This window comes from Paraburkholderia caffeinilytica, assembly GCF_046030355.1.
GTDB classification, from domain to species: domain Bacteria; phylum Pseudomonadota; class Gammaproteobacteria; order Burkholderiales; family Burkholderiaceae; genus Paraburkholderia; species Paraburkholderia caffeinilytica_B.
The window spans coordinates 171820-287162 of sequence record NZ_JAQQCQ010000003.1; the positions used below are offsets into that span (position 1 = coordinate 171820).

Below are 115343 nucleotides of genomic sequence, written 5' to 3' on the forward strand. Positions count from 1 at the left end.
GCAACGCATCGGCAAGATCGTCCTGCCAACGGCGCGTGACATGCACGAGCCGCGCTTCGAGCTCACGCGTATCGACATTAGGCATGCCCCCGGGCTTTGCATGCACGACGAAGTGAATGCGCGCGAGCGTCGACTCCGACAACAGTGGCGTGAATTCGACGCTTTCTCCGTTGAACGCATCGGCCAGCAGGTTGGCGATGCGCTGCCGCAGATCGGTGTTGTACTTGTCGCGCGGTACGAACACGAGACAGGACACGAAGCGGTCGAAACGGTCGCGCCGCACGAACAGACGTGTGCGCTGATGCTCCTGCAAACGCAGCACGCCCAGCGCGATATCGTAGAGCTGATTTTCGTCAGCCTGAAAGAGTTCGTCGCGCGGATAGGTTTCGAGCACCGTCACCAGCGACTTGGCGAGATGCCCCTTCGGCAGAAACCCCGCGCGCCGCACGATGTTCGCGCATTTGCGCCGCACGATCGGAATCTCCGAAGCCGATACAAAATAAGCGGTGGACGTATACAGGCCGATAAAACGCCGCTCGCCGGTCACCTTGCCGTCGGCGCCGGTCAGCTTGATGCCGACGTAATCCAGATAGCCCGGCCGATGCACGGTGGCGCGCGAGTTGGCCTTGGTCAGAAAAATGGGCGACGAGCCGGAGATGATATCGGCGGCCGCCGGTGGCAACGGCGTGATTTCGGCCGAGCCCGCGGGACGCAGCGCATCGCGCAGAATGCCGAGGCCGGAGCCGGGTATCGCACGCAGGCCAAAGCCAATATCGTGCTGCACCAGTTCATAGTCGCGCTGACCGAGAAACGTGAAGTGATCGGCCACCATCCATTCGAGGAACGCGCGAGCCTCGACACCTTCCGGCCCTGCCTCGCCGGCCTTCATGCCCTTGACGGTGACGCGCGCAAGTTCGACGAGCTTCGGCCAGTCTTCCACCGCGGCGCGCACGTCGCGCAACACCCTGGCGATCTCGTCACGCAAGGCGTCGAGCTTTGCTGCGTCGCCACAACGGTCGACTTCGAAGTGAATGAACGAGGCGAGCTGCGAGCGCGTATCGGCGGCATCTTCAGCGCCCTGCCCCACTCGCACGATGCTGCCATCCGCGCCGCGCCAGATGCGAAACACCGGATGCACGACTGAATGCAGCGCAAGCCCGAGGCGGTTGACCGCCATCGACACCGAATCGACCAGAAACGGCATGTCGTCGTTGACGATCTCGATCACCGTGTGATCGGAATGCCAGCCGTGCTGTTCGAGTATCGGGTTGTAGACGCGCAGCCGTTCGCTGCCCGGCACGAAGCGTTGCGCAGTTTGCCAGTGAGCGAGCGCCGCTCCGTAAAGATCCGGGATCGAGCGGCTTTGCAGGTCGTCGGCGTCGACGAAATCGTAGTAGTGCAGCAGGAAAGGCTCGACGACTTTGAAGGTTGGCTCCGGCAAGCGCCCTCGTGCGAATTCAAAGACATCGTTCAGCAGGTGCGTGACAGCTTCTTCATTCTTTGCTTGCATGATCAACTCCCCCGGCGGGCGGCAATAGCGAGTATCGCGTGATTCGCATGCATCGTCTGAACGGGAATTATGCGCCTGCCGCCCGGAAAGCGATGCGTCAGCTGACTTAGGTTATACCCGTTGCCGGTTGACATGCCGCCGCTGTTTAAAGCACGGCCTTCAGGTCTCCAGCCTCCTGCTTCAGCCATGCCTGAACCTGTTCGCCGGTCCACGCCGGGTCGTCGTGCGGCAGATCATGACCCGCCCATTGATGCTCGCGATGCGTTGCGCCCCACGCCGCCGCGAGCTTCGCCGAACACACCGGATTGACCAGCTTATCGGCGCGTGAAGAAAGGATCAGCAACGGGCAATGCGGCTTCACCGCAGCCGCACTAAAGCGCGCCGCGGCCCACAACTGCCGTAACGCATTGCCCCGGCTCACCGGCGCGCTCCGGCGAATGTCGCGCCATGTCTCGAGATCGTCATCCAGCGTTTCGAGGTTGTTGCATGTCAGCCGATGAATGCCGCTTTCCGCGCGCGGCGCGTCGCGCCAGTGCGCCGCGACGTTCAGGAGCCCAGGCCATGCCGATGGACGCAAACGCTCATGCATGCGGCTGAACGGCCGCATACTGGTGTTGATCAGCACGAGCCGCTCGATCTCACCGGGATGCCGTTGCGCCCAGTCGGCCGCCACCATGCCGCCGAGCGACATCGCCAGCACGCGATAGGGACCTGTCGCACCCGTTTGCAATGCAGCAATCCGCACGAAACCCACCATCTCTTCTACCGCAGACGGCGCGCGCAAATGGGCGAACTCGCCGTTGCCAGGCAGATCGATCAGCAGCAGGCGATCCGTGCCGGCCGCCTCGCGCAGCAAGCCGGGCAAACGGCCCCAATGGCGTGTTTCGCGCGTCAGTCCACGCAACAGGATCCACGTGCTCATGACACTTCCGGCTTATACCAGTGATCGATCGCGCTTTGCAGCAATTGCTCGCGACGATGGCCTTGCGGCAGCCAGCGTTGCGACGAGAACGCCGCGCGTGCGAGAAAATCGAGCAGATTCGCATGACGCCGCAGCACGCGTGCGGTGCGATGCGCCTTGACCGGATTGAACATGCCCTGACGCGAAAACAGTTGGCGCGGATTCTTCTTGATCCACAACCATGAACCGAGTTCGAGTGTCATCGGCAGAAAGACGTTCGGCGCCGGCGTGCGGTCGTACGCGAAATCCCACAGATCGCCATGCAATAGATACTGATGGCTCTGCGGTTCGAACGCGTAGCCGTGATGCGGATGCGCACGCTCGAACATGGTTTTCAGCACGTACATTTCCGGCAGATGAGGCATCAGCTTGCGCGTGCGCGCGTAGGGAAACCAGATGCTGTCGCGCCAGCCGTACCCTGAGTGGCAGTCGAGCGCGATGCTCAAAGGCCGCGAGACCATTTCCGTTTCGACCACCCGCAGCAGCGCCGCCGCCTCCGGCTCCATGGGTGCGCCTTGCCGGCCGCGATACCAGGGCAGCCATGCGCCCACCCGCTGGCCGCCGGCGAGCAGCGGCACGCGTTCGTCGGCATTCTGCGGCGCATTGCGCATCAGATCGACGCCGTTGGGATTGGCCCGTGTAGCGGCCCACATGCCGCCCGGATTGACGATCGGCATAAAGATCAGACGAATCGATTGCAGCTGCCGCACCAGCAGTTCGTCCCATTCCAGCCGGGCGAGCAGCGCGCGCATGTAGTCGAGCACGAGTTGCGAGCCGATCCGTTCGAGCCCGTGAATGCCGCCAAAAAACCCGATTGCCGGTGCCAGCGGATCGGTCGACCCGATACTCGCGGTGTGCACGGCGAATTGCCGGCCGCGCACTGTCGTCTCGCAGACGGTGCGAATCTCGAAGCTGGCGCTGCCCTGATCGAGGATCGTCCTGAGATCTTCGTACTCCGCAAAACTGTCCGGAAGAAAGCTCAAAGGCTGCATGACGACGCCGAAAGGAACTGCAAGGTTATTGGGGACGGCACACCGATTGACGCAATATAGCCTGGCTGCGGGCGATCATGCGGAACGGGCCCTATCCAATGCAAATCGTGTCACACGGGCGTCATTTTTTACCCGAACGAATGACTTCTGCCTGCCTTGCTGGCGACACAAAAAAGACACGCGAAGATATAGTCGTCTAGACGTTGCGATGCCTTCACTCAACCGTCACAGACGCTTCCTAGAATGAGCCCACACATGCCGGCAATGGCCGTATGCATCAAGGGGTACTTATGGAAACAATTCGGGAAGCGATCCGTATCGAACGGTTGAGCAAGACGTTCAGCAACGGTCGCAAGGCGTTGGACGAAATCGATCTGCGCGTCGAACCGGGCGAAATGGTGGCATTGATCGGCGCCTCCGGCTCGGGCAAGTCGACACTGCTGCGGCATATCGCCGGCTTCACGGCCTCGGATGCGCAGCCGTCGCAGATCGAGATTCTCGGCCGGCCGATCCAGCAGAACGGCCGCATCGTGCGCGAAGTGCGCAGCATTCGCCGCGATATCGGCTTCGTATTCCAGCAATTCAATCTGGTGAACCGGCTTTCCGTGGAGAGCAACGTGCTGATCGGCGCGCTTGCACGGCTGCCGTTGTGGCGCCGTCTGACCGGGCGCTTTCCGCTCGCGGAGCGTGCATTGTCGATGGCCGCGCTCAATGAAGTCGGCATCGGCGACCATGCGCGCGAACGCGCCGCCAACCTCTCCGGCGGCCAGCAACAACGCGCGGCATTGGCACGCGCATTGGTGCAACGCGCGCGCATCGTACTCGCCGACGAACCGATCGCCTCGCTCGATCCCGAATCGTCGCGCCGTGTGATGGAGATGCTGCGCACCCTCAACGTCGAGCATCAACTGACGGTGCTGGTGTCGCTGCATCAGGTCGACATTGCGATGCAGTTCTGCCCACGCACGGTTGCGCTGCGTCGTGGCAAAGTGGTCTACGACGGCCCTTCCGCCGCGTTGAGCCCCGCCCTGCTCAAGAAACTCTACGGCGACGACGCCCGCGAACTGCTCGACGAAACGACCGCCGATAACGCGGTCGATCATGCGGACAGCAACGTAAATGGTGTCGACATCCACTCACCGGCGCAAGACACCGAATCCAGCGCGACGCGTTACGCGTTCGCCCTCAATCCGGCGCACTCGAGCTGAGCGCGCCTAATCCATTCTGTTTACTCAACCGGACCCCAAAGCGATGAAATTCCTGCGTTCATTGATCACGCTGACCGTCGGCGCGGCCGCCTTCGCGTGTGCCGCCACCGCACAAGCCGAAGACCTCAACCTCGGCATCATCTCCACCGATTCCTCCTCCGTGCTGAAACAGCGCTGGGAACCGCTGATCGCGGACATGAACAAACAAACCGGCTTGAACGTCAAAGCGTTCTTCGCGACCGACTACGCCGGCATTATCGAAGGCATGCGCTTTAACAAGGTACAGGTCGGCTATTTCGGCAATGCGTCGGCGATCGAAGCAGTGGATCGCTCGCAAGGCGAAGTGTTCGCGAAGGTCCAGTATGCGAATGGCGATGCCGGCTACAAATCGGTGCTGATCACCAATGTGAACAGCCGCTTCAAGACGCTCGACGACGTGTTCAAGAACACGAAGGACGTCACGCTCGGCTTCGGCGATCCGAATTCCACTTCGGGCACGTTGATCCCCGGCTACTACCTGTTTGCCCAGCACAACGCGCCGGTCAACACCTCGTTCAAGGCAGTGCTGCCGTCGAGCCATGAAGCGAATCTGCTGGCCGTGGTGAACAACAAGATCGACATTGCGACCAACAACACCGAGATGCTCGACACGCTGAAGAAGCAGCATCCGGACAAGTTCGCGCAAGTCCGCGTACTGTGGACCTCGCCGCTGATTCCGTCGGACCCACTCGTGTGGCGCAAGGATCTGCCGCAGGCCACCAAGGACAAGATTCGCACCTTCTTCCTGAACTACGGCAAGACCGACCCGCATGAAAAAGCGGTGATGGCTGCGATTACGGGCTACGCCGGTTTCGCGGCATCGACGGATGCGCAGTTGCTGCCGATCCGCCAGGTCGCGTTGTTCCAGCAGAAGCAGAAGATCGAGAGCGACACCCATCTTTCCGACGATGATCGCAAGACCCAGGTGGCCGCACTCGACGCCAAGCTGAACGCGCTCAACGCCGCCGTAGCCAAACAATGAACACGGTTGATCTGATCACGTCGCCTGCGCGAGCGAGTGAAGCGCTCGCCGCGCAGGCGGCGCGTCCCGCGCCTGCCGCGGGCAAGCGCAGCTGGCTGTCGCTCATCGGCTGGATCGCCGTGCTTGCCGTGCTGGGTGGCGCCTGGCACAGCGCCGACATGCGGCCGCTCGACCTGCTCTCCGACTCCGGCAACATGGGCCAGTTCGCCAAGGACTTCTTCCCGCCGGACTTCACCGAATGGCGCAGCTATCTGCACGAGATGGTCGTGACGTTGTCAGTGGCCGTCTGGGGCACCGTTCTCTCACTGGTGTGCGCCGTGCCGTGCGGACTGATGTCCGCACACAACATGGCGCCGATGTGGGTCGTGCAGCCAATGCGCCGCATGATGGATGCGTGCCGCGCGATCAATGAAATGGTCTTCGCGATGCTGTTCATCGTGGCGGTGGGACTCGGTCCGTTCGCCGGCGTGCTGGCGTTGTGGGTGCATACCACCGGCGTGCTCGCCAAACTTTTCGCTGAAGCGGTCGAAGCCATCGATCCGCGTCCGGCCGAAGGTGTACGCGCCACCGGCGCGACCAGTCTCGACGAGATCATTTACGGCGTGCTGCCGCAAGTGCTGCCGCTGTGGATCTCGTACGCGCTATATCGCTTCGAATCGAACGTGCGCTCGGCGATGGTGGTCGGCATGGTCGGCGCGGGCGGAATCGGCGTGGTGCTGTACGAGGCGATCCGCTCGTTCAATTACGCGCAGACGGCCGCGGTAATGATCATGGTGATCGTCGTCGTGACGGCGATCGATCTGGCGTCCGCGTGGCTGCGCGAACGCGTGACCTGACCGCTTCACGACGCGTGAACGCCAGAGGGTTGGGGAGCCGCGCTTCACCAACCCTCATTGAAGTCGCCTCGATACTGCGTGTCAGTGTGTCAGGGCTCCGGCGCGCAAACGCTGCGCCGAGGCTGAGCAGCGGCCTCTCGCGTCACAAATTACCTGATTTCGCCACATAAAGCCCCTTCACTTTAGTCGCCCACCCCTCCATTCCGGCGTTCTGCTGGAATAATCACGTGCTTGTGGCCGATTCCTGGCCCCCTTTCTCCTCTCCCCGATCTTTGATGGACACCTTCGTCGTCTTGCTGGTGCTGCTCTCCGCGCTGCTTCACGCTACCTGGAACGCGTTTCTGCATCTATCCGAAGACCGGGTCTGGCTGCTCGGCATGATGGCGATTCCATATATCGCCGTCAGCGCGGTCGGCGTGATCGTGCTGCCTTTGCCTGAACCGGCGGCCTGGCCTTACATCTTCGCGTCGGTCGTCCTCGAATTCGGCTACCTGCTGGCGCTGATCCGCGCGTACAAGAGCGGCGACTTCGGGCAAATCTATCCGATTGTGCGCGGTCTTTCGCCGATGCTGGTATTCGCCGGTGCGCTGGTATTCGCGCACGAATCGCTCAAGCCGTTGGCGGCGACCGGCGTGGCCTTGGTGTCGCTCGGCATCGTCTCGCTGGCGTTCCGCCGCGGCATGCGGTTCTCCGGCGAAAGCGTGCCGTTCGCGTTGCTGACCGGTTTCTTCATCGCGACGTATTCGGTCGTCGACGGAATCGGCGCGCGCGTGGCAGGCAATGGCTTGAGCTACATCATGTGGGTCTATCTGATCTGGAATATCCCGCAGTTTCTGCTCGCCTGGCATTGGCGCGGCGGCGCCAAGGGGCTGTTCATCGGCCGCACGGTCGTGCTCAAGGGCATCGCGTCCGGCGCGCTCGCACTGACCGCTTATTGCCTGATCATCGAGGCCTACCGCTATCTGCCGATCGCGATGGTCTCCGCGCTGCGTGAACTGAGTTCGATTTTCGCGGTACTGATCGGCTGGCTGTTCATGCAGGAAAAGCTGACCGCGCGGCGGATCGTGGCGTGCGCACTGGTTACGCTGGGGGCGGTGTTGATTCGGATTTGAAGCGCTGGAACACGCGCCCAGATTCATTTCGTTTATTGCGATTTCGAATATTTCGATTTACAATGCCGAATTCGAAAGGAATCACGCCATGAACACCTCGATCCACCCTACGCCGCTCCCGTCAGCGCAAGAGGCTGAGCTCGCCCGCGTGTCCGGCCGGAATCTCTCCGTCGTGCTTTCAAGCCGTGCCGAAACGCAGCAGTTCGACTTCAAGGACAGCAAGGGTGAAACGCGCAGCGTGGAGTTGCCGACATCGGTCGTCCGGCTGATCGTCGACGTCCTCGCGGAAATCGGCCAGGGTAATGCCGTGTCGATCATCCCTATCCATGCCGAGTTGACCACTCAGGAAGCGGCGGATCTGCTTAATGTGTCGCGGCCGTACTTCGTGCAGCTATTGGAGAAGAAGGAGATCCCCTTCAGGAAGGTGAACACGCATCGGCGTGTGCGTTACGAAGACGTGATGGCTTATAAGAATCGAATCGACTCGGAACGCCGCAAGGCGCTGGACGAACTCGCAGCGTTGTCGCAGGAAATGGGACTGGAATAATCGATGTCGTCACATTTCACAGCAATCTACGACGCTTGCGTTCTGTACTCCCAACCATTACGAAACCTGTTGATGCGTCTGGCGCTGACTGACCTCTATCGGGCACGCTGGACACCCGCTATTCATGACGAGTGGACCCGCAATCTGATTGCAAACCGTCCTGACCTCGACCCCGGCAAGATCTACCGGGTCCGCGACCTGATGGATGCGCACGTTCGGGACGCCTTGGTCGACAACTATGAGCATCTGATGCCGGCCATCGATTTGCCGGATCCTGATGATGCACATGTGGTCGCCGCTGCCGTGCATTGTGGCGCGGAACTCATCGTCACATTTAACCTGAAGGATTTTCCCGTTGACGCGTTGAGCACATTCAATGTGGCCGCTCAGCATCCGGATGACTTCATCGCCGATCTCTTCGACCTGAATCAGGCCAAAGTTCTCGAAGCGATGGCTGAGCACAGGAAATCGTTGAAAAATCCGCCTAAATCCGTCGAGGAATACCTCGACACGCTTGCCGGTCTGGGCCTGACGCAAACCGTTTCAATGGTCCGTCCCTATAGCATCGCCATTTGACAAGCGCCTTTCCCCCCTCACGCGAACTGCACGAGCGTCGCATCGATCGCATCCGCCAGCGTATTGAAAGAAGGCGCGATTTCCTCGTCCGGCACGCACGCATAGCCGATCAGCAGACCCGACGGCGCCAGCGACGGTTGCGCGTAATACCCCGACAACGGCCGCACGACGATATTGCGCTTCAGCGCCTCCGCTGCCACCGCCCGGTCATCGCTGCCTTCCGGCAACTGCATCACCAGATGTAAACCGGCATCGCCGCCCACAGCCGGCAGCGCATCGCCATAACGGTGCGCGGCGGCATCCAGCAGGGTCTGGCGACGCTGCCCGTAGAGCGTGCGCATCTTGCGGATATGCGACGTGAAATGCCCTTCCGCGATGAACTCCGCAAGCATCGCCTGCTGCAACAACTGGCCTTCCCGGTACAACTCCGCGCTGGCAGTCGCAAAACTCTCCGCCAGCGCTTCCGGCACGACCAGGTAGCCAATCCGCAAGCCCGGAAACAACGTCTTGCCGAAGCTGCCCACGTAAATCACCTGCCCGGACGTGTCCAGACCCTGCAGCGATGCCAGCGGCCGGCTGCCATAGCGGTATTCGCTGTCGTAGTCGTCCTCGATGATCCAGCACTGGTTCTGCCGCGCGTACTCGAGCAACATGCGGCGCCGCGCGAGGCTCATCACCATGCCGAGCGGATATTGATGCGACGGCGTGACGAGCATCAGCTTCGGCGGCTGTGCGAGATCGTCGGCGGAGGGATTGATGCCTTCTTCGTCGACGGCGATCGGCCGCGATTGCAGGCCCGACACGTGCAACACGCTGCGCACGCCCCAATAGCAAGGATCTTCCGTCCAGATCAGATCGCCCGGATCGGACAGCAGGCGCACCGCGAGGTCGACGGACTGATGGATCCCGGTCGTGACGATGATCTGCTCGGGCGTGCAACGCACCGAGCGCGACGTGCGCAGATAGTCCGCCAACGCGTGCCGCAACGAGGCCAGCCCGCCGCCCGGCGCGTAGGTCAGCAAGTCCGGGCGCGGCCGGCGCCAATATTTGTTGTGCAGGCGGCTCCACACGCGCGCCGGAAACTTGGTGACATCCGGCACCCCGGGCATGAACGCGCCCCATTGCCGCTTCGACACGCCCGCGCCCGAAATAAGCCGTGCGCCACGCGTCGACAACGCGCGACTGCCCTGCAAAGGCAACGGCGGCGGCAATAACTCAAGCGGCGCGGCCAGCGCCTCGGCGTCGGGCACGCCGACGATCTCGTCCGGCGCGCTTTCGGCGACGAACGTGCCGCGGCCGGTTGCCGAGTTCACATAGCCTTCCAGCACCAACTGCTCGTACACCTGCGTGACGGTATTGCGCCCGATGCCCAATTCCTGCGCCAGCAGACGCGACGACGGCACCTTGCTGCCCGCCGGCAACTCGCGCGACAGGATCGCCTGCTGCAACAGCCGATGCAGCTGGCGATAGATCGGCTGGCCGTTACCACGGTCGAGGCGCTGCGCCAGCCAGTCGGACAAAACGCTCGCGCGCATGATTGGCTCCTACATTTTTATTGAAATGGCTCTGAAGTTAAGAGCCAAATCTCATTATAGTCGCTGCATGTGCTGCGCTGAACGCGCGGCGTCTGCAAAAACCGAGGAGCGAAGGAGATAACCATGAAGAATGCTGACCTGAAGAGCCGCAAAGACGCCGCCACGCCGCGCGGCGTCGGAGTGATGTGCGATTTCTACGCCGAGCGCGCGGAAAACGCTGAATTGTGGGACGTCGAAGGCCGCCGTTTCATCGATTTCGCGGCAGGCATTGCGGTGTGCAACACCGGCCACCGTCATCCGAAGATTCTGGCCGCGATCCGCGACCAGCTCGACCATTTCACGCACACCGCGTATCAGATCGTGCCGTACGCGTCGTACGTCGAGCTGGCTGAGAAGATCAACGCGCGTGCGCCGGGCGACTACCCGAAGAAGACCGCTTTCTTCACGACGGGCGCCGAAGCCGTTGAAAACGCGATCAAGATTGCGCGTGCCGCGACCGGCCGTCCGGGCGTGATCGCGTTCACCGGCGGTTTCCATGGCCGCACGATGATGGGCATGGCGCTGACCGGCAAGGTTGCGCCGTACAAGATCGGCTTTGGTCCGTTCCCGGCGGACGTATTCCACGCTCCGTTCCCGAATCCGTTGCACGGCGTGACGACGGCCGATTCGCTGAAGGCGATCGAGTTTCTGTTCAAGGCCGACATCGATCCGAAGCGCGTCGCGGCGATTATTTTCGAACCGGTTCAAGGCGAAGGCGGTTTCTACCCGGCACCGGCCGAATTCGTGCGCGCGCTGCGCAAGCTGTGTAATGAGCATGGCATTTTGCTGATTGCCGACGAAGTGCAGACGGGTTTTGCCCGTACCGGCAAGCTGTTTGCGATGCATCACTATGACGTGGTGCCCGATCTGATGACGATGGCCAAGAGCCTGGCGGGCGGCATGCCGCTGTCGGGTGTGGTGGGGCGCGCTGATTTGATGGACGCCGCCGCGCCTGGCGGTCTGGGTGGCACCTATGCGGGCAACCCGCTGGCGGTTGCGTCGGCCCATGCCGTGCTCGATATCATCGATGAAGAGAAGCTCTGCGAGCGGGCTACGGTTTTGGGTGATCGTGTCAAGGCGAAGCTGATCGCGCTGCAGAGCGAGGTTCCGCAGATCGCCGACGTGCGTGGGCCGGGCGGAATGGTGGCTGTTGAGTTCTGCAAGGCAGGCGGAACGGAGCCGGATGCTGACTTTACCAAGCGGGTGCAGGCTCGGGCGCTTGAGCGCGGGTTGCTGCTGCTCGTTTGTGGTGTTTATTCGAATGTGGTTCGGTTCCTGTTCCCGCTTACTATTCAAGACTCCGTCTTTGATGAGGCAATGGGGATTTTGGAAGCTGTGCTTAAGGAAAGTGTTGCTGTAGCTGTTTGATGGTTTTTTGGCCTGCGCGGCGGTTGGGTTGTTTTGCCTCGCGGTGTGGGTCATTCCTTGAATTGTTTTGTCGTCGTGGTGCTTTCTGGCTGGTTGCCTACGGCGTTGGCCTTTCCTTGTTTTCTTAGTGGTCTATTAGCGTCGCCCCTGTGCGGGGCGGGCACCTACTTTTCTTTGCCTGCCGCAAAGAAAAGTAGGCAAAAGAAAGCGGCTCACACCGCTAACTCTTAAGCGGGATCCGTGGTCTACCACGGGTAGTGGTGCATCTGGAATCTGTGTTCTCGCACATTCACCGTGAGTGACAAAGTGCTCGTCAGCTCCCACTCCGCACTTCGTGCGTCGCGGACGGGGCTGCCAGGGAAACCGGAGGCTTCGTTTGAGCGCGGTGGGGGCCATCGGCTTCGCCTCGGCGTGGCGCTGCAATGTGGCATGGCGGATGTGGCGATGGTTTGGTGAAATACGTTTCGGTGCGCGCAGCGCCGCCGGAAGTATGACGGCCTTGTCACTCACGGTGAATGCGCGAGAACACAGATTCCAGATGCACCACTACCGTGGCTGTGCGAGGGACCCGCTTATGAGCTGACGGTGTAAGCCGCTTTCTTTGCTTATCTTTCTTTGCGGCGGCAAAGAAAGTAAGTGCCGCCCCGCACAGGGGCAACGCTAATAGACCACTAAGAAAACAAGAAAAGGCCAACGCCATAAAAACCCAGAACCAGGCGCCGCGCGGGCAAAATCCCTAAATCCAGAACCCCAGGAGCAAACCCCAAAATGCCGACGCCAGTCCTAAAAGACCCCTCCCTTCTAAAAACAAAAGCCTACATCGCAGGCGAATGGCAATCCGCCGACGACAACACAACCTTCGAAGTCAAAAACCCCGCCACAGGCGAAACCATCGCCACCGTGCCCCGCATGGGCACAACCGAAACCCGCCGGGCAATCGACACAGCCAACGCCGCATGGCCGGCATGGCGCGCCACCACCGCCAAACAACGCGCCACCATCCTGCGCAAATGGCATGACCTCATGCTGGAAAACGCCGACGATCTGGCAACGATCCTCACCACCGAACAAGGCAAACCCCTCGCGGAAGCCAAAGGCGAAATCCTCTACGCCGCCTCGTTCCTGGAATGGTTCGCGGAAGAAGGCAAACGCGTCAGCGGCGACACCATCCCCACGCCGGCAAACGACAAACGCATCGTCGTGACGAAAGAACCGATCGGCGTCTGCGCAGCCATCACGCCGTGGAATTTCCCGGCCGCCATGATCACGCGTAAGGTCGGCCCGGCGCTCGCGGCAGGCTGCCCGATCATCGTCAAACCGGCTGAAGCCACGCCGCTCTCGGCGCTCGCCCTTGCCGTGCTGGCCGAACGCGCCGGCGTGCCGCGCGGCGTGTTCAACGTCGTCACCGGCGAGCCGAAAGCCATCGGCGCCGAAATGACCGGCAATCCGATCGTGCGCAAACTGTCGTTCACGGGCTCGACGCCGGTGGGCCGTTTGTTGATGGCGCAATGCGCGCCGACGGTCAAGAAAGTGTCGCTCGAACTCGGCGGCAACGCGCCCTTCATCGTCTTCGAAGATGCGGATCTGGATGCGGCCGTTGCAGGCGCCATTGCATCGAAATATCGCAATAGCGGCCAAACCTGCGTTTGCACGAATCGCTTCTACGTGCACGATAAAGTCTACGACGCATTCGCCGAAAAACTGCGCGTCGCCGTCGAACAACTCAAGGTCGGCCGCGGCACCGAAGACGGCGTCACGCAAGGCCCGCTGATCAACGAAGCCGCCGTGCTCAAGGTCGAATCGCATATCGAAGACGCCCTCGCCAAAGGGGCGCGCATCGTCACCGGCGGCAAGCGCCACGCGCTCGGTCACGGCTTCTTCGAGCCGACCGTGCTCGCGGATGTCACGCCCGCCATGAAGGTCGCGCGCGACGAAACCTTCGGCCCGCTCGCGCCGCTGTTCCGCTTCTCGTCGGACGAAGAAGTGATCCGCCTCGCCAACGATACGGAATTCGGCCTCGCGTCGTACTTCTATAGCCGCGATATCGGCCGCGTCTGGCGTGTCGCCGAAGCGCTCGAATATGGCATGGTAGGTATCAACACCGGCCTGATTTCGAACGAAGTCGCGCCGTTCGGCGGCGTCAAGCAATCCGGTCTTGGCCGCGAGGGCTCGCACTACGGTATCGACGACTACGTCGTGATCAAGTACATGTGCGTCGGCGGTATTTAAAGCAGCAACGGCCACGCCGGATTATCCGGCGTGGCCTTTTTTAATCGCTCAGAACGAATGGCGAATGCCGGCCATTACGCCGAGTTGCCCGATGCCAGGCGCCGGCGTCGTCCCTCCGCCGCCCTGGCTCACCGTATACGCGGCATGCGGACTATTGAACAGATACGCGCCCTGCAGGTAAACCGCTGAACGCTTCGACAACAGATACGTGGTGCGTAACGCCGCGATTGTGCCGCGGGTATCGTCGGCGCGATTGACGATCCGGTACACACCACCGTCGAGGATGAATGCAGGCGTCACGTTATACGCTGCCGTGACGTAGTACAGATTCGAGCGCACATCCGGCAATGCCGGGGATACCGTTTCGACATGACGTCCAAGCCAACCCGCCCCGAGTTTCACCGGCCCAATGTGTCCGTAGCCGTTCAATTGCATCCGCACGTCTTTATCGCCGGATTGTGTCAGCGCAAAAGGGGCCGTGCCGTCGTACAGATTCGCGGCCGCGCCCGGGCCGCCGCGTTGCTCGTCGTAGGCGCCCGCCACGCCGTAGCCGTTCATGTCATAGCGCAACATCGCCGACCACTCGCGGCAACTCTGTGAGCTGCCCGGAATCGACCCCACACAGGTGCCCTGCCCCGGCGAATTGCCCGTCCCCGCGGAGTCGCGGCCGAACGAATAGGTCGCACCGAACGTAAAGCCCGAGAACGTGCCTTTGTACGCAATCGTGTTGTCGCTGCGCGCGCTCGGCATGTACTGATCGAACGACCCCGTGCCGCCATAAATATCAGGACCGAGCAGATCGGAATCGAGTATCGCCCAATAGGTCATCGTGTACTGGCGGCCGAAAGTCAACGTACCGTAGGGACTCTCGAGGCCCACATAGGCTTGGCGCCCAAACAGCCGGCCACCCTGATTGAGCGTGCCGGCTTTGGTATTGAAGCCGCTTTCCAGTACGAAGACCGCGGACAACCCGCCGCCCAATCCTTCCTTGCCGCGAATTCCCCAGCGCGACGGAAATTCGCCCGTGATGCCCGGCATGCGCACGACGTTATCGCCTGCCGCGTTCGCATGCGTGACCAGTTCAATGCCGGTATCGATGATGCCGTACAACGTCACGCTGCTCTGTGCGAACGACGATGCACTGATACCGAGCAGCATACTGCCCAAAGCGAGTTTGTATTTCATGGTCTCCGTGTCTCCTGGACAAGTGCTTTGTTTGAGCGCACATCAATCTGCATGCGGCCCCTACGCAGCATTTTTATGTAGCGATACTAATGACAGACGTGACAATCCCGACAGCGATTCAAGCCGTCCGATACGCCAAAGATTGACTGCTTCAGATAGCGGCGATCGGCGTGTCACGCCTGATCACCGCGATTCAGGACATTGCGTCCCTCAAACGCCCGGCTTCGGGATATGACGCCTGACCAGCATCAGCGCAATCATCACGATCACCATTGCGATCCCGAGCATCCACAGGTACGACGAGGCGCCGCCCGCCGTAATCACCGCCGCACCCGCGAATGCGCTGGCAATCGCGCCGATCCGGCCAAACGCGAGCGCCGATGCAGTACCGGTTGCACGCACGCGGGTTGGATAGACATAAGCACACAGCGCAAACATCGTCGACTGAACCGCGTTGACGAACAGACCGTGCACGCCAAGACCAAAGATCAGCAAACCGGTGTGATCGGAAATGTTCACGCCGAGCAGCAGCAACGCGCTCGCCGCACCCGCCGCGCTGCAGAGAATCAACGGCCACCGCGAGCCGGTGCGAGCGATTACCAGCGCGCACAGCAACGCGCCCACCACGCCGCCCAGGTTGTACGCGGTAAGCCCGGCCCCTGCTACCGACATCGACAGCCCCTGCGTGCTCAGCATGGTCGGCAGCCAGCTGAAGGCGCTATAGACGGCCAGCAGGCACATGCAGAACGCGCACCAGATCGCCACCGTATCGAGCGCGAGGCCCTCGCGGAACAACGCGGTAAAGCCTGCGTGTTTTTCGACGGCCTGCTCGCGAATGTCGGTAAATACACAGCCGCGCGCCACCGGACGCGACATCCGGCCAAGCAGGCGCTTGAGTTCCGGCCAGCGCTGCGGCAACCGGGCGAGAAAGCGCGGCGACTCGGGCAATGTGAAGAACAGCAACACGCCGAGCGCGAGAGGCAGCACGCCGCCGATCATGAACAAGGCACGCCATCCGTATGTCGGCAGAATTTCATGCGCGAACAAACCGGCCATCATGCCGCCGAGCGGCACACAGACGATCGTCGCGGTGACCGCCAGTGTGCGGCGGCGAGCCGGTGTGAACTCCGCGGTCATGGTGGTCGAGCTCGGCAATGCGCCGCCGATGCCGAGCCCGGCAACAAAGCGCAGCACGGCGATCGTCACGATGTCGGGGGCGAAGCTGATGCCGCAGGTGGCTGCGCCGAACACCAGCACACTGCCGATCACCGCCCAGCGGCGGCCGAAGCGATCGGCCAACAGTCCGGCACACGCACTGCCTATGCCCATGCCGATCAAGCCGGCCGCGACCACCGGCGCAAAAGCCGCACGCGTGACGCCCCATTCCTTGATCAGCACGGGAATTGCAAAACCGATCAACTGGCTGTCGAAGCCGTCCAGAACGATCGATAGCGCCGCGAGAAACACCACGATTTTCTGCATCGTGGTGTAAGGGCCTTCGTCGAGCGTGCGGCCGATATCGACGGCATAGCGCCCTTCCTCGACTCCTGCCTGATGGCCGGCAAGTGGCGCACCGGCCTCGCCGGTTGCCGCACTGGCCGAGCCGGCCGGCGGTACATAGCTGGTCATGAAACTGTCTCCTGGTTTGTGTGCACGATCTGGGCACCGCGCCTTTGAGGTCGCGTTTTTATTCAGTATGTGAGTGAGCGAACGGCTTTTGACATTGCCGTTTCGCGCAAAAGCCATAACACGCATGCATGGCTTTCACGACACTGCGTATCGCTGCGGAGAAATCGCGCGCAGCGACACACAACGACTACAACGGCACGTCGCTCTTCAGAACGGGTAATGACGCGGTGTGGTCTGCACCGTAATCCAGCGCAAATCCGTAAACTCAGCGATCCCCGCCTGGCCGCCGAAACGTCCGAAGCCGCTGCCCTTTATGCCGCCGAACGGCATTTGCGCTTCGTCGTGAACGGTCGGTCCGTTGACATGACAGATGCCCGATTCGATACGCCGCGCGACATTCATCGCGCGCGCCACATCGCGGCTGAACACTGCCGACGAAAGCCCGTACTCGTTGTCGTTCGCACAGGCCACGGCCTCGTCTTCGCCGTTGACGCGCACGATGCCCTTCACAGGCCCGAACGATTCGTCGCCATAGATGCGCATGGCGGGCGTGACGTGATCGAGCAGCGTGGCGGGCATCAAGGTGCTGTCCGCCTTGCCGCCGCAGACGAGCGTGGCGCCTTTGGCCAGCGCGTCGTCGATCAGCGCATTGCAGCGTTTCACCGTGCTCATGTCGACGACCGACCCCAACACCACCGGCCCTTTGCGTGGGTCGCCGAGCGGCAGGTCGCGCGCTTTCTGCGCGAGCTTTGCAACGAACGGGTCAGCAATCTTTTCGTCGACGATGATCCGTTCCGTCGACATGCAGATCTGCCCCGAGTTGGCGAACGCGCCGAATGCGGCGGCGTTGACGGCAGCATCGAGATCCGCGTCGTCGAGCACGATCAACGGTGCTTTTCCGCCGAGTTCCAGCACCGACGGTTTCAGATAGCGCGCACACGTGGCCGCGATGATCTTGCCGACATGCGTGGAGCCGGTGAAATTGACACGCCGGACTTTCGGATGCGCGATCAGCGCCTCGACCACGGTGCCCGCATCGGCCGGCGCGTTGGTGACGAAGTTCACCACGCCCTTCGGCAAGCCCGCTTCCTGCAGCACTTCGATAATCAGCCCATGTGTGCCGGGGCAAACTTCCGACCCCTTCAGCACGACCGTATTGCCACATGCGAGCGGCAACGCAATCGCACGCACGGCGAGAATCACCGGCGCATTCCACGGCGCGATGCCCAGCACGACGCCGGCCGGCTGACGCACGCCCATCGCAAGGCTGCCGGGCACGTCGGACGGGATCAACTCACCACCGATCTGCGTAGTAAGCGCCGCCGCTTCCATCAATCCGCCGGCGGCAAGATGCACATTGAACCCCGCCCACATTGCCGACGCGCCCGTCTCCGCCGCCATCACCGCGGCGAATGCCTCGCTGCGCGCTTCCAGCGCATGCGCGGCCTTCATCAGCAGCGCGCGGCGCTCGCCCGGCCCCAGCGCGGACCATGCCGGAAACGCCGCAGCGGCGGCATCGGCGGCGGCTACCGCGTCGGCGACTGTCGCCGCCGGGGCACGCGTCGCGACTTCGCCGTCGAGCGGATTGCGGCGTTCGAAGGTGGCGCCGTTGCTCGCTTGCACGGCTGCGCCGTTGATCAGCATCGAAATACTCTGCATCGTCCTGTCTCCTGCGGAAAGTTTTATGAATGCGGGGCGCAACGCTCGCCAGGTTTCAAGCCACGACGACTTCGACCAGCATCGGTCCAGACGACGCCAACGCGTCGCGCAGCACGTCGTGCAGGCGTTCGGCATCGGTCACGCGCATGCCCTGGCACCCCATGCCTGCAGCAAGCGCCACGAAATCGAGCCCGGGCAGATCAGTGCCTTGGACAGGATCGGCCGGACCAAACCCGAATTCCGGGGCGAAGTCCTGCAGCGCGGCATAGCGGGAATTGTTCAGGATCACGAATGTGATCGGCAGTTTCATCTGCATGGCGCTATAGATGGCCTGGATCGAATACATGCTGGAGCCGTCGCCGACCAGGCCGATCACGCGCGTCCCTGGCTTCGCCAACGCCACGCCGACAGCAGCCGGCATGCCGAAGCCCAGACCGCCGCTGTCCATCGTGTAGAAGGTGCCGCTGCGCGTGAACGGCAGATAGTTCTGCATGACCGGCCGCGAACTCGGCGCCTCTTCCACCACGATGTCGTCCGCATGGCGCACCTCGGCAAGGGTCTGCAACGCGAACGCCACCGACATCACCGCAGACGGCTCTGCACGCGGCGATGCGGCGCGTGGCGCGGGCAAGGGGCGCGTCTTCGGCGCGGGCCGCGTCAGCAGATCGGCCACGCCGAGGCGAATATTGCCGACCACTGCGGTGCCGGTGGGCGCCCACGCCGCAATGGTCGGATCGTCGATCAACTGACATAGCGTTGCGCCGGCCGGCAGATGTGGGCCGTGTCCTTCGACGTGATACGTGAAGGCCGGTGCGCCGATCACGAAGATCAAGTCATGCCCGCCGAGCAACTCGACGATCTTCTCGCGCATGGCCGGCAAGAAACCGGCGAACAGGCGGTGGTCTTCGGGGAATGCACAGCGGCCCGTCATCGGCGCGACGAACACGCGGGCATTGTGGCGTTCGGCAAGATGCACGACTTCGTCCCAGCCGCCGGCGCGGTCGACAGCGCCGCCCACCACGAAAGCCGGCCGTTCGCAGGCATCGAGCGCCGCGCCGATCTGCTCCAGCACGAACGGCTCCGGCCGCGTCCCGGTACTGACGACGCGGGCCGGCACCGGCTCCGCGGCGCGGTCCCAATCGTCGACGGGAATCGACACCAGCACCGGTCCGCGCGGCTCCTGCATCGCCACGTGATAGGCGCGCGCGATCGCCAGCGGCACGTCTTCGGCGCGTGCCGGTTCGATGCTCCATTTAACGTAGGGCTTCGGCAATTCGGTGGCTTGCGTCGATGCGAGGAACGGGTCGAACGGCAGAATCGAGCGCGCCTGCTGCCCGGCGGTAATCACGATCGGCGTGCGATTGCGGAACGCGGTGAAGATATTGCCCATCGCATTGCCCACGCCCGCCGCCGAGTGCAGATTGACGAACGACGCGTTGCGGGTGGCCTGTGCATAACCATCGGCCATGCCGACCACGACGGCTTCCTGCAAACCCAGCACATAACGGAAGTCTTGCGGGAAATCGCGGAACAGCGGCAATTCCGTCGACCCCGGATTGGCGAACACCGAAGTCATGCCGAGCCGCCGCATCAGATCGATGACGGCGTGGCGCACGGTGAACGAGGCGTGTTGAGAAGATCCCGATGTGTCTGAACGGGGCGCGTTGCTGGTCATCCGTGTCTCCTATTGATGAGCGCCGTTTCTTGATGGCCCATTATCGGAAGCTCGAGGTTGATTGAAAATTGCCTTTTTCGGGAAAAGGCATTACTTTTGCGCATGACTTTCAATCTTCAACAATTGCACGCGTTCGCGACCATCGTCGCGAGCGGCAGCCTGGGCCGCGCCGCGGAAGTGCTGCACGTCACGCAGCCCGCACTGAGCCGCACCATCAAGCGGCTCGAGGATCAGGTCGGCGCACCGCTATTCGAACGGCACTCGAAGGGTATGCAGCTTACTGCGATCGGCAGCGCGCTGCTGCCGCACGCCACGCTGCTGCAACGCGAAGCCGACCACGCGCGCGAGGAGATCGACGCGATGCGCGGCCTCGCGAAAGGGACGATTCGCGTCGGCGCGGTCGCGAGCGTCGCGACGCTCGTGCTGCCGCTCGCGGTGAGCGGCGTGCTCGCGCGCTGGCCGAATCTGCGTGTCGAGATCATCGAGGGCGTATGGGACCGGCTTGCCGACAGTCTGATGAAACACGAAATCGATCTCGCGCTCAGCATGGTGGTGCCCGACACGGACGAGATTGCCGCGATTGCCGATTGTAGATGGGAAGATACGAGCTATGTGGTCGCCGCGCTCGACCATCCGTTGCGAGGCAAAGCGGATCTAACGCTTGCCGATACGCTCGATCAGCAGTGGTGTGTCCCGCCGCGGGGGACGAGTCCGTTCGAGCATATGCAGCGCGTGTTTGCCGAGCATGGGCTCGGCATGCCGCAGATTGCCGTCGAAACGCGCTCGATCACGGTGCTGAAAAGCCTGGTGACGCGTGCGGGATTTCTGAGCTGGATGGCGACGCCGATGTACGACACCGAAAGCGCGGCGGGCGTATTCGATACGCTGCCGATTCCTGGGCTCGTTGCACGCCGTATGTTGACGGCGTTCCGACGCCGTCAGGGGATTTTGCCGAGTCCGGCGGTAAAGTTGCTGGAGCAACTCAGGCAGTTGACTGCAGCCGGGCAGTGAAGGAGACACAAATCCGCAGAAGCAGTCTCATACGAGATCCCTCGAAGTCACCATACGCACCTCCGCTTTCCCCGCGACGACCGAATCGACCAATACGTCGGCGATATTGGCTGCGGGATTGACGCGAAGCCCCCGTGGCAAGAGCGGGCCAAGGAGCTTCGCAACGGGCAGCACCATGCGCTCTGCGAGCCGGAACTCTTTGCGCTCGCCACCAATCATGCCTGGCCGCACGATTGTGACGGATTCAAAGCCGATCTTCTGAATGTCTCTTTCAAGCTCACCCTTGGTACGGCAATAAAACAACGGGATGGATAGCGAAGCACCAGGAGAGGAAACCAGCGCAAGCGCCTGCGCACCCTTCTGATAAACCTTCTTCGAGAAGGCAATCGGCAACTCATAGTCGACATGGCGAAACGCCGCCTTCGATCCCGCCTTCCCGATCGTCGTTCCCATTGCACATATCACTGCATCCACCTCCCAGGCGTCCGCTTCCGGCAACAAGAGACCGAGTTCTGGTGCGACCGGGTTGACCAGCTTGGGATGAGGGGAAAGGCTGCGACGCGTTGGGGCGATGACTTGCGCAATACGGCTATCTCCTAACGCTCGTTCGAGTGAGGCTTTTCCCACAACCCCCGTCGCACCCAGAATCAGAACTTTCATGGATTTCTCGTTACCGCAAGCCACATGCTCGTGGTGCAGCTTATCTCCTCAGTAGCAGGCCGAAAACCCCAATCGTGGTGCATTCAGTTTTCACCAGGAATGAGAAATAGCGACCGGTTGGATATTGCTGAGGGTTTCCAGAAGCGCGCATCAGGCAGAATCAAGCGGCCGCGGCCTCGTCGTGATATCGAAGCAGGCGCTCCACTTCAAGCCTTGACCCGAGAATAACGGGCACGCGCTGATGGACATGGTCCGGCTGAACTTCCATGATCGGGGCTTCGCCCGTCGTGCTCATGCCGCCGGCCTGTTCGACAATGAACGACATCGGATTGGCCTCATAGGTCAAGCGCAGCCGTCCAGCAAGCTGGGGATTCTTGCTGTCCCGTGGATATAGGAAAACACCCCCGCGCAGCAGGATTCGATGCACCTCCGCGACCATGGATGCGATCCATCGCATGTTGAAATTCGTCTGCCGCGGCCCCGCCGTGCCCGCGACACACTCACGGACATAGCGGCGCACAGGCTCTTCCCAGTAGCGCTCGTTGGACATGTTGATTGCGAATTCGCGGGTATTTTCGGGGATCTGAAGCTGTGGATGGGTCAGCACGAATGATGCCGATTCCCCATCGAACGTGAATCCGTCGACACCGTGCCCCGTAGTCAGCACGAACATCGTCGTCGCACCGTAGATCGCATACCCCGCGCAGACCTGTTTCACGCCCGGCTGCAGAAAATGACGCTCGTCGATTGCGACGCCAGACGCAGGCGTAGCCAGCACAGAAAAGATACTTCCGACAATGCCGTTGATCTCAAGATTGGAAGACCCGTCGAGCGGATCGAACAGCATAAGATACGCTGGGGTATCCGGGGAATGCTCATGCCCGGTCACCTGAATCGACTCAAGCTCTTCCGACGCCAGTCCGCGAAGACAGCCAACCGACTCGACCGCGCCGATCATGATGTCGTTCGACACAACGTCGAGCTTCTTTTGCGCCTCTCCATGAACGTTCTCCGAATGGGCATTTCCGGATGCGCCGTCGAAGATGCCTCGCTCGACAGCCGTTGCAATGGATGAACATGCATCGGCAACGGCTTCGATCAGCGTGATCAGTCCTGTTGGGATTCGCTCCTCACGTGCTGGGTTCGCGAGAAACGAGGACAGCGTAATGTGCTCAGTGGTTACTATGTGGGTCATATTCGGTCCGCTTGGCGGGAACTGTCTGGCGATCGATTGGAATCGACGGACCTGGGAACGCTCCGTCGACGTGCATACAGCGGGGATGGACTCTCACGCGTCGCATGGCGCGACGCTACCTTGCCCGACGAGCGCGAGGGCTGCATCGGGGCCTGCACCGCCCGCGGCATACGGTTCGGGAGGATCCTGCGAACGCCAGGCGTCGATCACCGGGTCAACCCATTGCCATGCGGCATCGAGTTCGTCGCCTCGCATGAACAGCGTGAGCCTGCCCCGGATCACATCGAGCAGAAGTCGCTCGTAGGCATCTCTTCGTCTCGTCGAGAATGCCGAAGAAAATTCGAGGTTCAGACTCACCGGCCTGACCGTCATCTCATCTCCCGGCGCCTTGGTCATCAGGTAGAGTTTCAGGCTTTCGTCCGGCTGAAGCCGGATCACGAGACGGTTACCTCGCCCCTCCGTTGCGGACGAGCCGAACACCGAATGCGGCACATCCTTGAAATTGACGACGATCTCCGCAACTCGACTCTGCAGGCGCTTGCCGGTGTACAGGTAAAATGGCACACGCGCCCAGCGCCAGTTATTCAGCTCCACTTTCAACGCAACGAATGTCTCTGTCCGGCTATCGGCACGAATGTCCGGTTCGTCCAGATAGCCGGCCACCGGCTCGCCGTGTATCTCGCCGGCCGTGTACTGGCCACGCACGGTCTGCCGTGCCACATCGGCCGCGCTGAGCGGCTTGAGCGAGCGAAGGACCTTGAGCTTCTCGTCGCGTACGGCATCCGCTTCGAGACTCAGCGGCGGCTCCATGGCGAGTATGCAAAGTAGCTGCAGCAAATGATTCTGGACCATGTCCCGCATTGCACCGGTGCGCTCGTAAAACGCCCCACGTCCCTCGACGCCGACCTGCTCGGCTATCGTGATCTGAACATCGCGAATCCCGTCGCGGTTCCAGAGACGTTCGAACATGCCATTGCCGAACCGCAGCGCAAACAGGTTCTGAACGGTCTCCTTGCCGAGGTAGTGGTCGATCCGGTAGATCTGATTTTCACGGAATATCGCGCCCACTTCCCGATTGATCCGTTGTGCTGAGAGCAGATCATGGCCTAAGGGTTTTTCGAGAACGACCTTCGACGTGGCAGAAACCAGCTCCGCCCGGTTCAGTTCGGTGCATATCGGAATAAACAGTTCCGAAGGCGTGGCAAGGTAGAAAATATGTCCCCGGCTGTCCTGCCATCGCAACATTGCAGCGAGTCGTGCGTAATCCGCAGACACCAGCGCGTCCATCTGAACGAACTCGAGGCGCGGCGAGAAGGTGTTCCAATACGCCTCGTCGAAATCGATGGCGGGCAGGAATTGACGCAAGGCATCACGTACCTTATCGAGGTAGCCGTTCCGCTCCAGCCCCTCCCTGCCGACGCCAACGATGCGCATGCCGTCCGGCAGCGTTCCCTCCCGGTGGTTCTGATACAGCGCGGGAAGGAGCTTGCGCATGGCAAGGTCGCCCGTCCCTCCAAAAATCACAAATAGCTGTGCTTTCATTGATCCGATCCCGACAAGATTCCTGAGCCCGCTGAGCGCATTGCATGTTCGCGCCAGCGCAATCCATTACACGCGATGCACGTGGTCATAGCGCCCGGCGATCGCTGACAGCGCAACCGGCTTGATCCTGCGCGCCTGTCCGGCGCTGCCGAATGCCTCGAAGCGGGAGCGGCACAGGTCCCGCGCCGCGCCAAGTGCGTCCGAGAAGAATCGTCGAACGTCGAACTCGGAAGGACGCTGTGCGAGTGAGCGACGTATTGCGCCGGTCATCACGAGGCGGATATCCGTATCGATGTTGACCTTGCGTACGCCGTGACGAATGCCCTCGCAGATCTCTTCGACCGGAACACCGTATGTTTCCCGGATTTCACCGCCAAACTCGCGGATGATCTCAAGCCATTCCTGAGGCACCGAACTCGATCCGTGCATGACCAGGTGGGTATTGGGCAGGCGGCGATGAATTTCCCTGATCCGGTCGATCGCGAGAATATTGCCCGACGGTTCGCGGGAAAATTTGTAGGCGCCATGCGATGTACCAATAGCGATTGCCAACGCGTCGACTCCGGTCCGCTGCACGAAATCGGCAGCCTGATCGGGGTCGGTCAGCAGCATGTCGTGGGTCAGCACGCCTTCAGCACCGGAGCCGTCCTCCTCCCCGGCCATTCCCGATTCGAGCGAACCCAGGCATCCGAGCTCACCCTCGACTGACACCCCGACGGCATGCGCCATCTCCACCACGTTCCGCGTCACCTCGACGTTGTAGTCGTAGGTTGCAACGGTTTTCATATCCGGCATGAGTGAACCGTCCATCATCACGCTGCTGAACCCGCTGCGGATCGCGGCCTGGCAAACGGCCGGCGATGCCCCATGGTCCTGATGCATCACAACCGGGATGTCGGGATAAGTCTCGATCGCCGCAACAACCAGATGGCACAAAAACGCTTCGCCGGCGTATTTCCGCGCCCCGGCGGAGGCCTGCATGATGACCGGACTATCGCATTCAGCGGCCGCCTGCATGATCGCCTGAACCTGCTCGAGGTTATTGACGTTGAATGCCGGCACGCCATACGCGTATTCCGCCGCGTGGTCGAGTAACTGCCGCAATGAAATCAGCGCCATGTCATGTCCATGAAGTAATGTCGCCATGCGGCGAATGTCGTTAAATTGATATCGCGAACGATCACGACATCGTGCTGGCGTCGGCCGTTCTTGCGCGATCGCGCGCGACGCTGTGGCGCTCTGTGGCGCTGTGGCGCAACAAAAACGGAACTGGAGGACGCGTTGCCACGTCCTCGCCGTGTCTGGAACGGCACGATCGGGCTGGGTGAATCAGCAAGCTCAGCGCTTCGAAGCAGCTAATCGACGATCCCAGGCTCCATCTCGAGCGTGCGGCTCACCGCGTCCACGATCGCGTCCACCGTAATACCGAACTCTTCATACAACGTCTCGGCTGGCGCCGACTCGCCAAAGTGTGACAACCCGATCACAGCGCCGCTCAAGCCGACGTATTTCCGCCAGAAATCGCCTGCGGCCGCTTCAATTGCGACGCGCCGGATCGTGGGCGGCAGAACGGAAAGCTGGTATGCAAGCGGTTGGCTATCAAAGGTTGTGGTCGATGGCATCGATACGACCCGCGCGGCAATGCCCTGCCCGGCAAACGCTGTTTGCGCCTTCAATGCGAGCTCCACTTCGGAACCCGTCGCAATCAGAACGATGTCCGGTTTTCCGCCCGCTGCCTCCGACAACACATAGCCGCCTTGCCGGATTTGTGCCTTCGCCTGTGCGTTGCGGGAAAGCGGTGGCAGATTCTGGCGAGAAAGTAACAGCGCAGTCGGCGCATCGACTGTCTCCAATGCTGCTGCCCATGCAAATGCTGTTTCGACTGCGTCTGCCGGACGCCATACGCTCATCCCCGGAATCTGACGCAGCATCGCCGCGTGCTCGACCGGCTGATGGGTAGGTCCATCCTCGCCGAGACCAATCGAATCGTGGGTGAAGACATAGATGCATTGCAGGTGCATCAACGCCGCCATACGAAGCGCATTCTTCGCATAGTCGGAAAACACCAGGAAGGTCCCGCCATACGGAAGAAAACCGCCATGGAGCGCAACGCCGTTCATGATCGCGGTCATGCCGAACTCGCGAACGCCGTAGTGGATATAGTTTCCAGATCCGTTCGCGCGGTCGGGTGTGAGCGCGCGGGAAGCCGGCACCATGGTGAGATTCGAGGGCGCGAGGTCCGCCGAGCCGCCCAGAAGTTCCGGCAGTCTGGCAACCAGCAGGTCAAGGCATTTCTGCGAAGCCTTGCGCGTGGCCATCGTCTGCTCGAACCAGTCACTGCCTTCCAGCAGGGTTTCGATCACGTCGGCGGACCGCTCGCGGCGACTGCCATACATGCGGGACTCGAAGTAACCGGCCTTTTCCGGAAAGTGAGTTCGATAGGCTTCGAACAGCGTGCGCCAGGCCATGTTGCGCTCACGGCCCGCTCCGCGCGCGTCCCACGCGTCTCGAATCGATTCGGGAATGTGGAATGGCGCGTGATGCCAGCCAAGATGCGCCCGCGTGGCCGCGATCTCAGCGGCACCGAGCGGAGCGCCATGCACGTCGTGCGTGCCGGCCCGATTCGGTGAACCGTGTCCGATCACCGTCTTGCAGCAGATCAAGGTCGGCCGGTCACGTTCCGCACGCCCTGCCTTGATCGCCTGCTCGATCGAGAGCGGATCATGTCCGTCGACACCCTCGATGACATGCCAGCCATACGCACGGAAGCGCATCGGGGTCTGGTCGGTGAACCAGCCTTCCACATGGCCATCGATCGAAATGCCGTTGTCGTCATAAAACGCGATCAGTTTGCCGAGATGCCATGTGCCGGCGAGCGAGCAGGCCTCATGCGAGACGCCCTCCATGAGGCAGCCGTCACCGAGAAACACATAGGTGTGGTGATCGACAATATCGAAACCCGGTTCGTTGAATTCAGCGGCCAACAGCCGTTCAGCTAACGCCATGCCGACGGCATTGGCAAGGCCCTGCCCCAGCGGGCCGGTGGTCGTCTCGACGCCCGGCGTCAGACCGCGTTCCGGGTGCCCTGGCGTGATCGACTGCCACTTCCGGAATCTCTTCAGATCATCGATCGACAGGCCGTAGCCGCTCAAATGCAGCACGGCGTAGAGCAGCATCGAACCGTGACCGTTTGACAGCACAAAGCGATCCCGGTTAACCCAATCCGGAACCGCGGGATCATGCTTCAGGTACTTGCGCCACAGTACTTCGGCAATATCCGCCATTCCCATCGGCATGCCGGGATGTCCAGAATTGGCCGCCTGGACGGCGTCGATGGCCAGAAACCGCACTGCGTTGGCAAGTTCTGCCCGGGTCGGATTAGCATAAGACATGAATCACCGCTATTTCGTATACCTAAGTTAATATATTGAAGCCTCGCGCGTTTTTCGACGAGGCTCCGGCATCCAGTCTTCGGGTACGGTTACGACGTCAGGCAGCGCGGACCGCGGTGCCGTCGAGCAGATGCGTAAGAGATTCGCCCATGCTGCGCAGGATCAGGAAGCAGGAACATGCGCCGGCGTCCAGGACACCAATCGAACGGTCGCCTAGCCGGGCAGCGCGTCCGATACGGGCACGCAGGTCGCGCGTCGAATTCATTCCGGCTTCCGCGGCAACCACCATCGCATCAATGCACGCCCGGAAGCTCTTACCCTCTTCCAACGCCGCCCCATACGCCGTCCGCGCGGGAACCAGCGTGTCGATCAGCGTCTTATCGCCGACCTTCGCATCACCGATCTCCTGCACAGAATCGATCCCGACAACGAGCGCCTGATAGAAAAGGGATTTGTCGAGCTCGACATGGTCCGCAAACGTATCGCTCATACTGAGAAAGAAGGTCCCGTAGAGCGGCCCCATCGAACCACCGATCCCGTCCATGAGCGCCGAAGACAGATCGCCCAGGGCCACCGGGAGTGACGGCAGTGCTCCGCGTGCCGCAAGATGCTCGCCACACTGGCTAAAGCCCTTGCTCATGTTGATGCCATGGTCGCCGTCACCAATCGCGCCGTCGACTTCGCTCAGATACTGGCGATTCGCATTGATGGTTCGAACCAGATCGACAACGACTCCACCGGCGTCGGCCAATTTAACGATTTCAGTCATCGTGTGTCTCCCACATTGAGTCCGATGCTTTGACATGGATGCGCGAGGCACGCGCTCAGTTCGTCGTCGAGTTTCGTCAACGTCAGCGTGACCCCCATCATTTCCAGGGACGTAAAAAGATTGCCGACGAACGAGAACTGGATGTCGATTCCCGCTTCGCGCAGATACTCGGCAACCTCTCCGTACAGGATGTATTGCTCCATCACCGGCGTTGCGCCGAGACCCGACAACAGCACCGACACCCTGTCGCCTCTGGCAAAAGGCAAATCCGGCAACAGCTTGTCGAGCATCAGCCTCGCCATGTCTCTCGCGGGAACGGTGGGCTGGACCAGGATTCCGGGTTCGCCATGGTGGCCAATGCCGACTTCCATTTCGCCATCCTTAATGACGAAGTTCGCCTTGCCGACTGCCGGGATCGTACAGGCGGACAGGCCGACGCCGATCGAGCGCGTCGAGTCCACCGCTTTGCGCGCACTGGCGATCACTTCATCGAGCGTGGCGCCCTGGGCCGCCCGCGCCCCGCCAACCTTCCACATCACGATTTCACCAGCAACGCCGCGCCGTTTTTCGATCTCGTCTTTCGGCGCCGACGCGGCATCGTCGTTTGCGACGACCGTGCGCACGCGAATACCTTCGCGCTCGGCCAGCTTGATTGCCATCTTTACGTTCATATTGTCGCCCGCGTAGTTGCCGTAAAGGCACGCTACGCCCGCGCCACTGTCGGCCGCCTTGAAAGCTTCAAAGAATGATTTCGCAGTTGGCGACGAAAAGATTTCGCCGATGGCCACGGCGTCCACCAGGTTGCGCCCGACGTAGCCGATAAAAGCCGGTTCGTGTCCTGATCCCCCTCCCGTCACAATGCCCACACGGTCCTTCTGGCGAGCATGCGCATGCGAGACAACGCGAGGATTCTCCGGCGCGGCGCGCAGCTCCGGGTGTGCCGCGAGGATGCCGCGGAGCATGTCCTCGACAACGAGATCAGGATTGTTAATGACGCGATTCATACCGTTCCTTTACATCTTGAGTATTGTTACTGGGCGGTGTAGCCGCCATCAATCACGATATTCTCGCCGTTGACCATGGCGGCCGCGTCGCTGACCAGATACAGAATCAACGCGGCGATTTCGTCGGGGCGTGCAAATCTCCCTGCGGGAATTTTAGCCTTCATCGCTTCGCCCACCGCGCCCGCCCAGGCTTTCCTGCCCAGCTCGGTGTCGACGACCGTGGGCGAAACGGCATTGACCGTAATACCGTGCTTTGCCCATTCGAGCGCGAGCACCTTTGTCATGCCGACGATTGCCGCCTTGCTCGCGCAATACGCCACGTGGCGCTCCAAGGCAACGACGCTCGCCTGAGAAGCCAGATTCACGATCCGGCCGGCACCACCACGGCTCAGCATCTGCTTGCCGACGGCCTGCGCAAGGAGAAACGGGGCTTTGAGGTTGATCGTCATCGTCTTGTCCCAGGCTTCCTCGGACAGTGCTTCCGCGTTCTCAAGCAGAGCGACGCCGGCATTGTTGACCAGGATGTCGACGGGACCTAACGTTTCGGTCACGCGCCGCACCAGCGCATCCGGGATCCCGGCAACAGTGATATCCGCCGCGATACCCACGTGCCGCTCCAGGCCGCCAGGAAGCGTCCGGGCCACAGCCTCGACGGCCGGGTTGATATCGAGCAGCGCAACGCGCGCACCCGCGGCAGCAAGGCACTCGGCAACGGCAAACCCGATACCGCTAGCCGCACCGGTCACGACCGCAACGCGATCCGTGATATCAAAAGGGGTCGTTGAATTGACCGACATCGCTCCACTCCTTGATTAGTTGCTCTTGGGAATCTTGTTGAGAATCTCCTGGGCATTGGCCGGCGTGACCTGCGTCCAAGGCACCGCGTAGGACTTGGCCGTCCCGTCGTCCCAAGGCATCTTCGCGCCGTATCCTGCCCAGACGTCCGAGCGCGGTTTGTAAGACGAACCGACGACCGTACGCAGTGCAACGTCCAGTGCACCTTGCGCCTGCGCCTGCGAGTCCTGGAAGAAGGTGGTCATTTCGCCGCGCTTGACTGCCGCGATACCGTCGACAATTCCGTCAATGCCGGCGACCGGGACCTTCTTCGGATCGAGGCCCTTTGATTTCAGCGCCTGGATGGCGCCGAGCGCCATGTCATCATTCTCCGCAATGATGCCGCTAATCTGCCCCGGATGCGCGGTCAGCCAATTCTCGACCAGTGCCAGTGACTCCGCACGCGACCAGTTCGCCGTCTTATGCTCGAGCACCTTCACGTCCTGATTTTTTGACAGCACGTCCTGAATACCCTTCGAACGATCGATCTGCGCGGACTGGCCAATCGGACCCTCGAGGATCACGACGTTGCCCTTGCCGCCGATTGCCTTGACGATCGCCTCCGCTTCCATCTGGCCCGCGATCACGTCGTTGCTACCAACATAGGACGTAAGCTTGTCGCCGGACACCAGGGTATTCGATCCGATGACCGGAATATGCGCCGCGGCGGCTTTCGCCACGGCAGCAGCGCCCGCGGCCTTGTCGATCGGCACGAAAATGATCGCGTCGTATTTCTGCGTGATCATCGTGTCGAACTGGTTGCTCTGGGTGAGTGCGTCATAGTTGCCGTCGAATACCGTGAGCTGCACCGTACCGTCCTTGACGGCGGGCTGCGCCTTAAGCGCGTTGGTCCACATCTGCATGAACTCGCCCTTGAGACCATACACCGCCGCACCAATACGGATGGGCTTAGCCTGCGCCACGGTACAGGTGAGGCCCATCACCACGCAGGCCAGCACGGTTCTTTTCCACGAAATCATTGAAGTCTCCTGAATTTTTCCGGATTGTTGCTTTTGGGTTGACGTTATTGCTTCTTGCGCGAAGCATCGAGCAGGACGGCGCCGACGATAATGACGCCCTTTACAACTTGCTGGTAATACGACGACACGCCCAGCAGATTCAGTCCGTTATTGATGACGCCGATCAGCAGAGCGCCAACGACAGTTCCTCCGAGCGACCCGGTGCCGCCCGACAGGCTCGTGCCGCCAATCACTACGGCCGCAATCGCATCGAGTTCATAGGACATGCCGGCCTGCGGCAACGCCGATGTCGTGCGCGCGGCGAGGATGATCCCGGCAAGGCCCGCCAGCAGTCCGCCGATCACGTAGACGGAAAAGATGATCTTCCCGGTCGAGATACCGCTCGTTTTAGCGCTCCTTGCATTGCCGCCCACGGCATAAACGTAGCGGCCGTAAGTCGTATAACGCAGCACAAACCAGAACAGGACGACGACAAGAGCGAACACGATGATCGGCACCGGTATCCCGGCAATCGTACCCGTGCCGATGCTCAGGTACCCATCCGGCAGATCGGTCACCGGCATGCCGTCGTTATAGATATAGGTCAGCCCCCGCGCCGCGCTCAGCATGCCGAGCGTGGCAACAAAAGGAGGAATGGAGAGCCGGGCAACGAGCACGCCGTTAATCGCGCCAACCGCAGCGCCAACAGCAAGCCCTGCTGTCAGTCCGAATGCCGCGCCGTGCGGATGCGGACCGGTCACGAGACTGGCGCTGACGATGCCGGCGAGAGCAAGCGTGGACCCGACCGACAGATCAATGCCCGCTGTGAGAACGATATAAGTCATCCCGACGGCCAGAATGCCGTTGATCGACGTTTGTCGCAGGATGTCCGCGATGTTGCCCAGCGTCAGAAAGTACTGATTTGCAAAGGACAACACGATGCACAGGACGATGAGCACGGCGACGATGCCGTAGCGCCGGTAGATATCGCGCATATGGGCGGAACGGCTTTGGCTCGCCGGGGCTTTCAGGGAAGGGGTATGAGTATTCATGATGCGAGATGCAGAAGATCTTCCTGAGTGGTGGTATGGCCGTCGATCACGGTGACCAACTGCCCCGACTTGAAAATGGCGATGCGGTCGCTAACATCCAGAATTTCCTGTGCCTCGGAAGACACCACCATGGCGGCACCGCCTTTCGATACGAAGTCGTCGAGCAGCTTGTAGACCTCGCGCTTGGCGCCCTCATCGATGCCTCGGGTCGGTTCGTCGCACAGCAGGCACGTAGGCTCGGTTGAAAGACAACGCGCGAGCACGACCTTCTGCTGGTTCCCCCCGCTCATCGACGAGACCGGCAGCGACACCGAGCTGGTCTTGATCCGCATGCGATCGACCATCGTGTCGACGAGGGCCTTCACTTTCCGGCGGTTGATCAGCGACAGGCGCGACAGGCGGTTGTAGGCGGAGAACGAGATGTTGTCGCGCACGGAGGCCGACAGCACGAGCCCCGTCTCCTTGCGATCCTCCGTCACAAGCGACAGGCCGGCCTGAATAGCCTTGCGGGGACGGCCAACCGGCAATGCGCGGCCCTTGAGCATGACTTGACCGCTATCGGGACGGGTCAGCCCATACATGCAGTTGAGGTATTCACTGCGGCCGGCGCCCATGAGCCCGTAGATGCCCAGGATTTCGCCCTGGTGAACCGTGAGCGAGATATCGTTGAATTCCGACTCCCGCGAAAGACCTGTCGACTCCAGTACGGGCTTGCCCACGGCCCTGCGAACCTTCTCGGCGGAATGAAGCTTGCGGCCGACGATCGTGCTCACCAGATAGGAGCGATCGATGTCGGCGATACGCCCGCTGTCGACATACCGTCCGTCGCGAAAGACCGTGTAGTCGTCCGCGATCTGGAATATTTCCGAGAGCCGGTGGCTGACATAGATGATCCCGGTCCCCTGCGCCGTCAGGTTACGGATCGCGTTGAACAGCACTTCGGTTTCGCGCTCGCCGATCGCTGAAGTCGGCTCGTCCATGATCATCACGTCGCAGTCGCGGCTGAATGCCTTGGCGATCTCAACCAGCTGGATCTGCGCGAGGCTCAGCGATGACATGCGCGCACGCGCGTCGACCGGAAAAGCAAGTCGATCCAGAAGCGCCTGTGCTTGCCGCGCGAGCGCCGCGAATTTGACCAGCACACCCGCCCTGCGCGGCTCGCGACCGAGATACAGGTTTTCGGCAACGGTCATGCCGGGAATTGGCGAGAGCTCCTGGGTAATGATCGCGATGCGATTGTCCAGCGCTTCAGCCGGCGTCTGAAAATTGACGCTTCGCCCTTTGAACAGGATTTCGCCGGCATCGCGTTGAGTAATGCCCATGACGATGCCAAGGAAGGTCGATTTTCCAGCACCGTTCCCGCCGCATAGCGCGTGGACGCTTCCGCGCCGCAGCTTCAACCGGCCGTCCTCCAGCGCCCTGACACCATTGAATGCCTTTTGTACTCCGCTGGCATCCACAAGAAGGTTGTTCACTTTGTCTCCTTACATTTGCTCGTCTCTGAACATTTGAGCATCTGGATCACATCGTAGTTTCGCGCCCACCACCTGTCAATTACCGGACTCACGTGGTTTACCCCTAATGCCGCCCTATTTGCCAATCTGCTGCAGCGCGGCGGTATAAGTTGATTGCGTGAGGCTACGGCGATACAAGCCAACATAAAAAACTCACGTCGGTGGCCTTGACTTTCACATGCACACGAATGAGAATTTGATCAATCATGAACATTTGATCACTCGTAAATTGGGCAACCGCGAACAACTGGAGCGAAATATGAAGCTGGCAATCGGATGCGATGAGGCCGCATTTGACCTGAAGGAACTGATCAAGCAACATTTGACTGGCAAGGGACTGGACGTCACCGACTTCGGCACCTATGAGGCGGAACCTGTCCACTACCCGAACATCGCGTTCGCCGTGGCCGAGAAGGTTGCGCAAGGCGAGTTTGATCGGGCCGTGCTGCTGTGCGGAACTGGAATCGGTATGGCGATCGCCGCCAACAAGGTGCGCGGCATTCGCGCCGCGCAATGCCACGACACCTATTCAGCAGAGCGGGCAAGCAAGAGCAACGACGCGCAAATCATTACAATTGGCGCTCGCGTGGTCGGTCCCGAACTCGCGAAAGCGATTGTTGACACATGGCTTGGTGCGAGCTTCGACGGCGGACGCTCCGTCCCGAAGGTGAACCGCATCAAGGAATACGAGGATGACCACCAGTTACCCCGCAACAAGAAGCCTGTGTGAACTGGCTGACCAGGTCATCAGTCAATCGCCCACCGGCTCCGCGGCAGGCCACGTTATATCCAGCCGAATGGGAAAGAGACAAATCATATGACCACCGACGAACTGACTCGTCTGGCAACGCTTTACTATGTCGACGGACTCACGCAGGAGGATCTGTCAAAGCAGTTCTCGCTGTCTCGAGCCAAGATTGGCCGTCTTCTGAAGCGTGCGCAGGAAGAAGGCATCGTTGAAATTCGCGTCAGGCACCATCCACGTGATACACGGGACCTCGAGCGTGAGTTGATCGACCGGTTCGGGATCGAAAAGGCGATCGTGTCCGTCAATCACAAGGATCAGGACAAGCAGCGCGAACTGCTCGCGGGTCTGGTCGCCAGTCATCTGGATCGCATTCTCACTAACGACATGATCGTTGCCGTGGGTATCGGCCGCAATATCAACGCGATTTCCGAGCACGCGATCTCGTCCACGCAGCGCTCTCCGACCTTCGTCTGCGCCATCGGCGGGTTCTACCGGGGCGGCGAGGTCATGAATGCCGACCACATCAGCCGCCGGCTTGCCGCCCGCTTCGGAGGTGGCAGCGAAACGCTTTACGCGCCGGCCCTCGTGGGCGACCCCGCCGTCCGCGAGGGCCTGCTCCACAACGATGCGGTCAAACCCACGCTCGACAAGGCGCGTAGAGCACACATCGCACTGGTTGGCGTCGGCGACATCAATGAAGACAGCATCATGGTTCGTAACGGCTGGTTTTCACCGGACGAGATCGCTGAGCTTCGCAAGTGCGGCGCAGTCGGCGACCTGATGGGCTACCACTTCATCGATATTGCCGGCCGTCCCGTTGTCACTCCGGTTCGCGACCGGGTCATTGGTCTTGGCATGGAAGACCTGAAACGCATTCCGAACGTTATTGCGGTCGCCAGCGAAAATACCAAGACAACCGCCGTCCTGGGCGCGTTGCGCGCAGGCGTAATCACCACGCTCGCAACGACGGAAGCCATTGCTCAATCGATTGTCAGCCTGGAAGACGCCACTCGCAACCCGCTTTCTCCGCAACAGTCGGAAATGGCCACCCGGTAAAAGTTAAGCTCCGGCATCACGCATGGATATGGCGCGCAAACCTGCGCGGCATATCCACGTGGTCCACGCGCCTACTTCCCGACCCGCTCGAGAACCGCGAAGTTGCCACCCCGCATTCCGACGATCTGCATCATGACGTGGGAATGATTGTGCTCATCCATCGCAAAGGTGCCGCCAAGCATGGACGGCATCTGTGTCGATCGCAGCGCCTGCTGTACCGCAACAGGATCGTCCGACTTCGCGCGACGAATCGCGTCGACGACCAGCTCCGTCGCCTCAAATGCAAAGACCGACCGCTGGGTCGGAGCGAGTCCGTATTTCTCTCGATAAGCGGCCGCGAACTCTCGCACACCGGATTCGGGCGCCGAGGGTGTAAATACTGAAATCCCCGCAGCCTGATCAAGCCCGCCAGCCGCTACGAACCGGGGCGACAAGTTCGCAATCGCCGCCGTGAAATCAACGCGGCCCGCTACAGGAATGCCACCGCCGAGTTGCTCATAGGCACGGAAAAATGCCCCGCTAGACCCGCTCAGGAGAGTAACGATGCGATCCGGCTGCAGCGCCTTCAATCGCTTGAGCGTCGGAGCAAGGTCCGCGGCGCCCTTTGCAACGGTCTCGCTGGCCAAGGTCTGGATGTGTACGACCGCCGCAGCCTTTTCCATCGCCACTGCATTGGCGCGGTTGAAGTCGTTGTCATCCGCCAGGATCACGATACGTTCGACATTGCGGGCCTTCAGCCACCGCATCATCGCAGTCGCGACATCACCGTCGGATGGACTGGTTTTGAAAACGTAGTCATAACCACCGGAACCGGCGGCGTCGACGAATTCCTGGCCCGCCGAAATGTCGATCACCAACGGCACCTTCGCGGCATTCGCTACCGGCATCACAGCACGCGTGACAGGTGTCGCCAGCGCGCCCAACAACACAGAAACATGCTGCTGCTCGATCAGGCGCCGCGCCGCCGCAATGCCGGTTGCCGGATCGGCGGCGTTATCGGCGTAAAACGCCTCGACCGGTCTCCCGAGCACGCCGCCGGATGCGTTGATGCGCTGTAATGCCAACTCGACGCCGTATTGCTCGCTCTGTCCGCGATCAGCATTCGGGCCGCTCAGGATGGTTGTGACGCCGATGCGAACGGGGTCCGCGGCGAATGCCGGGCTAACCACAATCGCCAACCCCGTCGCCAACAACACTGACATCAATCTCATACACGACTCCTTTGCTGATGGCTTCACGAGCGATCACAGCCGGACTACCCGCGGAAAAACCTCTTACCGGAACAGAAGGCGAGCGTCGCTTTACGCGTGTACGTCGACCACCACTTTGCCGAAATGCCGCCCTCCCGCGAGATATTCATAAGCGGATGGAGCCTCATCGAACGGGAAAACTTTGTCGACTGCAGGATTGATCTTGTTGACGTCGACGAAACGGACGAGCTGTTCGAGCATCACACGGCTACCGGCCGTAATCCCGACGAGGCGCTTTGCTCCGCCGATGAGCGCGCCGGGCTCGATCGAGACACCCCCGCCGCCGCTGACCCGGCCGATCACGACAATCGTTCCGCCGGCCCCCGCTGCCTTCAGGGAGCGCGCCAATGTACCTTCGCCCCCCACCTCGACAACGACATCGACGCCGGCCCCCTCCGTGAGTTGCAAGACTTCGTCCTGCCATTCCGGGCTGGTCCGGTAGTTGACGGTCGCATTCGCGCCCAGCGAGCGTGCACGTTCAAGTTTTTTGTCCTGGGACGATGTCACGATCGTGAAGACCCCCGCGGCTCTGGCGAGCTGCAGCGCCCAAAGCGAGACACCACCGGTTCCCAGCAGGAGCACGCTGCCTCCGGGCTTGACCGCGCCTGCAACGAACAATGCATTCCATGCCGTCACGCCCGCGCAAGGCAACGTTGCAGCTGAAATGGGATCAAGACTGCGTGGCGCCTGCACGAAAGCCTCCTCACTTGCCACGACTTCTTCGGCGAGCGTGCCGTCGAACTGGGCGCCGAAAGACACGGCTGTCTTGTTGAGGGACAACGCACCGTCAATCCATCGCGGGTAATAACTTGTGATGACGCGATCGCCCACTCCGAAACGGGTGACCGCCGCCCCAATGGCGATGACGTCCCCGCACCCATCGACGAGCGGAACGATCGGATAGCTCGGCGGGTTATAAAACTGGCCTCGCGCGAAACTGAGGTCACGATGGTTGAGCGCAGCAGCGTCCACGCGCACCCTGATTTCGTGGGCACCAAGGTCCTGGCCTGGGCGTTCGACACGTTCAAGCCCGGCAATCCCGGCCCCAGCCTGCATTTGATAAGCCTTCACGACACCTCCTGGTAGACAGCGCGGCGCAACGCCATTGGAAAATTCCCGGTCATGCCTGCGACCGCTGTGTTCGTCAACGCAACGACAGAAATGCCGGCAGCGGGGTCCACCCAGAAATTCGTGCCGTACACGCCGGACCAGCTCCAGGCGCCGGCGCTCACTGGCGACTTCGCCGCGGCCGGATCCCTGAGTACGGCCACGCCGAGTCCCCAGCCGAAGCCTGGACCGGCTGCGCCGACCGGCAGATCCCCGATCGCATTGGACGTCATCGCTGCGACGGTTTCCGGGCGGATGATGCCCGCGCCACCGGAGCGGATCGCTTCGGCAAAGCGGAGGTAGTCTTCCGCCGTGCCTACCATGCCGACTCCGCCTGATGGAAAGGCGGTCGGGTCGAACGCGCGAGCGGGCGAATATACGATTGCGCTTTGCCCGAACGCGAGCGAGAACGGATCGGTCATCCGGGCGGGCTGAGGCGACGCATCGCCATACGGCGTCGCTAGCACGGTATTGTCTGAAGCGACGAAGCGGATGCTGGAGATGCCCAGAGGGTCCATCACGATGCGTTGGACCGCGTCGGGCAATGTCATGCCGGCCACGCGCTCGATGACTGCACCGAGCACGTCGATGGCGACGGAATAATGCCAGGCCGTACCCGGCTCGAAAAGCAGCGGCGCCGATGCGATTCGCCGGAGGTTCTCTTCGAGCGACAGGCCGGAATGATCGAGGCCATCGGACACACCGAGCCGGTGATAAGGACCGTCCTCGGCCTCCAGAAAACCGTACGTCAACCCGGCCGTATGCGTAAGCAGATGGCGCACTGTGATGACTGGCTCGCGGCCATCGGGCAGCTTCGGCCGGAAGTCGGGAAGCCACCGTGTCACGGGGTCTTCCAGGCGAAGCCGGTCACGATCGATGAGTGCCAGCGCCGTCACGCAGACAATCGGTTTTGTCATCGACGCCAATCGGCAGACTTCGTTTTCCGTCATCGGCCGACGGGCTTCACGGTCGGTAAAACCCGCCGCGCGCCGATAGACAATCTCTCCGTCTTTCGCGGCAATCACTGTCGCGCCCACGATGCGCCCACTGTTCACCGCGTCGAAAATGACGGTGTCCAGCGCCTTCACCTGAATCAACTGGGGCTGAATGGCCGGCACAGATGGCGCCGCACCGGAAACCGGCTTCGTCAACGCCGCGGTCATGCCACCGATCGCGGCGGCGACACAGAATTCACGGCGAGACACCTTTCGAACCGCAGCAGTTCGATGGGACGGGGATGCTTTCATTGCTGTTCTTGCCGCTTACGCGGCCTCTGTCACGGTACACAGCAATGTACAGTTTCACCTGTGAGGCGATAATATGCTCACTTGTCGATTCAGTTTTTAACCTGAGTGAGAAATCACAATGCTTGATCGCATTACGGGAATGCAGGTGTTCTCCCGAGCAGCGACTGCCGGAAGCCTCTCCGCGGCCGCCCGGCAGCTCGGCCTGTCGCCCGCGATGGCGACAAAACACCTGGATGCGGTAGAGCAACGGCTAGGCGTGCGCCTGTTTCATCGCAGCACGCGCAAGCTCACGCTCACCGAAGCGGGTCAGCAATATCTGGAAACGTGTGCCCGCCTCCTTCCCGATCTGGAAGAGGCGGAGGCAATGATCGCGTCTCAGCGCGTGGAGGCGAGCGGACTGCTGCGGCTGAATTCGCCCCTTTCGTTTGGCGTGCGCTACATCGCGCCGCTGATTCCTGCCTTCAGCAAAAAGCATCCCGGGGTGACCATCGATCTCGGATTGAACGATCGCGTCGTCGATCTCATGGAAGAGGGTTGGGATCTGACGATCCGGGTTGGGCGCCTGAAGGACAGCCGTCTCGTGTCCCGCAGGCTTGCAGAAAGCGCAATGATTGTTTGCGCGGCTCCCGGCTACTGGGAACGGCATGGGCGCCCGAAGCTGTCGTCCGATCTGTGCGCCCACAATTGCTTGAGCGTCACTTTTTCCAACATCTCGCGACCCGATGAATGGCGGTTCGGCAAGGATGGGGACAAACGCGTGCCTATCAACGGAACCATGCGGGCCAATAATGGCGATGCACTCGTCGCAGCAGCCGTGGCCGGTCTCGGCGTTCTCTACGAACCCGCGTTCATCGTGGCCGATGCAATCCGGCAACGTGCACTGGAGCAGATTGCGCTCGAAGTCCGCACTGCGGACCTTGGAGGCATACATCTGGTTCGCGCGCCGGATCGGGCTCCTCCGGCGAAGGTGCGGGTCATGACTGATTTCCTTCTCGCTGCATTCAATCCGCGTCCACCGTGGGCCATTCAATAGTGGCGCAGGTGTACAGGGCCAAGTGCCCGCACGAAGCTAAGCGCGCCAACTTACCCGTTCAACGCTCAATTGCACAGCGGCCCTGCTTTCACTCCGTAGTGAAAGCAGGGCCGCTATGCAACAACATGATTCAAGCCAGCGCGAGACTATCGCCCGCACTGCCGCCTATTAATGACCGAAGTTGGCGACCGGTGCCGAGTACGAACTCGGCGTCGTTTCCGTACGGCTGCCTGCTTGCGACGATCCGTTCGTGGCCGATCCATAACCGCTGGTTTGAGCAACGCTGTTTTGTGCGGCGACGCGCGCTTCCGCAGCCTGAATGTTGGCCGGATAATCGTCGACATTCGCGGTTGCCGGGTTGTAACCCGCCTTTTCCAGCTGGACCAGTTCAGCGCGCACCTGGGCGCGGGTCACCGGCTGATTGGATTGGGCAAAAGCAGCGAGCGGCGCAGTGATGAGAGCAGCGATAGCAACAGCTTCGATCAGGGATTTCATGACGACTACCTCCAGAGATTGTTTTTTGCCGTGCCGCAAACCTGTTTGTTTGCGGCCAGTGATGACAGTCTAGAAGTCAGCCGATATAGGGTAAACCCCTAATAAGTGAATTCACTGTTGCTGGAATCAGCACAATCAATCAGCTTTCCGACAATGCCGGAGCCTGAGTTGCCTCTCCCGATGACAACACCGCGCTGCCGTTTCTGCCGCCCGTCACCTGCCGGTCGCTTCTCGGGCTCACGCCGAACCGCGCGCGATACGTCCGCGAAAAATGCGACGGCGACTCGAATCCGCATGCGACGCAAATCGATGTAATCGACATGTCGGTCTGTTGCAGCAACTCGCGCGCACGGGTAAGGCGCAGTTGCAGATAGAAATGCGTCGGCGTGTCCTTCAGCGACGCGCAGAACAACCGCTCCAGTTGCCGCCGCGTCACGCTGATCTCCTCTGCGAGCTGGTCAGGCGTCAGCGGCTCTTCCATATGCTGTTCCATTGCCCCGATCACCTGAATCAGCTTGCGGTTGTGCACGCCATAACGCGCGGCGATTTCCATCCGCTGATGATCCGAACGCTGCCGGATCCGGCTCACGACGAACTGTTCCGACACCGCCGAGGCCAGCGCCGCGCCGTGCTTACGGCCGATCAGGTCCAGCATCATGTCGATCGACGCCGTGCCGCCCGCACAGGTGATGCGCCGCGCGCCGATTTCGAACAGCTCCTGGCTTGCGTTCAGCGACGGATAGCGCTCGCTGAACGCCGACAACGCTTCCCAATGCACAGTCACGCTGTCCGAGCCGCTGAGGAGCCCGGCTTCCGCAAGAATGAAGCTGCCCGTGTCGATGCCACCGAGTGTCGCGCCGGCGCGCTCGAGCCGCTTCAGGCAATCGCCAAGCAGGCGCGTATAGCAGGCGAGCGGTTCGAAGCCCGCAACGACAAATACCGTCCGCGCCTCATGGACATCGGCGATTGCCGCATCTGCATTGATCGAAATACCGTTGCTGGCCGCCACCGGCGCGCCATCGAGACTCAGAATGCGCCAGCGGTAGAGATCGCCGCGAAAGCGGTTCGCCACGCGCAAAGGCTCGACCGCCGACATGAAGCCGATCGCCGAAAATCCGGGCAGCAGCAGGAACGACATATCTTCGGACATCGTGCGGATGACTCGATCAGGGACACGGAGGGACACAAGCCGCAAGCGAACGCGGGGTTCCGGGCGAGCGTAGCAAGCAGCGCGCGAACCGGCAAGGCGCTTCAAAATTCACCGCACCAATCGATGCTGCACCGCAAGAACGAACGATGCTGGTTTTCCCTCGTTGTCGCATGGAAGCAAGAACGGGTCGCTGAGGGTCGCTTTGGCAGGAATATGGGGCATTAACGTTACATCACTCGTGCAGCTCGAGCCTGACTCAGGGACAACTCAGGCGCAACTCGAGCACGATTCGAGCCGTATCGCGCAGGTCCGGGGGCCGCCCTGTTTTTCTCGCTGCGGCCGTTTCATAACACGCTGTTCAACGTGTCTGAAGGGGGAACGTCATGAAGTTACGCGTCAAAGCCTTGCTTGCCCATCTTGCCTGTCTGGCGACTGTCGTCGCTGCGTCGCCGGTACTCGCACAGGATCCCTCCACCTGCCGCGCGGTGCATTTTGCCGACATCGGCTGGACAGACATCACGTCGACCACGGCGCTCGCTTCGACCGTATTCGAGGGACTCGGTTATCAGCCGGTTACGACCGTCGCGTCGGTGCCGATTTCGTTCGCGGGCCTGAAGAGCAAACAGCTCGACGTGTCGCTCGGCTACTGGTGGCCCGTGCAGGAGAAAGCGATTGCACCGTTCATCGATTCGAAGTCGATCCAGGTGCTGCAACCGCCTAACCTGACCAGCGCTAAGGCGACCTTCGCTGTGCCGAGCTACGAATACGACGCCGGCCTGAAGACGTTCGCCGACATCGCCAAACACCGCGATCAGCTCGACGGCAAGATCTATGGCATCGAACCCGGCAGCAGCGCGAACGCGGCGATTCAGAAAATGATCGCCAACAATCAGTTCGGCCTCGGCGGTTTCAAGCTGATCGAATCGAGTGAAGCGGGCATGCTGGTTTCGGTGGACCGCGCCGTTCGCGAGAAGAAATGGGTGGTGTTCCTCGGCTGGGAACCGCATCCGATGAATATCCAGATCGACATGAAATATCTCACCGGCAGCGACGGCGTATTCGGTCCGAATGACGGCGAAGCACGCGTTTATACGCTGACGTCCCCCGACTTTCTGACGCGCTGCCCGAACGCGGGCAAGCTCGTGAGCAATCTGCGCTTTTCGACGCAACTGGAGAACGTGGTGATGCAATCGGTGATGAACAAAGAGAAGCCCGCCGATGCCGCCAAAGCGTATCTGAAGAAGAACCCGCAAGTACTGGATGCGTGGCTCGCAGGCGTAAAGACGTATGACGGTAAAGACGGCTTGCCCGCGGTGAAAGCCTATCTCGGGCTCTGACGCGGTCGGCTTGCATCCCTCCAGTCGTGTATTTCAATCCACAGGAATTAGCACGCATGAATCATGAAGTCATCGTGACCTGCGCGGTCACCGGCGCGGGCGATACGGTCGGCAAGCATCCGGCCATTCCCGTTACGCCGAAGCAGATCGCCGAAGCCGCGATCGAAGCCGCAAAGGCCGGCGCCACCGTCGCCCATTGCCATGTGCGCGATCCGAAGACGGGCCGCGGCAGCCGCGATCCGCAGTTGTATCGCGAGGTGGTCGACCGGATCCGCTCGTCAGGCACCGACGTGATCATCAATCTGACGGCGGGCATGGGCGGCGATCTCGAGATCGGTCCCGGCGAAGATCCGATGCGGTTCGGCGCGGGAACCGACCTTGTCGGCGGCTTGACGCGCCTCGCGCACGTAGAAGAATTGCTGCCGGAGATCTGCACGCTCGATTGCGGCACGCTCAACTTCGGCGACGGCGACTACATCTACGTATCGACACCCGCGCAATTGCGGGCCGGCGCGCAGCGTATTCAGGAACTCGGCGTGAAGCCCGAACTGGAGATCTTCGATACCGGGCACCTGTGGTTCGCGAAACAATTGCTCAAGGAAGGCTTGCTCGACGCGCCGCCGCTGTTCCAGATCTGCCTTGGCATTCCATGGGGCGCGCCCGCCGATACGACGACGATGAAAGCCATGGCGGACAGCCTTCCGCCAGGCGCGCAATGGGCCGGTTTCGGTATCGGCCGCATGCAGATGCCGATGGTCGCACAGGCCATGCTTCTCGGCGGCCACGTGCGTGTCGGCCTCGAAGACAACATCTGGCTGGACAAAGGGGTGCATGCCACGAACGGCACGCTGGTGCAACGCGCAGTCGAAATCATCGAACGGCTCGGCGGGCGCGCGCTGACACCTGCCGAAGGCCGCCGAAAACTCGGCCTGCCCGCGCGTGGCGAGCGGCAGTTGGAGCGGCGTGCCGCTGGACAGTACGCGTGACCCTGTCGTGTCTCCGTTGCGCGCGATACCGCGTGCCCGGAACCTGAGAACTCATAGGCAAAGGAAACATCAGCAATGGCAGTGATCGTCGATATCAAAACATTTGCGGCCATCGGTGCGGGCGTGATCGGCAGCGGCTGGGTTGCGCGCGCGCTCGCGCATGGCCTCGACGTCGTCGCGTGGGACCCCGCTCCCGGCGCGGAGAAGCAGTTGCGCGAGAACGTCGCGAACGCGTGGCCGGCATTGGAACGCGTCGGCCTCGCGGAGGGCGCGACGCCCGACAGGTTGCGCTTCGTCGATACGATTGAAGCCTGCGTCGAACAGGCGGATTTCATTCAGGAAAGCGCGCCCGAACGCGAAGAATTGAAGCTCGCCTTGCACGAACAGATCAGCCGTGCGGCGAAGCCGGATGCGATCATCGCCTCGTCCACTTCCGGTCTGCTCCCGAGCGATTTCTATGCACGGGCGGTGAATCCGCAGCGTTGCATCGTCGGGCACCCGTTCAACCCGGTGTATCTGCTGCCGCTCGTCGAAGTGCTCGGCGGCGAACGCACCGCACCCGCAACCCTCGACGCCGCGATGCAGATTTATCGTTCGCTGTCGATGCGACCGCTTCTCGTGCGCAAGGAAGTCCCCGGTTTTATCGCCGACCGTTTGCTCGAAGCGCTGTGGCGCGAAGCGCTGCATCTGGTCAATGAAGGCGTGGCGACCACGGGCGAAATCGACGACGCCATCCGCTTCGGCGCGGGCATCCGCTGGTCGTTCATGGGCACGTTCCTGACGTACACGCTGGCGGGCGGCGATGCGGGTATGCGCCACTTCATGCAACAGTTCGGACCGGCATTGGAACTGCCGTGGACTAAACTGGTAGCACCGCAGCTAACCGACGAGTTGATCGACCGGGTGGTGGACGGGACATCCGAACAGGTCGGGCCGCGCTCGATCAAGCAGCTTGAACGCTATCGGGACGATTGCATTACGAGTGTACTGGCAGCGATTGGGGAAGCCAAGGCGCGGCACGGCCTGCTTCCCACCGAGTGATGCCGCGTTGCGTGCCGCAGATACCTGGCTCCGCCTGGATGCGCCGGCGGCACGTCATCGCTGCGGCCCGCGCCGTTCGTTCTTAGGGACAAAGGAAACGATTGCCTATGTCAACGCCGCACCTTGCTTCACTGCCCTGCTATCGCGACGTCGTGCGCGCCGAGTGGGTCGACTATAACGGCCATTTGCGCGACGCGTTCTACATGCTGATTTTTAGCTTCGCGACCGATGCCTTGATTGATGTGATCGGGTTGTCTGATTCGGTGCGCAAGGAACGTGGCCGCTCGATCTATACGCTCGAAGCGCATATCAACTATCTGCATGAAATCAAGGAAGGCGTGCAGGTTCGCGTCGATATGCGCCTGCTTGGGCATGATGCGAAACGGCTGCACCTGTACCTCGAAATGTTCGCTGACGATGGCGTTGAACCGGTGGCCGCAGGCGAACAGATGCTGCTGCATGTGGATACGACGGGCCCGCGCGCGGTTGCCTTCGACCCGGATGTCGAGACCCGCGTGCGGGCATTGGCAGAAGCGCATTCCGTATTGCCGGCGGCCAGGTTTGCAGGCCGCGTAATCGGATTGCCTGTCAAAACGGCGTCATGGTAACGAGGGGAAATGAGCATGCTGGAGCCGGAGATCGCTGCATTCATCGAACGGACCGCTGCCATCTATGCGGGGCATTCGACTTCATTGCCGCCGGGCGAACAGCGTGCGATTTACGATCGCTATGCGGCGGCACTCACACCGCCCTTACCAGCCGATGTGATCGCCGAAGACGCCGTGTTTCGCGCGAGCGCCGGGCATCGGATCAGACTGCGGCTTTATCGGAACCGTAGAAAGGCAAACGGGACACCTCGTGGCACCGTGCTGTACTTTCACGGCGGCGGCTTCGTGCTTGGATCGCTGGATAGTCACGAGATCGTGACAGCACGTCTTGCCGCGGATACCGGACTCGATGTGATTGCAGTCGACTACCGGCTCGCTCCGGAACACCCTGCCCCTGCGGCGCATGATGATTGCCTCGAGATTACGGTTGCGGCATTGGCCGGCCAGTTGCCGTTCAATTTGCTATCAGACGGCGCACTGCAGTTGGCGGGGGATAGTGCCGGTGGCACGCTCGCTGCCGGCGTCGCGATGCGGTTGCGCGATGACGGTATTCAAGGCGTGCACGGACTTGCACTGGTCTATCCGATGCTCGGCACCGAACCACAAATGCCCGCGCGCGAAAGCGAAGCGCACGCGCCGATGCTCACGCTTGCAGATGTGCGTGCGTTTCGCGATCTGTATTGGGGCGAACAACCGCCTTACCCGGCGTGGACGATACCGCTCGATGCGGCACGTTACGACCGGCTCCCGCCGACGCTTGCCATAGGGGTTGAACACGATCCGTTACGGGACGACGCGAGGGTGTTTGTCGAGCGCGTCAATGCGGCCGGCGGACAGGCCCAGTTGTGGATTGGAAGCGGGCTCGTACATGGGTGCTGGCGTGCGCTCGAATCGAGCCCCGGTGTAAAGGCGTTGCATCGCACGGTTTGCCAGTTTCTCGGCGAGCATTCCGCGCTCTCGTGATGCGTCATGATGCGCCGACATCAGATCAATACTTCATCCCCAAGGACGATCCTTCAATCCACCATCGGCGAATCAATCCCTTCACGCTTCACGTCTGTGCCGCGCCGCCACTCCGCTTGAACGAGCTGGCAAAGAACAGCACCTGGTACTGCACCGCATTCGCCCAGTACGTCCACGTATGCCCGCCTGGCCGCTCCGCATAATCGTGCGGCACGCCCAACTCGACCAGCCGCGCATGCAGCATCCGGTTCGACTGAACGAGCGAATCGTTCACCCCGCAATCGATTGTCAGCGCAATATGCGCATTTCCAAAACTACGCGCGTTCTCGACAATGGCCTCGTTATTCCAGAAGTCGGCGTGACGAGTCGGGTCCCCAAACACCTGATCGATACCAGGCTCGTCCTCGCACCCGCGCGGATCGACCGCTCCGCTGATGCTTCCCGCGGCGCCGAACTCGTCCGGCCGGTCTAGCGCAATATGCAACGCCCCGAAGCCGCCCATGCTCAACCCGGTAATCGCGCGCGCCTCGCGTGACGCAATCGTACGGAAATGCGTGTCGATATATCCGACTACTTCTGTACCGACATAGGTTTCGTAACGGCTGCGCGGATCGACAGGGCTGTCGATATACCAGCTCTCGTGACCACCGTCCGGCATGACGAGGATCACGTGATAGCGGTCGGCCAGTTTGCCGATGTGCGAATTCGCGGTCCAGTCGGTGTAGTCGCCGCCTGAGCCGTGCAGCAAATAGACGACGGGGAAGCGGTCGGCCGCCTTGCCGTGCGCGTATTGGTCGGGCAGCACCACCGTCGCCTCGAACGACTTATGCATGGCCGCGCTGGGAATGGTGACGACCCTGGTCTGGAATGCCCAGACCGGATTCGTGAAAAGCAGCGTCAGAATGAACCAGAACGCAGAATGCATTTTCATGGTTTGTCGCTCTCCCCCTTTCTATGTGTTCGAAGAACACTGTCTGGCATCTGGCGGCAAAATTCTGTCAACGACTCTAGCAACGGCGACTTACAACCAAATTTCAGCGAAGCATACGGTCCCGTCAGCTTGGCGCCATGCCAGGGGGAGCTGGACCGGCCCAAACCGAACACCTATTCAACGATTACGTCCCGCACGTGAATGCGGGGACGGCAACGCTTTATTCAATGTGCGCTGAAAAACCGACCTGATCCGGCGCGACATCCGATCGCAATGTGAGCGCCGGGATGTCATACGCTCCGGCGTTCTGCGGGCGAAACGGTATCGGCGCGGTAGTCCAAAGGTCATCGAGACGTTGCCCGAGCGCATCCCGCACTTCTGAAAATCGTGCTTCGTCGATCCGGCTTGTCCGATGGATCACGAACGGCGGCAACACGTCGAAACCGGGGTAATACAGAACGCCGTGCTGGATGGGGAACAACACATCGTCGATCGGCCCGTTGATCCCCCGCGGGCTGTAATGCGACGCCCATCCACCGGTGGTGACGACCAGCATCGCCCGCTTGCCCGCCATGGCGCCTTCCCCGTAACGGTCACCCCAGCGCGCGTCGGAGTGCTCCCCGACGCCGTAAGCGAAACCATAAGCGTAGACGCGTTCCACCCAGCCTTTCAGGATTGCAGGCATCGAGAACCACCACAGCGGAAACTGCAGGATCACCGCATCCGCCCACTTCAGCTTTTCCTGTTCGAGCGCGATATCCGGGCTTTGCCGTCCGTCCCTGAAAGCACGCTTCGAATCGAGCGAGGGATCGAAACGAGCGCCGGGTTGCCTATCCAGGCTGTCGTTTGCATCGAGCGGTGCTTTCCAGTTCATCGCATACAGATCGGACACCTGCACGACGTGCCCGGCATCCTCAAGATGCTTGACTGAAAAATCTTTGAGGGATCCGTTCAATGACCGCGGTTCCGGGTGTGCATAGACGAGAAGAACATTCATGACCTGACCTCCATTGCGAGAAAGCATCAAGGTAGGCCACCGTCCGGTATATTGGAAATGAATTACCAACATGTCAGGTATTAGCATGAATAATCTCAGAAGACTGGATCTCAATCTACTGGTGACACTCGATGTCCTGCTGTCGGAGCACAACGTGACCCGCGCAGCCGAACGCCTGAGCTTTTCCCAACCATCGGTGAGCGTGCATCTTGCCAAGCTGCGGGATGTCTTTGGCGATCCGCTATTGCTGCCCGGGCCCCGAGGCATGCGCCCTACCGCGAGGGCCGAAGCATTGCGCGAACCTTTGCGCCAGGCGCTCGATGCACTTGACCACGCGGTGTCGCCGGCCAGCCCGTTCAATCCGGCCGAAGCGAGTCATACGTGGCGTGTCGCCGCGACCGACTATGCCGAATCCACGATCCTGCTGCCTCTCCTGCCCGGTTTGCGCGCGGCGGCGCCCGGCACGCGGCTCGCGATCGTGGAAGCGGCTCCGCCACGCATTGCGAAGCAGGCGGAACAGGGGGACATCGATCTGGCGTTCCACACCAGCGAAGGCGCGCCGCCCGGATTACGCCGACGGCTGCTTTTCAAGGAACGGTATGTACTGGCAGGCCGCGTGGATCATCCGCGCCTCAAGCGCCGGCCAACGATTGCGCAGTTCTGCAAACTGGAGCACGTGATCGTGTCGCCGGACGGTGGCGGGTTTAGCGGCGTCACGGATGATGCGCTGGCTAAGGTGGGTCTCACGCGCAGGGTTGTGCTTTCGGTGCCGCACTTCCTGTTCGTGATGTCGGTCCTCGCAAACACGGATCTCGTGGCGATGGTGCCGGCACGGTTGGTGCGCGGCAATGGCGCGCTCAGGGTCGTCGAGGCGCCGGTTGACGTGCCGGGTTATGAAATGGCGATGCTCTGGCATGAGCGCTCGCATCGCGACCCGGCGCACCAGTGGTTGCGGGAGTGCATTGTGGACGCGGTAGCGACGTGAATACCATAGATGCGCAGGCGCCCAGATGGGCGCCCACGCAATGTCAGGCTCTACGCAATCCAATCTCCGCCATCACGCTTCCCGATTCGCGCCCCCGATCGCATCCAGTTCCGCGCGCACCGCGTCGGTCAGGCTCAAGCGTGCTGCCTGCAGGTTTTCCCGCAGATGCCCGAGTGACGAAGTGCCCGGGATCAGCAGAATGTTAGGCGCACGATGCAAAAGCCACGAAAGCGCCACCTGCATCGGCGTTGCGCCGATGGTTTGCGCAATCGTGGATAGCGCCGACGACTGAATGGGCGTGAATCCGCCAAGCGGGAAGAACGGCACGTATGCGATGCCCTTCGCTGCCAGTTCATCGACCAGTGCGTCGTCTTCCCGGTGAACCAGGTTGTAGTGATTCTGTACGCAGACGATCTCCGCGATGCCCTGTGCCTCGACGATCTGGGCCGCGGTCACGTTGCTCAAACCGATATGCCGGACCAGCCCTCGCTGCTGAAGCTCGGCAAGCGCCGTCACCTGCTTTTCAATCGACCCTTCGGCAGGCGCATGCACGTTGCCCATGATTCGCATATTGACGACGTCGAGCGCATCGACACCGAGATTGCGAAGGTTGTCGTGAACGCCACGCTCGATATCTGCCGGCTCGAGCGCCGGCAGCCAGGCGCCGTCGTTGCCGCGAACCGCACCCACCTTGGTGACGATCACGAGGTTGTCCGGATAAGGATGCAGCGCTTCACGAATCAACTGGTTAGTGATGTGAGGTCCGTAGAAGTCGCTCGTATCGATGTGATTGACGCCCGACGCCACCGCTTCGCGCAATACGGCAATCGCTGCGTCACGGTCTTTCGGCGGCCCAAAAACACCGGGTCCGGCCAGTTGCATGGCGCCATAGCCCATGCGTTGCACGGGCTGGCCAGCCAGCGGAAATGTGTCCACGAGGGTGAAGTTCGACATGACGCGCTCCTTGATGTGAGGGGATGAGCACAGTGTGACGGGGATTGCGTTGTTCGATAATCCGTTCTAGATTGCACGGGTTGTTAAATATTTTGAACAATACCCATGGAATTTAACGATCTCGCCGCCTTCGTTTCGGTCGCCCGCGCCGGGGGCTTTCGCGATGCCGCGCGTATCAGCGGCGTCTCGGCCTCCAGTCTCAGCATTGCAGTGCGCCGTCTCGAGTCGAAACTGGGTATGCGCTTGCTCAACCGGACCACACGCAGTGTAGCCCCGACCGAAGCCGGACTGCGTCTGATCGAAAAGCTGACGCCCTTGTTCAGCGAGATGGAAGCCGCTCTGGACGTCCTGAACAGATTCAGGGACAAGCCGAGCGGCACACTCAAACTCAACGTACCGTCGAGCGCCGCACGCATCGTGTTGCCAACCGTCATTCCCCGGTTTCTGCAGGCCTATCCTGACATACGCGTGGAGGTCGTGGTGGAGGATGGCTTCGTCGACGTGCTGTCGATCGGTTGCGATGCAGGCATTCGCTATGACGAGCGGCTTGAGCAGGACATGATCGCGATTCCAATCGGTCCGCGCGTGCAGCGTTTCGCCACGGCCGCCGCGCCGGGGTATCTCGACGCGCATGGCAGACCCGAGCATCCGCGCGACCTGCTCTCTCATGCGTGCCTGCGTGGCCAGTTTGCCGGCGGCGCTACGCCGATCTGGTATTTCGAGCGCAACGGCGAAGTAGTGCAATTGAACCCCTCGGGCCCGCTTCTCGTGCGCCCCGGCGCGGCAATCGACCTTGCCGTCAGCACAGCGGTCGCAGGCGTGGGGGTGATTCATCTTTTCGAAGACATGCTGCGCCAGCACCTTGATAGCGGCGCGTTAGAGCCGATCCTGGAGCCGTGGTGGCAGCGCTTTTCGGGGCCGTTTCTTTACTATCCGGGACGTCGCCACCTGCCGGCGCCGCTGCGCGTATTTGTCGATTTCCTGAAGGCAGCGGAGTAGTGCGAGCAAGCGGTATTCCCGAGCAGCGATTGCGGCGATAATGGGGTGAAACTTCAGCAAGAACCTTTATCCCGATGCACCCAATATGACCGAATCACGCGTTAGCCCGCTGCGCAAATTTGCCGATTTTGTTCGCGAGCAACGGACGCACCTGACCGAGCAATGGATGAAAGCCGTTTTCGGCGATGACGACCTCGTCGAAGCGGACAAGCTCACTTATCAACAGCTCGCCGATCATCTGCCGGAAATTCTCGAAGGACTATGCCGGGCGCTCGACGTCGAAGATCTCGAACGCGTGGAGCCGGCGATCGAACGCGATGCGAAAAAACACGGCCTGGTTCGCTGGCGTCAGGGCTACCGGATCGAGGAACTCGTGCGCGAGCTCGATCTGTTTCACCAGGTGCTTGCCGACGCGCTGGAAGCATTCGCCGGCCAGGACAGCACGTTCACGCGCCGCCATGAAGGACGGGCGCGGCGCATGATCGCGGAAACCCTGAGCATGGTGACGCTCACGTCGATCAAGGAGGTGGTCAGCGAACGGGACCGCAAGATCGATGAATACACCGGCAGGCTCGAACGCGCCAATCACGAACTGACACTCAAGCAGCGGCTGGTTGGCGATCTTTACGAGTCGCGCATGCAGATCACTCGCAGCGTGGTCCACGATCTGCGCAATTTTCTGAACACGTTTTCCATTGCGCTGCAGTTGATCGAACGCGCGCCTTCAAAAGCCGACATGGCGCTGACGCTGGCCAACCGGCAAGCCTCGGACATGAAACAACTCGTCGACCAGATGGTCGAGTACTCCGTCGTACTCGGCGACGACACGTCGCTCACACTTGAATCCGTCGATCTGCATGAGCTATACGATGAACTCGTTGCCTCCTCGCGTCCGGCCATCGAGGCCAAAGGGCTGACGTTACGCGCAGCATTCGATCCGGCGCTATCCACGGTCACGTCCAATCGTCTGAAGCTTAAGCAGATCGCAATCAATCTGCTCTCCAACGCGACGAAATATACGAAATCCGGCGAGATCGGACTTGCCTTCGCAATGGCCGGTACCGATCATTGGTCGATTCACGTGTCGGATACCGGCGTGGGCATCGCAGCTTCGGATGCGAACCGCGTATTCGGCGAATTCGAACGCGCTGCGGGCGAAGATATTCCCGGCACGGGACTCGGTCTCGCGATTGTCAAAGAGCTCTGTCGCGTGCTGAATGGTCAGATCGACTTTGCATCGCGCGAAGGCGTCGGCACGACGTTCGAAATCCGCTTCCCGCTGGCGCTGTCTGAAACCGCTGTCTGAAACCGAATAACCGGCTGCGGGCTACCTCACTCATGACCAGTGCGCCGGCACCCAGACATTCCCCACCCAGTGCCCCGGCACCCACACGACAGGACGCGGCGCGGGCGCCACATAGACAACGCGCGGCGCGACATACACGGCAGGCGGTGGCGGCGGCGGAACGTAGACAACCGGAGGCGGCGGAACAACGACCGGAGTCGCTGCGACAACAACCGGCTTCGGTGCAACCACAACTGTCGTGCTGCCCGTCGTCACGACGCCGGCAGTCGTAACCGTTCCACTCGTCGTCACCGTGTTGCCGTGCGTCCCGGTCGTGCTCGTCGACGTCGTGACGACGCCCGGCGCTACACGCGTTGCCGTGCCCGAATGATTGACGGTCCCGCCATCAGACCCGCTGACCGTGCCGGAACGTGAGCACGACGCGCCCGCGCAACTGGTCGATGCCGAATGGTTGACCGTGTTGCCGTTCGAGCCCGTGACCGACCCGGACGACGAATACTGGCCAGGCGCGGTCCTGGTCACATCGCCAGAGGTCGTAGCCGTTTTACCGTCCGGTCCGGTAAGGGTGCCGGTATGGGAACACGTGCCGCCCGCACAATTGGTGTCGCCGGCGTGCTGAACCTGGTTGCCGTAGCGTCCGGTCGCGGTACCCGAATTCGAGAACTGGCCCGGCGCGTTGCGGGTGACCGTGCCGGTGTTGGTCGCCACACCGCCGTAGGGGCCGGCCACACCGCCAGCATGCGAACAACTGCCGCCGCCACACGAGCCATAACGCGCGCCGTTGTAGGTGCCGCGCGACGTGTAAGCGGTGCCGTGCTGCGACCAGGCGAAGGCGGAAGTGCGGCCGAGCGCGAGCACGGTGACGGTGGCGGTGAGTACGAGCTTGCGCAGCGTGCCGCGTAGGGATGCGACAGTGGTTACGGAAGCAGGCAAAGCGGCGGGGATTGCGACGACGGGCGAACGGTTTTTCACGGTATGTCCTTCTTGATTTCGGGCCACTTCTGCGCACTGCGGCGTGGCGACAGGCGGACTATAGAAGGACGTCCGGATTTAATCAGCAGCAAAGATATGTCACCCTGTTTCACCATGACGAAGGCCCGCCGGACAAGACTTTCCGGGCGATTCAACGGCGTCGTGAAATAGGCCGACATAAATTGATTCGGGTCAGGCGCCGTCGTCACGCAGGCGGCACCCATTCGGAGCGCGCGCTCACACGCCGTAAAACACATACCGTCGCGACACGAGATAAAAAACATCAGGACTACGCTTTTCCGCAAACGCGCGTTTACCCAAAATGGCCTGCTTTTACAGGGGCAAACCATGTAATCTCTCGGTTTTCTTCCTGCATCAAGACCGATGAGTCGAGCGTTGGCGAGCGAATACCTTCAACAAACCGCGGCATACACGCGGTATCGGCCCATCGTTCTCCGCTTGCGCTGCACCGTGGCGCTACTGGCGTGCGGGATTACCGCCTTCGCACGCCCCGCTCTCGCAGCCGAATCCGCATGCAGCGCAGAAGCCGGCCCGGCCGGCCGTCCCTCTGTCGGGCTTGTGCTATCAGGCGGCGGCGCACGCGGCTATGCACACCTCGGCGTATTGAAGGTGCTCGAGGAAAACCGCATTCCGGTCGATTGCATCGCCGGCACCAGCATGGGCTCGGTGGTCGGCGGCCTGTACGCGAGCGGTATGACGGCGCAGGACATGCAAAACCGCCTCGCGGGCATCAATCTCGCGGACATCGCCTTCGACGTCACCGACCGTGCCGATCTGCCGCAATCGCGTCGTGAGGACGAGCGGCTGTATGTGAACAGCCTTTCGCTCGGCTATGGCGCCAATGGCTTCCGCTTGCCGGTCGGGCTCGTCCAGGGCAATCGTTTGCAGGCGCTGCTGCAGGACTGGACGTCCGCGGTGCCAGGCAACGTGTCGTTCGACCGGCTGCCGATCCCCTATCGCGCGATCGCAACCGATCTGCGCACCGGCCAGAAGGTGGTGCTCGATCACGGTTCGCTGCCGCAGGCGATTCGCGCCAGCATGGCGTTGCCGGGCCTGTTCGCGCCGGCCGATATCGACGGGCGCACGCTGGTGGACGGTGGCATTGTCAGCAATCTGCCCATTGAAACGGCGCGCGACATGGGCGCCAAGGTCGTGATCGCGGTCGACATCGGCTCGCCGCTGCGCTCGCTGGATGCGTTGGCCTCCCCTGCCGACGTCATGCAGCAGATGATCGGCATTCTGATTCATCAAAACGTTGCACGCCAACGTGAACAGTTGCAGGCCGGTGATGTGTTGATCGAACCCGCGCTCGGCTCGCTGAGTTTCACCGATTTCGCCAATGCAAGCCAGGCCATCGCGGCCGGCGCCGCGGCCACGCGCGCGGCCATGCCGCAGCTTCAGCACCTGGCGCTCTCGCCCGCCGACTACGCCGCGTGGCGCGCCCGGCACGGTGCGCCTGCCATGCATCCGGTGCGGATCACGCAGATCGAAATCGCATCGCAAGGCGTGGTGCCCGAAGCACGCATTCGCGCTGCATTACACGTCAAACCCGGCGACGTCTACGACCCGGTCACGCTCAACAAGGACTTGCTGGCGCTCACCACCGCGGGTGACTTCGACAGCGTGAGCCAGCAACTCGTGGACGACGGGGACGCGCACACGCTCATCGTCTCCGCACAGCAGAAAATGTGGGGGCCGAATTTCCTGCTGTTCGGACTGGGCCTGTCGAGCAGTTCGACGGATGAAGGCGGCTTCCGGCTGCATCTCGGTTATCGCCGGCCGTGGCTCACTTCGTCAGGGCTCGAAGGGCGAGTGGATGGAACCGTCGGCAGCGATCTGATCGACCTGCATGCGGAACTGCGGCAACCGCTGTCGACTTCTTTCGGCTATTACGTCGCGCCCTATCTCGAGTTTCAGCGCCGCTACGCCAATCTCTACGACGACTCCGGCAACGTCAAGGTCACGCAATACCGCTTGCAGACCGAACGCGTCGGGTTCGACTTCGGCTTGCCGCTTGCGCGTCTCGGCGACTTCCGTATCGGTGTGGCCTATGCGCATGGTTTTGCGTCGCCGCAATACAACTTGCCGCTCGAAGATGGGCCTAACTCGCCGCTGCTGTTCCCCGATATTTATGGGCGGCAGCTTAGTGCACGTGCACGTCTCGTGATCGACCAGCTCGACGATCCGCTATTTGCGCGCAAAGGTTACTTCGGTGAACTACGCGTGGAACGTTCGTTATTCGCGGGTAGCGACAGCTTCACCGAGGTATACGGCAAAGGCATCGTCGCAGCGAGCTACGGGCGGCACAGTATCAACGCGAGCATCGAAGCAGGTAACGACTTCGGCGGCACCAATCTGACGAATCCGTTCGGCTTTACGCTGGGCGGTTTCCAGCATTTGTCGGCCTATGCCGCCGACCAGCTGTCCGGCAACTCCATGGTGTACGGCCAGGTCACCTACATGAATCAGCTTGCCACCTTCAACGCGTCGCCGATTCGCGGCTTGTTTGCGGGGCTGAGCATTGAAGCCGGCAACGTCTGGAACCGGGATTCGGAGTTCGGCAGCGGATCGCTGAAGCGCAGCGTGACGGTTTTCACCGCGTTGACCAGCTCATTCGGACCGATATATTTTGGCGTAGCGTTTGCACCGGGCGGCCGCAATAACTTTTACTTCCAGCTGGGCCATACCTATTGAGGCTGTGCATAACGGTGTGCTTCATGCCGCCGTGCCCACAGGCCAGCTCATTTCGAAGCGCGCGCCGCTCAAGGTCAATGGATCGGTAACGGCGATGCGGCCGTGATGGGCGCGCAGCACCTGCTGCGTAATCGCGAGACCCAACCCGTAGCCGCCGGTCTGACGATCGAGCCGCACGAAGGCATTGAAAATGCGCTCGCGTTGTTCGGGTGGCACGCCGGCGCCGTCGTCTTCCACGTAGATTTCCACATTGCCGTGCTTGACACTCAATCCCACCATGATCCGCGAGTGTGCGTATTTGCTGGCGTTGCGCAGCAGGTTTCGAATCGCGTAGGACATGAGGCGCTTGTCCATCACCACGCGTAGTGACGTGTCGACGTCTACTTGCGAGACCAGTCGCTTGTCCGCATAAAGCAGCGTGGCGTCGGTGATCTGGCTGTCGAACCATGCCGCCAGCGAGGTGAATTCGAGGTTCGATTGCAGGGAGCTGTATTCGAGGCGCGCGTAGGTCAGGCTCATGTCGATGAGCTCGTCGAGTTCGGTGACGTCCTGGTCGATGCTTGCCAGTGCGCTATTGTATTCGGCCGCAGAAGCGGGTTCGCGCAGGTTTTCCAGCGCGAAGCGCACGCGGGCCAGGGGCGTGCGGAGTTCGTGAGAGATGCCGTTGGTGAGTTCGCGCTGCGCGGCGATCAAACGTTCCATGCGCTCGGCCAAGGCGTTCAGTGTGCGGGCCAGTGGGCCGATTATGACGCTATGCGATTCGCGGGCACGGGTGTTGAAGCGGCCGCCTGTGAAGTCGATTGCGCGCTCGCGGACCATGACGAGGTCCAGCCAGACCGGGCGCATCCAGCGGTATGCGGTTACTGCCGGGAGCAACACAGTGACCAATACGATGGGTATCGACGCTTCCGCTGTGGTGAGTGTTTGCCAGATCGATGGCGACGTTTTCAGCGTCAGGCTTAATGTCACTATCGATGCCGCCAGTACCAGCACTGTTAGCGTCAGCAGGCGCGTGTAGACACGCACGTATAGCCGCGACCAGCTGGGGATTCTGTCTGCCCTTGTGTCCGTCCAGGAGCGGCGGAAACGGTGCCAGCGCCATTTTCCATAGCGGTAGGGCGTAAGTCTTTTCGGCTCCGCTGGGGATGGCATTTTTTGTCTTCGCTTCTTTTAATGCGTGTGTGGTCTATTGGCGTTGCCCCTGTGCGGGGCTGGCCCTTTGTACGAATGCCAGGGTTTGCTCCGCTACCGTGTTTCGCTCGTTGTCTAGTGTGATCATGTGATAGCTGTCGGTCAAGCGCACGAAGGTCACCGCACGGCTTCCCAGGTGTTCGCACACAAACTCGGCGGAGCGGATACTCGTCACCTCGTCCTCCTCCGAATGCATGACCAGCGTCTCGCATGTCACGCGCCCCAGGGCGCGCTTCACCGCGAAGCGCATCCAGTCGACCTGCTCGATCGCCGCCAACGGCACGTACGGATAGTGGATGCCACTCCCCTTCTGCAAATGACGACGGATCAGGTTGCGAATGCGCGCGTTCTTGATGCCAAACGGCTCGCCCTCCGGTACGCGAATCAAGCGGCGCAGGCCCGGCACGCAATACATCAGATAGCGCAACGGGCGCAGGCGCGAACCGCCCCAGCCGTCGAGGAATAACGGCGGCGACAGCAGAATCAGGCGCCCCGTCGTCATGCGCTCGCGGGCACTCAACATCAATGCAAGGAGCGCGCCCATCGAAATACCCGCGACATCGACCCGCTCATAACGCTCAAGCAATTCGCGGTACGTGCGGCTCAGCAATTGCATGTAGTCGCTCAACGTCACGCGGCTCAACGCGTCAGGGTTCGAGCCGTGGCCCGGCAGCGACGGCAGATGCACGTCGCAGCCGATCTGCTCGAACTTGCGGTCGAGCGCGCCGAAATCATGACGTGTGCCGCCCAGGCCATGAATCATCAACACGGCATGGCGGGAAAGTGGAGAAACGCGAGCGGACATCGATCAGCCTGTCATGACACAAGCTTGCGATGCTATGCATCTCCGTCTTGCATGACTGTCGAATTGCGACCGTGTTTGTGGAGTTTTGTCGGTCGATATTTCGACCTATTACTCAATTGGAACGCGAGGCCGACTCAGCCGAACGGCAACTGCAACCGCAACCGCAGCTCAACTGCAACCGCTGCAAGCGTCTTCAATCCCACGCCAGCTTGCTGAACTGGTAGCCCTTGCCGCGTACCGTCTTGATGCGCTGCGGGGTGCCGGCGTCGTCATGCAGCTTGCGGCGCAGCTTGGAAATGCCGCCGTCGATCGTGCGATCGAGGCCGTCGAACTCGATACCGCGCAGTTGCCGCATCAGCTCGTCGCGGCTCACCACCTCACCCGCGCAACTTACCAACGCCCATAGCAAATCGAATTCGGCCGACGTCAGATCGGGCTGGCTGCCGTCCGGCAACTTGACCGTGCGGCTGGCCCGGCTGATCTCGAACTTGCCGAAGGTATAGCTCTCGGGTTGGCCGGCCTCCGGCGTGCGCGCGGTCATGCGGCGCAGTTGCGCCTTGATGCGCGCCAGCAGCACGCGTGGCTCGACAGGCTTATGCACGTAGTCGTCCGCGCCAAATTCGAGGCCCAGCACTTCGTCGAACTGCTCGTCGCGCGCGGTCACCATGATGATCACGCCGTTGAATTGCTCGCGCGCCTCGCGGCAAATCTGGAATCCGTCCTTGCCGGGAAGGTTCACGTCGAGGATCACCAGGTCCGGGCGGCGCTTGAGAATCGCCGGCACGGCGTCGTTGCCGTGCAGTACGGTCTCGACTTCGTAGTCGTGTTTGCGCAGATAACCGGCGACCAGCGCGGACAGGCGGTCATCGTCTTCGACAAGCAGGATCCGGAATGGCATGGGACGAATCGTTCAAGGCTAACTATTTCAATAGCGGCGGGAAACGGTGCAACGCGCTGCGCGGCCAGCAAGCGAGGGGGCCGCTCTGCCTACGCAATCGCACGGCGCGGCCGTGGCCGCGGCCGGCAATGAGCCGCAGGAGCCGGCTCGACGCACAGCATAGCGGATGCGCCGCACATCATGCGACATGCTCGACAAAACTCGACAAACGCGCAAGCAATTCGACACGGAAGCGCGCGCCCCGCCACTAGCATCGCCTCGTTGAAATAGCCCAAGGATCTGCCATGACGACTGTTTCCAGCCAGGGGACTCGCGCCCGCTCGCCGTGGTTCGCGAAAGCCATGGCGTCCTTTGCGGTCATTCAGCAAGCCGCTCATGCACTCTATCCCGGCACCGGCATGTTTCATCGCTGGCGCCGCCTGCGATTATGGCTGCGCTCGCTGATGTCGTGGCGTTCGACGCAAGTATGGCTCAAAGGCTGCGCCATTTCGCCCTTGCGCGATCTGGTGCAACGTCATCCGACCGCGCTCGAACGCATGCACCGGCCGTTCCTTCATACCCGCTTCAGTTCGCGCGAACGCCTCACCGCGAGCCTCGATCATCACACGCTGACACAACAGCGCGTCCCACAACTCGCCGCACGCATCGCCGCGGTCGGCTCGGCGCAGATCGCGGCGTTCGGAGTGGGCGCCGAGCGCTGGTATGTGTCGATCGAGTCGATCGAACAGTTTCAGAAGGAAGGCGACTGGACCTTATGCATTCGCGATGCGCGGGACCAGCGCATCGTCTCCTGCACCTTCAGTTTCGCCTATCTGGGCGGCAAGGTACGGCGCCCGCGTCTTTGCATCGGCTCCGTGCAAGGTCCGGACAGTTCGATCAACGGCCGCGAGCTGTTTCGCGCGCTCACCAAACGGTGGCACGGGCTGCGGCCGAAGGTACTGGTGATTTACCTTGCACAATGTGTCGCCGCCGCTCTCGATGCGGGCGGCACTTTCATCATCTCGAAGCAGGCGCACATCTATGCGAACTGGCGCTATTGCCTGAGGAAGCGTCGCGTGGCGGCGGACTATGACCGGCTATCGATCGAGTGCGGGGCGCTCGCGCGCTGGAATGGCTGGTTCGTTCTCGCGCCGCCAGCACGCTATCTGGCCGAACGCCAGGGCGACGATACCGGCAGCGCAACCCGCCGCAAGCGTTACGCATTGCGAAGCGCGCTCGCCGCGCAGATTCGTCTCAGCCTCACGGCAAGCAAGACGCACCGCCCCTGCGTGCCTCGCGTTGTCGTTTGAATCCATTGCGATTTTTTATTGACAACACCTGCGACAAAACGGCACACTGATTCGTATGTTGACGCACACCTCCATCGCAATCGCGATTAAAAACCCAACAATGCATGCCATCATCGGCAGGCATTTGGGAGCATGTGCGCGTTAGCAGTCTGAATCTGCAAACAAGACCCAAAGGCCCCGCCGGTAACGGAAGGGGCCTTTTGTTTTGTGGGCGCCTCCGTCCGCCGGCTCGATGACGGAGAGCAAGATGGATCAGGCAAGCCCGCAATGCATGGATGACGACTCAAGTCTGCCCGCCTATCACCAGGACGAGCGTCTGCCGAAGGTAGTGCTACATTTTTCCGTAGTGCCTGGCGCAACGCTGACATGGCGTGTCGATGCCGACAGCACGCTCAGTGTTCAGGGCGCGCGTCTATGGCTCACGCGCGTCAACTCGCCTTACGATCATTGGCTCGAACCGGGTAACGAGTTCCGGCTGCAACGCGGCGAACGCGTGTGGCTCAGCACGGATAGCGAACGCACGGCGCGTGCGTCGTTGAGTTGCGCGCTGCCTGCCCGACGTGGTCTCGTCAGGCGCTGGCTGGGGCGGCTCGCATGGCTGGGCCTCAGCGCACCGCTGTCCCGATAGCAGGCTCCGTAGCGACTCGATGCTCGTACGTTCGTACCGTTGAAAGGTAAACACCCCTGCAATGAGGGGTGTTTGTTGATCAGCCATGCGGGTTCCGATGAACCCGTCATGCCGTATTGCGCGGCTGCGTGATACGACTGAGCCTGATATGACTAAAACGCAGGTTGCCTGGACACGCGCCGCTTACTGGCGCGACATGGGTTGCGCCATCTATTCCGGCGTTACCTGCACGGCCGCTGCCGAAACGAATACCGCGTGAATCGTATCGCCAACCTTGACGCCCTTCAGGTCGACGTCCGGTCCGACTTCGAGCGTTTGCGTCTGATACGCGCCGCGCAGCGTGACGAGGCGCTTCTTGTGATCGATCTTCTGCACAGTGGCGAGCACTTCGATCTGACGCGCCGATTCAAAGCCGCCCGAAGCCGGGGCATAGACCTGCGTATCGACGCGTGCACGAATGCCCTTGTCCGCACCGGTGACTTTGTCCGCCTTCACCAGCAACGCGTTCTTGTACAGCACATCCACCCGATCGCCGATCTTCAGTTGATCGAAGCCCGCGACCTGCTGACTCACCAGCACGACCACCGCATTGCCGCCCGGCCCCTGGAGCGTGAGCGTGCGGCTGCCCGGATCGATACCGACGATCCGCGCCTTCACATGTACCGGTTGCACTGCGCTGACAATGCCCTGTGCCGCACTGGCCATCGCATCCTGCGCCCACGCCGGTTGTGCCGCGGCGAAAGCCGCTACCATCAACGCTGCTCCAATCGTCGCTGCCTTCATTTACGCTCTCCTCGAGAAATTGTTCAATCCGGCATTACGCGATCTGAAACCGCAGGATGCCGATTAACGCCACGAATGCATACGGCTTCAGACTGACAATGACTAAATGGGTACGGCGCAATGATTGTACATGGCTGACAAGAAGCTACGATTATTTATATTGCGCTTCTCAAATCAGCGGACGGCATATTGCAAGCTGCCGCAGCGCGGCGTCGCAAAGGGAGTGGCCGATTGGCCGTTCGGCCTTACCCCGCCGGGCCATCCATATAGAGCGACGATACATGCCATGCATAAAGCATTAAATACATACTGCATGACAGTCCGATATTTTTATTTTTATCAAGGGCATTTGCCGCAACGCAATGAGAAGCTAAATTAACATCGATTAAACACCCATTCAATGGCCAGTGAATTCATGCGCCGCGCAAAATAAAACAGCCCCGTCGCCGGAGCGAAGGGGCTGTTCATCATGCGGCCAGTGCAGCGCCATCAGCGAAACGTCGACACTCAAGACGCTGTAACGCATCCCTGCACAAGCGCTAAACCATTACACACGTTCGATCGCGATCGCGATGCCTTGACCGACGCCGATACACATCGTGCACAGGGCAAAACGGCCTTGCGTGCGGTGCAGCTGGTACATCGCGGTGGTCACCAGACGCGCGCCGCTCATGCCAAGCGGGTGGCCCAGCGCGATCGCCCCGCCGTTCGGATTCACGCGCGCGTCGTCGTCCGCGACGCCGAGCGCGCGCAGCACAGCAATGCCTTGCGAGGCAAATGCTTCGTTCAGTTCGATCACGTCGAACTGGTTGATGGTCATATTCAGGCGCGCCAGCAATTTCTGCGTAGCCGGCGCCGGGCCGATGCCCATCACGCGCGGCGCGACGCCGGCCGTCGCGATACCCAGCACGCGCGCACGCGGCGTGAGGCCGAAGCGCTTTGCGGTTTCTTCGTTGGCAAGCAGCAACGCCGCCGCGCCGTCGTTCACGCCCGACGCGTTACCCGCCGTGACCGTGCCGTCCGGACGCACCACGCCCTTCAGTTTGGCAAGCGCTTCCAGACTCGTTTCGCGCGGGTGTTCGTCCTGCGAGACGGTGATCGGATCGCCCTTCTTCTGCGCGATCGTCACGCCGACGATTTCCTGCGCGAGCGTGCCATCGCGTTGCGCGCGCGCCGCTTTCTGCTGACTGCGCAGCGCAAACGCGTCCTGATCGGCACGGCTGATCTTGTAGTCGGTGGCGACATTTTCGCCAGTCTCGGGCATCGAATCGACACCGTACATCTGCTTCATCAACGGGTTCACGAAACGCCAGCCGATCGTCGTGTCGAAGATATCGGCCTGGCGCGAAAACGCGCTGGTGGCCTTGCCCATCACAAACGGCGCACGGCTCATGCTTTCGACGCCGCCGGCCAGCATCAACGCGGCCTCGCCCGACTTGATCGCGCGCGCGGCGATGCCGACGGCGTCCATGCCCGAGCCGCACAGGCGGTTTACCGTCGAGCCCGGCACAGCTTGCGGCAAACCGGCCAGCAACAACGACATGCGCGCAACGTTGCGGTTGTCTTCACCGGCCTGGTTCGCGCAACCGTAGATCACGTCGTCGATCGCGTTCCAGTCGACGTCCTTGTTGCGCTCCATCAGCGCTTTGAGCGGCACCGCGCCCAGATCGTCGGCGCGTACCGACGACAGCGAACCCGCATAGCGGCCGATAGGGGTGCGAATCGCGTCGCACAGGAATGCTTCGGTCATGTGATGTCTCCAGTTGGTGAACTGCATGCGCCGCGCCGCTGGCGGATAGCCGTGAGCGGCGCTGGCCGCTTGTGTCTGGCGCGCGCTGGATACCGTGCGACATCGACCCGGCTGATGCAACGGGAACGGTCACATGGCAGCCGTCGCGACCGATCAGCTTAGCGCAGGATAATGAACGATGGGCTCAGGATCGCAGCCATTTGTTCTTTATACGAACACAAGGTCATATATCGAACAACCTGGACTCGATAATAGGCGTGTGCGCGAAACCATGTCAAGCAAAGCCAGCCTCGAACCAGGGAATATCTGCAGGCCGATGGCGTTCGGCCATGACCCGCCAAAAGGTCTGAAGTTTGATGCGCTCATGCCGGCAAGTGTGCGCTTACGCCTGCCGGCACGAGGCTTTTGGGTCGTGCCGCTGTCCGGGATGCGGCTGAAATACCGGCCCCAACACGCGCGTTGTCAACGAACCTGAATACCTTCGTCCGCGATATAACTGCGAATCACGTCGGCGAAGCTGCGGTCGCCGGTCAATCCGAGCCGTTCGGCACGCGAGGTGTCCCACTGCCCCGGCCAACTGCCGACGATCTTCTCCACCCGCGCATCCGGCTCCCACACGATCCGCTTCGCGGTCTCGTCCCCTGCCACTTCGCGCAGCGCGGCCACCATCTCGTCGACGCTCACCGAAATCCCCGGCAGATTCAGCACGCGCTGGCTGCCGAGCGCAGCGGAATCGAGTTCGAGTCCGCCGATCAGGCTTTCGATGGCCTTGCGCGGTGACAGCAGCCACAAACGCGTCGTGCCCGCTACCGGGCACACCGCCGTTTCGCCGTTCAACGGCTCACGAATGATGCCGCTCGCGAACGACGACGCCGCCGCATTCGGCTTACCCGGACGCACGCTAATGGTGGGCAGCCGCAACACCCGGCCGTCGACAAAACCCCGCCGCGTGTAATCGTTGAGCAACAACTCCGCGATCGCCTTCTGCGCGCCGTACGACGATTGCGGATTCAGTGCGGTGTCGTTTTGCACGACCTCGGGCAGGTTGCCGCCGTACACAGCCACTGAACTCGTGAACACCACGCGCGGAGTGTGCCCACGTTGCCGGCAAATTTCCAGCAGCAGGCGCGATGCGTCCAGATTGATACGCATGCCGAGATCGAAATCCGCCTCGGCCTGTCCGCTCACTATCGCGGCAAGATGAAAGATGGCGGATGTCCTGCCGTCGATCACGCGCTCGAACACGTTGCGCTCGGCGATATCGCCCACTTCTGTACGCACGCGGTTGTCGCCGAAATCGCTTCCCTGCACCACGTCGAGCAGTGCCAGTTCGGTAATCGCTTGCGGCTTGCCATGCTCATCCTTCACCGAACCGCGCGCCAATAGTTCGCGCGCGAGACGCTGGCCGAGAAAACCCGCGCCGCCGGTAATCAGTACTTTCATGATGGGCTTTGTCCTTGTTTTGTTCTGGTTAGCGGGCGGCGTTCAGATACGGCCTGAGCCAGCCGAGTCCGGCCGACGTGCCGGCGCGCGGCCGGTATTCGCAACCGATGTAGCCGTCGTAGCCCAGCGTGTCGATCAGATCGAACAGATACGGATAATTCAGCTCGCCGATATCGGGCTCGTGACGCTCCGGCACGCCCGCGACCTGAATATGGCCGATGCCTGCCATATCGCGCTTGAGTTTCATCGCAAGGTCGCCTTCAACGATCTGGCAGTGATAGCAATCGAACTGCACCTTGAGATTCGGCGCGCCCACTTCCGCGCAAATCGCCTGCGCGTCGTCCTGGCGGTTCAGAAAGAAGCCCGGCATATCGCGCGTATTGATCGGCTCGATCACGACGGTAATGCCGTCCTCCTGCGCGGTCTTGGCGGCATAGGCGAGGTTCTTCAGATATACCTCACGATGCTTCGCCCGCGGCTGATCCGCACCGATCAAACCGGCCATCACATGCAGTTTGCGATTGCCGAGCACACGCGTGTAATCGAGGGCGGTTTCAATGCCGCGGCGAAATTCGTCTTCGCGACCCGGCAGCGAAGCAATGCCGCGTTCGCCCGCGGCCCAGTCGCCGGGCGGCGCATTGAAGAGCGCCTGAGTCAGACCATTCGCGTCGAGCCGCGCCTTGATTTCTCCGGCACGGAAATCGTAGGGGAATAGAAATTCGACTGCGTTGAAGCCGTCTTTTGCCGCAGCGGCGAAACGGTCCAGGAACGCGTGCTCGTTGTACATCATGGTCAGGTTAGCGGCGAAGCGAGGCATGGCGGCAACTCCTTAAACAGTTCAATTCAGTTCGGTTGGGCTCGGTTGGGTTCTGCGCGCGCAAGCTGCCACAAATGCAGGGCTTCGCGCGCAAGATTTCGATTTCGCAATTGACTGGTTTCATCTCCTTGAGCCAGGCTGCAATCACACCGATCATCCGAAACAGGTTCAAGCTGCCAGCGTGGCAGCGCCACCTGGCGTTGCTTTTGCCGACGTCTACCAACGCGCGCCGAACACCGTCCGAAGTTCTTCGAGCGCCGCGTCGTCGAGCGGCGCGGGCCGCGGATTTGTCATCAGCCACAGGCGGGCGGTCTCTTCGAGTTCCTCAAGCGCATACGACGCCTGCGCCACTGAACGATCCCACACCACCGGGCCGAGGCGCTCGAGCAAAACCGCACGAACGGTATCCGCGAGCGCGGCGATCTGCCCGGCTACTTGCGGGTCACCGGGGCGCTTATAACGAATCAGGGGGACGTGGCCCACTTTCATCACGTAGTACGGCGTGATCGGCGGCAGAACATCGTCGTCGCGCCATACGCCGGCGAGCGTCAACGCAACCAGATGAGTCGAATGCGTGTGGACGATGCCACGCGCCTCGCCGTTGCGTGCATAGATGCCCTGATGCAGCGCCAGCGTTTTCGATGGCTTGCCGCCCGACACCCTATGACCGTCGAAATCGACCTTGGCGATATCGGCTGGATCGAGCCGGCCAAGGCAGGCATCGGTAGGCGTGATTAACCAGCCGTCGTCGAGGCGCGCGCTGATATTGCCCGCGCTGCCCACCGTATAGCCGCGCTGATAGAGACTTGCACCGGTCACGCAAATTTCTTCGCGCACGCGTGCTTCGTTCGTCGTGTGAAGTGCGGGCGTGCCGGTCATTGTGCGGCTCCTTCGAGGTGACGCAGCGCCTTTTCGAAAAAGTCGAGCGCGCCGAAGTTGCCGGATTTCAATGCGAGTGCGAGCGGCTCGGCATCCGGCGTCGCGGTAGCGGGCACACCGGGGTCGATCTGCGCACCGATCCGCAGCGTATGCACGCCGAGCGCCTGAACCACCGCGCCCGAGGTTTCGCCGCCCGCCACTACGAACTTGCGCACGCCGCGTTCGCGCAAACCTCGTGCGATCGACGCCAGTGTGGATTCGACCAGATGTCCCGCTTCGTTGACGCCGAGTTCGCGTTGCACCGCTTTGACTTCGTCGGGCGTGGCGGTGGCGTAGATCAACATGGGCTCGGCTTTATCCAGGTACTGTTGCGCAAAAGCCAGCGCCTGCTCGACTACCGGTTCGCCACGTGCCGCCGCCAACGGATCGATGCGAAACGCGGGCCGTGTTTCGCGCCAGAGCGCCACTTGCGCGTTGGTCGCTTTCGAGGCGCTGCCAGCCAGCACCGCCGACAATCCTTCGACGCGCGGCAATTGCGCGGCATCGTTGCCTGCCGCGAGCAAACCGGCGCGGCGGAAATTGGCGGGCAAACCTAGCGCGATGCCGGAGCCGCCAGTGATTAGCGTGAGGTCGGCACACGCCTCGCCGAGCACGTATAGATCCGCGTCCGACACCGCGTCGGCAATCGCCATTCGCACGCCGTCGCCGCCTAGTGCAGTGAACGATTCGCGTACCGCCGACACGCCTTTTGCCACGGTGTCGTAACGCACGAGGCCGACTTTCGATCCGGTCTGCCGCTGCAGCACGCGCACGAGGTTCGCGTCGCGCATCGGCGTCAGCGGATGGTTTTCCATACCCGATTCGTTCAGCAACGCATCGCCGACGAACAGATAACCGCGATAGATCGTGCGGCCGTTCTCGGGAAACGCCGGACAGGCAATCGTGAACGCCGTCGCGCCAGCGTCAATGGACAATGCGTCGAGCAAGGCATCCGTAACCGGACCGATGTTACCGGCGTCGGTCGAATCGAAGGTCGAGCAGTATTTGAAAAAGAACTGGCGGCATCCTTGGGCGAGCAACCAGTCGAGTGCGGCGAGCGATTGCGCGACCGCGTCGGCAGCGGGAATCGTGCGTGACTTCAGCGCGACGACCAGCGCATCGGCTTCAATAACATCGTTCGACGCGGGCACGCCGATGGTTTGCACCGTGCGCATGCCGCCGCGCACCAGCATGTTGGCGAGATCGGTGGCGCCGGTGAAATCGTCGGCGATGCAGCCGAGCAGCGCGCGTCTGGACGGAGTGGTCATGGCACGCTCCGCGCTTACTTCGCCGGCGGCAAGTCAATGCCGGGGAAGATCCTGATCACCGCGGCATCGTCCTCGCCGCCATGTCCCGCGCTCGACGCCATCATGAACATCTGATGCGCCGCCGCCGACAACGGCAACGGGAATTTCGAGCGGCGCGCGGTATCGAGCACCAGGCCGAGATCTTTCACGAAGATATCGACTGCCGAGAGCGGCGTGTAATCGCCACTGAGAATATGCGGCACGCGGTTCTCGAACATCCACGAATTGCCCGCACTATGCGTGATGACTTCGTACAGCGCATCGGGATCGACGCCTTCGCGCAAACCGAGCGCCATCGCCTCGGCGGCCACGGCGATATGCACGCCGGCCAGCAGCTGATTGATGATCTTCACCTTCGAACCCGCGCCGTGCGCCGGCCCCAGCCGATAGACCTTGCCCGCCATCGCGGCCAGCACGTCCTCGCATGCGGCATAGGCAGCGTCCGGGCCGGACGTCATCATCGTCATTTCGCCGGACGCGGCGCGCGCCGCGCCGCCGGACACCGGCGCGTCGAGCATCTGCAAACCGGCCGCTTCGACACGTTTGCCGAGTTCGATCGCGAAGTCAGGCGCCACGGTCGCGCTCGCAATCACCACGCTGCCGGGTTTCATCGCGGCGACCGCGCCTTGCGCGCCGAACAGCACTGTTTCGGTTTGGGCCGCATTCACGACCAGCGTGACGACTACCTCGCATTGCGCACCCAGCTCGGCCGGCGACGCACAGCCGATACCACCGGCCGCCACGAACGCTTGCAGGATTTCGTTGCGCAGATCGCACGCATGGACCTGAAAACCCGCGCCCAGCAGCGAGCGCGCGACGCCCATGCCCATCGCTCCGAGACCGATAACACCAACATTTCTGGACATGCCTGACCTCTACATTGATTAGCCGTGAGCGCCCCGATCCCGTTCAGCTCGGCTCAACAAATGCCCGCTTCCGCGAGTCGCCGTGCCGCGTTGTTCATATGGGCGCTCGCCGCGTCACGCGCCGCCGTCGGATCACCAGCCCGGATCGCCGCAACAATGGCCACATGTTCTTCACGCACCTGACGCGAGAAATCGTCGCGTAGCGCTTCGTTGCGACGGGTGACCTGGGTGCCGGCTTCGAGGTACTGATTCAGGAAGGTGAGCGTCTTGAGGAAATACGGATTGCCGGTAGCCGCGGCGATTGCGCGGTGGAAAGCGACATCTTCGGCGACGCCGTTCTCGCCTTCGGCCACCGCTTCGTCGATCCTCGCAAGGGCGGTGTCGATCGAGATCATGTCAGCGTCGCTGCGGCGCATGGCGGCTTCCGAGGCGACTTCCGCCTCGATTGCCCGCCGTAGCGCGAGGATTTGCAGCACCGAGCCCGCTTCCACCGCTTCTGCATAGTCGATGCGCAGCGGCCTGATCGTGCCGTGGGCGGCGATGAACACCCCGCTGCCCTGGCGCGGTTCGACCACCCCCTCGTTCTTCAGCCGCGAAATCGCCTCGCGAATGACCGTGCGGCTCACGCCAAACTGCTGCGCCAGCACGGCCTCGGTCGGCAGCTTGCCGACGTGCGCGAAGGCGCCTTTGTCGATCTGCTTGAGCAACTGCTGCGCGACGGTATCGCTCAGTGCACGGACAGGAATCTTGTCGAACACGGACGCCCCAATGGATCATGTTGTAGGGTCATCATACAAATTTGGAGCATTGACTGCATCCATGCAAACCCTAAGCTTTTCGGGCGTGGTCGCGGCGGCTAAAGGAGGAGTCGAAGGCGAGAATCGAAGCGACCTCTTTGATTCGGATGTCCCGGCGACATCCACACCGGGTTCAATGCTTTCATCGAAAAAGCGACGGCTTCGCGAGCCGGGTGCAGGCGCACCGACTACGTGATCTCGTGCGCAAGCGCAGCGATCGGCCATGCTAGGCTAAGCGTAGATATGTCCCGCGTGATATAAATTCCGGCGTCAGGAAACGAAACATTAAAAGTTCACGTTGCCTGACTATCCGCGTCCGCTCCTTCGTTCAAGTTAAACGCAGGCGGCATAAGGTGGATCGATGATCGACGTTATCCAGCGTATTGTCCGGCAGCGGCGCCTATGCGTCGCGTTATGCGGCTGCGCCGCAGTCGCCGGCTGCATGGTCGGCCCGAACTACCGCACGCCCCCCGCACCCGCTACCGACACCTACACCGCCGCGCCGCTGCCCGACCAAACAGCCTCTTCTCCAGGGGCCGCCGGCTTGCCGCAGCGCTTTGTGCCGGGACAGGACATTCCCGCCGCCTGGTGGGCGCTCTTTCATTGCGAACCGCTCGACGCGCTGATCCGCCAGGCGCTCGTCAACAGTCCAAACATCGCCGCGGCGCAAGCCGCATTGCGGCAGGCGCGCGAAAACTTCTCGGCGCAAGCCGGCGGCACCCTTCTGCCCAGCGTCGACGCTCAACTAGGCGCCACGCGCGAAAAACTGAACGGCATTGCGTTCGGCGAGCCCGGCGTGATCGATGAGTTCAATCTCTACAACGCGTCAGTGAACGTGTCGTACAAACTCGACGTGTTCGGCGGCGCACGGCGCGAACTCGAAGCGTTGCACGCGCAAATCGATTACCAGCGTTTCCAGTTGCAGGCCGCCTATCTCGCGATGTCCGCCAACATCGTGACCGCCGCCGTCAGGGAAGCGTCGCTGCGCGCGCAGATCGAAGCAACCGGGCGAATCGCCGCGGAAGAAGACGAGCAACTGGGCGTACTCGGCAAGCAGTTCGAACTGGGGGGCGTGGGCCGCACGGCGGTGCTCGCGCAGCAAACTCTCCTGGCGCAAACTCGCGCCACGCTGCCGCCACTGCAACAACAACTCGACCAGGTGCGCCATCAGCTCGCCGTGCTGGCCGGCAAACTGCCCAGCGACGCCACGTTGCCTGAATTCAGGCTCGAAATGTTTTCGTTGCCCGAGACGCTGCCTGTGAGCCTGCCGTCGGCACTGGTGCAGCAGCGGCCCGACATCCTCGCTGCCGACGCCGTACTGCACCAGGCCAGCGCGCAAATCGGCGTAGCGACCGCGGCGATGTATCCGCAGATCACGCTGTCCGCCAGCTACGGCGCCGAAGCCCTGACACCGGCGCAGGTGTTCAAGGCCGGCAGCACGATCTGGAGCCTGGGCGCCGGCCTGCTGCAACCGGTCTTTCACGGCGGACAACTGAGCGCGCAGAAGCGCGCCGCCGAAGCGGCGTACGAGCAGGCCGATGCGCAATATCGTGAAACGGTGCTGCTGGCATTCCAGAACGTCGCGGACTCGCTGCGCGCGCTCGATCACGACGCGACCGGCCTGAAAGCGCAGACGGATGCCTGGCGCTCCGCCAGCGATTCACTGGAACTCACGCGCGGGCAGTATCGCGTCGGCGGCGTGAGTTATCTGGCGCTTCTCGATGCCCAACGCCAGTATCTGCAAACGGTGGTGAGTCTCGCGCAGGCGCAGGCGTCCCGCTACGCCGACACGGCGGCCCTCTTCCAGGCGCTGGGTGGCGGCTGGTGGAATGCCGCCGCGCCGGCCGCTGCCACAACGACGCATTGACGCATTGACGCAACGACACGTTGACGCAACCCGGCAAAACACTCGCTGCACCGCTCTTTGCAACATACGCAATCAGAAACGAAGGCATGCAAGGTCCGGCGCTTCGCCCAATGCCGTGCAAGGACAACACGATGACCGAAAGAAAACCGATGACGAAGCGGATGGTAATCATGCTGATCTGTGTCGGCCTGCTGCTGGCCGCGCTCGTCGGCTTCAACCAGTTCCGCTCGTATATGTTCGCCAAGTTCATGGCCGGCAACGCGGCGCCGCCCGCCACCGTTTCGGCGGTCGTCGCCGGCTATCAGTCGTGGCAGCCGCAGCTTGCGGCGGTCGGCAGCCTGCGCGCCGTGCGCGGCGTCGACGTCACCACCGAAGTCGCGGGCCTCGTGCGCGAGGTGGCGTTCAGCTCGGGGCAGGAAGCGAAAGCCGGGCAAGTGCTCGTCAGACTCAATGCCGACAGCGACGTGGCGCTGCTGCAGTCGCTCCAGGCCGCGGCAGAACTCGCGCAGACGGTCTACACGCGCGACAAGGCGCAGTACGACATCAAGGCGATCGCCAAGGCGCAACTCGACGCGGACGCCGCCGACCTGAAGGGCAAGAAGGCGCAAGTCGCGCAACAGGCCGCGCTCGTCGACAAGAAAACCATCCGCGCGCCGTTTGCGGGCCGCCTCGGCATCACCACCATCAATCCCGGCCAATACATCAATCCGGGCGATGCGATCGTCACGCTGCAAGCAATCGATCCGATCTACGCCGATTTCTACCTGCCGCAACAGCAACTCGGCCAGCTCGCGATCGGCCAGACTATCGTGGTCGACACCAACGCATTTAGCGGGCAGACGTTCGTGGGCAAGATCCAGTCGCTGAGTCCGAAAGTCGACAGCGCCACGCGCAACGTGCAGATCGAAGCCAGCGTGGACAATCATGAGCGCAAGCTGCTGCCGGGCATGTACGCGAATGTGAAAATCGACGCGGGCGCCGAACAGCGCTATCTGACGCTGCCGCAAACGGCCATCACCTACAACCCCTATGGCGCAACGGTGTTCGTCGTCAAACCGGGCACGCAGGCCAACGCGCAGGGCAAGACACTGCCCGTCGCACAGCAGGTGTTCGTCACGCCAGGGCCCACGCGCGGCGATCAGGTTGCAATCCTTAAAGGTGTCGACGCCGGTACGCAGGTCGTGACGAGCGGGCAACTCAAGCTCAAGAACGGCACGCCGCTCATCATCAACAACAGCGTGCAGCCGTCGGACAATGCGAATCCGACGCCGCAGGAACAATAGAGAGACCGCGCGATGACATTCACCGATCTCTTTATCCGAAGGCCCGTGCTTGCATCGGTGGTCAGCCTGTTGATTCTCGTGCTCGGACTGCGCGCGCTGGCCACCCTGAAAGTCAGCCAGTATCCGCAAACCGAAAACGCCGTCGTGACGATCAGCACCGCCTACTATGGCGCGAACGCCGACACCATTGCCGGTTTCATTACGCAGCCGCTCGAAGCGGCGATCGCCCAGGCGCAAGGCATCGACTATATGTCGTCGACGAGCAGCACCGGCGTCTCGACCATTACCGCGACACTGCGCCTGAACTATGACGCGAACCGCGCGCTGACCGAAATCAACACGCAGATCGGCTCGGTGCGCAACCAGTTGCCGCCGCAAGCACAGCAGCCGGTGCTGACGGTAGAGACCGGGCAGACCACCGACGCGATGTACATGGGTTTCTACAGCGACGTGCTGCCCAGCAACAACGTTACGGATTATCTGCTGCGCGTCATCAAGCCCAAGCTCGATTCGATCGAAGGTGTGCAGACCGCCGAAATACTCGGCGGCCGGCAGTTCGCGTTGCGCGCGTGGCTTGATTCGGCGCGGCTCGCCGCGCACGGCGTGACGGCAACCGATGTCTTCACGGCGCTCGGCAACAACAACTACCTCGCGACACTCGGCACGACGAAAGGCCAAATGGTCAGTGTCGACCTGAATGCGGGCACGGACCTGCATACCGTCGACGACTTCAAGCAACTCGTCATCAAGCAGAAAAACGGCGCGATCGTGCGCCTCGAAGACGTCGCGAACGTCGTGCTCGGCGCCGACAGCTACGACTTCAACGTCGCGTTCAGCGGCAAGCGCTCGGTGTTCATCGGCATCAAGGTCGCGCCGGACGCCAATATCCTCGACGTCGCCAAACGCGTGAAGGCCGTGTTTCCCGGGCTGCAGAAGCAGTTTCCGACCGGCATGACGGGGGAGATCGTTTATGACGCGACCGATTTCGTCAACACGGCGATCGACGAGGTGATCAAGACGCTGGTCGAAGCGCTGCTGATCGTCACGGCGGTGATCTTCCTGTTCCTCGGCAGTTTCCGCGCGGTCATCGTGCCGCTGATCGCGATGCCGTTGTCGCTCGTCGGCACGTTCTTCGTGATGCAGCTGCTCGGCTATTCGATCAATCTGCTGACACTGCTCGCGCTCGTACTCGCGATCGGGCTCGTCGTGGACGATGCGATCATCGTCGTCGAAAACGTCGATCGTCACATGAAGGAGGAAGGCAAGGCGCCCTTCGATGCCGCGCTGATCGCCGCGCGCGAACTCGGCGGACCGATCCTCGCCATGACCGTCGTGCTGATCGCCGTGTATGTGCCGATCGGTTTTCAGGGCGGCCTGACGGGCGCGCTCTTCACCGAGTTCGCCTTCTCGCTCGCCGGCGCGGTGACGGTGTCCGGTGTGATCGCGCTGACCTTGTCGCCGATGATGTGCTCGCGCTTCTTCCGCGCGGAACAGGAGTCGGGGCGCTTCGCGCGTTTCGTCGACCGCCAGTTCGAACGCATCCATCGTGGCTACGGCCGTCTGCTGCACGCGACGCTCGACACCTGGCCCGTGTTCACCGTGATGGGCGCGCTGCTGCTCTGCGGCACGGTCTATCTGTTCATGACGTCGAAAGCGGAACTCGCGCCGGAGGAGGATCAGGGGATCGTCCTGTCGCAAATCCAGGGGCCGCCGAACGCGACCATCCAGCAGATGCAGACGTATGCGGACCAGGTGTTCGATATCTCCAAAGCGCTGCCTGAATACGCGCAGATGTTCCAGCTCACGGGTGCGCCGACGCTCAACCAGGGGATCGGCGGTGTGCTGTTCAAGACGTGGGACCAGCGCAGCAAGAGCGCTGCCGTCTTGCAGCAGGAATTGCAGCAGAAATGGAATCAGATTTCAGGGGCGCGCGTCGCGGCGTTCCAGTTTCCGCCGCTGCCGGGCTCGCAGGGTTTGCCGGTGCAGTTCGTCATCAGCACCACCGAGCCTTTCGAAAACCTCAATGAAGTTTCGCAGGCGGTCCTGCAAAAAGCCCGCGAGAGCGGGATGTTTTTCTTCGTCGACAGCGATCTCAAACTCGATAAACCGGAAGCCACGCTCGTGGTCGACCGCGACAAGGTCGCCTCGCTCGGGCTCTCGCAGAGCGATGTCGGGCAAGCGCTCGGGTCGGCGCTCGGCGGCGGCTATGTCAACTACTTCTCGATCGCCGGGCGCTCGTACAAGGTGATTCCGCAGGTCTTGCAGACCGACCGCCTGAATCCTTCACAGGTGCTCGATTACTACCTGCGCACGCCGGACGGCAGTGTCATTCCAGCTTCGACGATTGCGCATCTCGAACACAATGTCGTGCCGGAATCGATCAACCATTTCCAGCAACTCAACTCGGCGACGATCTCAGGCGTGATCGTGCCGGGCGTGTCGCAAGGCGAGGTGCTCGATTTTCTGCGCAAGGCGACCAGCCAGGTCGCACCGGCAGGCTATGCAGCGGACTACTCGGGCCAGTCGCGGCAGTTCGTGCAGGAATCGGGCGGCTTCGTCATCACGCTGATGCTCGCGACGATCATCGTGTTCCTCGCGCTTGCCGCACAATTCGAAAGCTTCCGTGACCCGATCGTGATCCTGGTTTCGGTACCCATGGCGCTGTTCGGCGCGCTCATCTTCATCAACATCGGCTTGACGACGCTGAACATCTACACGCAGGTCGGGCTCGTCACGCTGATGGGGCTCGTCAGCAAACACGGCATCCTGATCGTCCAGTTCGCCAACGAACTGCAGCACGCCGGTAAGTCGAAGCGCGAAGCCCAGGAAGAAGCAGCGGCCGTACGGCTGCGCCCGATTCTGATGACCACCGCGGCGATGGTGCTGGGCGTCGTGCCGCTCGTGGTCGCCTCGGGAGCGGGCGCCGCGGGCCGCAATGCAATGGGACTCGTGATCTTTACGGGGCTGTCGATCGGCACGCTCTTTACGTTGTTCGTGGTACCTGCAATGTATATGTTCCTCGCAGCCGATCATCACCGGGACGACGGCGCGCAAAAGGCGGGTTAGCGTTTAACTCGCCGCTGGTGGACTTCGGCGGCCGGCATGCGAGCACTCGGGCAACGTGGCTCGCTCAGGCCACCTTTACTTGCAGCGAGGGCCACGTCATCCTACCCGACGAATTATTTATATAATCAATGGCTTAGGCATCTCTAACAGCGCTGATTTCAAGCGCGGCGGCCGGAGGGCAGAAGCGGGCAAAGTTGGCGAATCAGAAGGCTTGAGCTATCGTCACGCCTTTGCACCGCATCGCGCCGGCCGGATCGCGCGAACGCTATACGCCCTTCTTCGAACGCATTCTTCAAGGCCCATGAGCAAAGCCCTGCCGCCGTCTTCTGCCGTTCCCGTCAGCGCCGAACCGGCTTCGGACAAGCCGGGCGACTCGTATGTGCAGTCGTTCGCGCGAGGCCTCTCGGTGATTCGCGCGTTCAATGCCGCCCGCCCCGAACAGACGCTCACCGACGTGGCCGCCGCCACCGGCCTGACACGCGCCGGCGCGCGCCGCATTCTGCTGACCCTGCAGACACTCGGCTACGTCGAGGCCGAAGGACGCCTGTTCCGCCTCACGCCGAAGATTCTCGACCTCGGTTTCGCGTATCTGACCTCCATGCCGTTCTGGAATCTCGCTGAACCAGTGATGGAAAATCTGTCGGCGCAGGTTCACGAGAGTTGCTCGGCGGCCGTGCTCGACCGCACCGAGATCGTCTACGTGCTGCGCGTGCCGACGCACAAGATCATGACCATCAACCTGTCGATCGGCAGCCGCCTGCCGGCGTATTGCACGTCGATGGGCCGCGTGCTGCTGGCCGCGCTCGACGACGAAACGCTCGAGGCGACCCTGAATTCAGCGCCGCTCTATGCGCACACGCCGCGCACGGTGACCGACAAGGAAGAGCTGAAAAAGCTGATTGCGCAGGTGCGCCGTCAAGGGTGGGCGATTGTTGACCAGGAGTTGGAAGGCGGTTTGATTTCGCTGTCCGCGCCGATTCGCAACCGGCAAGGGCGTGTGATCGCGGCGATGAACATCAGCGGCAACGCTCAGCGCAATTCGGCCAAACAGATGGTGAAGGCGTTTCTGGAGCCGCTGCAGCAGGCCGCGCAGACGGTGTCGGAGATGGTGGCCCGGCGCGGTTGAGTGCACGCGGGCGCCTTCGATCGAGGCGCGCGTTTCTCGTACGCGCGTCCGTCATCCTTCAAATGCGAGGCGCCGCCATGGCGACGTTACAGGTCAATCAATCGGCTTATCCCCCGTCTCTTTCAGCAGCGACACCGCGATCAACGACACCACCACGCACGCGGCCACATATCCAGCCGGCGCCAGTTTGCTGCCCGTCAGTTTGATCAGCCACGTCGCAACCAGTTGCGCGGTGCCACCGAATACGCACACACTCAGCGCGTAGGCGATCGAAATGCCGGTGGCCCGCACGCGCCGCGGGAACGACTCGCACATTAAGGCGAATTCCGACGCCGATCCCATCGAGTAGAACAGTAGCATCAGCGCGGTCAGGGACATGATGACGGGCAACTGCGGAAAGCGGTCGATCAGCATGAAGGCCGGAAACAGTAGCAACACCAGGACGCCACGCCCGAACAGAATCGGCCGCTTACGGCTGCCGATACGATCGGACAGCATGCCGAACAACGGACACGTGACGAGCATGACGAAACCCGACGCAACGCCGACCAGCATCGACAGCGACATCGGCAGACCGAGCGTGTGGATCGCATAGGTCGGCATGTAGAAGGTCAGGATGTAGGTCGAGACGGTGCCGCCCATCACCGTGAGCGTAATCAGCAACAGCGGACGCAGATGCTCGGTGAAGAGTTCGTGCAGCACGCCGCGTTCAATAGCGTGGCTGTGCGCGCCTGCGGGATCGTCCGCGAGACGTCGGCGCAGATACATGCCGACCGGCGCGATCAGCACGCCGATCAGAAACGGAATACGCCAGCCCCAGCTTTCCAGCGACTCCTTAGGCATTGCGGCCGAGAGCGCCGCCGCAATGCCTGAACCCATGAGCGCCGCGCCACCTTGCGTCGCCAGTTGCCAACTGGCGCGAAAACCACGCCGCGTGCCGCCGCCCTGTTCCAGCAAGGTGGACGTCGCCGCGCCGAACTCGCCGCCCTGAGAGAAGCCTTGCACGAGACGCGCCAGCACGATCAGCAGCGGCGCGGCGAGACCGATCTGCGCATACGTCGGGGCAATCGCGATCATGCCGGTGCTCACCGCCATCAGCATGATGGTCAGGTTGAGCGCCGCCTTGCGGCCTTTGCGGTCTGCATACACGCCGAGCAGCACGCTGCCGAGCGGCCGCGTGATGAAACCTGCCGCGAAAGTCGCCACGGACAACAGCAGCGAGGTCGTTGGATCCGCAGAGGGGAAAAACAGCTTACCGATGATCACGGCAAAAAAACCGTACACGGTGAAGTCGAAAAACTCGAGCCAGTTACCGATCACCGCTGCCGCAATTGCTCCGCGGCTGGTGGTTCGGGTGGTGTCGATGGCGCGGCTCGCATCCGTTGTGGCGTTCATCGCAGGTCTTCCTCATCGTTATCGTTATAGGGCTGGCGGTGCGAACTCAATGCATGCTCATCGGCAGCTCATTGGCGCCTCAGGCCCTTCATTGCCCCAGATACCGCTCCACCAGCCGCGTCCAGAACGCCGCACCGACCGGCAAATTACGGTCGTTGAAGTCGTAATGCGGGTTGTGCACCATGCAGCCGTCTTCGCCCGCCCCGTTGCCGATCCGCAAGAATGTGCCGGGCCGTTTTTGCAGCATGAAGGCGAAATCTTCGCTACCCATCAGGATGTCGGTCTGCTCGACCACCTTGTCGTCACCGACCAGCTCGCGCGCTACCTTCACCGCGAATTCCGTTTCGGCATCCGAATTGACTACTACCGGATAGCCTTCGATGTACTCCACTACCGCCTTGCCGCCATAGCTCGCGGCCTGGCTTTCGGCGAGTTCGGTAATGCGTTTTTTCAGCAGCGTGCGCACTTCGGGGCTGAACGAACGCACGCTCAATTCCAGCCTCGCGCTGCTCGAGATCACGTTGTTCGCGGTGCCCGCATGCATCGAGCCGACCGTCACCACCGCCGGCTGCGATGGGTCCACGTTACGCGCGACGATCGTCTGCAACGCCATCACGATGCTCGCCGCCACCACCACCGGATCGACCGTCAGATGCGGACGCGCCGCATGGCCGCCGACGCCTTCGATCGTGATGATCGCCTTGTCGCCCGCCGACATGAACGGCCCCTTGCGGAACAGCATCACCCCCGGCTCCTCACCCGGATGGTTGTGCAAACCGAACACGGCGTCGCATGGGAAGCGCTCGAACAGGCCGTCGTTGATCATCTTCATCGCGCCGCTGTCGATGCCGCTCTCTTCGGCCGGCTGGAAGTACAGATGCACGGTGCCCGAGAAATTGCGCGTGGAGGCAAGGTGCTGTGCGGCGCCGAGCAGCATCGTCGTGTGGCCGTCGTGGCCGCATGCGTGCATCTTGCCGTGCGTGCCGCTCGCATACGGCAAACCGGTTTGCTCGATGATCGGCAGCGCGTCCATATCGGCGCGAATGCCGATGCTGCGCGTGCCGCTGCCTACCTTCAGCGTGCCCACCACGCCGGTTTGACCGACCCCGCGCGTGACCTGCCAGCCCCATTGTTCGAGCTTCTCAGCGACCAGTGCGCCGGTTTGCACTTCCTCGTAGGCAAGCTCCGGATGGTGATGGATGTGATGGCGGATCTCGCGCAGGCTCTCGGTTGCAGGCGCCAGGTCGGACACTTCGGTAAAACGCGCAGCTTCGCTCATCTATCGCTCCATGGGAATTCACACCGCGTCACGCGGCCAACAGGCAAGCACTATAGCCACGCCGTTTTGTTCGAATAAGATGCTGTTTTTTTCACCCCGATTAACAAGCTTTATATACGTGATTACCCTATGAAGCTCCAACAACTGCAAGCGTTCGTCGCTGCCGCCCATCATCGCAGTCTGCGTGCCGCCGCGCGCGAGCTTGGCGTGACGCAACCGGCCGTCACGCATTCGATTCGCGAGTTGGAAAGCGCGTTGAATGCCGAGTTGATGGTGCGCAGCGTGCGGGGCATCGAGTTGACGGCATGCGGGCTTGCGCTGTTGCCGCGCGCCGAACAGTTGCTTGGCGATATGCGTCGCACCGTCGAAGCGGTCGAACAGGTGAAGGGGGAATTGGCCGGCAAGGTGAGCGTGGGCACGATGCCCTCGATCGCGTTGACCGCGCTGCCCCATGCGGTTTCGAAGTTTCGCCGCGCGATGCCGCTGGTGAATCTGCATCTGGAAGAAGTCACGATTCCGGACGCCGTCGCGCGTTTGCGTAACGGCGCGCTCGATATCGCGGCGATCCATCACGTGCAGGCGCTCGACAGCGATCTGGTGCAGGCGCCGCTCTACTCGACGCAGTTCGTCGTGGCGATGCGCGCAGGGCATCCGCTGGCGAACGTCACGCGTCTCCACGAATTGCTCGACGCGGAATGGATCGTAACCGTGGGCGCGGATCACTTTCCGCACAGCGTGATGATGGCGATGTTCAACGCGCATGGGTTGCCGGTGCCGAAGCGGCTGGTGCGGGCGCCGTCGTCGTTCGCGGTGACGCTCGGACTGGTGTCGCAAACCGATGTGATCGGCTGCTTTACGCGGCCGCTTGCGCAGATGGTCGCGCCGCTGGGGATACGCATCGCGCAGATTGAAGAGGCCCTGCCAAGTTACGATCTGAGCATCATTTCGCGGCGCGATTTGCTGCCCACGCCAGCGGTGCTGCAGTTTGTGTCGTGTTTGCAGGAAGCGACCCGGGAGCGGATGGCGGCGGCCGGGTAGTCGAATTTATCGAATGCGGCGGATAGGGTGAACGTCGGGAATATCCGCTTCCGCCTGCAAAAAAGCAATCAACGCGTGGCCCGCCTCTTCCAGCGCCCCGGAGTTATCGATCTTCGTGCACCGAAGTCCGTCCGGCAATGAAAACGGCGCCCGTCGTGCAAGTCTGGCCGCAACCTGTTCCGCCGACTCACGCGCCCGCGCGCCCAGGCGTGCTTCGAGAATATGCGGCGCGGCGTCCACATGCACGACTTCCGTGTGCGGATAACGCGCCAGCGTATGCTGCAAATGCTGACGCGATCCGTTGACGACAACCGTGCAACCGCGTGCAAGCCATGCATCGAGTTCGATACCGATGCCGTAACGCAGCGAATGGCTCGACCATTCGAGCGCGAACAGACCGAGTACCGAACGCGCGGCGAATTCTTCCACGCTCAATGCAACATGCGCTTCGCCGTTGCCGCTCGGCCGCGTGATGTAGCGATGCGCAAACAGAATCGGCTCGCCCATCAGGCGGCTGCGCGCGAAACTCAGTAATGAATCCTTGCCCGCGCCGGACGGCCCCATCACATAGATCAGACGACCTGCCATTGTCACTTCACCTCACGGGTTTGAAACGGCATGCGCTGCCACAGAACAAACGGCTCACCGGGCGCGGGTTCGACAAAGAGCGCCGCGTGATCGACAGCGAGCGGCCCGAGTGCGGGCGTTTGCGCCTGCCACCAGGCCACCAGCGTTGCGCGCTCATCGGCATCGGCGAGCGAACTGGATAGCGTCATGTGAAAACGGAATTCGTCGAAGACGTACGGATAGCCCCATTCGATCAGCAGCGCACGTTGCCGTTCACTCAACGGCGCGGCGAGACGGCGCGCGAGATCGGCCGTGGACGGTCTGGCGCGCAGTGCGTCGAGCGAGCGCAACGCACTCGCAGCGACAGCGCCAATGTTCGCCTCACCACTCTGATCCGCCGGACGCAGTGCGACGAAATCGCCAAGCGTCGCGGCTTCGACCGCCAACGCGAATGGGCTTTGCGTCTTTGCCCATTGACGCGTCGCATTCAGCACGTCCTGCTGGGATACGCCTTCAGCGAGCCGAAACGGCGCGACCAGCGTACCGTGCCAACCATAACGGCGCGGCGCTTCGGTTAGCTCCGCCAGTGGACGCGCCAGGCCTTCCGGTTGCGGCGCGGCGCATCGCTCGCCGCTTTCCGCGTCACGCCCCAGCCATGCCGAACCGGCGCGCCACCATGCCGACTCGCGCGACGGCGCGTAATAGACCGCGAAACGCGCGCCGGTGCTCCATTCGATCTGATCGCCGGTGTTGCCCACCGCGGCGCTCATACTTCGTGCTCCACCAGCAGTTGCACACGGTCCGCCGCAAAATGCGTGAAGCCGTATTTGATCGGTGTGCCTTCCAGATCGACGTCGACGTTTTCGACCCACAACACCGGCTGCTGCCGGTTGATATTCAAACGCCGCGCCACTTCCGGCTCCGGCAACACGCTGCCGATACGGCTCCATTTGCGCAGATAATCGGTTACGCCCAATTCGGCCATGGCCTTGGTCACGCCGCCGGTACGTTCCAGCACGTCCGGAAAGTCCGGAAAACGCGCGGCCGGATACCAGTTGCGCGCGAACGTGAGCGGTACGCCATCTGATTCATGCAGCGTTTCGATCCGGTAAACCGCCGTGCCCGCCCGCAGGCTGAGCGCCTTCGCGACATTCGGTTCGGCCTTCACCCGCGCCGCCGACAGCATCGTGCCCGCCGCCGCGTGATGCTGCTGCCGCAAGTTTTCTGTAAACCGCGTGCGCCGGCCGATCGTATAGTCGATCGCACCGGGCTGCACGAACGTGCCACGCCCCTGCTCGACGCTCACGAGCCCCAATGCGGCCAAACCGAGCATGGCCCGGCGCACGGTATGGCGGTTCACGTCGAAGCGTTTGGCCAGTTCGCCCTCACTCGGCAAACGGCCGTCTTCGCCGAAGCCGCTCGCGGCAATTTCCGCCGCCAGAATCTGTTCGATCTGCCGCCAGACGGCAACGCCCGCGCCGCGTTCGAGCAGTGTGCCCGACGTCGCGTTGTCGTTCGATGTCATGGTGCTGTCATTCCCTTGGGTTCCAATATTCTCTATGCCATGCATTGTAGTGCGCAAGCCATGATGGAAATGTGAAATGGTGGCCACGCACGACAACGCCCGGCAAGCATACCCTTAAACGTCTAGACGTTTAGATGAATAGATGCTTAAATGTCCACTCGCTGGATCAACAGGAATTTCGATGAGCGCCACCTCCGCCTCACCTTCCTCCGCCACGCGGCGCGCATGGATGGCCGTGCTGGCCCGCACCCCGCGCGCCGATCTCGAAGCCGCGCTGCAACGCGCGCTGCAAGGCGTCCCCCCCCCTGCTTACGACTGGCTGCGGCCACCCGAAATCGGTCTCGCGATGGTGCGCGGCCGCGTCGGCGGCAGCGGCGACCCGTTCAATCTCGGCGAAGCCACGGTCACGCGCGCCACGCTGCGCTTGCGCGTCACGGGGGACGCAACCGCAGCCGTCGGCGTGGCGTGCCATCTGGGCCGCGACCGCCGCCGCGCCGAACTGGCTGCGCTGGCCGATGCGCTGCTGCAAATGCCCGAGCATCACACCGTCTTGCACCAGCAATTGATCGAGCCGTTTGCCGAACAGCAAGCCGGGCAACGCGCCGTGCGCAGACAGGACGCCGCCGCTACACGCGTCGAATTCTTCACAATGGTCAGAGGCGACTGATGGAAAACTCGCAGATTGCATTGTCCGCTTCATTGCCCACCTCGCCGTCCACGTCATTGTCTACCTCGTTGTCTACCTCATTATCAACACTAACACCCGGTTTCGCGGACCCCGTCCGCGACACCCAGGCGGTATTCCGCACGCTGCTCGATGCGCTGTCGCGTCCGGGTACGGTCGGCGTGGTCGAAAACGGTTTGCCGGAGGTTCGGGCAACCCCGGCCGCGCTCGCTGCATTCGCCGCGCTGCTGACCCTGTGCGACTACGCCACACCCGTGTGGCTCGCGCAACCCGATACGGCGCTGGGCTCGGCATTGCGCTTTCACACCGGCGCGCCGCTCGTCGACGAACCGGGACTTGCCGCCTTCGCCTATATCCACGACGCCAACGCGATGCCGGCGCTGGAGAGCTTTGCACTCGGCGAAGCGGAATCGCCCGAGAACTCGGTAACGTTGCTGATCCGCGTTGAAGCGTTGACAGGTGGCGCACCGGTCGTGCTGAGCGGCCCCGGCATTCAGCACACCACGACGATCGCGCCGGTCGGTCTGCCCGAGCACTTCTGGCGCGAACGCGCCGCCCTCGCGCCGCTCTTTCCGTGCGGCATCGATTGTTATCTCGTCTGCGGCAGCACGTTGATTGGCTTGCCGCGCACAACTCAAGCGAAGGTGAACTGATGTACGTTGCCGTCAAGGGTGGAGAACGCGCGATCGAAGCGTCGTGGCGTCTGCTCGACAAGGCACGCCGCGGCGATACGCGGCTGGCCGAACTCAGCGTCGCGCAGATTCGCGAGCAATTGCGCCTTGCCGTTGCGCGAGTGATGACCGAAGGCTCGGTCTACGACGAAGAACTCGCCGCACTCGCGATCAAGCAGGCCGCAGGCGATCTGGTCGAAGCAATCTTTCTGCTGCGCGCATACCGCACTACGCTGCCGCGTTTCGGTTATACGCAGGCAATCGACACGGAAGCCATGCAAGTCGAACGCCGTATTTCGGCAACGTTCAAGGACGTGCCGGGCGGTCAATTGCTCGGCGCGACTTACGACTACACGCAGCGTCTGCTGGATTTCGCGCTGCTCGCCGAAGGCGATGCCGGAACCGATGCCGCCGCAACCCCATCGTCCATTCAGACCGCTCAGCCCGCAACTGAAGCCATGCCGCGCGTGGTCACGCTGCTCGACAAGGAAGGCCTGATCGAACAGGAACGCCCCACGCCGGACGCGCAGGAACCCGGTGACCTCTCGCGCGAGCCGCTGGCATTTCCCGCGAACCGCGCCACGCGCTTGCAGAATCTCGCGCGCGGCGACGAAGGCTTCCTGCTCGCCATGGGCTACGCCACCCAACGGGGCTACGCGCACACGCATCCGTTTGCTGGCGAGATCCGCTTCGGCACGATCACCGTCGAAATGGAACTCGACGAACTGGGTGAAGCCGTTGAAATCGGCGACATCGATGTCACCGAATGCCAGATGATCAACCAGTTTGCCGGTAGCGGCGACGTGCCGCCTACTTTCACGCAAGGCTATGGTCTCGCGTTCGGACACTCGGAACGCAAAGCGATGGCGATGGCGCTGGTGGACCGCGCGCTGCGTGCCGAAGAACTCGGCGAAACGCTCGCCTCGCCGACGCAGGACATCGAATTCATGCTCTCGCATAGCGATAGCGTCGAAGCATCCGGCTTCGTTCAGCATCTGAAGCTGCCTCACTACGTCGACTTCCAGTCCGAACTCGAACTCGTGCGGCGTCTGCGGGCGCAACACAGCGCAGAAGGCCAGGATCAGGGAAAGCGTCAGGATCACGATCAGCAGGAGCAAGCCGCATGAACGCGCCGGCCACCTCTCTCACCACCGCGTCATACGACAGCGCCGCGGACGGCTACAACTTCGCCTACCTCGACGAACAGACCAAGCGCATGCTGCGCCGCGCGTTGCTCAAGGCCGTCGCCGTGCCGGGCTATCAGGTGCCGTTCGGCTCGCGGGAAATGCCGTTGCCGTATGGCTGGGGCACGGGCGGCATTCAGGTGACCGCGGCGATCATCGGCAGGAACGACACGCTGAAGGTCATCGATCAGGGCTCCGACGAAACCACCAACGCAGTCAACATCCGCCGCTTCTTCGCACGCACCACGGGCGTGGCGACCACGCGCCGCACGACCGAAGCGACGATCATCCAGACACGTCACCGGATTCCCGAAGCGCCGCTCACCGACAAGCAGATTCTGGTTTATCAGGTGCCGATGCCCGAGCCGCTATTTCGTCTGGAGCCGCGTGTCGCCGAATGCAAGAAGCTGCACGCCCTGGCCGATTACGGCCTGATCAGCGTGAAGCTGTACGAGGACATCGTCCATCACGGCAGCATCGCGACCACGTACGACTACCCGGTGATCGTCAACAACCGCTATCTGGCTTCGCCGTCGCCGATCCCGAAGTTCGACAACCCGAAGATGCACATGAACCCCGCGCTGCAATTGTTCGGCGCCGGCCGCGAACGGCGCATTCACGCGATCCCGCCGTACACCCCCGTGCGCAGTCTCGACTTCGACGATCATCCGTTCGAAGTGCAGAAGTGGCAGCACGCGTGTGCGCTGTGCGGATCGACGGAAAGCTTCCTCGACGAAATGATCGTCGACGATGCCGGCAAGCGCATGTTCGTCTGCTCGGATAGCGATTACTGCCACGAACGCCGCGGCGATCAGGATCTCGAACTGCCGTCATACGAAGCACGCAAAGGAGAAACCGCATGACGCCGCTGTTGAGCGCCCGTTCGCTCACCAAACAATTTGGTGGCCGCAACGGCTGCAGGAACATCAGCTTCGATCTGTATCCGGGCGAAGTGCTGTGCATCGTCGGCGAATCCGGTTCGGGCAAGAGCACGCTGCTCAATGCCCTCGCCCTGAAAACCGAAGCCGATAGCGGCTCGCTTCATTACACGGCCACGCACGGCGAAAAGCTCGATCTGCTCGCCCTGTCCGAACCGCGCCGGCGCCTGTTGATGCGCACCGAGTGGGGCTTCGTGCAGCAGAATCCGCGCGACGGCCTGCGCAGCGGCGTCTCCGCCGGCGCGAATATCGGCGAACCGTTGATGGCCGTCGGCGCCCGCCACTATGGCGATATCCGTCACACTGCAACGCAATGGATGGAGCGCGTCGAACTCGACGCCACCCGCATCGACGAATTTCCGGCGGCGTTTTCCGGCGGCATGCAGCAGCGTTTGCAGATCGCACGCAATCTCGTCACCGGGCCGCGGCTTGTTTTCATGGACGAGCCCACCGCCGGCCTCGACGTCTCGGTGCAGGCACGTCTTCTCGATTTGCTGCGCACGCTGACGTCCACGCTGCATCTGTCGGTGCTGATCGTGACGCACGATATCGGCGTGGCGCGTTTGCTGGCGCATCGTTTGATGGTCATGCAAGGCGGTGAAGTGGTCGAGTCCGGCCTGACGGACCAGGTGCTCGACGATCCGCAACACCCGTACACACAAACGCTGGTTTCCTCGGTTCTGCCGGTTTGAGGCTCACAATGCGATCCATTGAAACAAGCAGGGAATCCCACGCCGCCGAACGCGCGTTCATCGAGAACAACGCATTGATGCTGCGCGCGGTGGGCATCGGCAAGACCTTCACGCTGCACGGCCAGGGCGGCGTGCAGATCGAAGCGCTCGCCAATGTCTCGCTCGATGTCGAGCGCGGCGAGTGTGTCGTGCTGGTTGGGCCTTCAGGCGCGGGCAAGAGTACGCTGCTGCGCTGTTTGTACGGCAACTACCTGGCCAGCTCGGGTTCGATTGTCATTCGCGACGCGGCAGCGAATGACGGGCTGCCGGTATCGATCACCGGCGCCGAACCGCACGACGTGTTGCGACTGCGCCGCGGCGTGGTCGGCTACGTCAGCCAGTTTCTGCGCGTGATCCCGCGCGTGCCGACGCTCACGCTCGTCGCCGAACCGCTGCTGTCGCGCGGCGTAGCGGAAGACGAAGCCCGTGCGCGCGCGGCCGAGCTGCTGGCGAGGCTGAACGTGCCCAAGCGACTGTGGTCGCTCGCGCCCGCCACCTTCTCCGGCGGCGAACAACAACGCGTGAACATCGCCCGCGGTTTGATCGCCGGGCATCCGCTGCTGCTGCTCGACGAACCCACGGCCTCGCTCGACGCGGAGAACCGCGACGTGGTCGCCGATCTGATCGTCGAAGCGCGCGAGCGTGGCGCGGCGATCGTCGGCATCTTTCATGACGAAGATACCCGCAACAAGGTGGCCACGCGCCGTCTCGAACTCCAGCCGCCGCTACGTCACTAATTGACACGAAACGGCACTAAACTGAACCACTGAGCTGAAACACTGGGTCAAGCACTGAATCGAACAGCGCAGTGCAGCACTCAGGCCAGACTACGGAGCAAGTCGATGTTGATCAGGAACGCTCGCATCGTGACGCGAGACGAGGTATTTACCGGTGTGATACGCATCGAAGACGGCGTGATTCGCGACGTCGAACGTGGCACGACCTCGGCACGCGAGGCGGAAGATTGGGACGGCGACTATCTGTTGCCGGGTCTGATCGAACTGCACACGGACAACCTCGAGAAGCATCTGGCGCCGCGTCCGGGCGTGCAATGGAATACCGATGCCGCCTTCGTGATCCACGACGCGCAAGTGGCGGCAGCCGGCATCACCACGGTGTTCGACGCCCTCGCGATCGGTTCGCGCACGAACGTAGGGTTACGCGGCCGCGACCTGCAAACGCAATGCGCCGAATCCCTCACGCGCTTTTCCGAACGCAAGCTGCTGCGTGCCGAACACTTTCTGCATCTGCGCTGCGAAATCGCCACCGCCGACGTGGTCGAGGTGTTCGATTCGTTGTGCGCGCATCCGTTGCTGCGGCTTGCCTCGGTGATGGATCACACGCCCGGTCAACGTCAATGGCACGACCGCGAACAATGGCGCCGCTTCCAGGAGCGCAACGGCAAGCTGACCGACGAACACGTGGCGACCGCGCTGGCCGAACTGAACGTCGAACAGGAGCGTTACGCCGACGCACACCGCCGCGAGATCGTCACGCGCTGCAACCGGCTCGGCATTCCGGTGGCAAGCCACGACGACACGCTGATCGAACACGTCGAACAGGCCAAGGCCGAAGGCATCGTGCTGGCCGAATTTCCGACCACGCGCATCGCCGCCGAGGCGGCACGCGAGCATGGCATTTCGACCATCATGGGGGCGCCGAATATCGTGCGCGGCGGTTCGCATTCGGGCAACGTGTCGGCGCTTGAACTGGCCAAGGCAGACTTGCTGGATATCCTGTCTTCGGATTACGTGCCGTCCAGTTTGATGACGGCCGTATTCGAACTGGTCGGCAAGGCCGGCTGGACCCTGCCGCGCGCCATGGCGACGGTTTCCGCCGAGCCTGCCCGCACGGCGGGCCTGCATGACCGCGGGGCGATCGAAACGGGATTGCGCGCGGATTTCGTGCGGGTCACGATGCTCGACACGCTGCCAGTGCCGCGCGCGACGTATCGCGCCGGTGCGCGGATCGTCTGACGATGTTGTCAGGCCTCGCTGGTGACCTCGCTGGTGACGGGCAGCAGGGGTTCGACCGCGGCCCAGCGCGTCCAGCGGGGTGTCTGGTCAGGCGCTTCGACACGCAGGGTGCGTGAGCCGTCACCGAAAACCAGCGATTCGATATTGAATGCGCTCCCCTCTTCGATGCCGGCGTCGCGCACGTGACCGGACTGGTAGGTGAAACTGAGATTACCTTCGCGCAACAAATCGAAATAGGCGTTGAAGTCGGTCGTTGATGAACGTGTGCCCCAGCGATTCAGGAGGGTGGCGGCGATTTCGGCGTCGTACATTGTGGACCTCTCTGGGCGAAACCCGTGTCCTGACTATAGCTGAAAAACGCGTATCGTGCTGCAGCGCACCATTATTGATCTCTCCGGCCCTTTCCATGACCGCTCGCGCCCCGCTCAGACCGCCTCCACGCATCTCCTGCATCATTTGCGCCTACAACGAGGCGCCCCGCATCGGTGCGGTGCTGGCGGTGGCCTGCGCGCATCCTTTGCTTGCTGAAGTCATCGTGGTGGACGATGGTTCAACCGACGGCACCGCCGATGTGGCTGCGCGTTTCGCGTCGGCGCAGCTGATCCGGTGCGCCGAAAACCGCGGTAAAAGCGCCGCCATGGCAGTCGGCATCGCTGCCGCGCGCGGCGAACTGCTGATGCTGCTCGATGCCGATCTGAAGGGTCTGACCGCCGAAAGCATCAGCGCACTCGCGCTGCCCGTTTTGCAAGGCAGCGCGCAAGTGAGCCTGAGCCTGCGCCAGAACAGTCTGCTGGCATTCCGCGCCATCGGCCTCGACTTCGTCTCCGGCGAACGCGTGGTCAACAAAGCGCTGCTGAGCGAAGTCCTGCAGGAGGTTCACGGCTTGCCACGCTTCGGGGTCGAAGTGCTCATGAACCGCCGCATCATCGCGCGCCGTCTGCCGATTGCGGTGACGCACTGGCCACACGTCACGCAGGCTCGCAAAACCGAGAAACTCGGGTACTGGAAGGGCATGCGTGCGGAATGGCGCATGATCGCGGACCTCCTGAAAGCGGTCTATCCGCTCGCGCTGATTTCACAGACCTTTCAAATGCTTCGCTTACGCATCGACCACGGTGCACGCGCGAGTTTTGCGGCACGCATCCGGAAAGTGCCCGATCCCGATAGTCCACGCTAGTTCGCGCTGAAGCACGTATCGAACCTGCCGAGCCCAGCGAGCGGCGCTGTTCCGTTCGCTCCCAGCCCGCGAGGGATCAATCGGCGGTCGACAGTGAGTTGCGTCCCCTCGTTGCAAGCGCAACGAAACCGGCCGCACCGAGCATCAAGGGGCTGTAAAGCGTCGCGAAACGCCACAGCACCAGTGCCGTCGCGATGCCCGCGCGGGGAACCCAGCTCGCGAATGCCGCGGCCAGAGCGATATCGCCAGTGCCGCCGCCCGCCGGCACACCGGTCCACAACGCGGCATGCAGCACGACTGCCTGTACGGCCAGAACGAAACCCAATGGCAGGCGGTAACCGAGCTCGCGCAAGATAAACCAGAGGGCGCCATAACGCAGCAGCCACTGCAGCGTCGTGAGCAGACACAACGCTGCGAGCCGCCACTTGGGTCCGGCCACCAGTTCCAGCCATTGCCGGCGAACGCTGTGGAAAAACCGGCGCAATCTCGCGCGGCGCTCATCGAGCCAACGAACACGCCGGCCGGCGGCGCCCAATGCCGCCGCCATACGCCGCCGGTTCATCCAGCAGATTCCACTCAGACATGCTGCGGCGGCCAGCCCTCCCAACACGAGCGGCGCACTCGCGCGCGGAATCACTTGCGTCAGCGGCCCGAAGGCAAACAGCAGGGAAACCGGTACGGCAGTCGCGAAGAACGCGAGATCGAGCGCCTGATCCGCGCCGACGACCGTGGTCGCAAGCGACCAGGATGCGCCGGCACGCTGCAACAGGCCGATGTTGACGCCATAACCCGCCGCGCCCAGCGGAGAAGCCAGGAACGCGAAATCGGTAGCCAGCGTGATGGCAAACGTGCGCAGGAAACTGACCCGGAACCCGAGCGCGGTCTGCATCAGATGCAGCTTGCCGGCTTTTGCCATCGCGCTGATTGCCGCACTCGCGGCAAGCGCGGCGAACACGTATAGGGAGACGTTGCGCAACCCGGCGAACGCCGCGTGCGAATTGAGAACGAAAGGCGCGCCGATGGCGAGGCCGATACCGGCAAGCGCCACCAGCACTGCCGCTTTACGCGTATGTGATCTGATCAACGAGGGCCTCAGCAAGTACAGCGTGGCCCTCCTTTCTTCACACGACGCAGCCTGCATGGAGTTACGTCGTGGGTGAAATCGAGGCCGTCCGGGCCTCATGGTAACCGCGCGACGCTGCGTTTTCGTGACTAGCGATCGGCGATTAGCGTTTGGCGGCCGGACGGCAATTGCCCCCATGCGACCAGCACCTGCTGGATGCTTCGCGCGTAGGCGTCGCGCTGCTTCGGTGATTCCGAATGGTACGCGCCGATCGCCCGCCAGGTATTGCCGTATTTGACCATTTTCTGCTTCAGCAGCCACGCGGCCACGTAGACATTCACGCACGGATCGGTCAACGCGCGGTGCGGCACCCCCTCGCGCGCGAGGTCGCCGAAATGAATCGAGTTGATCTGCAACTGGCCGACGTCGATCGAACCGTTTGCGTTCTGATGTATCGCGCCCGCGTCACCCTTCGATTCATACCAGGCAACGGCGCGCAGTATCCAGGGATTGACGCCCTGGTAGGCGGCGGCCTCATTGAAACAATCGTCGGCTGCGTGTGCCGCACCGGATATCGATAGCCACGCCAGCGCAATACAGAAGATTTTCAAGGACACGATTCATCCTTTCGCGTGATCGCGATAAGAATTGGGAGGCGCAGACCCGAGGGCTGCAGACCCGGGAGTTGCAAGCCAATGGCCGGATTACTTGACCATGGCCTGATCGATCTGCCGTTGTACGGCGTCGAGGTAAGTGTGCGAGGCATCGGACACCACGATCCGGATAACCGGCGTCGTCGGACCCTTGCGTTCCTGAACCTGGACCGGCGCACGCGACTTCTTTCGATGCGTCGCCGGCTTCAGCGGCAAATCATCATCAGCGCCGCTCGGCGGCGGCAGCATCGCGAGCGACGGCAACGGCGGATAAACCTTGTCCGCCGCAGCGGGGAGCGCGGCGGCGATCGCGCCGGCCGACTGCAGATCCGTTCCCGGCTGGCCGGCAAAAGCAGGCACGGCAAGCAGCGTGGCCACTGTCAGTAAGGTAATTCGAAGCATCGCGCTGGCCTCCTTCATTGCACCGTCCTGATCGACACGCTATACGCTTGACCCAGGCCAGCGGTTCGATTTTCGAAACTCACCTTCGACATGCGCTGCGCAGGCACGCCCTTCCATACCGCCTGGTTCAGGTACGCGAAATCCTGACCCAGCGCGGTGACCAGCACGACCGTGGACTGCTGTTGCGCGGCGGCCAATGCGCCTGCCTTGGTCAGCACGGCGGTGAGTTGCGGGTCATGCGCACCGAGCGCATCCGGCGGAATCTCGAAGCTGATGACTTCGTTGGGCGCCTTATCCGCGTGCGCGGCATTCTGCGCGGGCATCTGTGCGCACCCGGCCAGCGCGAGAACGGCTGCCAAAAACCACACCTGTCGCTTCACACCTCTCTCCAGTCAATCCCGTTGCCATAGCAATGTTTTCGGCAGGCCCGTGGGAAAAGTTGATAGGTCGAAAACGCGCCCGCGAAAATCAAAAAGAGTTACCTCAAGATCGGCGCAAACGATTGCTTCGACGCTCGACGAAGGGGCGAACGAGGCGAAGTTCCCTCGCGTTTTGAGGAGAATATTCGTATGAGGATTGTGGGGTTGGAGACGCGGCGGAAGGAGGTTCCGCGGGGCAGGCGGGTATGAAACAGGCTGGCTGGCGCTGCGGGGATAACACACCCATAGCCGTAAGTATGCGGGCGAGCCGCCGGACTATTGGGCTTGGGCTTGGAACTCGGAACTCGGACCCGGATTCAGGCTATCGAGCTATCGGCACACCGGTCTAAGCCGACAGCGGCACGCGCTCCGGTTCATCCGCATCGAACCACGCTGGATTGCGCGCGGCAATCGGACCGAGCGACATCAGAATCTCGCGCAGATGGCTGCGCATCGCCTCTTCAGCGGCGCTCGGGTCGTGCGCGCGAAGGCCCGCCAGAATTTTTGCGTGCTGCTTGATCAGCAGATCGAGCGGCGAGACGTCGGGCAAACTCAGATAACGCACCCGATCCATCTGCGCCTTGATGTCCTGAATCGTTTCCCATGCCGCCGTGCAATCGATCGCCTGGGCGATCGCAAAATGAAACGCCTCATCAAGCGCGAGGAAGGCGGCGGTGTCGTTCGATTTCGCCGCGAGCTTCTGGTCGCGAAGGTTGTCGGCCAGCGCTTGCAACTGCGTGTCGGTAATCGACACGGCTGCCTTCTTCACCACCGCCGTCTCGATCGCTTCGCGAATGAAGCGCCCTTCCCGCACCTGGCGCGGCGAAATGCGCTTCACGAAGGTGCCACGCTGCGGCAATACCTGAAGCACGCCCGCTTCGACCAGCTTGATGAACGCCTCCCGCACCGGTTGCCGCGACACCTGAAACAGGTCGGACACTTCCTTCTCCGAGAGCGGCGTGCCCGGCACCAGCTGACCGACGAAAATCGCCTGGCGCAGCGCACGAAAAATCTGCTTGCCGATCGGCTCGTGCGAGTCGAATGAGACGCTGGCGGTCAGGTCCGGCAGTTCGACGCGCGCGCCGGCCTGCACGCTCGCGCGGCGGCGTGTGCGGGGCGCGACGAGCGTGGCGTCGGAGGAGAAAGAAGACGCGTTGGCGTGGAGGTTCTTGGTCGGCATCGGACAAAGCAGCGAATGAATAGCGAGGAAGGCGGCACACGCCATGAATATCCCCCGGATATCCACTAGCGCGTGTCGCACCATACTACCATGCACGTTTCATGTTCAACGCGCTCGCTCGCGGCTCGCGAATCCACACCAGTGAACATACCGCGCCCAGCACGGCAATCGCACCCGCTAACACGAACGCACTGGCGTAATTACCGTGCGTCGCTTCGACGATGAAGCCGGTCACCGCGGGGCCGATCACGCCGGCCAGATTCGCCAGCAAGTGTACAAAGCCCCCTACGCCGCCGACATGTTCGCGCGGCACGGTGTCCTGAATCACGGCCCAATACACCGCGCCCGTTACATACAGGAAGAAGATCGACACCGACATCAGCGCGACCGCCCCCTGAGTACTGGCGACACGCCCGGCCAACGCAACGCACACCGCCGCCGCGCCGAGACAACTGCCCAGCACGAGCTTGCGCGACAGCAGCGGCTTGCCGGTCAGGCGCAAGATGAAGTCGGAGATGAAACCGCCCGCTGCGAGTCCGATACTGCCCAGCAGCCACGGAATCACCGTGGCGAAGCTCATGTCGCGCAGGCTCAGGTGATGCGCTTCGGTCAAATAGGTGGGGAACCACGACAGAAAGAAAAACAGTACGTAGTTGTATGAGAAGAACGCGAAGGCCGTCGCGAGAATAATCGGTTTGCGCAGGAAATGCCGCAGGCCGAGGCGCGCGCCGCTGGCCGAATGCGCGATCGCATGTTCGTCCGCCTGGCCGGCGCGGATGAGTTCGATCTCGTCAGGCGTGACGCGCGAATTTTCGTGCGGATGTTCGGTCGTCGTCGCCGCCCACAAGACGAGCCACAGAAGTCCCAGCAGCATGATCGCGACAAAGGCCCAGCGCCAGCCGAACTGCACCGCCATGAAGCCGACCACCGGCCCCGCCAGCGCGCCGCCGAGCGGTGTGCCTGAACTGATTACGCCAATCGCGCTCGCGACTTCCTTGCGCGGGAACCAGTTATTGACCATCTTGCTGTTCGACGAGCTGAACGGACCTTCGCCCATGCCGAACAGCACGCGCAGCACGATCAGCGAACCAATGCCGCTGGCCAACGCGGTCGCGCCGCAAAACACCGACCACACGCCCATCGCGGTGCCGAATACGCGTTTCGCACCGACCTTGTCCGACAGCACGCCACCGACAAAATTGAACAGCGCATAGCCGATGAAAAAACTGCTGAACACGATGCCCATCTGCGCATGCGAGAAGTGCAGGTCTTTCTGGATCAGCGGTGCGGCGATCGACAGCGCCGAGCGGTCGAGATAGTTGATGACGCCGGCCAGAAACAGCAGCGCAACGACAAACCAGCGTTGACTCTTGAACATGAGGTGTCTCCTTCTGATCGCCTCTTGGTGGGCGTTTGAATGGCTCAAATAGCTTGATTGGTGTGGCGAGGCGCTGCGCTGCTGCGGTGAGGTGCAACGCCTCATGCCACGGTCGATATTTAGTCGAAGTTCAGATGCACCTTCATGGACTGGGAGCGGTCGAGTGCCACTTCGAATGCGCGGTTCGCGTCACGCATCGCGAACGCATGCGTCATGAGCGGGCGCAAGTCGAGCTTGCCGGAGGCGATTTCATCGGCGGCGATAGCGTATTCGCCGGTGAAGCGGAACGAACCTTGATAGCGGAGTTCTTTCGACATCACCAGGTTCGCCGCCACCGGCGATTGGCCGGCAGGCAGATTGCCCACCTGAATCACCGTGCCGCCCGCGCGCGCCGCACGCAGCGCCGTATCGAGTCCGGCGGGACTGCCCGATGCCTCGATGACCACATCGAACGTGCCGCGTTGCGCGGACCATTGATCGATCGTGGTGCAGTCTGTCGCGTTCACGATCTGATCCGCACCGAGTTGCTGCGCAATCTGCAACGCCCGATCCGAAAGATCCAGCGCGACCACGCGATGAGCACCCGCACGGCGCGCCACACTCAGCAGAATGCAACCAATCGGCCCACACCCCACCAGCAAGACACTGGCGCCGACGAGCGAACCCGCCTGCTTTACCGCATGCAACGCGACGGCGAGCGGTTCGGCCATCGACGCCTGCGCAAAATCGACGCCGTCCGGAACAGGTACACATTGCCGCGCCGCGACGACGATGTACTGCCGGAACATGCCCTGCGTGTGCGGAAACGTCGATGCGCTGCCCATGAAACGCATGTTCAGACAATGATTCGGCATGCCACCGACGCAAAAACGGCACGTCCCGCAGGCAAGTCCCGGATTGACGGCGACACGCTGCCCGGGTGTCAGGCGATGCTCCGCACTCACGCCCTCGCCGAGCGAATCGATTTCGCCGGCCACTTCATGTCCGAGCACGAACGGCTCGCGCACCGCGAAATCACCACTCTTGCCTTTGAAGTAATACGACAGATCGGACCCGCAAATGCCACCGGCACGCACGCGTACTCGCACCTGGCCGGGACCGGGAACAGGCGGCTCGACTTCGTCGATGCGGATCAGTTTGGGTTCGTGAAGCACGGCTGCGAGCATGAAGGACTCCGGTATGGCAAAGGTTTCGCGCTCAGCTCAGCGCCGCGCGAAAGAAGACGAAGATGAGGACGCAAGCGCTTGCGCGGCCGTAGGCGCTTCCACCGGCTCGGCGCCGCCCCAATCGTGGAGATCGCCACCACGGCGCAGAGGCGCGGTTTCCGGCAATGCAAAGAGCGATACAGCCGACACGATGCCGAGCACGGCCACGTAGATGATCAACGCGAGCGAATTGCCATGCGTGGCCTGAATCAGTTTGACGGCCAGCAGTCCGAGCAAACCACTGCCGAGCAACGAACCAATCTGCCAGATCAGCGCGATACCGCTGCACCGCACGCGCGCGGGGAAGAGTTCGGGGAACAGCGCCGCTTGCGGTGCGTAGCAAAGGCTATGGCCTACGCTGATGGCGAGAATCATCACGAGCTGGATCGCCGCGCGATTGCCGCTATCGACCGCCATGAAGAACGGCACCACCAGCGCCACGTGCAATAAAGCGCCCGCAATAAAGGTCGGCCGCCGCCCAATACGATCGGACAACGCGCCGGCGAGAGGAATCGTCACGAGTTCGAGCCCGACTGCGACGATTACCGTTTCGAGCAACATGCTTTGCGCGATGCCGTGGGCTTTGCCGTAGGCGAGCACGATCATCGTGTACATCGCAAAGGCGCAAGCCTCGATCAATTTGGCGCCGACACCTTTGACGATCGTCGGGCCGAACTGCCGCACCACTTCCACCACCGGACGCGAAGCCACGGCCTTGGTGCGCTGGATCGTCGCGAAGATCGGCGACTCCTCCGTGCGCAAGCGGATATACAGACCCACGGCAACCAGCAGCGCGCTGGCGAGAAACGGAATGCGCCAGCCCCAATCGAACAGCTGCGTCGGCGTCAACGTCGCACTGAGCAGCGCGAACAGACCCGACGGAATCAGGAAACCAGCCGGCGCGCCGAGTTGCACAAGACTTGCGAAAAAACCGCGCCGCGCAGGCGGCGCGTATTCCGCCGTGAGCAACACGGCGCCCGCCTGCTCGCCGCCCACACCGAAGCCTTGCAATATGCGAATCACGATCAGCGCAATCGGCGCCCAGATGCCGATCGACTGATAGTCCGGCAACAGGCCGATAGCAAACGTCCCCAAACCGACGATCAGGATCGTCACGATCAAGGCCTTCTTGCGGCCGACGCGATCGCCGAAATGACCGAACACGATGCCGCCCAGCGGCCGCGCCAGAAAGCCGACCGCGTAGGTAGCAAAAGCGGCGAGCGTGCCGATCAACGGATCAGCAGAAGGAAAGAATTTCTGGCCGAACACCAGCACGGCGGCCGTGCCGTAGACAAAGAAGTCGTAGTACTCGGCCGCCGTACCGATGGTCGAGGCGAAGGCCACGCGACGCAGCATGGCAGTGCTGGCCGGCGCGGTGGTTTGCGGACGTGCTGGGTTCACGCGTGTCTCCATGATTTGTAGTTGGGATGGGTCGAGCGAAATCAGCTCACCAGTTCCACAGCGTTCCGTCTTCGAGACGCGCGACCGGCAGATAGGCCGGGTCGTAGGGATAGCGCGCGGCCGCTGCTTCGTCGATATCGACGCCGTGACCCGGGGCTTCGCCGGGATGCATCATGCCGCGCTCGAAACGCCATGCATGCGGGAATACGTCGAGCGCTTCCGCCGGAAAGCCCATGTATTCCTGCACGCCGAAATTAGGCACCCACAGATCGAAGTGCAGCGCCGCGCCCATGCACACCGGCGACAGATCCGACGGCCCGTGGCAACCGGTTCGCACCTGGTAGAGCGAAGCAAAATCCGCAATACGCCGCAGATGCGTAATGCCGCCCGCGTGCGTCAGGGTCGCGCGGATATAGTCGATCAGTTGCTCTTCGATCAACTGCTTGCAATCCCAGATGCTATTGAAGACTTCGCCTACCGCGATCGGCGTGACCGTGTGCTCGCGAATCAGCCGGAAGCCGGCCTGGTTTTCCGCGGGCGTTGGGTCCTCCATCCAGAACAGGCGATATGGCTCGACCGATTTGCCGAGGCGCGCGGCTTCGATCGGCGTCAAACGATGGTGGACGTCATGCAGCAAATGCGTATCGAAGCCGAACTTGTCGCGCACCGCTTCAAAGAGCTTCGGTACAAAGTCGAGGTACTTTTCCGACGACCAGCTTTGTTCCTCGACCGCGCCCTTGGTGGCGGGCTCATACATGCCGCTGCCTTTCGACACGCCGTACACCGAGCGCATATTCGGCACGCCGCATTGAATGCGAATCGCCTGATAGCCGGCTTCGATGTGTTCCGCGTAACGGTCGAGCGCTTCGGGAATATCGCGGCCGGTGGCGTGGCCGTACACCATCACGCCTTCTCGCGAGGCGCCGCCGAGCAGCTTGTACAGCGGCATGCCCGTTACTTTGCCGAGAATGTCCCACAGCGCCATATCCACCGCGGCGATCGCCGTCATCGTGACCGGGCCGCGGCGCCAGTACGCGCCTTTGTAGAGGTATTGCCAGGTGTCTTCGATCCGGCCGGGATCGCGGCCGATCAGCAAGGGACACACGTGGTCTTTCAGATACGAAGCAACCGCGAGTTCGCGGCCGTTCAGCGTTGCGTCGCCAATGCCGTGTACGCCCTCGTCCGTGACGATTTTCAAGGTGACGAAATTGCGGCCCGGGCACGTGACGATCACATCGGCGCGAACGATCTTCATGACATCTTCCTTGCAGAGGCGAGTCGCGAACCACGCGGAACGGCGGCAGGCGACACGCTGTTTTTTCACGTCGGTTTCGAGCGCCGGTCGAGGCGAAAATCGCACGCGTCAACCTGTCTCAAACCGTTTGAACGATGCTACCATACAAGTATAGCGAGACGTCAAATCAGGGTTTTCCCGCTGAACGGCGTCGTCCCGAAGCCTTTTCGTCGTCTGGATTTCATGACATGAGCTCTGCCGCCACCTTGCCTCGCCTTGTCCGCCAAGCGCTGCCCGCGCTGCAAACGCATCTGCTGTCACCGCAATGGCAGGAGCCGCGCATCGGCATCGTTCATCTGGGGATTGGCAACTTTCATCGCGCACATCAAGCCCTCTATACGGAGGAGGCCATGCTTGCCGCAGGCGGCGACTGGGGCATTTGCGGCGTCACGCTGCAAGGCGATGTCGGCAAACGCGACGCGCTGATGGCGCAGGAAGGCCTGTATAGCGTGGTGGAACGCGGGCCGCACGGCGCGAAGGTGACGGTCGTGCGCGCACTGCGCGAAGTGCTGGCCATGCCGCACGATCGCGCCGCCCTGTTCGCGCGCCTCGCGGATCCGCTGGTACGGATCGTCTCGTTGACCGTCACGGAAAAAGGCTACTGCCGCGACCTGAAAACCGGCGAGGTCGCGCTGGACGATCCCGCCGTTTCACACGATCTGGCTTACCCGCTCGAACCGCGCACGGTCCCGGGCATCCTCGTCGCGGCATTGCGCCAGCGGCGCAACGGCGCGAATGGCAAACCGTTCACGGTGCTCTCGTGCGACAACCTTTCCCATAACGGCGCCGCGTTACGCCAGGTGGTCTGTTCATTCGCGCGGCAACACGATCCTGAGTTGGCCGACTGGATCGCCACCCACGTTGCGTTCCCATCGACGATGGTCGACCGTATCGTGCCGGCCACCACGGACGCCGAACGCATCACCGTGGCCCACGCAATCGCTCATGAGGACGCCGCGCCGGTGCCATGCGAGCCGTTCCGGCAGTGGGTCATTGAAGATCGCTTTCCCGAGGGACGTCCCGCATGGGATTTAGTCGGCGCACAACTCGTCGAGGACGTGACGCCGTTCGAACTGGCGAAGCTGCGCATGCTGAACGGCACGCACTCGACGCTGGCCTATCTGTCGATGCTCGGCGGCTTCGAGACGATCGACGCAGCGATCTCTCACCCGCCCATGCGCCATCTCATCCACGCGATGATGACGGAAGAAATCGCGCCGACGCTGACCATGCCTGCCTCATTCGACCTGTCCGCCTACCGGGACGCATTGCTCGAGCGCTATGCAAATCCGGCGCTGAAACATCGCTGCGCGCAGATCGCAATGGACGGCAGCCAGAAAATTCCACCGCGTCTGCTCGCCACGATTGCGGCGCGGATCGACGCAGGTCAATCGTTCACGCGTCTCGCGCTGGCAATAGCAGCCTGGATGATGTTTTTGCGCGGCCATGCGGACGACGGCACGCGTTATGAAATCAGCGATCCGCTGGCCGGCAGATTGAAGACGCTCGCGGCATCCGCGCAGGGCGAGCCGCAGGCGCTGATGGACGCCCTATTGTCTGTGCGTGAAGTGTTTCCAGCGGATCTGGCCGCCCTTCCCGGGTTTAGAAAGGCCCTTCAGCATGCATTGCAGTTGCTGCATGAAAACGGCGCACGGGGAGCGATTGCGGCATTGCAATGAGTTCGCGTCCCGTCGGCGCCTCAGGCCGTCGGCTCCGCCTCATGGCCTTCCGGTGCCCCTTCGCCCGCTTGTTCCCGCTCCCGCGTCCGCGCCGCCAGCACATCCTGGTAGCGCAAATACCCACACCGTCCACCGGCTTTGGCTGCATACATCGCCGCGTCGGCGTGGAGCAGCAGCTCCTCCACCGTCGCGCTATCGTCCGGAAACTGGCTGATGCCGATGCTCGCGCCCACCGTCATGCTTTGTCCTTCGATCAGCAGTTCTTCGTTCAACGCGCCCATGATCCGCGAGGCAATCCCTGGCGCGGCCTCGGCGGAGCGCGGCCCCTCGATCAACACGATGAACTCATCCCCGCCGAGCCGTGCCGCAACATCGGCCGTGCAGAGCACCTTCTTCAGCCGCAGCGCCACGGCAGCGAGCACCTTGTCTCCGATCGAATGGCCGAACTGGTCGTTGATCTGCTTGAAGCGGTCGAGGTCGACGAACAGCACGGCGAGCCCTTCCTGACGCCGTGTCGCTTCCCCGATCGCCGCCTCGAGCTTCTGCATGAATAACATGCGGTTCGGCAAGCCGGTCAACCCGTCATGCGTGGCGAGATGCACGAGTTCACGCTGCTTGTTATGCAGCACATCCATTTGCGACCTGATTTCCCGGCGCAGACGATCGAAGCAGCGCGCCAGAATGCCAATCTCGTCGGTACGTTTGAGCGGCAGCGTTTCCATGGCGTGCTCGGCGAACAGATGGGTCGCCGCGTACGCGAGACTATGCAAAGGCTTGGTCAGCGCGCGCGCAAACAGAATCGCCAGGAGCAGTGCCAAGATGCTGAAGATCAGCACCATGCGGATGATTCTGTTACCCAGTTGAGTGGCGCCGGACAATACATCCTCGAGCGGCTTGCCGAGACCGATCACGATAAACCGGTTGCCCTCGGATGCGCCGAACGGTCTGCGCACGAAAGCAAGCACCTGACCGGCCGCCTGGCGCGGGCGCTCGAGGCCGTTCAGCAGAACTTCGCTTTTTGACTGATCGAAGAGGGGCCGGGTCGCGGAAAAACTATCCTGCATCAGAACGCGGCGCCCCCTGTCGAAGCCGAACGTTTTCGAGGCGTCCGGATGGACCAGGAAATCCCCCCATTCGTTGGCGAGATAAACCTGATAGTCGCTCGGCAAATCGCTTTGCAAACGGTTGAGCAGGCGGGCCAGATCGATATCGATAATCACGACGCCCACCACCGCCCCACTCGCGTCCGCCACCGGCGTGCCGAGCCGCAGCGTCGGCTTGCCGTCGGCGTCATGCGCGCCGTACTCGTGATTCACCACGATCGGCGAGGTGTAAATGCGTCCGGGCGAGAACGCCAGTGTGTCGAACACATAGGCAAACTGGCCTTTTTCCTGCAACCTGTTCCCCTCGACCCGCACCAGGCCGTCCGCATCACGGTCGTAACGGATCAGTTCGAGTCCGTAGTGCTTGCGGGTAATGAAACGAATTTGCAGGTACTCGGCGTGGTGCACCATGAAGCTGGCATACACCTGCGCCAACTGTTCGCGCGGCGCATTCGCGCCCACACCGTCGTCGGTCTGCGCGACGTCCGCTGAAGACGGCAAGCTCGCAAGCACCAGCGCGTCTGCGCCGACATCGTCGATCGCCACGGAAAAGCGCTCGCCCAGCAGTTCCGTTGAAGTCAGCAGGCTTTGCCCGGCTTCGTTCACCAGCATCGTACGATTGGCGCGGTATGTGTAATAGCCGGTCGCGCCGGACGCCAGCACGCCGATGCATGCAAGCAGAATCGATAACTTGAATGTCAGGCCGGGGCGCATCATCAAAAACGCTCCGACCTGTCGCCGGACACGATTCTGTTCCACAGTGCTTCGCGACGCTGCGCATCTTCCACTGGGCCGATCCAGACGATGTGCGCCTTGTCGCTGTTTTCCGCCGGCGCCGTCAGCGTGTTGGCGAGCCCCTGACGTTGCGTCAACAGCGCACTAACCGCCGGTTCGAGCATGTAGTTGATCCACGCAAGCGCGAGCGGACGATCCTTTGCGGAACGCGTCATCGACCAGCAGTCCAGCCAGGCGAGTGCGCCTTCGTCAGGAATCACGTAGCCGACGTCAGCGCCGGCGCGGCGCAGCGATTCAACCTGCTGGGTGCCATAGTTACCGAACATCAAGGCAACGTTATGCTGGATGAAGAACGCGGTCGCTTCTTCCGGCAACGTGTAATAAGTCAGCAGGTTGCGGCGCAGATCGACGAGCTTGTGAGCAATCACGCGCATCTGCGTGGCGTCGAGCTGAAAGGGATGGGGATATCCCAGCGCCAGCGCAGTGAACGAGAAATTATGCTGGGCGCTATTGAAGTCGAGAACCTTGCCGCGGTAGCGCGGGTTCCACAATTCGCGCATCGAGCGCGGCGCGACGGCGATCTGCTTGCGGTCATAGATCAGCCCCATCGACGAATACGTGAATGGAATGGCGTACACATTGCCCGCCGAGGTCAGCCCTTCGATCGACGACTGCGCCTGAAACCGCGGCAACTGCTTTTTCGTATTCGGCAAACTGGCCAGATCGAGCGGCGCCAGCAGATTCGCGCGGGTATAGCGCTCGATTTCGGCTGTATTCGCCGCGAGCACATCGAACGGCGGCGTCGCCTGGGCATGCATCTGCGCCCATAGCGCCTCGTCGGAATCGACCAGCGTGACTTCGACCTTCGCGTTGTAGCGCGTCTCGAACGTCTTGACGACGTCGGCATCCGCATAACCGGGCCATGCCAGCACACGCAATACATTGCCGGCGGCCACGACAGGAGCAGAAGATAAAAGGCTACAACAGAAAGCGGCGTTTATCAGAAATGTCAAAAAACCGGAAAAACCGCAGCCGCGCAGCAACGTCGCGCGTGCCGTTGCGACTGCAATTCGGCGCCGGCGCGATAGTTTGAAACAGCGCATTTCGTCTGCCATCGAAATCGTGTGCATATACAACCGCTTAGCAGAAGGCCATTAAGACGAACGCAAAACAGGCGCGCGGGATTTAATCGCGGGCGGAGTGCTCGATGACTTTGTTCAGACAAATACCGATACGATCATGCGCTGCAAAGGCAGGCGTGCAGCGCGTCGATCATAGCGCCAAGCCCTGCATTTTTGGTTCCGGCCCCGCCTTGATTGAAAAAAACAACCGGTCAGGCGTGATTTAACAAAAATGCTCATCTGTATTTAACGGTTGTTCTTGCGAAATCTTTAACTTATCGACGACCAATTGAAACGATCGCGCGGGCGTCGTAATAGCCCGCAATAGGGAGCGGCGGTAAATAGCGCTATTTCCAATACGAGGTTTGCCGGCACAACGCATCTTGCGAAGCAGCCCGGCAAAGCGCTTCAATTAGCCAACTTCATTACGGCATCATTGCAAGACAACAGGCGGCGCACCGGGATCATGCAAGACGCATGGCCGCGCCGTCGAAATCGCCACCACACTCAGGCTTTAAAAGCTATTCCCTTGCGCCATCCGGTGTTTCACTAGCTACCCAATCTTTTTGAACTGATAAGCTTGGCGCGCGCTGCTGGCCGCCCCGGCCGGCAGCTTCAACCCAAGCCTGGTCGTAAGTCGCGCCAGGTGTCCCGTAGCGGCACAACCGCATACGGGCGTATTTGAACTACACCGAGGAGTTAAACAGTGAAAAAACTGCTAGCGGCTTTGACGGTTGCTCTGCTTGCTACCGTCTCGATTGGCGCACACGCTAAAGATTGGTCGACTATCCGTTTCGGCGTTGACGCCAGCTACCCTCCGTTTGAGTCCAAGGGCTCGGACGGCAAGCTCGCAGGCTTCGACATCGACCTCGGCAATGAAATCTGCGCGCGCCTGAAAGCCAAGTGCGTGTGGGTCGAAAACGACTTCGACGGCATGATCCCGGCCCTGAAGGCGAAGAAGTTCGACGGCGTGCTGTCGTCGATGTCCATGACGCCGCAACGCGCTGAGCAGATCGCCTTCTCGTCGAAGCTGTTCAACACGCCGACGCGCCTCGTCGCGAAGAAGGGTTCGGGCATCCTGCCGACCGCCGATTCGCTCAAGGGCAAGACGGTTGGCGTCGAGCAAGGCACGATCCAGGAAACCTACGCCAAGACGTACTGGGAAGCGAAGGGCACGAAGGTCGTGCCGTATCAGAACCAGGACCAGGTCTATGCCGACTTGCTGTCGGGCCGTCTTGACGCAGCGTTGCAAGACGCCGTGCAAGCCGACATCGGCTTCCTGAAGACGCCGCGCGGCGCGGGCTTCGACTTCGTCGGCAAGGACCTCGACGATCCGAAGATCCTCGGCAACGGCGCAGGCATCGGCATGCGCAAGGAAGACACCGATCTGAAGGCGAAGGTCGACAAGGCGATTGCCGACATCATCAAGGACGGTACGTACAAGAAGCTCGAGAAGAAGTACTTCGACTTCGACGTGTACGGCGGCTAAGCCAACCCGGCGCGTCTGACGGCGCGCTTGCCGGCTTGCAAAGACGGGCTCCGCACCACGCGGAGCCCGTTTCGTTTGCGAAAGCCGCCGCGCCGCACCGCCCAGACAGCGATCGAACCGGACGGGCCAGCCCGCGTGCCGCGCGCGATCCAGATGACCTCGCGCGAGACCACGCACGCCGTCATATCGGCTAAGATCGTGCGATCGAGGCGCTGCGAACCCGCCCGCCAATGACCGGCCTTGAAACCCCCTTTCCCACTGTAATCAACGACATAGCGCGGCACGCCTCACTTGCCCGCGGATTCGAAAACCATGCAAACCCAAACCCATCCGCTGATTGCCCCGACGCTCGGCACCGCCCGTAATCTGACGAGTTTTCACTACGGTCCCGGCGGCGGGCAGAAGATTTACATCCAGTCGTCGCTGCACGCCGACGAGTTGCCTGGCATGCTGGTGTCGTGGGCGCTGCGCGGCAAGCTCGCCGCGCTGGAAGCCGCCGGCAAGGTGCGCGGCGAAGTCGTGATCGTGCCGGTGGCCAATCCGATCGGCCTGAATCAGCACTTTCTCGGCCATCTGACGGGTCGCTTCGAGACCAACAGCGCGCAGAACTTCAACCGCAATTTCTATGAGCTGGCAGCGCTGGTTCAGCCCGGCATCGAAGCGCGCCTCACCGACAACATCGACGCCAATCGCACGGCGATCCGCGCGGCGATGCGTGAAGCGCTCGACGCGCAAAAGCCGGAAACCGAACTCGAATCGCAACGTCTGGCGCTGCAAAAGCTCTCGTACGACGCCGACGTCGTGCTCGATCTGCACTGCGACTGGGAAGCCGCGATGCACCTCTACACGAACCCGGACCTGTGGCCGGAAGTCGAGCCGCTCGCCTGTTATCTGGACGCCAAGGCGTCGCTGCTGGCGCTGAATTCGGTGGGCAATCCGTTCGACGAAATCCACAGCTTCTGCTGGTCGGATCTGCGCGGCCGTTACGGCGACCGCTTCCCGATTCCGAACGGCTCGATTTCGGTCACGATCGAACTGCGTGGTCAACGTGAAGTGTCGTATGAGTACGCTGAGCGCGACGCCCAGGCCATCATCGAGTACCTCACCTCGCGCGGCGTGATCGACGGCACACCGGCGCCCCTGCCGGCGCTCGAATTCGCCGCGACGCCTTTGGCCGGCGCCGAACCGATCGTCGCGCCGATGAGCGGCGTGCTCGTGTATCGCTGCGAAGTGGGTACCTGGGTCGACATCGGCCATGAGATCGCCGATATCGTCGATCCGTTGACCGACCGCGTCGTGACGCTGAAGAGCACCGTTGCCGGCGTGCTGTATGCGCGGCATTTGACGCGCTTCGCGACAGCCGGGCTGGAATTCGCGCGCATTGCCGGTGCGAAGGCGTTCAGAAGCGGGTCGTTGTTGAGCAACTAGGAAAACAACGGAAGCCGCGCTTTTCTGTATTCATCTGTGCAAGCCGCGTCCGCAAAGCAGATCGCCCGCCATTTCAGCGGGCGATCTGCGTTTACACCTCTGTTGCGAAAGAACGGATGACTCGAAGGCCGCTTATAAAACCGCTCAGAAAGCCGGAATGATCGCGCCTTTGAACTGCGTGTCAATGTACTTGCGCACTTCATCCGACTCATACGCCGCGACCAGCTTCTTGACCCACGGCTTGTCGCGATCCTGCGCACGCACGGCGATCAGATTCGCGTACGGACCCTTGAGGTCTTCGATCGCAATCGCGTCTTTCGTCGGCTGCAAGCCGGCCTTCACCGCGTAATCCGTGTTGATCGACGCCGCGTCGAGGTCGTCGAGCGAGCGCGGCAATTGCGCGGCGTCGAGTTCGATCAGCTTGATCTTCTTCGGATTCTCGGCGACGTCGAGCGGCGTGGCGTTGACGCCGTTCGTGCCGACGCCCGGCTTCAGCTTGATCACGCCGTACTTCTGCAACAGCAGCAGCGCGCGGTTGCCATTCGACGGATCGTTCTGGATGCCGACCTTCGCGCCTTCCGGCAAGTCCTTGAGCGACTTGAGCTTCTTCGAATAGAAGCCCATCGGCGAAACGTAGGTCAGGCCGACGTTGACGATCTTGTAGCCACGCTGCTTGATCTGGCTATCGAGAAACGGCTGGTGCTGGAAACCGTTAGCGTCGAGATCCCCTGAGTCGAGTGCCGCATTCGGCTGCACGTAGTCGTTGAATTCGATGACCTTCACATTCAGCCCCTCGCGCGCGGCCACCTTGGTCACGACCGACCAGATCTGCGCGTCCGGGCCGCTCATCGTGCCGACCTTCAGTTGTTTGTCGTCCGCGTGCGCAAACGTTGCCGTGAGCGAAACAGCGGCGATAGCGAGCAGATTCTGGATGATTTTTCGGCGTTGCATGCGTTTTTCCTCGAACAATCCTGATTGATAGGCGCGGATCGTCGCATGCAGCCGATGCCCCCGAAAACCAATCGTTTTTCACACACTTATATGCACGATCTGGAAAAAGCTTATGCGCTACGCGCCTTGCGTGATTTCAACCCGCAATGCTATGTGAGTGTCGCGCCGACGCGACAGATTACAAAAATAAGCGAAGCTGTCACGTACCTTACTCCGCATTCCCTTAAATTCCGTGCCAGCGCACGACCGGACCACAGAGCCCGGCGTCGCGATCGCCTATTTTTTAATCGGAGAAAGTCTTGAACAAGAAAGTATTGACCGCCGCTACCCTCGCAGTCTTCGCCACTGCAGCCCACGCGCAAAGCAGCGTCACGCTGTATGGTTTGATCGATGCCGGTATCAGCTACGCCAACAACTCGAAGACCAGCACCGGTCACGACAACATCGTCAAGTACGACGACGGCGTTGCTCAAGGCAGCCGTTGGGGCCTGCGCGGCACCGAAGATCTCGGTGGCGGCCTGAAGGCACTGTTCGTGCTGGAAAGCGGCTTTAACAGCGGCAACGGCACGCTCGGCCAGGGCGGCGCACTGTTCGGCCGTCAAGCGTTTGTCGGTCTGTCGCAGAACAACGTCGGTTCGCTGACGTTCGGTCGCCAGTATTCGTTTTCGACGGACTACCTCGGCGGCAACTACTCGACCGGCGGCCAAACCGTTGCGGGTAACTACGCTTACCATATCAATGACGTCGACCAGCTGACGTCGAGCCGTATCAACAACTCCGTCAAGTTCAGCAGCGCGAATTTCGCGGGCCTGACCTTCGGCGCGATGTACGGCTTCTCGAACACGGCTGGCGGCTTCGCCGGCGTGCCGGCCACCGGCACGGCCACGGCAACGGTCGCAGGTTCGTCGCGCGCATACAGCTTCGGCGCGAACTATGCAAACGGCCCGTTCAGCGTGGGCGCAGCGTACACGGACATCCGCTACCCGGGTCAGGCATCGCCGGCTTTCTCGACGTCGCTGGCTAACGTGACGTTCCCGACGCTCGGCACGGGCCAGATCCAGGATCTGCGCACGGTCGGCGTGGGCGGCCGTTACTCGATCGGCGCAGCGACGCTGTGGGCGTTGTACACGAACACGCGCCTCGACCCGATCTCGGGCAGCGCGACCACGTTCGCCGCATACGAAGCGGGCGCGAAGTACGCGTTCACGCCGGCGCTGACGGCAGGTGCAGGCTACACGTACATGCACCTGAGCGACGCCAACACGGGCCACTGGAACCAGGTAGACCTGAGCGTCGACTACGCGCTGAGCAAGCGCACGGACGTGTATGCACTGGGTATCTACCAGATCGCTGCAGGCCAGGTCGGCAAGACGAATCTGCAAGCGCAGATCGGTTCGAGCACGAGCTACTTCAACACGTCGGGCACGGGTGCGGACAACCAGCTGGCATTCCGCGTCGGTATCCGTCACAAGTTCTAAGCACGTCTTACCCTGTCGGCGAGGAGCGCGAGCTCCTTGCCCCGAGGTTCCGGAAAACGCCCTGCGGGGCGTTTTTCTTTTGGGAAGCCGGTTTTCAGGCACCCGCCAGTTCCTGGCAAGATCCCCTTTACCACCCTCCCCAAGCCCCGCTCGCGGGCCTGCGCGCATGTGATCTGGTGCAACCGGAGCCTGCTCTTCCGGTCATGGACAAGCAGGTCCGAGCGCCCGTCTTGTATAGACATCATCATGCGTATCTCAGCGCTTAAGGTGTATATACCGCTTTGTTATTCGGCGTATTTCCGGCATCCAGATTTAGCCAGCAAGCGCTGAAAACCCGTCAAATCCTTACGTTCAGCCAATAGCATACGAGAAAACCCCAGTTGCTCCGCATGATATTGACCGGCTATCTTGTATAGACAAGCTGCATAGATCAGCGCGCCGCGCATCATGATCCGATATGTCTAGTCAACATAGGCGCATCGAATACCGGATGCTGCGGGGGACTCGAACCCCTACACCCGATGTCACGAAGTACCCTTTTTGGAGATGTCATGAAGAAGCTTGCCCTGTGTATCGCGCTCGCTGCCATCGCAACTGGCGCCTACGCAAAAGACTGGTCCACCATCCGCTTCGGGGTCGACGCAAGTTATCCGCCATTCGAATCGAAGGGTACCGACGGCAAACTGACCGGCTTCGACATCGATCTCGGCAACCAGATCTGTGCACGTCTGAAGGCCAAATGCGTGTGGGTCGAAAACGACTTTGACGGCATGATTCCCGCGCTGAAGGCCAAGAAGTTCGACGGCGTGCTGTCGTCGATGTCGATGACGCCGCAACGCGCCGAACAGGTCAACTTCTCCGCCAAGCTCTTCAACACGCCGACGCGCCTCATTGCGAAGAAAGGCTCGACCCTGCTGCCGACGCCGGAATCGCTGGCGGGCAAGACGATCGGCGTCGAACAGGGCACGATCCAGGAAACCTACGCCAAAACCTATTGGGAGCCGAAGGGCGCCAAGGTCGTGCCGTACCAGAATCAGGACCAGGTCTACACCGATCTGCTCTCGGGCCGTCTTGACGGCGCCTTGCAGGACGCCGTGCAGGCCGACATCGGCTTCCTGAATACGCCGCGCGGCGCGGGCTTCCAGTTCGCCGGCAAGGACATCGTCGACGCGAAGATCCTCGGCAACGGCGCCGGCATCGGCCTGCGCAAGGACGACGTGGACCTGAAGGAGAAAATCGACAAGGCCATCGCCGACATCATCAAGGACGGCACCTACAAGGCCATCGAGAAAAAGTATTTTGTCTTCGACGTGTACGGCAGCTAAGCGGTAGCTGAGCGCCTTTCGTCGGTCTACCCCCCGTATGCCATGGTTCAGCGTCACCCGTTGCGCCGGCCCGAATCGCCGGCGCCGAACGGGGACGCTTTGCAATCGAGGATAGGAAACTATGTTCTTTCACGGTTATGGCCCGCTTCTCCTTGCGGGCACATTGGAAACGATCAAGCTCGCTGTGCTGTCACTGGCGGCATCGTTCCTGCTGGGTCTCGGCGGCGCGGCGGCGAAGTTGTCGCCGAACCGCGTCCTCTCTCACGTCGGCACGCTCTACACGACGCTGATTCGCTCCGTTCCCGATCTCGTGTTGATGCTATTGCTGTTCTACGGCATTCAGATCCTGCTCAACAATCTGACTGACGCCCTCGGTTTCGACCAGATCGACATCGACCCCTTCGTTGCCGGCGTCATCACACTCGGCTTTATCTACGGTGCGTACTTCACCGAGACGTTCCGGGGCGCTTTTCTCTCCGTTCCACGCGGACAGCTCGAAGCGGGCTTCGCGTACGGCATGAGTTCGTGGCGCGTGTTCAGCCGCATCATGTTCCCGCAAATGATGCGCTTCGCTCTGCCTGGTATCGGCAACAACTGGCAGGTGCTGGTCAAGGCCACCGCGCTGGTCTCGATCATCGGTCTCGCCGACGTGGTCAAGGCGTCGCAGGACGCGGGCAAAAGCACACTTCAGTTTTTCTTTTTCACGCTGACTGCAGGCGCAATCTATCTGGTGATCACGACAGTGTCCAACCTGGTGTTGATCTGGCTGGAAAAGCGCTACTCGACTGGTGTCCGGAGGGCCGTACTGTGATCGAACTCGTCAGGCAATATTGGCAAGCCTACCTGTACACCGACGGTTACCGGTACAGCGGCCTCGTCGTCACCCTGTGGCTGCTGGTCGCGTCGATCGGACTGGGCTTCTGCCTCGCCATGCCGCTGGCGGTGGCCCGCTCGTCGCGCAACCGCTTCATCTCCGGACCCGTCTGGCTCTATACGTATGTGTTCCGCGGCACGCCTCTCTACGTGCAGTTGCTGCTTTGCTATACGGGACTCTACAGCCTGCAGTTCGTCCATTCGCACGTCCTGCTCGACACGTTCTTCCGTAACGCGATGAACTGCACGCTGCTTGCTTTTGCGTTGAACGAATGCGCCTACGCCACGGAGATATTTGCCGGTGCGATCAAATCGACCGCCTATGGCGAAATCGAGGCCGCGCAAGCTTATGGGATGTCCCGCTTCAAGCTCTACACCCGGATCATCCTGCCGTCCGCATTGCGGCGCGCGTTACCCAACTACAGCAACGAAGTCATCCTCATGCTGCACGCAACGACGCTCGCTTTCACGGCCACCGTCCCCGACATTCTGAAGGTGACGCGCGACGTGAACTCGGCAACCTACGCATCCTTCCAGGCCTATAGCATTGCCGCCGTCCTGTACGCCTGCATCGTATTCGCGCTGGTCTGGGCGTTCCGCAGAATGGAAACACGCTTGCTGGCCTATTTGAAGCCGCAAGGGCATTGAACCTGGCTACTCTCAGCCAAGATGGAGTGTATCGAGATATGTATAAGCTGATTGTCGAGAACCTGCACAAGAAGTTCGGTGACAACGAGGTTCTGAAGGGTGTATCGCTCAAGGCGAAAGCCGGCGATGTCATCAGCATCATCGGTTCGAGCGGCTCAGGTAAAAGCACGTTTCTGCGTTGCATCAATTTCCTCGAGCAACCTTGCTCGGGGCGCATCACCCTCAACGCAGAAGAGATCCAGACCAAGCCGGATAGAACCGGCGCCTTGCGGGTGAGCGATCACAAGCAGCTGCAGAAGATGCGCACCAAACTGTCGATGGTGTTTCAGCACTTCAACCTGTGGGCGCACATGACGGTGCTCGAAAACATCGTCGAAGCGCCCATCAGCGTGTTGGGATTAAGCCGGGCTGAAGCGGAAACCCGGGCTCGCAAGTATCTGACCAAGGTTGGACTCAACGCGAGCATGGAAGGCAAGTATCCTTCACACCTTTCGGGCGGGCAGCAACAGCGGGTGGCCATTGCGCGCGCGCTGGCCATGGAGCCCGAAGTCATGCTGTTTGACGAACCCACGTCGGCGCTCGACCCGGAACTGGTCGGCGAGGTGCTGAAAGTGATGCAGGCTCTCGCTGAAGAAGGCCGTACGATGATCGTGGTCACGCACGAAATGGGATTTGCCCGCAACGTGTCGAATCACGTGGTCTTTCTGCATAAGGGGAAGATCGAAGAAGAAGGCCATCCTCAAGACGTTCTGGTCAACCCGAAAAGCGAACGCCTAGGCCAGTTTCTTACCGGCAGCCTCAAATAAAAACGGTTTCCGGGAAAGCTCCGATAGCCTCAACGATATTCGGTATCGGCACGCGACGATACCTTGCGTGAACGTAAAGTCGAATGCGCAAAATCGCCGCGGCACCCTGCTGCTACGCAAGGTGCCGCGGTCACGGTTGCACGCCTTACTTCAGACGCATCTGCAACTCGTTGGCAAGCTGGCGGGTTGCGGCTTTGGTCGGCGCGTCGCCGGCGAGCGCATTAAGCAAGCCAAAGTCGTGGATCGTGCCGTTGTAGCGGACCGTGGTGACTTCATCGCCCGCAGCGTCGAGTTTGCGACCATAGGCCTCACCTTCATCGCGCAGCACGTCGAACTGCGCGACCTGGATCAGCGCCGGCGGCAGCCCCTTCAATTGATCGACTGAAGCACGCAGCGGCGAGGCGTAAATCTCGTTACGTTGCTTCGGATCCCTGGTATAGGCATCCCAGAACCACTTCATCATCGGCCGGGTCAGGAAATGGCCTTCCGGATAGGCGTTGTACGAGCCGTCATTGAAATTGTTGTCCGTCACCGGCCACATCAAACCTTGAAAGCGGATGGCGGGGCCCTGCTTGTCCTTCGCCATCAGCGAGACAACCGCAGCCATGTTGCCGCCGACGCTGTTCCCCACTACCGCAAGGCGGCTGCCGTCCACACCGATTTCATTGCCATGCTCCGCGACCCATCGGGTAGCCGCATACGCCTGGTTGATCGCCACCGGGTAACGCGCTTCGGGCGACGGCGTGTAATCGACAAACACCGCCACAGCGCCCGATTGCACGACGAGGTCACGCACCAGCCGCTCGTGCGTCTGGAAGTCCCCAAGAATCCAGCCACCGCCGTGGAAGAACATGAAGACCGGCAGCGTGCCCGTTGCGCCTTGTGGCCGCACGATCGTGATCGGCACGCTGATGCCGTCCTGCTCAATGGTCTTGTTCGACACATCGATGCCGGACAGATCGACCTTCACGCTGTTCTGCGCACCGATCAGCACCTGGCGCGCTTGCGCCGGTGTCAACGTGTTGATGGCCGGTCCCGTGCCGCTGTTCAGCGCATGCAGGAACTGACTGGTCACCAGATCGGGCGAGGCCGGTGTTGCCGGGCTGGCGGCAATGGCGAGAGTGGAGCTGGCGGCAAGAGCGGCGGCGAGCAGCAAGGGCTTGAGGGTCTTCATGGCTTATTCCTTTGCGAATCGATGGGGTGCGTGATTAAACGATCGTGAGGGTGACGTCGATGTTGCCGCGGGTGGCGTTCGAGTAAGGGCAGACGATGTGCGCCTTGTCGACCAGTGCCTGGGCCGCTTCGCGTGTCATGCCGGGCAGGGAGATCTTCAGTTCGACTTCGATACCAAAGCCGTTCGGGATTGCGCCGATGCCGACGCTGCCGTCGATCGAGACATCTGTGGGGATGGCGACCTTGTCGCGCGCCGCCACGAACTTCATCGCGCCGAGGAAGCAGGCGCTGTAGCCGGCGGCAAAAAGCTGCTCGGGATTGGCGCCTTCGCCGCCCGCACCGCCCAATTCCCTGGGCGTGGTCAGCTTGAAGTCGAGATTGCCTGCGGGGACGACAGCACGGCCGTCGCGACCGCCCGTGGCATGAGCATGGGCGCGGTAGAGAACTTTTTCGACTGACATGGTGAAGCTCCTTTAAAAGAGGACAGTATTCGGACTCTGCTATCTACTACTAGATAGATGAATCTACGAAAAAAACGGACGATTCAACATCACATTCATCCTTTATCTATCTACTCAAAGATAGATAAAGGAATCAAACAAAGAGGTGGCTGACCACCTCACATCGACTGCGTTATCGCGCAAT

At 61.8% G+C, this 115343-nt stretch carries 105 protein-coding genes (2 of these 105 only partly in view); 45 read left to right on the plus strand and 60 right to left on the minus strand.

Annotated elements, in window-relative coordinates; translation table 11 throughout:
• The 3 genes from PQQ95_RS05470 to PQQ95_RS05480 all read right to left on the minus strand — a co-directional run.
• Positions 1-1510, minus strand: partial view of an NAD-glutamate dehydrogenase gene (locus tag PQQ95_RS05470; RefSeq protein ID WP_408435599.1) — the 5' portion only. Its footprint begins 3332 nt before the window's first position; 1510 of the gene's 4842 nt are visible here — the first part of the coding sequence; the start codon lies at positions 1508-1510; its stop codon lies beyond the left edge, outside the window.
• A 145-nt stretch (positions 1511-1655) separates the two neighbouring features.
• Positions 1656-2432 carry an alpha/beta fold hydrolase gene (locus tag PQQ95_RS05475; protein ID WP_408435601.1) on the minus strand — a complete coding sequence of 259 codons (777 nt, stop codon included), beginning with the start codon at positions 2430-2432 and terminating at the stop codon, positions 1656-1658.
• On the minus strand, positions 2429-3463 hold the full coding sequence (locus PQQ95_RS05480) for a M14 family zinc carboxypeptidase (protein ID WP_408435602.1): 1035 nt from the start codon (positions 3461-3463) through the stop codon (positions 2429-2431). Before PQQ95_RS05480 ends, PQQ95_RS05475 begins: the two co-directional genes overlap by 4 nt.
• 290 nt (positions 3464-3753) lie before the next feature.
• On the opposite strand from PQQ95_RS05480, the gene phnC reads away from it, so the two are divergent.
• The 6 genes from phnC to PQQ95_RS05510 all read left to right on the plus strand — a co-directional run bounded on the left by phnC (position 3754) and on the right by PQQ95_RS05510 (position 8763).
• Positions 3754-4671 carry a phosphonate ABC transporter ATP-binding protein gene (gene phnC, locus PQQ95_RS05485; protein WP_408435603.1) on the plus strand — a complete coding sequence of 306 codons (918 nt, stop codon included), beginning with the start codon at positions 3754-3756 and terminating at the stop codon, positions 4669-4671.
• Between the two features lie 43 nt (positions 4672-4714).
• Positions 4715-5692: a phosphonate ABC transporter substrate-binding protein gene (phnD, locus tag PQQ95_RS05490; RefSeq protein ID WP_408435604.1), complete on the plus strand. Its 978-nt coding sequence runs from the start codon at positions 4715-4717 to the stop codon at positions 5690-5692.
• A complete protein-coding gene (gene phnE, locus PQQ95_RS05495) occupies positions 5689-6528 on the plus strand; it encodes a phosphonate ABC transporter, permease protein PhnE (protein WP_408435605.1) in 840 nt (279 codons plus the stop codon). Before phnD ends, phnE begins: the two co-directional genes overlap by 4 nt.
• 275 nt (positions 6529-6803) lie before the next feature.
• Complete coding sequence (locus PQQ95_RS05500; protein ID WP_408435607.1) at positions 6804-7640, plus strand: EamA family transporter; 837 nt, start codon at positions 6804-6806, stop codon at positions 7638-7640.
• A gap of 88 nt (positions 7641-7728) precedes the next feature.
• Entirely contained in the window at positions 7729-8187 is a 459-nt protein-coding gene (locus PQQ95_RS05505; RefSeq protein WP_074286769.1) for a helix-turn-helix domain-containing protein, read from the plus strand.
• Positions 8188-8190: 3 nt separating this feature from the next.
• Positions 8191-8763, plus strand: coding sequence for a PIN domain-containing protein (locus tag PQQ95_RS05510; protein ID WP_408435609.1), 573 nt, complete (start codon positions 8191-8193; stop codon positions 8761-8763).
• Between the two features lie 17 nt (positions 8764-8780).
• Here the strand turns inward: PQQ95_RS05510 and pdxR are convergent, their stop codons facing one another.
• Entirely contained in the window at positions 8781-10298 is a 1518-nt protein-coding gene (pdxR, locus tag PQQ95_RS05515; protein ID WP_408435611.1) for a MocR-like pyridoxine biosynthesis transcription factor PdxR, read from the minus strand.
• 123 nt (positions 10299-10421) lie between these two features.
• Here pdxR and PQQ95_RS05520 point away from each other — a divergent pair, with 123 nt between their 5' ends.
• Positions 10422-11705: a 4-aminobutyrate--2-oxoglutarate transaminase gene (locus PQQ95_RS05520; protein WP_266239438.1), complete on the plus strand. Its 1284-nt coding sequence runs from the start codon at positions 10422-10424 to the stop codon at positions 11703-11705.
• Positions 11706-12473: 768 nt separating this feature from the next.
• The gene (locus PQQ95_RS05525; protein ID WP_408435613.1) at positions 12474-13934 is read left to right on the plus strand and encodes an NAD-dependent succinate-semialdehyde dehydrogenase; all 1461 of its coding nucleotides are present in this window, start codon (positions 12474-12476) and stop codon (positions 13932-13934) included.
• 48 nt (positions 13935-13982) lie between these two features.
• On the opposite strand, the gene PQQ95_RS05530 is transcribed toward PQQ95_RS05525, so the two are convergent.
• The 4 genes from PQQ95_RS05530 to mdlC all read right to left on the minus strand — a co-directional run bounded on the left by PQQ95_RS05530 (position 13983) and on the right by mdlC (position 20082).
• Positions 13983-15119: a porin gene (locus PQQ95_RS05530; RefSeq protein WP_408435615.1), complete on the minus strand. Its 1137-nt coding sequence runs from the start codon at positions 15117-15119 to the stop codon at positions 13983-13985.
• A gap of 210 nt (positions 15120-15329) precedes the next feature.
• Positions 15330-16601: an MFS transporter gene (locus PQQ95_RS05535; protein ID WP_408436106.1), complete on the minus strand. Its 1272-nt coding sequence runs from the start codon at positions 16599-16601 to the stop codon at positions 15330-15332.
• 354 nt (positions 16602-16955) lie between these two features.
• The gene (locus tag PQQ95_RS05540; RefSeq protein ID WP_408435617.1) at positions 16956-18407 is read right to left on the minus strand and encodes an aldehyde dehydrogenase; all 1452 of its coding nucleotides are present in this window, start codon (positions 18405-18407) and stop codon (positions 16956-16958) included.
• Between the two features lie 55 nt (positions 18408-18462).
• Positions 18463-20082 carry a benzoylformate decarboxylase gene (gene mdlC / locus PQQ95_RS05545; RefSeq protein WP_408435618.1) on the minus strand — a complete coding sequence of 540 codons (1620 nt, stop codon included), beginning with the start codon at positions 20080-20082 and terminating at the stop codon, positions 18463-18465.
• A gap of 102 nt (positions 20083-20184) precedes the next feature.
• Between mdlC and PQQ95_RS05550 the strand changes: the two genes are divergently transcribed.
• On the plus strand, positions 20185-21093 hold the full coding sequence (locus PQQ95_RS05550) for a LysR family transcriptional regulator (RefSeq protein ID WP_408435620.1): 909 nt from the start codon (positions 20185-20187) through the stop codon (positions 21091-21093).
• Positions 21094-21120: 27 nt separating this feature from the next.
• Here the strand turns inward: PQQ95_RS05550 and PQQ95_RS05555 are convergent, their stop codons facing one another.
• The 11 genes from PQQ95_RS05555 to PQQ95_RS05605 form a co-directional block, all read right to left on the minus strand.
• Complete coding sequence (locus PQQ95_RS05555; RefSeq protein ID WP_408435622.1) at positions 21121-21753, minus strand: Rossmann-fold NAD(P)-binding domain-containing protein; 633 nt, start codon at positions 21751-21753, stop codon at positions 21121-21123.
• Between the two features lie 160 nt (positions 21754-21913).
• Positions 21914-22948 (minus strand): class 1 fructose-bisphosphatase, encoded by a 1035-nt coding sequence (locus PQQ95_RS05560; protein ID WP_408435623.1) that lies wholly within the window; start codon positions 22946-22948, stop codon positions 21914-21916.
• Positions 22949-23041: 93 nt separating this feature from the next.
• Entirely contained in the window at positions 23042-24490 is a 1449-nt protein-coding gene (gene zwf, locus PQQ95_RS05565) for a glucose-6-phosphate dehydrogenase (protein WP_408435625.1), read from the minus strand.
• Between the two features lie 66 nt (positions 24491-24556).
• On the minus strand, positions 24557-25609 hold the full coding sequence (gene fba / locus PQQ95_RS05570; RefSeq protein WP_408435627.1) for a class II fructose-bisphosphate aldolase: 1053 nt from the start codon (positions 25607-25609) through the stop codon (positions 24557-24559).
• Positions 25610-25845: 236 nt separating this feature from the next.
• Entirely contained in the window at positions 25846-27882 is a 2037-nt protein-coding gene (tkt, locus tag PQQ95_RS05575) for a transketolase (protein ID WP_408435629.1), read from the minus strand.
• A gap of 97 nt (positions 27883-27979) precedes the next feature.
• Positions 27980-28651, minus strand: coding sequence for a dihydroxyacetone kinase subunit DhaL (gene dhaL / locus PQQ95_RS05580; protein ID WP_408435630.1), 672 nt, complete (start codon positions 28649-28651; stop codon positions 27980-27982).
• Positions 28648-29655: a dihydroxyacetone kinase subunit DhaK gene (locus tag PQQ95_RS05585; protein WP_408435632.1), complete on the minus strand. Its 1008-nt coding sequence runs from the start codon at positions 29653-29655 to the stop codon at positions 28648-28650. The genes dhaL and PQQ95_RS05585 overlap by 4 nt, the downstream gene beginning before the upstream one ends.
• 26 nt (positions 29656-29681) lie before the next feature.
• Positions 29682-30452, minus strand: coding sequence for a GolD/DthD family dehydrogenase (locus PQQ95_RS05590; RefSeq protein WP_408435634.1), 771 nt, complete (start codon positions 30450-30452; stop codon positions 29682-29684).
• 15 nt (positions 30453-30467) lie between these two features.
• Positions 30468-31469 carry a substrate-binding domain-containing protein gene (locus PQQ95_RS05595; protein ID WP_408435636.1) on the minus strand — a complete coding sequence of 334 codons (1002 nt, stop codon included), beginning with the start codon at positions 31467-31469 and terminating at the stop codon, positions 30468-30470.
• A 44-nt stretch (positions 31470-31513) separates the two neighbouring features.
• Positions 31514-32500: an ABC transporter permease gene (locus PQQ95_RS05600; protein ID WP_408435638.1), complete on the minus strand. Its 987-nt coding sequence runs from the start codon at positions 32498-32500 to the stop codon at positions 31514-31516.
• Positions 32497-33975, minus strand: coding sequence for a sugar ABC transporter ATP-binding protein (locus tag PQQ95_RS05605; protein ID WP_408435639.1), 1479 nt, complete (start codon positions 33973-33975; stop codon positions 32497-32499). Before PQQ95_RS05605 ends, PQQ95_RS05600 begins: the two co-directional genes overlap by 4 nt.
• Before the next feature lie 298 nt (positions 33976-34273).
• Between PQQ95_RS05605 and rpiB the strand changes: the two genes are divergently transcribed.
• Both rpiB and PQQ95_RS05615 read left to right on the plus strand, forming a co-directional pair.
• A complete protein-coding gene (rpiB, locus tag PQQ95_RS05610; RefSeq protein WP_408436108.1) occupies positions 34274-34744 on the plus strand; it encodes a ribose 5-phosphate isomerase B in 471 nt (156 codons plus the stop codon).
• 87 nt (positions 34745-34831) lie between these two features.
• Complete coding sequence (locus PQQ95_RS05615; protein ID WP_408435641.1) at positions 34832-35818, plus strand: sugar-binding transcriptional regulator; 987 nt, start codon at positions 34832-34834, stop codon at positions 35816-35818.
• A 71-nt stretch (positions 35819-35889) separates the two neighbouring features.
• On the opposite strand, the gene PQQ95_RS05620 is transcribed toward PQQ95_RS05615, so the two are convergent.
• The 3 genes from PQQ95_RS05620 to PQQ95_RS05630 all read right to left on the minus strand — a co-directional run bounded on the left by PQQ95_RS05620 (position 35890) and on the right by PQQ95_RS05630 (position 39338).
• On the minus strand, positions 35890-37056 hold the full coding sequence (locus PQQ95_RS05620) for an ABC transporter substrate-binding protein (RefSeq protein ID WP_408435643.1): 1167 nt from the start codon (positions 37054-37056) through the stop codon (positions 35890-35892).
• Positions 37057-37119: 63 nt separating this feature from the next.
• A complete protein-coding gene (locus PQQ95_RS05625; protein ID WP_408435645.1) occupies positions 37120-38139 on the minus strand; it encodes a zinc-dependent alcohol dehydrogenase family protein in 1020 nt (339 codons plus the stop codon).
• Positions 38136-39338 carry a serine hydrolase domain-containing protein gene (locus tag PQQ95_RS05630; RefSeq protein ID WP_408436110.1) on the minus strand — a complete coding sequence of 401 codons (1203 nt, stop codon included), beginning with the start codon at positions 39336-39338 and terminating at the stop codon, positions 38136-38138. Before PQQ95_RS05630 ends, PQQ95_RS05625 begins: the two co-directional genes overlap by 4 nt.
• 202 nt (positions 39339-39540) lie before the next feature.
• Here PQQ95_RS05630 and PQQ95_RS05635 point away from each other — a divergent pair, with 202 nt between their 5' ends.
• Positions 39541-40455 (plus strand): LysR family transcriptional regulator, encoded by a 915-nt coding sequence (locus tag PQQ95_RS05635; RefSeq protein WP_408435647.1) that lies wholly within the window; start codon positions 39541-39543, stop codon positions 40453-40455.
• A 168-nt stretch (positions 40456-40623) separates the two neighbouring features.
• On the opposite strand, the gene PQQ95_RS05640 is transcribed toward PQQ95_RS05635, so the two are convergent.
• A complete protein-coding gene (locus PQQ95_RS05640; protein WP_408435649.1) occupies positions 40624-40950 on the minus strand; it encodes a DUF4148 domain-containing protein in 327 nt (108 codons plus the stop codon).
• Positions 40951-41089: 139 nt separating this feature from the next.
• Complete coding sequence (locus PQQ95_RS05645; RefSeq protein ID WP_408435651.1) at positions 41090-42100, minus strand: GlxA family transcriptional regulator; 1011 nt, start codon at positions 42098-42100, stop codon at positions 41090-41092.
• A gap of 383 nt (positions 42101-42483) precedes the next feature.
• Between PQQ95_RS05645 and PQQ95_RS05650 the strand changes: the two genes are divergently transcribed.
• The 5 genes from PQQ95_RS05650 to PQQ95_RS05670 all read left to right on the plus strand — a co-directional run bounded on the left by PQQ95_RS05650 (position 42484) and on the right by PQQ95_RS05670 (position 47035).
• The gene (locus PQQ95_RS05650; RefSeq protein ID WP_408435653.1) at positions 42484-43437 is read left to right on the plus strand and encodes a choline ABC transporter substrate-binding protein; all 954 of its coding nucleotides are present in this window, start codon (positions 42484-42486) and stop codon (positions 43435-43437) included.
• A gap of 56 nt (positions 43438-43493) precedes the next feature.
• The gene (cdhC, locus tag PQQ95_RS05655; RefSeq protein ID WP_054042782.1) at positions 43494-44423 is read left to right on the plus strand and encodes a 3-dehydrocarnitine:acetyl-CoA trimethylamine transferase CdhC; all 930 of its coding nucleotides are present in this window, start codon (positions 43494-43496) and stop codon (positions 44421-44423) included.
• 75 nt (positions 44424-44498) lie between these two features.
• Positions 44499-45464, plus strand: a complete 966-nt coding sequence (locus PQQ95_RS05660; protein ID WP_408435655.1) for an L-carnitine dehydrogenase — start codon at positions 44499-44501, stop codon at positions 45462-45464.
• Between the two features lie 107 nt (positions 45465-45571).
• On the plus strand, positions 45572-46072 hold the full coding sequence (locus tag PQQ95_RS05665; RefSeq protein WP_408435657.1) for a thioesterase family protein: 501 nt from the start codon (positions 45572-45574) through the stop codon (positions 46070-46072).
• Positions 46073-46087: 15 nt separating this feature from the next.
• Positions 46088-47035 carry an alpha/beta hydrolase gene (locus PQQ95_RS05670; RefSeq protein WP_408436112.1) on the plus strand — a complete coding sequence of 316 codons (948 nt, stop codon included), beginning with the start codon at positions 46088-46090 and terminating at the stop codon, positions 47033-47035.
• Between the two features lie 88 nt (positions 47036-47123).
• Here PQQ95_RS05670 and PQQ95_RS05675 read toward each other — a convergent pair whose 3' ends face one another.
• Entirely contained in the window at positions 47124-47966 is an 843-nt protein-coding gene (locus PQQ95_RS05675) for an alpha/beta hydrolase (protein WP_408435658.1), read from the minus strand.
• A 220-nt stretch (positions 47967-48186) separates the two neighbouring features.
• On the minus strand, positions 48187-48963 hold the full coding sequence (locus PQQ95_RS05680; RefSeq protein ID WP_408435659.1) for an NAD(P)H-dependent oxidoreductase: 777 nt from the start codon (positions 48961-48963) through the stop codon (positions 48187-48189).
• Between the two features lie 70 nt (positions 48964-49033).
• On the opposite strand from PQQ95_RS05680, the gene PQQ95_RS05685 reads away from it, so the two are divergent.
• Positions 49034-49948, plus strand: coding sequence for a LysR family transcriptional regulator (locus tag PQQ95_RS05685; protein ID WP_408435660.1), 915 nt, complete (start codon positions 49034-49036; stop codon positions 49946-49948).
• 72 nt (positions 49949-50020) lie between these two features.
• Here PQQ95_RS05685 and PQQ95_RS05690 read toward each other — a convergent pair whose 3' ends face one another.
• Complete coding sequence (locus tag PQQ95_RS05690) at positions 50021-50902, minus strand: aldo/keto reductase family oxidoreductase (RefSeq protein ID WP_408435661.1); 882 nt, start codon at positions 50900-50902, stop codon at positions 50021-50023.
• Positions 50903-51007: 105 nt separating this feature from the next.
• Between PQQ95_RS05690 and PQQ95_RS05695 the strand changes: the two genes are divergently transcribed.
• Together PQQ95_RS05695 and PQQ95_RS05700 are read left to right on the plus strand one after the other, a co-directional pair.
• Complete coding sequence (locus PQQ95_RS05695; protein ID WP_408435662.1) at positions 51008-51901, plus strand: LysR family transcriptional regulator; 894 nt, start codon at positions 51008-51010, stop codon at positions 51899-51901.
• 85 nt (positions 51902-51986) lie between these two features.
• Positions 51987-53207, plus strand: coding sequence for a sensor histidine kinase (locus tag PQQ95_RS05700; RefSeq protein WP_408435663.1), 1221 nt, complete (start codon positions 51987-51989; stop codon positions 53205-53207).
• Between the two features lie 30 nt (positions 53208-53237).
• Here the strand turns inward: PQQ95_RS05700 and PQQ95_RS05705 are convergent, their stop codons facing one another.
• The gene (locus PQQ95_RS05705) at positions 53238-54179 is read right to left on the minus strand and encodes a hypothetical protein (RefSeq protein WP_408435664.1); all 942 of its coding nucleotides are present in this window, start codon (positions 54177-54179) and stop codon (positions 53238-53240) included.
• Positions 54180-54563: 384 nt separating this feature from the next.
• Between PQQ95_RS05705 and PQQ95_RS05710 the strand changes: the two genes are divergently transcribed.
• Entirely contained in the window at positions 54564-56894 is a 2331-nt protein-coding gene (locus PQQ95_RS05710; RefSeq protein ID WP_408435665.1) for a patatin-like phospholipase family protein, read from the plus strand.
• A gap of 21 nt (positions 56895-56915) precedes the next feature.
• Here PQQ95_RS05710 and PQQ95_RS05715 read toward each other — a convergent pair whose 3' ends face one another.
• The 3 genes from PQQ95_RS05715 to PQQ95_RS05725 form a co-directional block, all read right to left on the minus strand.
• Entirely contained in the window at positions 56916-58046 is a 1131-nt protein-coding gene (locus tag PQQ95_RS05715; RefSeq protein ID WP_408435667.1) for an ATP-binding protein, read from the minus strand.
• A 34-nt stretch (positions 58047-58080) separates the two neighbouring features.
• Positions 58081-58890, minus strand: coding sequence for an alpha/beta hydrolase (locus PQQ95_RS05720; protein WP_408435669.1), 810 nt, complete (start codon positions 58888-58890; stop codon positions 58081-58083).
• A 193-nt stretch (positions 58891-59083) separates the two neighbouring features.
• Positions 59084-59788 carry a response regulator gene (locus PQQ95_RS05725; RefSeq protein ID WP_408435670.1) on the minus strand — a complete coding sequence of 235 codons (705 nt, stop codon included), beginning with the start codon at positions 59786-59788 and terminating at the stop codon, positions 59084-59086.
• A 284-nt stretch (positions 59789-60072) separates the two neighbouring features.
• Here PQQ95_RS05725 and PQQ95_RS05730 point away from each other — a divergent pair, with 284 nt between their 5' ends.
• The gene (locus tag PQQ95_RS05730) at positions 60073-61077 is read left to right on the plus strand and encodes a DUF535 family protein (protein ID WP_408435672.1); all 1005 of its coding nucleotides are present in this window, start codon (positions 60073-60075) and stop codon (positions 61075-61077) included.
• A gap of 247 nt (positions 61078-61324) precedes the next feature.
• Positions 61325-61705, plus strand: coding sequence for a DUF2917 domain-containing protein (locus PQQ95_RS05735; RefSeq protein WP_408435674.1), 381 nt, complete (start codon positions 61325-61327; stop codon positions 61703-61705).
• 210 nt (positions 61706-61915) lie between these two features.
• Here PQQ95_RS05735 and PQQ95_RS05740 read toward each other — a convergent pair whose 3' ends face one another.
• Positions 61916-62488, minus strand: a complete 573-nt coding sequence (locus tag PQQ95_RS05740) for a hypothetical protein (protein ID WP_408435676.1) — start codon at positions 62486-62488, stop codon at positions 61916-61918.
• 130 nt (positions 62489-62618) lie between these two features.
• Between PQQ95_RS05740 and PQQ95_RS05745 the strand changes: the two genes are divergently transcribed.
• A complete protein-coding gene (locus PQQ95_RS05745; RefSeq protein ID WP_408435677.1) occupies positions 62619-62867 on the plus strand; it encodes a hypothetical protein in 249 nt (82 codons plus the stop codon).
• 168 nt (positions 62868-63035) lie between these two features.
• Here PQQ95_RS05745 and pcaF read toward each other — a convergent pair whose 3' ends face one another.
• From pcaF to PQQ95_RS05780, 7 genes are all read right to left on the minus strand, one after another.
• Positions 63036-64238, minus strand: a complete 1203-nt coding sequence (gene pcaF / locus PQQ95_RS05750; RefSeq protein ID WP_408435679.1) for a 3-oxoadipyl-CoA thiolase — start codon at positions 64236-64238, stop codon at positions 63036-63038.
• 462 nt (positions 64239-64700) lie between these two features.
• Positions 64701-65681, minus strand: coding sequence for a D-erythronate dehydrogenase (gene denD / locus PQQ95_RS05755; RefSeq protein ID WP_408435681.1), 981 nt, complete (start codon positions 65679-65681; stop codon positions 64701-64703).
• A 28-nt stretch (positions 65682-65709) separates the two neighbouring features.
• Positions 65710-66498, minus strand: a complete 789-nt coding sequence (otnI, locus tag PQQ95_RS05760) for a 2-oxo-tetronate isomerase (protein WP_408435683.1) — start codon at positions 66496-66498, stop codon at positions 65710-65712.
• Positions 66499-66714: 216 nt separating this feature from the next.
• A complete protein-coding gene (gene otnC, locus PQQ95_RS05765) occupies positions 66715-67377 on the minus strand; it encodes a 3-oxo-tetronate 4-phosphate decarboxylase (RefSeq protein ID WP_408435685.1) in 663 nt (220 codons plus the stop codon).
• Complete coding sequence (gene otnK, locus PQQ95_RS05770) at positions 67374-68684, minus strand: 3-oxo-tetronate kinase (RefSeq protein WP_408435687.1); 1311 nt, start codon at positions 68682-68684, stop codon at positions 67374-67376. The genes otnC and otnK overlap by 4 nt, the downstream gene beginning before the upstream one ends.
• A 14-nt stretch (positions 68685-68698) precedes the next feature.
• Positions 68699-69589 (minus strand): L-threonate dehydrogenase, encoded by an 891-nt coding sequence (ltnD, locus tag PQQ95_RS05775; protein WP_408435689.1) that lies wholly within the window; start codon positions 69587-69589, stop codon positions 68699-68701.
• Between the two features lie 53 nt (positions 69590-69642).
• A complete protein-coding gene (locus PQQ95_RS05780) occupies positions 69643-70347 on the minus strand; it encodes a FadR/GntR family transcriptional regulator (protein WP_408435691.1) in 705 nt (234 codons plus the stop codon).
• A gap of 400 nt (positions 70348-70747) precedes the next feature.
• Here PQQ95_RS05780 and PQQ95_RS05785 point away from each other — a divergent pair, with 400 nt between their 5' ends.
• From PQQ95_RS05785 to PQQ95_RS05800, 4 genes are all read left to right on the plus strand, one after another.
• On the plus strand, positions 70748-72253 hold the full coding sequence (locus tag PQQ95_RS05785; RefSeq protein WP_408435693.1) for an efflux transporter outer membrane subunit: 1506 nt from the start codon (positions 70748-70750) through the stop codon (positions 72251-72253).
• Between the two features lie 131 nt (positions 72254-72384).
• Positions 72385-73536, plus strand: a complete 1152-nt coding sequence (locus PQQ95_RS05790) for an efflux RND transporter periplasmic adaptor subunit (RefSeq protein ID WP_408435695.1) — start codon at positions 72385-72387, stop codon at positions 73534-73536.
• A gap of 12 nt (positions 73537-73548) precedes the next feature.
• Positions 73549-76602: an efflux RND transporter permease subunit gene (locus tag PQQ95_RS05795; protein WP_408435697.1), complete on the plus strand. Its 3054-nt coding sequence runs from the start codon at positions 73549-73551 to the stop codon at positions 76600-76602.
• 301 nt (positions 76603-76903) lie between these two features.
• Positions 76904-77728, plus strand: a complete 825-nt coding sequence (locus tag PQQ95_RS05800; RefSeq protein WP_408435699.1) for an IclR family transcriptional regulator — start codon at positions 76904-76906, stop codon at positions 77726-77728.
• A 93-nt stretch (positions 77729-77821) separates the two neighbouring features.
• On the opposite strand, the gene PQQ95_RS05805 is transcribed toward PQQ95_RS05800, so the two are convergent.
• Together PQQ95_RS05805 and PQQ95_RS05810 are read right to left on the minus strand one after the other, a co-directional pair.
• Positions 77822-79123 carry an MFS transporter gene (locus tag PQQ95_RS05805; protein ID WP_408435701.1) on the minus strand — a complete coding sequence of 434 codons (1302 nt, stop codon included), beginning with the start codon at positions 79121-79123 and terminating at the stop codon, positions 77822-77824.
• An 88-nt stretch (positions 79124-79211) separates the two neighbouring features.
• Positions 79212-80402: a M20 aminoacylase family protein gene (locus PQQ95_RS05810; RefSeq protein ID WP_408435703.1), complete on the minus strand. Its 1191-nt coding sequence runs from the start codon at positions 80400-80402 to the stop codon at positions 79212-79214.
• Between the two features lie 129 nt (positions 80403-80531).
• Here PQQ95_RS05810 and PQQ95_RS05815 point away from each other — a divergent pair, with 129 nt between their 5' ends.
• A complete protein-coding gene (locus PQQ95_RS05815) occupies positions 80532-81440 on the plus strand; it encodes a LysR family transcriptional regulator (RefSeq protein ID WP_408435705.1) in 909 nt (302 codons plus the stop codon).
• A gap of 6 nt (positions 81441-81446) precedes the next feature.
• On the opposite strand, the gene phnN is transcribed toward PQQ95_RS05815, so the two are convergent.
• Genes phnN through phnF form a run of 3 tightly spaced genes read right to left on the minus strand, consistent with a single transcriptional unit; the run spans position 81447 to position 83532 of the window.
• Entirely contained in the window at positions 81447-82028 is a 582-nt protein-coding gene (gene phnN, locus PQQ95_RS05820) for a phosphonate metabolism protein/1,5-bisphosphokinase (PRPP-forming) PhnN (protein ID WP_408435707.1), read from the minus strand.
• A gap of 2 nt (positions 82029-82030) precedes the next feature.
• Positions 82031-82777, minus strand: a complete 747-nt coding sequence (locus tag PQQ95_RS05825) for a DUF1045 domain-containing protein (RefSeq protein WP_408435709.1) — start codon at positions 82775-82777, stop codon at positions 82031-82033.
• On the minus strand, positions 82774-83532 hold the full coding sequence (gene phnF / locus PQQ95_RS05830; protein ID WP_408435711.1) for a phosphonate metabolism transcriptional regulator PhnF: 759 nt from the start codon (positions 83530-83532) through the stop codon (positions 82774-82776). Before phnF ends, PQQ95_RS05825 begins: the two co-directional genes overlap by 4 nt.
• A gap of 181 nt (positions 83533-83713) precedes the next feature.
• Here phnF and phnG point away from each other — a divergent pair, with 181 nt between their 5' ends.
• The 7 genes from phnG to PQQ95_RS05865 all read left to right on the plus strand — a co-directional run bounded on the left by phnG (position 83714) and on the right by PQQ95_RS05865 (position 89717).
• Positions 83714-84199, plus strand: a complete 486-nt coding sequence (phnG, locus tag PQQ95_RS05835) for a phosphonate C-P lyase system protein PhnG (RefSeq protein ID WP_408435713.1) — start codon at positions 83714-83716, stop codon at positions 84197-84199.
• Positions 84199-84870, plus strand: coding sequence for a phosphonate C-P lyase system protein PhnH (gene phnH / locus PQQ95_RS05840; RefSeq protein ID WP_408435715.1), 672 nt, complete (start codon positions 84199-84201; stop codon positions 84868-84870). Before phnG ends, phnH begins: the two co-directional genes overlap by 1 nt.
• Positions 84870-86015, plus strand: a complete 1146-nt coding sequence (locus PQQ95_RS05845) for a carbon-phosphorus lyase complex subunit (RefSeq protein ID WP_408435717.1) — start codon at positions 84870-84872, stop codon at positions 86013-86015. The genes phnH and PQQ95_RS05845 overlap by 1 nt, the downstream gene beginning before the upstream one ends.
• A complete protein-coding gene (locus PQQ95_RS05850; RefSeq protein ID WP_408435719.1) occupies positions 86012-86935 on the plus strand; it encodes an alpha-D-ribose 1-methylphosphonate 5-phosphate C-P-lyase PhnJ in 924 nt (307 codons plus the stop codon). Before PQQ95_RS05845 ends, PQQ95_RS05850 begins: the two co-directional genes overlap by 4 nt.
• On the plus strand, positions 86932-87702 hold the full coding sequence (gene phnK, locus PQQ95_RS05855) for a phosphonate C-P lyase system protein PhnK (protein WP_408435721.1): 771 nt from the start codon (positions 86932-86934) through the stop codon (positions 87700-87702). Before PQQ95_RS05850 ends, phnK begins: the two co-directional genes overlap by 4 nt.
• 8 nt (positions 87703-87710) lie before the next feature.
• Positions 87711-88478, plus strand: a complete 768-nt coding sequence (gene phnL / locus PQQ95_RS05860) for a phosphonate C-P lyase system protein PhnL (protein WP_408435723.1) — start codon at positions 87711-87713, stop codon at positions 88476-88478.
• Between the two features lie 105 nt (positions 88479-88583).
• Positions 88584-89717: an alpha-D-ribose 1-methylphosphonate 5-triphosphate diphosphatase gene (locus PQQ95_RS05865; RefSeq protein ID WP_408435725.1), complete on the plus strand. Its 1134-nt coding sequence runs from the start codon at positions 88584-88586 to the stop codon at positions 89715-89717.
• An 8-nt stretch (positions 89718-89725) separates the two neighbouring features.
• Here the strand turns inward: PQQ95_RS05865 and PQQ95_RS05870 are convergent, their stop codons facing one another.
• Complete coding sequence (locus tag PQQ95_RS05870) at positions 89726-90028, minus strand: hypothetical protein (RefSeq protein ID WP_408435727.1); 303 nt, start codon at positions 90026-90028, stop codon at positions 89726-89728.
• 95 nt (positions 90029-90123) lie between these two features.
• On the opposite strand from PQQ95_RS05870, the gene PQQ95_RS05875 reads away from it, so the two are divergent.
• Positions 90124-90894: a glycosyltransferase family 2 protein gene (locus tag PQQ95_RS05875; RefSeq protein WP_408435729.1), complete on the plus strand. Its 771-nt coding sequence runs from the start codon at positions 90124-90126 to the stop codon at positions 90892-90894.
• A 76-nt stretch (positions 90895-90970) separates the two neighbouring features.
• On the opposite strand, the gene PQQ95_RS05880 is transcribed toward PQQ95_RS05875, so the two are convergent.
• From PQQ95_RS05880 to manD, 9 genes are all read right to left on the minus strand, one after another.
• Positions 90971-91978, minus strand: a complete 1008-nt coding sequence (locus PQQ95_RS05880) for a lysylphosphatidylglycerol synthase transmembrane domain-containing protein (RefSeq protein ID WP_408435731.1) — start codon at positions 91976-91978, stop codon at positions 90971-90973.
• 128 nt (positions 91979-92106) lie between these two features.
• Positions 92107-92574: a lytic transglycosylase domain-containing protein gene (locus PQQ95_RS05885; protein WP_408435733.1), complete on the minus strand. Its 468-nt coding sequence runs from the start codon at positions 92572-92574 to the stop codon at positions 92107-92109.
• 87 nt (positions 92575-92661) lie between these two features.
• Positions 92662-93012 carry a hypothetical protein gene (locus PQQ95_RS05890; RefSeq protein WP_408435735.1) on the minus strand — a complete coding sequence of 117 codons (351 nt, stop codon included), beginning with the start codon at positions 93010-93012 and terminating at the stop codon, positions 92662-92664.
• A gap of 14 nt (positions 93013-93026) precedes the next feature.
• On the minus strand, positions 93027-93335 hold the full coding sequence (locus PQQ95_RS05895; protein WP_408436114.1) for a hypothetical protein: 309 nt from the start codon (positions 93333-93335) through the stop codon (positions 93027-93029).
• 442 nt (positions 93336-93777) lie between these two features.
• On the minus strand, positions 93778-94611 hold the full coding sequence (locus tag PQQ95_RS05900; protein ID WP_408436116.1) for a GntR family transcriptional regulator: 834 nt from the start codon (positions 94609-94611) through the stop codon (positions 93778-93780).
• An 85-nt stretch (positions 94612-94696) separates the two neighbouring features.
• A complete protein-coding gene (locus PQQ95_RS05905; RefSeq protein WP_408435736.1) occupies positions 94697-95989 on the minus strand; it encodes an MFS transporter in 1293 nt (430 codons plus the stop codon).
• Positions 95990-96108: 119 nt separating this feature from the next.
• A complete protein-coding gene (locus PQQ95_RS05910; protein ID WP_408435737.1) occupies positions 96109-97155 on the minus strand; it encodes an L-idonate 5-dehydrogenase in 1047 nt (348 codons plus the stop codon).
• 36 nt (positions 97156-97191) lie between these two features.
• Complete coding sequence (locus PQQ95_RS05915) at positions 97192-98595, minus strand: MFS transporter (protein ID WP_408435739.1); 1404 nt, start codon at positions 98593-98595, stop codon at positions 97192-97194.
• 46 nt (positions 98596-98641) lie between these two features.
• Complete coding sequence (gene manD / locus PQQ95_RS05920) at positions 98642-99850, minus strand: D-mannonate dehydratase ManD (protein WP_408435741.1); 1209 nt, start codon at positions 99848-99850, stop codon at positions 98642-98644.
• 227 nt (positions 99851-100077) lie between these two features.
• On the opposite strand from manD, the gene PQQ95_RS05925 reads away from it, so the two are divergent.
• Entirely contained in the window at positions 100078-101568 is a 1491-nt protein-coding gene (locus PQQ95_RS05925; protein WP_408435743.1) for a mannitol dehydrogenase family protein, read from the plus strand.
• Positions 101569-101588: 20 nt separating this feature from the next.
• Here PQQ95_RS05925 and PQQ95_RS05930 read toward each other — a convergent pair whose 3' ends face one another.
• Both PQQ95_RS05930 and PQQ95_RS05935 read right to left on the minus strand, forming a co-directional pair.
• Positions 101589-103388 carry a diguanylate cyclase domain-containing protein gene (locus tag PQQ95_RS05930; RefSeq protein ID WP_408435745.1) on the minus strand — a complete coding sequence of 600 codons (1800 nt, stop codon included), beginning with the start codon at positions 103386-103388 and terminating at the stop codon, positions 101589-101591.
• Entirely contained in the window at positions 103388-104536 is a 1149-nt protein-coding gene (locus PQQ95_RS05935; RefSeq protein ID WP_408435747.1) for an ABC transporter substrate-binding protein, read from the minus strand. The genes PQQ95_RS05930 and PQQ95_RS05935 overlap by 1 nt, the downstream gene beginning before the upstream one ends.
• 697 nt (positions 104537-105233) lie before the next feature.
• Between PQQ95_RS05935 and PQQ95_RS05940 the strand changes: the two genes are divergently transcribed.
• Together PQQ95_RS05940 and PQQ95_RS05945 are read left to right on the plus strand one after the other, a co-directional pair.
• Complete coding sequence (locus tag PQQ95_RS05940) at positions 105234-106016, plus strand: ABC transporter substrate-binding protein (RefSeq protein WP_054042026.1); 783 nt, start codon at positions 105234-105236, stop codon at positions 106014-106016.
• A 312-nt stretch (positions 106017-106328) separates the two neighbouring features.
• Positions 106329-107444, plus strand: a complete 1116-nt coding sequence (locus tag PQQ95_RS05945) for a succinylglutamate desuccinylase/aspartoacylase family protein (protein WP_408435749.1) — start codon at positions 106329-106331, stop codon at positions 107442-107444.
• Between the two features lie 144 nt (positions 107445-107588).
• On the opposite strand, the gene PQQ95_RS05950 is transcribed toward PQQ95_RS05945, so the two are convergent.
• Positions 107589-108395 (minus strand): MetQ/NlpA family ABC transporter substrate-binding protein, encoded by an 807-nt coding sequence (locus PQQ95_RS05950; protein WP_408435751.1) that lies wholly within the window; start codon positions 108393-108395, stop codon positions 107589-107591.
• 299 nt (positions 108396-108694) lie between these two features.
• Here PQQ95_RS05950 and PQQ95_RS05955 point away from each other — a divergent pair, with 299 nt between their 5' ends.
• The 5 genes from PQQ95_RS05955 to PQQ95_RS05975 all read left to right on the plus strand — a co-directional run bounded on the left by PQQ95_RS05955 (position 108695) and on the right by PQQ95_RS05975 (position 113525).
• Positions 108695-109873, plus strand: coding sequence for a porin (locus PQQ95_RS05955; RefSeq protein ID WP_408435753.1), 1179 nt, complete (start codon positions 108695-108697; stop codon positions 109871-109873).
• 551 nt (positions 109874-110424) lie between these two features.
• A complete protein-coding gene (locus PQQ95_RS05960) occupies positions 110425-111198 on the plus strand; it encodes an ABC transporter substrate-binding protein (RefSeq protein ID WP_408435755.1) in 774 nt (257 codons plus the stop codon).
• A gap of 121 nt (positions 111199-111319) precedes the next feature.
• Positions 111320-112009, plus strand: coding sequence for an ABC transporter permease (locus tag PQQ95_RS05965; RefSeq protein ID WP_408435756.1), 690 nt, complete (start codon positions 111320-111322; stop codon positions 112007-112009).
• Positions 112006-112719 carry an ABC transporter permease gene (locus PQQ95_RS05970; protein ID WP_408435758.1) on the plus strand — a complete coding sequence of 238 codons (714 nt, stop codon included), beginning with the start codon at positions 112006-112008 and terminating at the stop codon, positions 112717-112719. The genes PQQ95_RS05965 and PQQ95_RS05970 overlap by 4 nt, the downstream gene beginning before the upstream one ends.
• A gap of 38 nt (positions 112720-112757) precedes the next feature.
• Complete coding sequence (locus tag PQQ95_RS05975; protein WP_408435760.1) at positions 112758-113525, plus strand: ABC transporter ATP-binding protein; 768 nt, start codon at positions 112758-112760, stop codon at positions 113523-113525.
• Between the two features lie 145 nt (positions 113526-113670).
• Here the strand turns inward: PQQ95_RS05975 and PQQ95_RS05980 are convergent, their stop codons facing one another.
• The 3 genes from PQQ95_RS05980 to PQQ95_RS05990 form a co-directional block, all read right to left on the minus strand.
• The gene (locus PQQ95_RS05980) at positions 113671-114699 is read right to left on the minus strand and encodes an alpha/beta hydrolase (RefSeq protein ID WP_408435762.1); all 1029 of its coding nucleotides are present in this window, start codon (positions 114697-114699) and stop codon (positions 113671-113673) included.
• Positions 114700-114733: 34 nt separating this feature from the next.
• A complete protein-coding gene (locus tag PQQ95_RS05985; protein WP_408435764.1) occupies positions 114734-115159 on the minus strand; it encodes an organic hydroperoxide resistance protein in 426 nt (141 codons plus the stop codon).
• 172 nt (positions 115160-115331) lie between these two features.
• Positions 115332-115343 carry the 3' portion of a TetR/AcrR family transcriptional regulator gene (locus tag PQQ95_RS05990; protein WP_408435766.1) on the minus strand. 555 nt of this gene lie beyond the right edge of the window, so only the last 12 of its 567 coding nucleotides appear in the window; its start codon lies off the right edge, out of view — the gene reads right to left on this strand; the stop codon is at positions 115332-115334.

Coding starts and splice junctions, on each gene's coding strand:
- PQQ95_RS05745 (WP_408435677.1), top strand. CDS start 62,619: ATGGCTGACAAGAAGCTACGATTATTTATATTGCGCTTCTCAAATCAG.
- pcaF (WP_408435679.1), bottom strand. CDS start 64,238: ATGACCGAAGCATTCCTGTGCGACGCGATTCGCACCCCTATCGGCCGC.
- PQQ95_RS05585 (WP_408435632.1), bottom strand. CDS start 29,655: ATGAATCGCGTCATTAACAATCCTGATCTCGTTGTCGAGGACATGCTC.
- PQQ95_RS05645 (WP_408435651.1), bottom strand. CDS start 42,100: ATGTCCGAAGATATGTCGTTCCTGCTGCTGCCCGGATTTTCGGCGATC.
- PQQ95_RS05510 (WP_408435609.1), top strand. CDS start 8,191: ATGTCGTCACATTTCACAGCAATCTACGACGCTTGCGTTCTGTACTCC.
- PQQ95_RS05975 (WP_408435760.1), top strand. CDS start 112,758: ATGTATAAGCTGATTGTCGAGAACCTGCACAAGAAGTTCGGTGACAAC.
- PQQ95_RS05670 (WP_408436112.1), top strand. CDS start 46,088: ATGCTGGAGCCGGAGATCGCTGCATTCATCGAACGGACCGCTGCCATC.
- otnK (WP_408435687.1), bottom strand. CDS start 68,684: ATGACCACTCCGTCCAGACGCGCGCTGCTCGGCTGCATCGCCGACGAT.
- PQQ95_RS05630 (WP_408436110.1), bottom strand. CDS start 39,338: ATGACCGCGGCGTTGACGAAGCCGGTTTCCGGTGCGGCGCCATCTGTG.
- PQQ95_RS05985 (WP_408435764.1), bottom strand. CDS start 115,159: ATGTCAGTCGAAAAAGTTCTCTACCGCGCCCATGCTCATGCCACGGGC.
- PQQ95_RS05475 (WP_408435601.1), bottom strand. CDS start 2,432: ATGAGCACGTGGATCCTGTTGCGTGGACTGACGCGCGAAACACGCCAT.
- PQQ95_RS05700 (WP_408435663.1), top strand. CDS start 51,987: ATGACCGAATCACGCGTTAGCCCGCTGCGCAAATTTGCCGATTTTGTT.
- phnH (WP_408435715.1), top strand. CDS start 84,199: ATGGAAAACTCGCAGATTGCATTGTCCGCTTCATTGCCCACCTCGCCG.
- PQQ95_RS05560 (WP_408435623.1), bottom strand. CDS start 22,948: ATGACCCACATAGTAACCACTGAGCACATTACGCTGTCCTCGTTTCTC.
- PQQ95_RS05960 (WP_408435755.1), top strand. CDS start 110,425: ATGAAGAAGCTTGCCCTGTGTATCGCGCTCGCTGCCATCGCAACTGGC.
- phnG (WP_408435713.1), top strand. CDS start 83,714: ATGAGCGCCACCTCCGCCTCACCTTCCTCCGCCACGCGGCGCGCATGG.
- zwf (WP_408435625.1), bottom strand. CDS start 24,490: ATGAAAGCACAGCTATTTGTGATTTTTGGAGGGACGGGCGACCTTGCC.
- cdhC (WP_054042782.1), top strand. CDS start 43,494: ATGAATCATGAAGTCATCGTGACCTGCGCGGTCACCGGCGCGGGCGAT.
- PQQ95_RS05550 (WP_408435620.1), top strand. CDS start 20,185: ATGACTTTCAATCTTCAACAATTGCACGCGTTCGCGACCATCGTCGCG.
- PQQ95_RS05730 (WP_408435672.1), top strand. CDS start 60,073: ATGACGACTGTTTCCAGCCAGGGGACTCGCGCCCGCTCGCCGTGGTTC.
- phnN (WP_408435707.1), bottom strand. CDS start 82,028: ATGGCAGGTCGTCTGATCTATGTGATGGGGCCGTCCGGCGCGGGCAAG.
- PQQ95_RS05615 (WP_408435641.1), top strand. CDS start 34,832: ATGACCACCGACGAACTGACTCGTCTGGCAACGCTTTACTATGTCGAC.
- PQQ95_RS05595 (WP_408435636.1), bottom strand. CDS start 31,469: ATGATTTCGTGGAAAAGAACCGTGCTGGCCTGCGTGGTGATGGGCCTC.
- PQQ95_RS05870 (WP_408435727.1), bottom strand. CDS start 90,028: ATGTACGACGCCGAAATCGCCGCCACCCTCCTGAATCGCTGGGGCACA.
- PQQ95_RS05535 (WP_408436106.1), bottom strand. CDS start 16,601: ATGCAGAAAATCGTGGTGTTTCTCGCGGCGCTATCGATCGTTCTGGAC.
- phnF (WP_408435711.1), bottom strand. CDS start 83,532: ATGACATCGAACGACAACGCGACGTCGGGCACACTGCTCGAACGCGGC.
- PQQ95_RS05930 (WP_408435745.1), bottom strand. CDS start 103,388: ATGATGCGCCCCGGCCTGACATTCAAGTTATCGATTCTGCTTGCATGC.
- PQQ95_RS05850 (WP_408435719.1), top strand. CDS start 86,012: ATGAACGCGCCGGCCACCTCTCTCACCACCGCGTCATACGACAGCGCC.
- PQQ95_RS05505 (WP_074286769.1), top strand. CDS start 7,729: ATGAACACCTCGATCCACCCTACGCCGCTCCCGTCAGCGCAAGAGGCT.
- PQQ95_RS05950 (WP_408435751.1), bottom strand. CDS start 108,395: ATGCAACGCCGAAAAATCATCCAGAATCTGCTCGCTATCGCCGCTGTT.
- PQQ95_RS05890 (WP_408435735.1), bottom strand. CDS start 93,012: ATGCTTCGAATTACCTTACTGACAGTGGCCACGCTGCTTGCCGTGCCT.
- PQQ95_RS05900 (WP_408436116.1), bottom strand. CDS start 94,611: ATGCCGACCAAGAACCTCCACGCCAACGCGTCTTCTTTCTCCTCCGAC.
- PQQ95_RS05875 (WP_408435729.1), top strand. CDS start 90,124: ATGACCGCTCGCGCCCCGCTCAGACCGCCTCCACGCATCTCCTGCATC.
- PQQ95_RS05725 (WP_408435670.1), bottom strand. CDS start 59,788: ATGCCATTCCGGATCCTGCTTGTCGAAGACGATGACCGCCTGTCCGCG.
- rpiB (WP_408436108.1), top strand. CDS start 34,274: ATGAAGCTGGCAATCGGATGCGATGAGGCCGCATTTGACCTGAAGGAA.
- phnK (WP_408435721.1), top strand. CDS start 86,932: ATGACGCCGCTGTTGAGCGCCCGTTCGCTCACCAAACAATTTGGTGGC.
- PQQ95_RS05810 (WP_408435703.1), bottom strand. CDS start 80,402: ATGAGCGAAGCTGCGCGTTTTACCGAAGTGTCCGACCTGGCGCCTGCA.
- PQQ95_RS05710 (WP_408435665.1), top strand. CDS start 54,564: ATGAGTCGAGCGTTGGCGAGCGAATACCTTCAACAAACCGCGGCATAC.
- PQQ95_RS05740 (WP_408435676.1), bottom strand. CDS start 62,488: ATGAAGGCAGCGACGATTGGAGCAGCGTTGATGGTAGCGGCTTTCGCC.
- PQQ95_RS05800 (WP_408435699.1), top strand. CDS start 76,904: ATGAGCAAAGCCCTGCCGCCGTCTTCTGCCGTTCCCGTCAGCGCCGAA.
- PQQ95_RS05640 (WP_408435649.1), bottom strand. CDS start 40,950: ATGAAATCCCTGATCGAAGCTGTTGCTATCGCTGCTCTCATCACTGCG.
- PQQ95_RS05720 (WP_408435669.1), bottom strand. CDS start 58,890: ATGTCCGCTCGCGTTTCTCCACTTTCCCGCCATGCCGTGTTGATGATT.
- PQQ95_RS05735 (WP_408435674.1), top strand. CDS start 61,325: ATGGATCAGGCAAGCCCGCAATGCATGGATGACGACTCAAGTCTGCCC.
- PQQ95_RS05925 (WP_408435743.1), top strand. CDS start 100,078: ATGAGCTCTGCCGCCACCTTGCCTCGCCTTGTCCGCCAAGCGCTGCCC.
- manD (WP_408435741.1), bottom strand. CDS start 99,850: ATGAAGATCGTTCGCGCCGATGTGATCGTCACGTGCCCGGGCCGCAAT.
- PQQ95_RS05805 (WP_408435701.1), bottom strand. CDS start 79,123: ATGAACGCCACAACGGATGCGAGCCGCGCCATCGACACCACCCGAACC.
- PQQ95_RS05905 (WP_408435736.1), bottom strand. CDS start 95,989: ATGTTCAAGAGTCAACGCTGGTTTGTCGTTGCGCTGCTGTTTCTGGCC.
- PQQ95_RS05480 (WP_408435602.1), bottom strand. CDS start 3,463: ATGCAGCCTTTGAGCTTTCTTCCGGACAGTTTTGCGGAGTACGAAGAT.
- PQQ95_RS05980 (WP_408435762.1), bottom strand. CDS start 114,699: ATGAAGACCCTCAAGCCCTTGCTGCTCGCCGCCGCTCTTGCCGCCAGC.
- PQQ95_RS05935 (WP_408435747.1), bottom strand. CDS start 104,536: ATGCACACGATTTCGATGGCAGACGAAATGCGCTGTTTCAAACTATCG.
- PQQ95_RS05520 (WP_266239438.1), top strand. CDS start 10,422: ATGAAGAATGCTGACCTGAAGAGCCGCAAAGACGCCGCCACGCCGCGC.
- PQQ95_RS05530 (WP_408435615.1), bottom strand. CDS start 15,119: ATGAAATACAAACTCGCTTTGGGCAGTATGCTGCTCGGTATCAGTGCA.
- otnC (WP_408435685.1), bottom strand. CDS start 67,377: ATGACCGGCACGCCCGCACTTCACACGACGAACGAAGCACGCGTGCGC.
- denD (WP_408435681.1), bottom strand. CDS start 65,681: ATGAAAGTACTGATTACCGGCGGCGCGGGTTTTCTCGGCCAGCGTCTC.
- PQQ95_RS05600 (WP_408435638.1), bottom strand. CDS start 32,500: ATGAATACTCATACCCCTTCCCTGAAAGCCCCGGCGAGCCAAAGCCGT.
- PQQ95_RS05795 (WP_408435697.1), top strand. CDS start 73,549: ATGACATTCACCGATCTCTTTATCCGAAGGCCCGTGCTTGCATCGGTG.
- PQQ95_RS05945 (WP_408435749.1), top strand. CDS start 106,329: ATGCAAACCCAAACCCATCCGCTGATTGCCCCGACGCTCGGCACCGCC.
- PQQ95_RS05815 (WP_408435705.1), top strand. CDS start 80,532: ATGAAGCTCCAACAACTGCAAGCGTTCGTCGCTGCCGCCCATCATCGC.
- PQQ95_RS05790 (WP_408435695.1), top strand. CDS start 72,385: ATGACCGAAAGAAAACCGATGACGAAGCGGATGGTAATCATGCTGATC.
- PQQ95_RS05635 (WP_408435647.1), top strand. CDS start 39,541: ATGCTTGATCGCATTACGGGAATGCAGGTGTTCTCCCGAGCAGCGACT.
- PQQ95_RS05785 (WP_408435693.1), top strand. CDS start 70,748: ATGATCGACGTTATCCAGCGTATTGTCCGGCAGCGGCGCCTATGCGTC.
- PQQ95_RS05695 (WP_408435662.1), top strand. CDS start 51,008: ATGGAATTTAACGATCTCGCCGCCTTCGTTTCGGTCGCCCGCGCCGGG.
- PQQ95_RS05675 (WP_408435658.1), bottom strand. CDS start 47,966: ATGAAAATGCATTCTGCGTTCTGGTTCATTCTGACGCTGCTTTTCACG.
- PQQ95_RS05590 (WP_408435634.1), bottom strand. CDS start 30,452: ATGTCGGTCAATTCAACGACCCCTTTTGATATCACGGATCGCGTTGCG.
- PQQ95_RS05540 (WP_408435617.1), bottom strand. CDS start 18,407: ATGCAGAGTATTTCGATGCTGATCAACGGCGCAGCCGTGCAAGCGAGC.
- PQQ95_RS05825 (WP_408435709.1), bottom strand. CDS start 82,777: ATGAGCGCCGCGGTGGGCAACACCGGCGATCAGATCGAATGGAGCACC.
- PQQ95_RS05895 (WP_408436114.1), bottom strand. CDS start 93,335: ATGCCCGCGCAGAATGCCGCGCACGCGGATAAGGCGCCCAACGAAGTC.
- PQQ95_RS05845 (WP_408435717.1), top strand. CDS start 84,870: ATGTACGTTGCCGTCAAGGGTGGAGAACGCGCGATCGAAGCGTCGTGG.
- PQQ95_RS05650 (WP_408435653.1), top strand. CDS start 42,484: ATGAAGTTACGCGTCAAAGCCTTGCTTGCCCATCTTGCCTGTCTGGCG.
- PQQ95_RS05910 (WP_408435737.1), bottom strand. CDS start 97,155: ATGCTCGCAGCCGTGCTTCACGAACCCAAACTGATCCGCATCGACGAA.
- PQQ95_RS05965 (WP_408435756.1), top strand. CDS start 111,320: ATGTTCTTTCACGGTTATGGCCCGCTTCTCCTTGCGGGCACATTGGAA.
- PQQ95_RS05500 (WP_408435607.1), top strand. CDS start 6,804: ATGGACACCTTCGTCGTCTTGCTGGTGCTGCTCTCCGCGCTGCTTCAC.
- ltnD (WP_408435689.1), bottom strand. CDS start 69,589: ATGTCCAGAAATGTTGGTGTTATCGGTCTCGGAGCGATGGGCATGGGC.
- phnC (WP_408435603.1), top strand. CDS start 3,754: ATGGAAACAATTCGGGAAGCGATCCGTATCGAACGGTTGAGCAAGACG.
- phnE (WP_408435605.1), top strand. CDS start 5,689: ATGAACACGGTTGATCTGATCACGTCGCCTGCGCGAGCGAGTGAAGCG.
- mdlC (WP_408435618.1), bottom strand. CDS start 20,082: ATGACCAGCAACGCGCCCCGTTCAGACACATCGGGATCTTCTCAACAC.
- PQQ95_RS05715 (WP_408435667.1), bottom strand. CDS start 58,046: ATGCCATCCCCAGCGGAGCCGAAAAGACTTACGCCCTACCGCTATGGA.
- tkt (WP_408435629.1), bottom strand. CDS start 27,882: ATGTCTTATGCTAATCCGACCCGGGCAGAACTTGCCAACGCAGTGCGG.
- PQQ95_RS05680 (WP_408435659.1), bottom strand. CDS start 48,963: ATGAATGTTCTTCTCGTCTATGCACACCCGGAACCGCGGTCATTGAAC.
- otnI (WP_408435683.1), bottom strand. CDS start 66,498: ATGCCTCGCTTCGCCGCTAACCTGACCATGATGTACAACGAGCACGCG.
- fba (WP_408435627.1), bottom strand. CDS start 25,609: ATGGCGCTGATTTCATTGCGGCAGTTACTCGACCACGCGGCGGAATAC.
- PQQ95_RS05665 (WP_408435657.1), top strand. CDS start 45,572: ATGTCAACGCCGCACCTTGCTTCACTGCCCTGCTATCGCGACGTCGTG.
- pdxR (WP_408435611.1), bottom strand. CDS start 10,298: ATGCGCGCGAGCGTTTTGTCCGACTGGCTGGCGCAGCGCCTCGACCGT.
- PQQ95_RS05525 (WP_408435613.1), top strand. CDS start 12,474: ATGCCGACGCCAGTCCTAAAAGACCCCTCCCTTCTAAAAACAAAAGCC.
- PQQ95_RS05690 (WP_408435661.1), bottom strand. CDS start 50,902: ATGTCGAACTTCACCCTCGTGGACACATTTCCGCTGGCTGGCCAGCCC.
- PQQ95_RS05685 (WP_408435660.1), top strand. CDS start 49,034: ATGTCAGGTATTAGCATGAATAATCTCAGAAGACTGGATCTCAATCTA.
- PQQ95_RS05660 (WP_408435655.1), top strand. CDS start 44,499: ATGGCAGTGATCGTCGATATCAAAACATTTGCGGCCATCGGTGCGGGC.
- phnD (WP_408435604.1), top strand. CDS start 4,715: ATGAAATTCCTGCGTTCATTGATCACGCTGACCGTCGGCGCGGCCGCC.
- phnL (WP_408435723.1), top strand. CDS start 87,711: ATGCGATCCATTGAAACAAGCAGGGAATCCCACGCCGCCGAACGCGCG.
- PQQ95_RS05555 (WP_408435622.1), bottom strand. CDS start 21,753: ATGAAAGTTCTGATTCTGGGTGCGACGGGGGTTGTGGGAAAAGCCTCA.
- PQQ95_RS05865 (WP_408435725.1), top strand. CDS start 88,584: ATGTTGATCAGGAACGCTCGCATCGTGACGCGAGACGAGGTATTTACC.
- dhaL (WP_408435630.1), bottom strand. CDS start 28,651: ATGACTGAAATCGTTAAATTGGCCGACGCCGGTGGAGTCGTTGTCGAT.